The sequence below is a fragment of the Ferrovibrio terrae genome (assembly GCF_943372915.1).
In the GTDB taxonomy this organism is placed as follows: Bacteria; Pseudomonadota; Alphaproteobacteria; order Ferrovibrionales; family Ferrovibrionaceae; genus Ferrovibrio; species Ferrovibrio terrae_A.
Map to the genome: position 1 here is coordinate 115,344 of NZ_CALSAN010000004.1, position 92,938 is coordinate 208,281.

95 protein-coding genes, 1 tRNA gene and 1 pseudogene (1 of these 97 running past the window's edge) are annotated in these 92,938 nt (G+C 61.4%); 49 read left to right on the forward strand and 48 right to left on the reverse strand.

Features of this window, described 5'->3' with window-relative positions:
* The 10 genes from AAG821_RS04345 to AAG821_RS04390 form a co-directional block, all read left to right on the forward strand.
* Positions 1–706, forward strand: the 3' portion of a protein-coding gene (locus AAG821_RS04345; protein WP_341910614.1) for a TatD family hydrolase. Its footprint begins 98 nt before the window's first position; only the last 706 of its 804 coding nucleotides appear in the window; its start codon lies beyond the left edge, outside the window; it ends in the stop codon at positions 704–706.
* Positions 707–757: 51 nt separating this feature from the next.
* Complete coding sequence (locus AAG821_RS04350; protein WP_341910506.1) at positions 758–1,474, forward strand: MBL fold metallo-hydrolase; 717 nt, start codon at positions 758–760, stop codon at positions 1,472–1,474.
* Between the two features lie 7 nt (positions 1,475–1,481).
* Positions 1,482–2,459: a mitochondrial fission ELM1 family protein gene (locus AAG821_RS04355; RefSeq protein WP_341910504.1), complete on the forward strand. Its 978-nt coding sequence runs from the start codon at positions 1,482–1,484 to the stop codon at positions 2,457–2,459.
* 161 nt (positions 2,460–2,620) lie between these two features.
* Positions 2,621–3,307, forward strand: coding sequence for a MotA/TolQ/ExbB proton channel family protein (locus tag AAG821_RS04360; protein ID WP_341910502.1), 687 nt, complete (start codon positions 2,621–2,623; stop codon positions 3,305–3,307).
* A 10-nt stretch (positions 3,308–3,317) separates the two neighbouring features.
* Entirely contained in the window at positions 3,318–3,776 is a 459-nt protein-coding gene (locus AAG821_RS04365) for an ExbD/TolR family protein (protein WP_341910500.1), read from the forward strand.
* Positions 3,777–3,782: 6 nt separating this feature from the next.
* Positions 3,783–4,505 (forward strand): energy transducer TonB, encoded by a 723-nt coding sequence (locus tag AAG821_RS04370; RefSeq protein ID WP_341910498.1) that lies wholly within the window; start codon positions 3,783–3,785, stop codon positions 4,503–4,505.
* A 22-nt stretch (positions 4,506–4,527) separates the two neighbouring features.
* The gene (locus AAG821_RS04375) at positions 4,528–5,811 is read left to right on the forward strand and encodes an imelysin family protein (protein WP_341910496.1); all 1,284 of its coding nucleotides are present in this window, start codon (positions 4,528–4,530) and stop codon (positions 5,809–5,811) included.
* A complete protein-coding gene (locus tag AAG821_RS04380; protein WP_341910494.1) occupies positions 5,783–7,216 on the forward strand; it encodes a di-heme oxidoredictase family protein in 1,434 nt (477 codons plus the stop codon). The genes AAG821_RS04375 and AAG821_RS04380 overlap by 29 nt, the downstream gene beginning before the upstream one ends.
* Before the next feature lie 107 nt (positions 7,217–7,323).
* Positions 7,324–8,316: an imelysin family protein gene (locus AAG821_RS04385; RefSeq protein ID WP_341910492.1), complete on the forward strand. Its 993-nt coding sequence runs from the start codon at positions 7,324–7,326 to the stop codon at positions 8,314–8,316.
* A 1-nt stretch (position 8,317) separates the two neighbouring features.
* Entirely contained in the window at positions 8,318–9,415 is a 1,098-nt protein-coding gene (locus AAG821_RS04390) for a DUF1513 domain-containing protein (protein WP_341910490.1), read from the forward strand.
* A 259-nt stretch (positions 9,416–9,674) separates the two neighbouring features.
* Here AAG821_RS04390 and AAG821_RS04395 read toward each other — a convergent pair whose 3' ends face one another.
* The gene (locus AAG821_RS04395) at positions 9,675–16,805 is read right to left on the reverse strand and encodes a calcium-binding protein (protein ID WP_341910488.1); all 7,131 of its coding nucleotides are present in this window, start codon (positions 16,803–16,805) and stop codon (positions 9,675–9,677) included.
* Positions 16,806–17,456: 651 nt separating this feature from the next.
* Here AAG821_RS04395 and AAG821_RS04400 point away from each other — a divergent pair.
* The 12 genes from AAG821_RS04400 (at position 17,457) to AAG821_RS04455 (ending at position 26,350) form a co-directional block, all read left to right on the forward strand.
* Complete coding sequence (locus AAG821_RS04400; protein ID WP_341910487.1) at positions 17,457–18,113, forward strand: DUF6134 family protein; 657 nt, start codon at positions 17,457–17,459, stop codon at positions 18,111–18,113.
* A gap of 27 nt (positions 18,114–18,140) precedes the next feature.
* A complete protein-coding gene (locus tag AAG821_RS04405) occupies positions 18,141–18,821 on the forward strand; it encodes a response regulator (RefSeq protein WP_341910486.1) in 681 nt (226 codons plus the stop codon).
* A gap of 77 nt (positions 18,822–18,898) precedes the next feature.
* Complete coding sequence (locus AAG821_RS04410; RefSeq protein WP_341910485.1) at positions 18,899–20,206, forward strand: ATP-binding protein; 1,308 nt, start codon at positions 18,899–18,901, stop codon at positions 20,204–20,206.
* Between the two features lie 80 nt (positions 20,207–20,286).
* Positions 20,287–20,886 carry a thermostable hemolysin gene (locus AAG821_RS04415; RefSeq protein ID WP_341910484.1) on the forward strand — a complete coding sequence of 200 codons (600 nt, stop codon included), beginning with the start codon at positions 20,287–20,289 and terminating at the stop codon, positions 20,884–20,886.
* Positions 20,883–22,370: an AMP-binding protein gene (locus AAG821_RS04420; protein WP_341910483.1), complete on the forward strand. Its 1,488-nt coding sequence runs from the start codon at positions 20,883–20,885 to the stop codon at positions 22,368–22,370. The genes AAG821_RS04415 and AAG821_RS04420 overlap by 4 nt, the downstream gene beginning before the upstream one ends.
* Entirely contained in the window at positions 22,357–23,034 is a 678-nt protein-coding gene (locus tag AAG821_RS04425) for an iron-containing redox enzyme family protein (RefSeq protein ID WP_341910482.1), read from the forward strand. The genes AAG821_RS04420 and AAG821_RS04425 overlap by 14 nt, the downstream gene beginning before the upstream one ends.
* Positions 23,024–23,815, forward strand: a complete 792-nt coding sequence (locus AAG821_RS04430; RefSeq protein ID WP_341910481.1) for an SDR family oxidoreductase — start codon at positions 23,024–23,026, stop codon at positions 23,813–23,815. Before AAG821_RS04425 ends, AAG821_RS04430 begins: the two co-directional genes overlap by 11 nt.
* A gap of 50 nt (positions 23,816–23,865) precedes the next feature.
* Entirely contained in the window at positions 23,866–24,690 is an 825-nt protein-coding gene (mazG, locus tag AAG821_RS04435; RefSeq protein ID WP_341910480.1) for a nucleoside triphosphate pyrophosphohydrolase, read from the forward strand.
* 288 nt (positions 24,691–24,978) lie between these two features.
* Positions 24,979–25,215, forward strand: coding sequence for a CsbD family protein (locus AAG821_RS04440; RefSeq protein ID WP_341910612.1), 237 nt, complete (start codon positions 24,979–24,981; stop codon positions 25,213–25,215).
* Between the two features lie 101 nt (positions 25,216–25,316).
* Positions 25,317–25,574 (forward strand): CsbD family protein, encoded by a 258-nt coding sequence (locus AAG821_RS04445; RefSeq protein ID WP_341910479.1) that lies wholly within the window; start codon positions 25,317–25,319, stop codon positions 25,572–25,574.
* 45 nt (positions 25,575–25,619) lie between these two features.
* Entirely contained in the window at positions 25,620–25,934 is a 315-nt protein-coding gene (locus AAG821_RS04450) for a hypothetical protein (RefSeq protein WP_341910478.1), read from the forward strand.
* A gap of 5 nt (positions 25,935–25,939) precedes the next feature.
* A complete protein-coding gene (locus AAG821_RS04455; RefSeq protein ID WP_341910477.1) occupies positions 25,940–26,350 on the forward strand; it encodes a hypothetical protein in 411 nt (136 codons plus the stop codon).
* Here the strand turns inward: AAG821_RS04455 and AAG821_RS04460 are convergent.
* Complete coding sequence (locus tag AAG821_RS04460) at positions 26,324–27,304, reverse strand: helix-turn-helix domain-containing protein (protein ID WP_341910476.1); 981 nt, start codon at positions 27,302–27,304, stop codon at positions 26,324–26,326. The two genes, AAG821_RS04455 and AAG821_RS04460, sit on opposite strands and share 27 nt — an antisense overlap.
* Positions 27,305–27,386: 82 nt before the next feature.
* Between AAG821_RS04460 and AAG821_RS04465 the strand changes: the two genes are divergently transcribed.
* Positions 27,387–28,103 carry a DJ-1/PfpI family protein gene (locus tag AAG821_RS04465; RefSeq protein WP_341910475.1) on the forward strand — a complete coding sequence of 239 codons (717 nt, stop codon included), beginning with the start codon at positions 27,387–27,389 and terminating at the stop codon, positions 28,101–28,103.
* A complete protein-coding gene (locus tag AAG821_RS04470) occupies positions 28,100–29,086 on the forward strand; it encodes a tripartite tricarboxylate transporter substrate-binding protein (protein ID WP_341910474.1) in 987 nt (328 codons plus the stop codon). Before AAG821_RS04465 ends, AAG821_RS04470 begins: the two co-directional genes overlap by 4 nt.
* 75 nt (positions 29,087–29,161) lie before the next feature.
* On the opposite strand, the gene ssb is transcribed toward AAG821_RS04470, so the two are convergent.
* The gene (gene ssb, locus AAG821_RS04475) at positions 29,162–29,656 is read right to left on the reverse strand and encodes a single-stranded DNA-binding protein (protein WP_341910473.1); all 495 of its coding nucleotides are present in this window, start codon (positions 29,654–29,656) and stop codon (positions 29,162–29,164) included.
* A 111-nt stretch (positions 29,657–29,767) separates the two neighbouring features.
* Here ssb and uvrA point away from each other — a divergent pair, with 111 nt between their 5' ends.
* The 4 genes from uvrA to trmFO are packed head-to-tail and all read left to right on the forward strand — an operon-like array spanning position 29,768 to position 35,038.
* Positions 29,768–32,656, forward strand: a complete 2,889-nt coding sequence (gene uvrA, locus AAG821_RS04480) for an excinuclease ABC subunit UvrA (protein ID WP_341910472.1) — start codon at positions 29,768–29,770, stop codon at positions 32,654–32,656.
* Positions 32,657–32,680: 24 nt separating this feature from the next.
* Positions 32,681–33,094: a heme-binding protein gene (locus AAG821_RS04485; RefSeq protein ID WP_341910471.1), complete on the forward strand. Its 414-nt coding sequence runs from the start codon at positions 32,681–32,683 to the stop codon at positions 33,092–33,094.
* 14 nt (positions 33,095–33,108) lie between these two features.
* Entirely contained in the window at positions 33,109–33,693 is a 585-nt protein-coding gene (locus AAG821_RS04490) for a regulatory protein RecX (RefSeq protein ID WP_341910470.1), read from the forward strand.
* The gene (trmFO, locus tag AAG821_RS04495; RefSeq protein WP_341910469.1) at positions 33,680–35,038 is read left to right on the forward strand and encodes a methylenetetrahydrofolate--tRNA-(uracil(54)-C(5))-methyltransferase (FADH(2)-oxidizing) TrmFO; all 1,359 of its coding nucleotides are present in this window, start codon (positions 33,680–33,682) and stop codon (positions 35,036–35,038) included. The genes AAG821_RS04490 and trmFO overlap by 14 nt, the downstream gene beginning before the upstream one ends.
* On the opposite strand, the gene AAG821_RS04500 is transcribed toward trmFO, so the two are convergent.
* Positions 35,035–35,862 carry a squalene/phytoene synthase family protein gene (locus AAG821_RS04500; protein ID WP_341910468.1) on the reverse strand — a complete coding sequence of 276 codons (828 nt, stop codon included), beginning with the start codon at positions 35,860–35,862 and terminating at the stop codon, positions 35,035–35,037. The genes trmFO and AAG821_RS04500 overlap by 4 nt on opposite strands.
* Positions 35,863–36,082: 220 nt before the next feature.
* Here AAG821_RS04500 and AAG821_RS04505 point away from each other — a divergent pair, with 220 nt between their 5' ends.
* Positions 36,083–36,661, forward strand: coding sequence for a urate hydroxylase PuuD (locus AAG821_RS04505; protein WP_341894337.1), 579 nt, complete (start codon positions 36,083–36,085; stop codon positions 36,659–36,661).
* A 73-nt stretch (positions 36,662–36,734) separates the two neighbouring features.
* Here the strand turns inward: AAG821_RS04505 and AAG821_RS04510 are convergent, their stop codons facing one another.
* The 4 genes from AAG821_RS04510 to yajC form a co-directional block, all read right to left on the reverse strand.
* Positions 36,735–37,109, reverse strand: coding sequence for an Mth938-like domain-containing protein (locus tag AAG821_RS04510; protein ID WP_341894339.1), 375 nt, complete (start codon positions 37,107–37,109; stop codon positions 36,735–36,737).
* Between the two features lie 20 nt (positions 37,110–37,129).
* A complete protein-coding gene (secF, locus tag AAG821_RS04515; RefSeq protein WP_341910467.1) occupies positions 37,130–38,086 on the reverse strand; it encodes a protein translocase subunit SecF in 957 nt (318 codons plus the stop codon).
* A 10-nt stretch (positions 38,087–38,096) separates the two neighbouring features.
* Positions 38,097–39,707, reverse strand: coding sequence for a protein translocase subunit SecD (gene secD, locus AAG821_RS04520; RefSeq protein WP_341910466.1), 1,611 nt, complete (start codon positions 39,705–39,707; stop codon positions 38,097–38,099).
* An 83-nt stretch (positions 39,708–39,790) separates the two neighbouring features.
* A complete protein-coding gene (gene yajC, locus AAG821_RS04525) occupies positions 39,791–40,141 on the reverse strand; it encodes a preprotein translocase subunit YajC (RefSeq protein WP_341910465.1) in 351 nt (116 codons plus the stop codon).
* Between the two features lie 232 nt (positions 40,142–40,373).
* On the opposite strand from yajC, the gene AAG821_RS04530 reads away from it, so the two are divergent.
* Positions 40,374–40,586: a heavy metal-associated domain-containing protein gene (locus tag AAG821_RS04530; RefSeq protein ID WP_341910464.1), complete on the forward strand. Its 213-nt coding sequence runs from the start codon at positions 40,374–40,376 to the stop codon at positions 40,584–40,586.
* On the opposite strand, the gene AAG821_RS04535 is transcribed toward AAG821_RS04530, so the two are convergent.
* From AAG821_RS04535 to AAG821_RS04575, 9 genes are all read right to left on the reverse strand, one after another.
* Positions 40,583–41,008 carry a hypothetical protein gene (locus AAG821_RS04535; RefSeq protein ID WP_341910463.1) on the reverse strand — a complete coding sequence of 142 codons (426 nt, stop codon included), beginning with the start codon at positions 41,006–41,008 and terminating at the stop codon, positions 40,583–40,585. The genes AAG821_RS04530 and AAG821_RS04535 overlap by 4 nt on opposite strands.
* Positions 41,009–41,186: 178 nt before the next feature.
* A tRNA-Pro gene (locus AAG821_RS04540) sits at positions 41,187–41,263 on the reverse strand.
* 130 nt (positions 41,264–41,393) lie between these two features.
* Positions 41,394–41,879: a MerR family transcriptional regulator gene (locus AAG821_RS04545; protein ID WP_341910462.1), complete on the reverse strand. Its 486-nt coding sequence runs from the start codon at positions 41,877–41,879 to the stop codon at positions 41,394–41,396.
* A gap of 30 nt (positions 41,880–41,909) precedes the next feature.
* The gene (locus tag AAG821_RS04550; protein WP_341910461.1) at positions 41,910–42,239 is read right to left on the reverse strand and encodes an integration host factor subunit alpha; all 330 of its coding nucleotides are present in this window, start codon (positions 42,237–42,239) and stop codon (positions 41,910–41,912) included.
* Positions 42,240–42,369: 130 nt separating this feature from the next.
* Entirely contained in the window at positions 42,370–43,341 is a 972-nt protein-coding gene (locus AAG821_RS04555) for a beta-ketoacyl-ACP synthase III (RefSeq protein ID WP_341910460.1), read from the reverse strand.
* Complete coding sequence (gene plsX, locus AAG821_RS04560; protein WP_341910459.1) at positions 43,338–44,429, reverse strand: phosphate acyltransferase PlsX; 1,092 nt, start codon at positions 44,427–44,429, stop codon at positions 43,338–43,340. The genes AAG821_RS04555 and plsX overlap by 4 nt, the downstream gene beginning before the upstream one ends.
* A 41-nt stretch (positions 44,430–44,470) precedes the next feature.
* A complete protein-coding gene (gene rpmF / locus AAG821_RS04565; RefSeq protein WP_341894349.1) occupies positions 44,471–44,656 on the reverse strand; it encodes a 50S ribosomal protein L32 in 186 nt (61 codons plus the stop codon).
* 114 nt (positions 44,657–44,770) lie between these two features.
* Complete coding sequence (locus AAG821_RS04570) at positions 44,771–45,340, reverse strand: DUF177 domain-containing protein (protein ID WP_341910458.1); 570 nt, start codon at positions 45,338–45,340, stop codon at positions 44,771–44,773.
* A 114-nt stretch (positions 45,341–45,454) separates the two neighbouring features.
* Positions 45,455–46,003 (reverse strand): ubiquinol-cytochrome C chaperone family protein, encoded by a 549-nt coding sequence (locus AAG821_RS04575; protein ID WP_341910457.1) that lies wholly within the window; start codon positions 46,001–46,003, stop codon positions 45,455–45,457.
* 98 nt (positions 46,004–46,101) lie between these two features.
* Here AAG821_RS04575 and bamE point away from each other — a divergent pair, with 98 nt between their 5' ends.
* A complete protein-coding gene (bamE, locus tag AAG821_RS04580; protein WP_341910456.1) occupies positions 46,102–46,548 on the forward strand; it encodes an outer membrane protein assembly factor BamE in 447 nt (148 codons plus the stop codon).
* 11 nt (positions 46,549–46,559) lie between these two features.
* On the opposite strand, the gene cobT is transcribed toward bamE, so the two are convergent.
* Positions 46,560–47,579, reverse strand: coding sequence for a nicotinate-nucleotide--dimethylbenzimidazole phosphoribosyltransferase (gene cobT / locus AAG821_RS04585; protein WP_341910455.1), 1,020 nt, complete (start codon positions 47,577–47,579; stop codon positions 46,560–46,562).
* A 91-nt stretch (positions 47,580–47,670) separates the two neighbouring features.
* Here cobT and cobS point away from each other — a divergent pair, with 91 nt between their 5' ends.
* Together cobS and AAG821_RS04595 are read left to right on the forward strand one after the other, a co-directional pair.
* Positions 47,671–48,522, forward strand: a complete 852-nt coding sequence (cobS, locus tag AAG821_RS04590) for an adenosylcobinamide-GDP ribazoletransferase (RefSeq protein WP_341910454.1) — start codon at positions 47,671–47,673, stop codon at positions 48,520–48,522.
* Between the two features lie 3 nt (positions 48,523–48,525).
* A complete protein-coding gene (locus AAG821_RS04595) occupies positions 48,526–49,044 on the forward strand; it encodes a hypothetical protein (RefSeq protein ID WP_341910453.1) in 519 nt (172 codons plus the stop codon).
* 48 nt (positions 49,045–49,092) lie between these two features.
* Here the strand turns inward: AAG821_RS04595 and AAG821_RS04600 are convergent, their stop codons facing one another.
* The 19 genes from AAG821_RS04600 to AAG821_RS04690 all read right to left on the reverse strand — a co-directional run bounded on the left by AAG821_RS04600 (position 49,093) and on the right by AAG821_RS04690 (position 65,961).
* The gene (locus AAG821_RS04600; protein WP_341910452.1) at positions 49,093–51,177 is read right to left on the reverse strand and encodes a sodium-translocating pyrophosphatase; all 2,085 of its coding nucleotides are present in this window, start codon (positions 51,175–51,177) and stop codon (positions 49,093–49,095) included.
* 177 nt (positions 51,178–51,354) lie between these two features.
* Positions 51,355–52,497 carry an MFS transporter gene (locus AAG821_RS04605; RefSeq protein WP_341910451.1) on the reverse strand — a complete coding sequence of 381 codons (1,143 nt, stop codon included), beginning with the start codon at positions 52,495–52,497 and terminating at the stop codon, positions 51,355–51,357.
* Positions 52,498–52,574: 77 nt separating this feature from the next.
* Positions 52,575–53,045 carry a hypothetical protein gene (locus AAG821_RS04610; protein WP_341910450.1) on the reverse strand — a complete coding sequence of 157 codons (471 nt, stop codon included), beginning with the start codon at positions 53,043–53,045 and terminating at the stop codon, positions 52,575–52,577.
* A gap of 59 nt (positions 53,046–53,104) precedes the next feature.
* A complete protein-coding gene (gene thiL / locus AAG821_RS04615) occupies positions 53,105–54,100 on the reverse strand; it encodes a thiamine-phosphate kinase (RefSeq protein ID WP_341910449.1) in 996 nt (331 codons plus the stop codon).
* A gap of 7 nt (positions 54,101–54,107) precedes the next feature.
* A complete protein-coding gene (gene nusB, locus AAG821_RS04620; protein WP_341910448.1) occupies positions 54,108–54,602 on the reverse strand; it encodes a transcription antitermination factor NusB in 495 nt (164 codons plus the stop codon).
* A complete protein-coding gene (locus AAG821_RS04625; protein WP_341910447.1) occupies positions 54,599–55,063 on the reverse strand; it encodes a 6,7-dimethyl-8-ribityllumazine synthase in 465 nt (154 codons plus the stop codon). Before AAG821_RS04625 ends, nusB begins: the two co-directional genes overlap by 4 nt.
* Positions 55,064–55,159: 96 nt before the next feature.
* Positions 55,160–56,305, reverse strand: coding sequence for a 3,4-dihydroxy-2-butanone-4-phosphate synthase (gene ribB / locus AAG821_RS04630; RefSeq protein ID WP_341910446.1), 1,146 nt, complete (start codon positions 56,303–56,305; stop codon positions 55,160–55,162).
* Positions 56,287–56,883 carry a riboflavin synthase gene (locus tag AAG821_RS04635; RefSeq protein WP_341910445.1) on the reverse strand — a complete coding sequence of 199 codons (597 nt, stop codon included), beginning with the start codon at positions 56,881–56,883 and terminating at the stop codon, positions 56,287–56,289. The genes ribB and AAG821_RS04635 overlap by 19 nt, the downstream gene beginning before the upstream one ends.
* 10 nt (positions 56,884–56,893) lie before the next feature.
* Positions 56,894–58,012 (reverse strand): bifunctional diaminohydroxyphosphoribosylaminopyrimidine deaminase/5-amino-6-(5-phosphoribosylamino)uracil reductase RibD, encoded by a 1,119-nt coding sequence (gene ribD, locus AAG821_RS04640; RefSeq protein ID WP_341910444.1) that lies wholly within the window; start codon positions 58,010–58,012, stop codon positions 56,894–56,896.
* Complete coding sequence (nrdR, locus tag AAG821_RS04645) at positions 58,005–58,472, reverse strand: transcriptional regulator NrdR (protein WP_341898529.1); 468 nt, start codon at positions 58,470–58,472, stop codon at positions 58,005–58,007. Before nrdR ends, ribD begins: the two co-directional genes overlap by 8 nt.
* Before the next feature lie 32 nt (positions 58,473–58,504).
* The gene (gene glyA / locus AAG821_RS04650; protein ID WP_341910443.1) at positions 58,505–59,812 is read right to left on the reverse strand and encodes a serine hydroxymethyltransferase; all 1,308 of its coding nucleotides are present in this window, start codon (positions 59,810–59,812) and stop codon (positions 58,505–58,507) included.
* Positions 59,813–59,840: 28 nt separating this feature from the next.
* Positions 59,841–60,284: a ribose 5-phosphate isomerase B gene (rpiB, locus tag AAG821_RS04655; protein WP_341910442.1), complete on the reverse strand. Its 444-nt coding sequence runs from the start codon at positions 60,282–60,284 to the stop codon at positions 59,841–59,843.
* Between the two features lie 196 nt (positions 60,285–60,480).
* Positions 60,481–61,581, reverse strand: coding sequence for a branched-chain amino acid ABC transporter substrate-binding protein (locus AAG821_RS04660; protein WP_341910441.1), 1,101 nt, complete (start codon positions 61,579–61,581; stop codon positions 60,481–60,483).
* A gap of 69 nt (positions 61,582–61,650) precedes the next feature.
* Positions 61,651–62,001 (reverse strand): DUF6867 family protein, encoded by a 351-nt coding sequence (locus AAG821_RS04665; RefSeq protein WP_341910440.1) that lies wholly within the window; start codon positions 61,999–62,001, stop codon positions 61,651–61,653.
* Positions 62,001–62,711, reverse strand: coding sequence for an ABC transporter ATP-binding protein (locus AAG821_RS04670; protein WP_341910439.1), 711 nt, complete (start codon positions 62,709–62,711; stop codon positions 62,001–62,003). The genes AAG821_RS04665 and AAG821_RS04670 overlap by 1 nt, the downstream gene beginning before the upstream one ends.
* On the reverse strand, positions 62,711–63,532 hold the full coding sequence (locus AAG821_RS04675; RefSeq protein ID WP_341910438.1) for an ATP-binding cassette domain-containing protein: 822 nt from the start codon (positions 63,530–63,532) through the stop codon (positions 62,711–62,713). The genes AAG821_RS04670 and AAG821_RS04675 overlap by 1 nt, the downstream gene beginning before the upstream one ends.
* Positions 63,529–64,815 carry a high-affinity branched-chain amino acid ABC transporter permease LivM gene (livM, locus tag AAG821_RS04680; RefSeq protein ID WP_341910437.1) on the reverse strand — a complete coding sequence of 429 codons (1,287 nt, stop codon included), beginning with the start codon at positions 64,813–64,815 and terminating at the stop codon, positions 63,529–63,531. The genes AAG821_RS04675 and livM overlap by 4 nt, the downstream gene beginning before the upstream one ends.
* A gap of 1 nt (position 64,816) precedes the next feature.
* Positions 64,817–65,731 (reverse strand): branched-chain amino acid ABC transporter permease LivH, encoded by a 915-nt coding sequence (locus AAG821_RS04685; RefSeq protein WP_341910436.1) that lies wholly within the window; start codon positions 65,729–65,731, stop codon positions 64,817–64,819.
* Between the two features lie 20 nt (positions 65,732–65,751).
* Entirely contained in the window at positions 65,752–65,961 is a 210-nt protein-coding gene (locus AAG821_RS04690) for a hypothetical protein (RefSeq protein WP_341910435.1), read from the reverse strand.
* 190 nt (positions 65,962–66,151) lie between these two features.
* Between AAG821_RS04690 and AAG821_RS04695 the strand changes: the two genes are divergently transcribed.
* The 3 genes from AAG821_RS04695 (at position 66,152) to AAG821_RS04705 (ending at position 67,333) form a co-directional block, all read left to right on the forward strand.
* Complete coding sequence (locus AAG821_RS04695) at positions 66,152–66,550, forward strand: RidA family protein (protein WP_341910434.1); 399 nt, start codon at positions 66,152–66,154, stop codon at positions 66,548–66,550.
* A 106-nt stretch (positions 66,551–66,656) separates the two neighbouring features.
* A complete protein-coding gene (locus AAG821_RS04700) occupies positions 66,657–66,848 on the forward strand; it encodes a hypothetical protein (protein ID WP_341910433.1) in 192 nt (63 codons plus the stop codon).
* Positions 66,848–67,333: a PRC-barrel domain-containing protein gene (locus AAG821_RS04705; protein ID WP_341910432.1), complete on the forward strand. Its 486-nt coding sequence runs from the start codon at positions 66,848–66,850 to the stop codon at positions 67,331–67,333. The genes AAG821_RS04700 and AAG821_RS04705 overlap by 1 nt, the downstream gene beginning before the upstream one ends.
* 7 nt (positions 67,334–67,340) lie before the next feature.
* On the opposite strand, the gene mmsB is transcribed toward AAG821_RS04705, so the two are convergent.
* Genes mmsB through AAG821_RS04720 form a run of 3 tightly spaced genes read right to left on the reverse strand, consistent with a single transcriptional unit; the run spans position 67,341 to position 70,480 of the window.
* Positions 67,341–68,231: a 3-hydroxyisobutyrate dehydrogenase gene (gene mmsB, locus AAG821_RS04710; protein ID WP_341910431.1), complete on the reverse strand. Its 891-nt coding sequence runs from the start codon at positions 68,229–68,231 to the stop codon at positions 67,341–67,343.
* Between the two features lie 28 nt (positions 68,232–68,259).
* Positions 68,260–69,309: an enoyl-CoA hydratase/isomerase family protein gene (locus AAG821_RS04715; RefSeq protein ID WP_341910430.1), complete on the reverse strand. Its 1,050-nt coding sequence runs from the start codon at positions 69,307–69,309 to the stop codon at positions 68,260–68,262.
* A gap of 19 nt (positions 69,310–69,328) precedes the next feature.
* On the reverse strand, positions 69,329–70,480 hold the full coding sequence (locus AAG821_RS04720) for an isobutyryl-CoA dehydrogenase (protein ID WP_341910429.1): 1,152 nt from the start codon (positions 70,478–70,480) through the stop codon (positions 69,329–69,331).
* A 149-nt stretch (positions 70,481–70,629) separates the two neighbouring features.
* Between AAG821_RS04720 and AAG821_RS04725 the strand changes: the two genes are divergently transcribed.
* The 3 genes from AAG821_RS04725 to hemB are packed head-to-tail and all read left to right on the forward strand — an operon-like array spanning position 70,630 to position 74,201.
* Complete coding sequence (locus tag AAG821_RS04725) at positions 70,630–72,897, forward strand: ATP-binding protein (RefSeq protein ID WP_341910428.1); 2,268 nt, start codon at positions 70,630–70,632, stop codon at positions 72,895–72,897.
* A 53-nt stretch (positions 72,898–72,950) separates the two neighbouring features.
* Positions 72,951–73,178 (forward strand): addiction module antidote protein, HigA family, encoded by a 228-nt coding sequence (locus AAG821_RS04730; RefSeq protein WP_341910427.1) that lies wholly within the window; start codon positions 72,951–72,953, stop codon positions 73,176–73,178.
* The gene (hemB, locus tag AAG821_RS04735) at positions 73,179–74,201 is read left to right on the forward strand and encodes a porphobilinogen synthase (RefSeq protein WP_341910426.1); all 1,023 of its coding nucleotides are present in this window, start codon (positions 73,179–73,181) and stop codon (positions 74,199–74,201) included.
* Between the two features lie 28 nt (positions 74,202–74,229).
* Here the strand turns inward: hemB and AAG821_RS04740 are convergent, their stop codons facing one another.
* Positions 74,230–75,117 carry an NAD(P)-dependent oxidoreductase gene (locus AAG821_RS04740; RefSeq protein ID WP_341910425.1) on the reverse strand — a complete coding sequence of 296 codons (888 nt, stop codon included), beginning with the start codon at positions 75,115–75,117 and terminating at the stop codon, positions 74,230–74,232.
* Between the two features lie 211 nt (positions 75,118–75,328).
* On the opposite strand from AAG821_RS04740, the gene AAG821_RS04745 reads away from it, so the two are divergent.
* The 10 genes from AAG821_RS04745 to AAG821_RS04790 all read left to right on the forward strand — a co-directional run bounded on the left by AAG821_RS04745 (position 75,329) and on the right by AAG821_RS04790 (position 86,553).
* Positions 75,329–75,898, forward strand: coding sequence for a hypothetical protein (locus AAG821_RS04745; RefSeq protein WP_341910424.1), 570 nt, complete (start codon positions 75,329–75,331; stop codon positions 75,896–75,898).
* A 49-nt stretch (positions 75,899–75,947) separates the two neighbouring features.
* Positions 75,948–78,461 carry a penicillin acylase family protein gene (locus AAG821_RS04750; protein ID WP_341910423.1) on the forward strand — a complete coding sequence of 838 codons (2,514 nt, stop codon included), beginning with the start codon at positions 75,948–75,950 and terminating at the stop codon, positions 78,459–78,461.
* A gap of 154 nt (positions 78,462–78,615) precedes the next feature.
* The gene (gene motA / locus AAG821_RS04755) at positions 78,616–79,476 is read left to right on the forward strand and encodes a flagellar motor stator protein MotA (protein ID WP_341910422.1); all 861 of its coding nucleotides are present in this window, start codon (positions 78,616–78,618) and stop codon (positions 79,474–79,476) included.
* A 20-nt stretch (positions 79,477–79,496) separates the two neighbouring features.
* On the forward strand, positions 79,497–80,690 hold the full coding sequence (locus tag AAG821_RS04760) for a flagellar motor protein MotB (protein ID WP_341910421.1): 1,194 nt from the start codon (positions 79,497–79,499) through the stop codon (positions 80,688–80,690).
* Between the two features lie 6 nt (positions 80,691–80,696).
* The gene (locus AAG821_RS04765; protein ID WP_341910420.1) at positions 80,697–81,182 is read left to right on the forward strand and encodes an RDD family protein; all 486 of its coding nucleotides are present in this window, start codon (positions 80,697–80,699) and stop codon (positions 81,180–81,182) included.
* Positions 81,183–81,264: 82 nt separating this feature from the next.
* Positions 81,265–82,035 (forward strand): arginyltransferase, encoded by a 771-nt coding sequence (locus AAG821_RS04770; protein ID WP_341910419.1) that lies wholly within the window; start codon positions 81,265–81,267, stop codon positions 82,033–82,035.
* Positions 82,036–82,168: 133 nt separating this feature from the next.
* Positions 82,169–83,290: a TRAP transporter substrate-binding protein gene (locus tag AAG821_RS04775; RefSeq protein WP_341910418.1), complete on the forward strand. Its 1,122-nt coding sequence runs from the start codon at positions 82,169–82,171 to the stop codon at positions 83,288–83,290.
* 193 nt (positions 83,291–83,483) lie between these two features.
* The gene (locus AAG821_RS04780; RefSeq protein ID WP_341910417.1) at positions 83,484–84,611 is read left to right on the forward strand and encodes a TRAP transporter substrate-binding protein; all 1,128 of its coding nucleotides are present in this window, start codon (positions 83,484–83,486) and stop codon (positions 84,609–84,611) included.
* A gap of 113 nt (positions 84,612–84,724) precedes the next feature.
* Positions 84,725–85,264 carry a hypothetical protein gene (locus AAG821_RS04785; protein WP_341910416.1) on the forward strand — a complete coding sequence of 180 codons (540 nt, stop codon included), beginning with the start codon at positions 84,725–84,727 and terminating at the stop codon, positions 85,262–85,264.
* 92 nt (positions 85,265–85,356) lie between these two features.
* The gene (locus AAG821_RS04790) at positions 85,357–86,553 is read left to right on the forward strand and encodes a hypothetical protein (RefSeq protein ID WP_341910415.1); all 1,197 of its coding nucleotides are present in this window, start codon (positions 85,357–85,359) and stop codon (positions 86,551–86,553) included.
* A 9-nt stretch (positions 86,554–86,562) separates the two neighbouring features.
* On the opposite strand, the gene AAG821_RS04795 is transcribed toward AAG821_RS04790, so the two are convergent.
* The 7 genes and pseudogenes from AAG821_RS04795 to AAG821_RS04825 form a co-directional block, all read right to left on the reverse strand.
* A complete protein-coding gene (locus AAG821_RS04795; RefSeq protein WP_341898789.1) occupies positions 86,563–87,777 on the reverse strand; it encodes a pentapeptide repeat-containing protein in 1,215 nt (404 codons plus the stop codon).
* A gap of 90 nt (positions 87,778–87,867) precedes the next feature.
* Positions 87,868–88,191, reverse strand: coding sequence for a hypothetical protein (locus AAG821_RS04800; protein ID WP_341910414.1), 324 nt, complete (start codon positions 88,189–88,191; stop codon positions 87,868–87,870).
* A 147-nt stretch (positions 88,192–88,338) separates the two neighbouring features.
* Positions 88,339–89,094 carry an SDR family oxidoreductase gene (locus AAG821_RS04805; protein ID WP_341910413.1) on the reverse strand — a complete coding sequence of 252 codons (756 nt, stop codon included), beginning with the start codon at positions 89,092–89,094 and terminating at the stop codon, positions 88,339–88,341.
* A gap of 97 nt (positions 89,095–89,191) precedes the next feature.
* Positions 89,192–90,517, reverse strand: a complete 1,326-nt coding sequence (locus tag AAG821_RS04810; protein WP_341910412.1) for a hypothetical protein — start codon at positions 90,515–90,517, stop codon at positions 89,192–89,194.
* Between the two features lie 166 nt (positions 90,518–90,683).
* Entirely contained in the window at positions 90,684–91,958 is a 1,275-nt protein-coding gene (locus tag AAG821_RS04815; protein ID WP_341910411.1) for a TRAP transporter large permease, read from the reverse strand.
* Positions 91,959–91,971: 13 nt separating this feature from the next.
* The gene (locus tag AAG821_RS04820; protein ID WP_341910410.1) at positions 91,972–92,487 is read right to left on the reverse strand and encodes a TRAP transporter small permease; all 516 of its coding nucleotides are present in this window, start codon (positions 92,485–92,487) and stop codon (positions 91,972–91,974) included.
* A gap of 107 nt (positions 92,488–92,594) precedes the next feature.
* Positions 92,595–92,938, reverse strand: a pseudogene (locus AAG821_RS04825) (ABC transporter substrate-binding protein); the annotation flags it as partial.

The window sequence follows — 92,938 nt, forward strand, 5'->3', positions numbered from 1 at the left end:
GCTGACCATCTCGACGCGGCTCGATCAGTTCGACCGTGTGCTGGCGGTGGCGGAAACCTATCCCGATGTCTATTGCACGGTCGGCATCCATCCGCATGAGGCGGACGACCACGTCGATGTTGCCGCAGCGAAACTGATCGAACTGGCGCAGCACCCGAAAGTGGTCGGCATCGGCGAGACCGGGCTCGACTATTTCTACGAACATAGCGACCGCGCGGCGCAGAAGACCTGTTTTCTCGCGCATATCCAGGCCGCGCGCGAGACCGGCCTGCCGGTGGTGATCCATACCCGTGATGCCGACGAGGACACCGCGACGATCCTCGATGCCGAAATGGCGAAGGGCAAGTTCAAGGGTCTGCTGCACTGTTTCTCGTCCGGTCAGCCACTGGCCGAACTGGCCGTGAAGCATGACATGATGGTGTCGTTTTCCGGCATCCTGACCTTCAACAAGGCCCGTGGCGTTCAGGAGTCGGCGCAGGCCCTGCCGCTGCAGAACCTGCTGGTGGAAACCGACGCGCCCTATCTGGCCCCGGTGCCGATGCGCGGCAAGCGCAACGAGCCGTCCTTTGTCGCGCATACGGCGGCCTTCCTGGCCAAGCTGAAGAATGTCAGCACGGCCGATATCACCACGACCACGACAGCGAATTTCCTGCGTCTGTTCGACAAGGTGCCGGCTGAGGCGGTCAGCGACCGTCGCGCGGCCTGACGGTCGGCACGCATGCGGATCACCATTCTGGGCTGCGGCGGATCTGTGGGCGTGCCCCGCATTGACGGCAACTGGGGTGTCTGCGATCCGAGCGAGCCCAAGAACCGGCGCAGCCGCGGTTCCATCGTGATCGAGCAAGGCGAAACCCGCCTGCTGGTCGATACCAGCCCGGATTTGCGCAGCCAGTTTCTTGCCAACGGTTTCCACTGGGTTTCGGCTGTCGCCTGGACGCACGATCATGCCGACCAGACTCATGGCCTCGATGATCTACGCACGCTGGCCTATATCTCGCGCAAGCGCATAGAGGGCTATGCCGATGCCTTCACCCATGAACGGCTGATGCGCAAATTCGCCTACTGCTTCGAGAAGATGGGCGACGGTTATCCGCCGATCATCGAGCCGAAGCTGATCGACGGACCCTTCAGGGTCGGCGAGATCGAGCTGATCCCGTTCCGCCAGCAGCACGGCAACATTCACTCGCTCGGCTTCCGCTGCGGCGACTTCGCCTATTCCAACGATGTCGTCGGTCTCGACGACGATGCCTTTGCCGTGCTGGATGGCATCAAGCTGTGGGTGGTGGATGCGCTGCGCTACGAACCGCATCCGACCCACAGCCATGTCGCACAGACGCTCGGCTGGATTGCCCGGCTCGGCGTCGAACGCGCGGTGCTGACCAACCTGCATATCGATCTTGATTACACCGCGCTGAAATCCGAACTGCCGCCCGGCGTCGAGCCGGCCTATGACGGCATGGTACTGGAGTGCTGACGCGCCCATGCTGAAAACCATCTGGGCGATCTGGGAGCGCGGTGCCGCCGGCATGCAGAGCCAGGCGCTCGGGCTGGCCGAAGCGCTGTACACCACCGAAGGCTTCGCCCTGCCGCAGGGTTTCGAGGTTGCCCTGCGCGCGCCGCAGAAATGGCTGCCGATGCATCCTACCTTTGCCAGCCTGTCGGCCCTGACTCCAGACACGCTGGCGCCGATGCAGGGCCAGCCCTGGCCGGACCTGCTGATTGCCAGCGGCCGTAAGGCGGCCTTTGCCGCTCTGGCGATCAAGAAGGCGAGTGGCGGCAAGACCCGCACCGTGCTGACCCAGGATCCGCGCAGCAATCCGCGCAACTGGGATCTGCTGGTGGTGCCAGAGCATGACCGCGTGCGCGGCCCCAATGTGCTGCTGACCCATGGGGCGCTGCATCGCGTGACGCAATTCAAACTCGATAGCGCTGCCCAGTCATTCCGTGACGAGTTTGCAAAGATTCCGGCGCCGCGCGTCGCCGTGCTGGTCGGCGGCAGCAATCGCAACTACACGCTGGACGAAGACTGGATGCGCGATTTCGTCGCGCAGCTGCGCAACATGGTCGAGCGTTCGGGCTGCGGCATTCTTGCCACCGTCTCGCGCCGCACCGGCGAGGTCGAAACCAATATCCTGCGCGGTGGCCTGGCCAGCCTGCCGGCTGTGCTGTGGGACGGGAAGGGGCCGAACCCGTATTTCGGCTTTCTCGGCCTGGCCGACATCATCGTGGTGACCTGTGAGTCGATCTCGATGATCTCGGAGGCCTGCTCGACCGGTAAACCGGTGCTGGTGGCGCGGTTACCCGGTCATTCGCGGCGGTTTGAGCTGTTTTACGACAGCCTGCTGCGTCGCGGCCTGATCCAGTGGTTCGACGGCCGGCTGATGCAGTGGGAAAATACCCGGCTGGACGACATGGACCATATCGCGCGGGATATCCGCGACCGCTTCGGCTGGGCCTGATCGCACCAGCGAGACGGTTTGTCGCACCCTTGCAATTCATGCGTTATATTATAACATTTTCGGCTTGAACCGCTTTATTTTGCAAGCGGTTCTCATTATTAATAGCCTGCCTCTCAGACGCGAGCTGCGCGCAGACGCGGCCAACCCGGAGTAAGAATCTGATGAACCATGATCTTTCCTTCATGGCGCTGGTCCTGCATGCGGACCCGATCGTCCAGGGCGTGATGGCAATCCTGGTGCTGGCCTCGGTCACCTGCTGGGCCATCACGGTCGAGAAGGTGGTGCGCTTTGGCACGCTGCGCCGCGCCGCGCGCAATTTCGAGGCCGCCGTGAAGGCCGACGCCCTGCTCAATGCCGTCAAGGCCGGGGAGGGTATCCAGGGCGCCATCCTGGTGGCGGCGGCACGCGAGAAGCGTGACGGTATGGATGCCGGCGAAAGTCGCTACGAATTCCGTGTCCGCCTCGAAATGGTGATGCGGCAGGCGATGGCGCAGCAGCTGCGCCAGGTCGAACCCGGCCTGCCGTTCCTCGCCACGGTCGGCTCGGCCGCGCCCTTCATTGGCCTGTTCGGCACCGTCTGGGGCATCATGAACAGCTTCACCGCGATTGCCGGCTCGAACGACACCAGCCTTGCCGTGGTCGCGCCCGGCATCGCCGAAGCGCTGTTCGCCACCGCGCTCGGCCTGGTCGCCGCCATTCCGGCCGTGGTGCTCTACAACAAGTTCAGCACAGATCTGGGTCGTCTGGCGCAGCGCTTCAATGTCGCCATCAACGAGGCGGCACGTCAGTTCTCGCGCACCAGCGCGCCGCAGCATGCGGTTCGTCCGCATGCCGAAGCCGGTCAGTAGGACCGCGCGCATGGCAATCTCTCCAATCGGTACTGGCGGAAACGACTACAGCAACGATGGCTTCGACGGCTACAAGCCGATGTCGGACATCAATGTCACGCCATTTGTCGATGTCATGCTGGTGCTGTTGATCATTTTCATGGTGGCTGCGCCACTGATGATGGTCGGCGTTCCTCTGCAATTGCCCAAGACCACGGCCGCCAAGGTGACGCCGCCGAAAGAACCGCTGGTGGTGAGCATCGACAAGGACGGCAAGCTGTTCATCCGCAAGGATCCGGTGGAAGAGGCGGACCTGATCCGCCGTCTGCAGGATCTGCGCAGCAGCGAGTCTGACACGGTGATCTATGTCCGTGGCGACAAGACGCTGGAATACGGCAAGATCATGGATCTGATGAGCCTGGTCGGCCAGGCCGGCTATGGCAAGATTTCGCTGGTTGCAGAAGGTGCGACGGCGAAAGCCGCGCAGTGACGGCGCATGCGCGCGAAAGTCTCGTCCTGGGTGATTTCTGTCGGCGTTCATATCGCCGCCATCGCCGTGTTGTTCTTCGGCCTGCCATATTTCCACAAGCCGATCCTGGCCGAGGAAAAGTTCCAGGGTATCGAGGTGCTACTGCTGGCCAGTGCGCCGCCGCAGCCCATCGTGGCGCATGTGCCGCCACCGCCGCCTCCGCCTCCACCGCCGGAGCCTGATCCGATCGCTTCCAAATCACCGGATCCCGATCTCGAAGAAATCGCACCGCCGCCGAAGCCAAAGCCGGTGGTGCAGCGGCCCAAGCCACAGCCGCCCAAGCAGGACGTCAAGCCGGTGGAAGCGCCACCGCAGCCGGCTGTCCAGGCGCCTCCGCAGCAGGTTGCCGTTGCACCGCCGGCGCCGGTTCCATCCGCGCCGCGCGTCATCGCCAATCCGGACGCGGAGGCCAACTATTACGCCACGCTGCTGGCCTGGCTGGAGAAGAACAAGGAGTATCCGCGTCGCGCGCAATTGCGCCGCATGGAAGGCGTGGCGCATCTGCGTTTCACCATCGACGAGAGCGGCCGCGTGATGCAGCACCGGATCGAGCGCAGCTCCGGCCATGAAACGCTGGATGATGCCGTTGAGCGGATGATTGCCAAGGCTTCGCCAATGCCGCCGATCCCGCCTAATCTGGGTAAATCCAGCCTGGATATCGTGGTGCCGGTACAGTTCTTCCTGAAGTAAACAAAAAAGTCCGGGGATATCGATGTTCAGACTGATTGCCGCAAACGTTATTGCCGGGGTCCTGCTGCTCGGCCTGCTGATCGCCATCCCGGTGCAGGCTGCCGAACCGGACAAGGTGAAGGCTGCGGCGCTGAAGACCTATGGCGATATCGCCCAGGCAATCTATGAGGATTCGACCACCACAGCGCGCGCGCTGCAGAAAGCCGTACAGGCTTTGATCGCCAAGCCGTCAGAAGCAACCCTCAAGGCGGCCCGTGAAGCCTGGATCGCCGCCCGCGTGCCCTACCAGCAGTCGGAAGTTTTCCGCTTCGGCAATCCTGTCGTCGATGCATGGGAAGGCCGTGTGAATGCCTGGCCGCTGGACGAGGGCCTGATCGATTATGTCGACAGCGGCAAGTATGGCGAAGAGTCGGATGAAAACCCGCTCTACACCGCCAATGTCATTGCCAACAAGAAGCTGAAGTTTGGCGGCAAGTCCCTGGATGCCAGCCGGATCGACTGGAAACTGCTGCGCAAGCTGCATGAAGTCGGCGGCGTCGAGGCCAATGTCGCCAGTGGCTATCATGCCATCGAATTCCTGCTCTGGGGCCAGGATCTGAACGGCACCGGCCCGGGTGCCGGCAACCGGCCCTGGACCGATTATGCCAAGCAGGGCTGCACCAATGGCAATTGCGACCGCCGCGCGCAGTATCTCAGTGTCGCCACCCAGCTGCTGGTCGAAGACCTAGCCTTCATGGCCAAGCAATGGTCCGCTGAGGGCGCGGCACGGAAGGCGCTGAAGAGCGGTGACAATGCAATCAGTGCAATGCTGACCGGTATCGGCAGCCTGTCTTATGGCGAACTGGCGGGCGAGCGCATGAAACTCGGCCTGTTGCTGCACGATCCGGAAGAGGAGCATGACTGCTTCTCCGACAACACACACAACTCGCATTATTACAACGTTGTCGGCATGCTGAATGTCTATGGCGGCGAATATACCCGCGTGAATGGCAGTGTGGTGAAGGGCCCAGCCCTGACCCAGCTGGTGCGCGCGACCGCCCCGGACCTCGATGCCGAAATGCGGGGCAAGCTGAAGGCGACGCTTGATTCAGTTGCGGCGATCAAGCAGCGGGCCGAAAGCAGGGAAGCCTATGACCAGATGATCGGCGAGGGCAATACCGAGGGCAATGCCCTGGTGCAGGCGGCCATCGATCGCCTGACCGATCAGACCAAAACCCTGGAGCGCGTGGTCGCGGCGCTCAAACTGAAGGTGACATTCGAAGGGTCGGACAGCCTCGATGCGCCTGACAAGGTCGGCAAGAAATAAGGCACACCTGGCGCTCGCCGCTCTCGCTGTCTATCTGACGGCGGGAGCGGCGCGCGCCGCCGAGGACGCGCCGGGTGGAAATGCCACCGGCCGGCGCCTGGATGCCACGGCCTTCTCCCAGCCATCGGGGAATATGGCCTTCGAGCGCCAGCTCGACTTCAAGGTCGGCGATGGCATTTTCCGCAAGCTCTGGGTTCCATCGCCGAGCTCGACCAAATCCTCCGATGGCCTCGGCCCGCTCTACAGCGCACGCAGCTGCCAGTCCTGCCATATCCGCGATGGCCGCGGCCAGCCACCGGCACCTCATGACGTGGCGGTCTCCATGGTGCTGCGCCTGAGTATTCCGCCGCAAAGCGATGCCGACCGGACTGCGCTGAAAGAGTTCATGCGCAATGTCACGCCGGAACCTGTGTATGGCACTCAGCTGCAGTCCTTCTCGGTGCCGGGCCTGCTGGCGGAAGGCCGCATGACGGTGCGTTACAGCGAACAGAGCGTGACGCTGGCCGATGGCGAAACGGTCCGGCTGCGCAAACCGCATTATGGCGCCAAAACCCTGAATTACGGACCACTGCATCCGCAAACCATGCTGTCGGCCCGCATCGCGCCGCCGATGATCGGCCTCGGCCTGCTGGAAATGATCCCCGAGGCTGCAATCCTCAGGCATGCCGATCCGGAAGATGGCAACGGCGACGGTATTGCCGGCCGGCCGAATCTGGTCTGGAGCCATGCTGAGCGACGCGTGATGCTGGGTCGCTTTGGCTGGAAGGCCGGCATGCCGACGATTGCCGATCAGGTCGCCGATGCCTTTGCCACCGATCTTGGTCTGTCGACCCATCTGATCCCGGCATCGCAAGGCGATTGCACGGCCGCACAGACAGCTTGCCGCGCCATGCCGACAGGAGACGATCTGCAGGAGAAGGTGGAGGTGCCGCGCAAGATGCTCGACCTCGTTACCTTCTACGCGCGGCATCTGGCGGTGCCGCCGCGTCGTCAGGCAAGTGATCCGGCGGTCATGCGGGGCAAGGGCCTGTTTGCTGCCGCCGGCTGCAACAGCTGTCATGTGCCGAGCTTTGTTACCGGCAGTGATGCGGCGCGCCCGGAACTGTCGGCACAGACCATCCATCCCTATTCCGACCTGCTGCTGCATGACATGGGCGAGGGGCTGGCCGATGAACGTCCGGAAGGGCAGGCTGACGGCCGGCAATGGCGCACGGCGCCGCTCTGGGGGCTGGGCCTGACCAGGACAGTGAGCGGCCATGACGCCATGCTGCATGATGGTCGCGCCCGCGGTGCACTGGAAGCCATCCTATGGCATGGCGGCGAGGCGGAAGCGGCGCGTGCGCGGGTGCAGCGCATGACGCGCGCCGAACGCACCGACCTGCTGGCCTTCATCAATTCGCTTTAAGTCTGACCGGAGTTTTCGCCATGCGTTGCTTAGCCGCCTTTCTTGCTGCTTTGAGCATTTTTGCTGCCATGCCCGGGCACGCAGTGGAGGCAAGTACCTATGCAGCCATGAACCGTGCCGCCGTCGAGGCCCATATCCTGCCGCGCTACGATGCGCTGGTGGTGGCGACCGGCAGTCTAGACGCGGCTGCCAAGAGTTATTGTGCTGCGCCGACCAGCAGGCCGGTGACCGAATTGCAGGCTGCCTTCGGCGCCACCATGGACGCCTGGGAAGACATCCAGCATGTGCGGTTTGGCCCGGTGGACTGGTTCTTCCGCAGCCAGCGCTTCGCCTTCTGGCCCGATCCGCGCAATACGATTGGCAAGCAGATGGGCGAGGTGTTGTCGAAGCATGCCGCCGGTTCGATCGATGCCGATCTGCTGGCCAAAGGCAGTGTCGCTATCCAGGGTCTGCCCGCCATGGAACGACTGATCTTCGGAGAGGAAGCCGCCAAGCTGAAGAGCGGTCCTGATGCGGCCTATCGCTGCCATTATGTCGAGGCGATTGCCATCAACCTTGCACGTATCGCACAGGACACCCGCGCGGCCTGGCGCGAGGGCGGCGACAAGGCCTTTGCCGCCGTCATGCTCGACACCACGAAGCCGGATGCGCCCTATCGCGAGGAACAGGAAGCCACGCTGGAGCTGTTCAAGGCGCTGTATCTGGCTGTTGAGCTGGCATCCGATCACAAGCTGGCGCGGCCGCTGGGCGCATCGGCCAATGATGCACGTCCCCGACTGGCACAGGCCTGGCGCAGCGAGCGGTCGCTGCGCAATATCCAGCGCAACCTTCTGGCTGCCCGCGATCTGTATCTGACGGCCTTTGCACCAGCGGTGACGGACAAGGCGCTGGATAGCGCCATCCGCGAGGCCTTTGGCCGGGTGCTGATCACCGCATCGGCGCTGAAACAGCCGCTGGAAACCGCCGTGCAGGACAAGACAGCACGACCGCTGGCCGAGAAGCTGGCGGCCGAGGCCCTGGCCCTGAAAAAGCTGCTGGGCGACAGACTGCCGCCGGCGCTGGATATTCCGGTCGGTTTCAATGCGCTGGATGGTGACTGAGATGCTGACCCGTCGTTCAGCCCTGTTATCGCTCGGCGCGACAGCGCTGCTGCCACTGGCGACTCAGGCGACGCCCGGCGAGCGCCTGTATCTGAATGCCTTTGGCGAGAAGGGCAGTTTCGGCCTGGCGGCCTTCGATGGCGATGGCAGGATCCGTTACCAGCTGCCGCTGCCACAGCGCGGTCACAGCTTCGCCCGGCGGGCCGATGGTCGCATGGCAGTGGCATTCTCGCGGCGACCTGGCAGTTTCGCGCTGGTCTTCGATCCGGTGGCCGGCACTGCCATCCGCACCATTGCCGCCGCCGAAGATCGGGACTTCTGCGGTCATGGCACCTTTAGCGCCGATGGCCGGCTGTTGTTCACCACCGAGGTTGTCGGCTCGACCGGTGAAGGTGTGCTTGGCATCTACGATGCGGCAGAGGACTTTACTCGGGTCGGTGAGTTCGCCACCCATGGCCTCGATCCGCACGAGATGCGCCTGATGCCCGATGGCAGCACCCTGGTGGTGGCCAATGGCGGCATCCTGATGCGGGCCGACATGCCGCGCCTGAAACTGAACATTGCCGATATGGACCCGTCGCTGGTCTATCTGGATGCCCGCGACGGCCGGCTGCTGGCCCAGATCCGGCCGGCGGCGGCGCTGCGCCAGCTCAGCCTGCGCCATATCGCCATCGACCGGCATGGCCGGGTGGCGGTCGCCATGCAGTATGAAGGCCCGGAGGACGATCCGGTGCCGCTGGTGGCGCTGCATGACGCACCGGCCGGCGCAGCCGGGCTGGAATACCTGGCGATGCCCGAGGCAGACCGGGCCGGCATGCGGCAGTATTGCGGGTCGGCAGCCATGGATGCCGGCGGACGCCATCTGGCGGTCAGCAGTCCGCGCGGCAACCGGGTGCTGGTCTGGGATCTCGACAGCCGCATCATGGTGCAGTCGGCCGAGGCCCGGGATGTCTGCGGGATCGCGGCGCAGGCGCGCTCTGGATTTCTGGCATCGAACGGGCTGGGCCGGATGTTCAGCCTGATGGCGGGTAGCGGGATCGAGGAACTGACGGCGCGCAGCAGACTGCAATGGGACAATCATATGGTGATCGCAGGGTGAAGCGCAGGAAAGCCGGATTTGGTTGGAAAACCCATATTCTTTATTTTCCATAATATACATTATCCGATTCATAGGCCATTTGCGAGGTGTTGCGTTTTAGCCGCCTCAGCATCCGCCTGACCCAGTACCCACTCTCAGTACTCGGGACGATTAATCGGCTTACCTCAGCACATGTCGCCAGACCCGCGCCGGGATACCCCCTTGCAGCGCTCGGCCGACGCTGCAAGGGGAAGCCGACGATCTGGGTACCAACCGCGCGTCAGGCCCAGTTGGCTGCAATCACTGCATTGAGGTCGTCATCCAGTCCCGCAGCCGCCAGAGTCATCTGACCGGCAGCCGGCGGGCTGAAGCTGGCCATCGCCGAGACCAGGTTGGCGACATTGGCGGCCGACAGGCTGCGGCTGCCATCCACCGTCACGATGCCGTCGACACGTCGCGTCGCGTCAGCATACCAGTCCTCCATGATCACGCTGCTGGCGGTCTCGCCGATCACGTCGATCCGCAGGTCGTCACCGACTTGACGGAACCACAGCTGGTCATGCGTGACACCTGTAGTGAAGCGCAGTGTATCGGTGGTTCCAGCGGCGTCTGTAATCCCCGCCTGCACCACGGTATCGATGCCATGACCACGAGACACCTGATAGGTGTCGTTGCCTGCGCCGCCATCCAGAATGTCATTGCCCAGCGCACCGATCAACGTGTCGGTTCCGCCCATGCCACTGATTCGGTCGTCGAGCGAGGTGCCGGTGTGAGTGCGATTGTTGGAATCGCCGACGAAAGTCCAGCCGCCGCCAGTCCAATTCGTGATATCAACGTAGACATCAGTGAACTGCAGAAGTTCCACGCCGCTCAGCGTGTCGGTAGCTTCGGTATTCGGGGAGACAATCGTTACGATACCGCCACTGTACGTCAGTGTGTAATTGAGTGCCGACAGGCCGTAACGCGCAATATCGATGCCGTCACCCCCAATGATCGTGTCGTTGCCTTCGTTTCCGGTAATTGTATCGTTGCCCGCCCCACCGTTCAGGATATTGACGTTCGCATCACCAACCAGGGTATCCGCGAAGGCCGAACCGGTCAGGTTCTCAACCTCGACAAAGGTATCGCCCTGCGCATCGCCTCCAGAGCCGGTGCCGGCGGTCAGGTTAACAGAAACCCCTGCCGTCGAGGTGCTGTATTCTGCAGTGTCATTACCGACGCTACCCGTCAGCACGTCAGCTCCGGCACCGCCGATCAGGATGTCATTCCCATAGCGACCATGCAGGTTGTCGTTGCCGGCCAGGCCGATCAAGGTGTTGTTTGTGTCATCGCCAATCAGGGCATCCCCGAAATCCGAGCCCTCAAGATTTTCGATGCTTAAATAGACGTCGCCGATGGCTTCGCCGCCCCGCACGGTGTTGTAAAGGCTCGCGGTAATGCCGCTCGTGGCAAAGCGATAACTCGCGGTATCGGTGCCGCCCACGCCGCTGAGAGTGTCGGCTCCGGCGCCGCCGGTCAGGATGTTGTTGCCGGAGTCGCCGACCAGTGCGTCATTGAAGGCCGAGCCGATAAGGTTTTCGAACGACCAGAACGTGTCGCCGGCTGCATCGGCGTATTGCGCTATCCCGTTCGTCAGATTGACAGAGACACCTGCCGAGGAGGTTGCGTAGCTGAGCGTGTCATTGCCATAGCCGCCATCCAGGCTGTCGGCGCCGGCACCACCCTCAATGACGTTGTCGCCCGCGCTGCCGACCAGGGCATCACCAAACGCGCTGCCCCGAAGATTCTCGATATCCGTCAGCGTATCTCCCGCACCGTCGCCATACGGAGCACCGGCGCCGGCGGCGAGATCGATGAAGACCCAGTCCTGCGAGCCGCTGTAATCCGCCAGATCGATGCCGTCACCGCCATGCAGTTGGTCCGCGCCTGCACCACCGATCAGGATATTGTCGCCGGCATTGCCGGTCAGCACGTCGTTATAGGCCGAGCCGATCAGGTTTTCGATATTGGTCAGGACATCACCGGCCGCCTCGCCGGCCATGCCGCTGCCCGTCGCCAAGCTGACGGAAATGCCGGCCGATGCCATTGCATAGCTTGCCGTGTCGATGCCGCCTTCGCCATTCAGTTGGTCTGCCCCTGCTCCGCCGATCAGCAAGTTGGCAGTGGCGTTCCCAGTCAGAACGTCATTGAAATTGCTGCCAATCAGATTTTCGATCTGCGTGAGAGTGTCACCATTGGCATCGCCGGCCCAGCCGGTGCCGCTGGTCAGGCTGACGCCTACCGCTGCTGTGCTGGTTCTGTAATCGGCCGAGTCAATGCCGGCTCCGCCGTTCAGAGTGTCAGACCCAACACCACCGATTAGAGTGTCATTGCCGCCATTACCCTGGAGGCTGTCATTTCCATTCAGGCCCCAGAGCATGTTGTTATTGTCATCGCCGCTCAGTACGTCGAGGAAATTTGAACCCTCAAGGTTCTCAATGCTGCTAAAGGTATCACCAGTGGCCTCACCAGACCGCGATGAGGTCAGGAGTGACGCGGTAACACTGCCTGTGGCATAGCGATAGCTCGCCGTATCGTCCCCCAACCCACCCTGGATACTATCCGCGCCAAGCCCACCGATCAGGATATTGTTACCGGCATCGCCAATGAGCGTGTCATTGTAGGCACTGCCGCGGATATTTTCAAAATTGCTGATGATATCGCCGGCTGCATGCCCGCCCGAGCCCGCCCCGCTCGCCAGATTAGCTGTAACGGCGACGTTGGATGCCGCATAGGACAGCATGTCGATGCCGTCGCCACCATCCATGGTATCAGCCCCGCCGCCACCTTCGATGATGTCGTTGCCGGCCTGACCGTAGATGTAGTCACTTCCAGCCAGGCCATCGATAATGTCATCGAAGGGTGTGCCGACAATTTCGTCATCGCCGGTGGTTCCATTTAGGGTGGCGCCAATGCCGCCATCGGAGAACTGGATGCCTTCGATGCCATTCAGGGTGACGGCGCTGGACAGGCCGCCGCCCGATACGGTGATCACTCCGCCGGGGCCATTCACGATCGTGTAGCTGGCTTTGGTACCGGAGAAGGCGGCGACGTCGGTGCCGCCGCCCCCGATGACCGTGGTACCACCAGCATTGACAACGATCATATCATGGCCAGCGCCGCCATCGAGCGTCGTACCGGTCGCGCTGCTGCCGGTGATCGTGTCGTTATAGCCCGAGCCGATGACATTCTCGATCCCGGCATAGGTGACGCCATTGCTGCCGACGCCTGTCAGCAGATTGACCGAAACGGCACCGGAGCCGGCATGGGTTATCGTATCCATGCCGTTGCCGCCGACCACCGCGGTATTGGCTGCGCTTACCGTAAAGGTATCGTTGCCGTCGCCGCCGTTCAGCGTACCGCCCGCGATCACGCTGCCCGTGATAGTGTCGCCATAGGCAGAACCGATCACGCTCTCGAAGCTGCTAAGCGAATCGCCGTTGCTACTGGTGCCGGCGACAAGGTTGACCGTTACACCGGCGGTGGCATTGGCATAAGATACCGTGTCGTAGTCATACAGGCCTTCGAGAACGTTGTTCGCGCCATTGACAACGAATGTATCGTTGCCCCAGCTGCCATTGAACGTGTTGCCGCCAGCAACACTGCCAATCACGGTGTCGGCAAAGTTCGAGCCAATGACCCCTTCAATGCCGGACACGATTCCGCCGTTGCTGGTCGTCCCGTCCGCCAGATTGACGGTCACTGCCCCGGAGGCAGCCGCAAACGAGACGACGTCGGTTCCCAGACCGCCGACCACGCCGGTATTGGCAGCGCGGACATAAATCGTGTCGTTGCCGTCGCCGCCATTCAGCGTGCCGCCTGCCGTGTTGCTGCCGGTGATCGTGTCGTTAAAGTCAGAGCCGATCACGCTCTCGACACCGCTGTAGCTGACACCGTTGCTGCCAGCGCCAGTATTCAGGTTGATGGTGACACCCGTGGCAGAACTGGCATGGGACACCGTATCGGTGCCGTTGCCGCCGATCACTGTGGTATTAGCGCCCTTGACGATGATCGTGTCGTTGCCATCGCCGCCATTCAGCGTGCTGGCCGCCGTGCTGCCCGACAGGGTGTCGTTATACGCACTGCCAACGACCGTCTCGATGCCGGTGAAGGTATCACCATTACTGCTGGTGCCGATGGCGACGTCGACCGTCACGCCCGTGCCGAGATTGGCATAGGACAGCGTGTCCCCACTACCGGCACCACCATCGACTATGGTATTGGCCGCACCAATCACAATTGTGTCGTTACCGTTGCCGCCATTCAGCGTCGCGCCCACGGCACTGCCACCGATGATGGTGTCGGCAAAGCCGGAACCGATCACGTTCTCTACACCAGTGAAGGTGCTGCCGTTGCTGCTGATCCCTGCGGCTAGGTTGATGGTCACGCCAGCCCCGGCACTGGCAAAAGTCACTGTATCGGTGCCGTTGCCGCCGATCACCGTGGTATTGGCACCATTGATGATGATGGTGTCGTTGCCGGCGCCTGCATTCAGGGTGCCACCCGCCGTGGCGCTGCCAGTGATCGTGTCGGCGAAGCCGGAGCCAATTACGCTTTCCACGCTGGACAGCGTGTCACCGGCGCTGCTCGTGCCCGCCGTCAGATTGACAGTCACGCCCGTCGCAGCGATTGCATAAGAAACTGTATCTGTGCCAGCGCCACCGATCACCGTGGTGCTACTGGCATTGACCGTGATGGTATCGTGACCATCGCCGCCGTTTAAAGTAGTGCCGGTTGCAGCGCTACCAATGATACTGTCTGCAAAACTGGAACCGACGGCATGTTCAATACCAGACAGCGTGTCGCCGTTGCTACTGGTCCCGTTTACAAGATCCACGGTCACGCCAGTTGCGGCTGAGGTATAGGAAACCGTATCGCTACCGTTGCCGCCGATGACGATAGTGTTGGCCGCACCAACCGAAATGGCGTCATCACCATCGCCGCCATCCAGCGTACCACCTGGCGTAGTGCTGCCGGTAATCGTGTCGGCAAAGGCAGAACCGACCACACTCTCGATGCCACTATAGGTGATGCCATTGCTACCGGTGCCGGCAGCAAGGTTGATCGTCTGGCCCGTTGCAGCACTGGCATGCGACACTGTATCGATGCCATCGCCGCCGATCACAGTAGTATTGTTCGCATTGACGATGACGCTGTCATTGCCGTCGCCGCCATTCAGAAAGCCACTGGCGATCGAGCTGCCTATGATTGTGTCGTCTTGGGCGCTACCAATGACGCTTTCAATGCTGGTGACGACGTCGCCGTTACTGCTGGTACCGACAGTAAGGTCGACTGTCACACCAGTACCGAGACTGGCATAAGAAATCGTGTCAATTCCGCCACCGCCATCGACAAAAGTATTCGATGCACCGATCACAATCGTATCGTCACCCCCTGCTCCAGAGAGAGAGGCATTCGCTGCACTGCCACCAGTTATGGTATCTGCCTGATCAGAGCCTATAACATTCTCAATCGACGAGAGCATGTCGCCTTCGGCATCACCGCCGCTACCAGTCCCTGTCTGCAAATTTATAGTCACACCGGCGACCGAGCCACTGTAATCGGCTGTATCGCTGCCCGCCCCACCATTCAGCGTGTCGGCACCAGCGCCACCGATCAGCGTATCATTGTCATCGCCGCCATTCAGCGTGTCGTCGCCGTCGCCACCGACAAGAACGTCATCGCCGCCCCAACCATTGAGTAGGTTGTTGCCGTTGGCGCCTGTAAAGCTATCGGCATAGGCTGTACCGGCGAGATTTTCGATGCCAGTCAGCGTGTCGCCCTGCGCATCACCGCCTGTGCCTACCCCGGTGGCGAGGCTGACTGTTACGCCAGCAGCGGAATTCGCGTAACTGGCGGTATCGGTCCCACCTCCGCCGACCAGAGCATCTGCACCACCCCCACCTTCCAACGTATCGGCGCCGTTGCCACCGTCTAGCGCGTTACTGCCGGCATCACCAATCAAGGTATCGCTATTGCTTGAGCCTACAAGATTCTCAATCCCGGATAGAGCGTCACCTTGTGCATCACCGCCTGTACCTGCACCGGTGGCGAGATTGACTACGACGGCGGCAGAGCCAGCATAACTTGCGGTATCAGTGCCATCGCCACCCATGAGCATGTCTGCACCGCTGCCACCAAGCAGAGTATCATTGCCCTGACCACCATCTAACGCGTCAGACCCACCATTACCGCGTAGTTCATTGGCATTGCTATCGCCAGTCAGCGTGTCAGCTTGCCCGGACCCAAAGACATTCTCGATGCCTGTCAGTGCATCGCCTTGCGCGTCACCGCCCGTACCGGTACCGGATGCCAAATTCACTGTCACGCCAGCACTGGAGGCTGTATAGCTCGCGGTATCAACGCCATTGCCACCGATCAGAACGTCGGCATCGGCACCACCGGTCAGCGTGTCATTGTCGTCGCCGCCATCAAGTGTGTCGGCACCGGCCCCACCGATCAGACTATCGTTGCCGACTTCGCCATTCAGGGTATCAGCGCCAAGACCGCCGTCGAGCGTGTCGCCACCGCCACCGCCACTCAACGTATCGTTACCACCACCGCCTTCGAGACGATTGGCAACAGTGCTACCAGTCAGCGTGTCATCTTGGGAAGATCCAACCAGATTCTCTATCGAGGTCAGACTATCGCCTTCTGCATCACCACCTGTACCAGTACCGGTCGTCAGGTTAACGTTGACCCCGCTGGCCGACGTCAAATATTGCGCTGTATCAGTAGCGGAGCCGCCATCGATGACATCAGCGCCCGCGCCGCCAGCCAGCGTGTCATTGCCGTTACCACCTTCGAGCCTATTGTCGCCAGCCGTACCGGTAAGGGTGTCATTGCTGTTTGAGCCAACCAGGTTTTCAATACCGTTCAGCGTGTCGCCTTGCGCATCGCCGCCAGTACCTGTACCTGCCTCAAGATTGACACTTATGCCGCTTGCAGAGCCCGCGTAGCTCGCCGTATCGGTCCCATCGCCGCCGATCAGCGTATCGGCCCCCTCACCGCCGGTCAGGGTATCATCGCCAAGGCTGCCATCAAGCGTATTGGCGTTGCCATCGCCGATCAGAGTGTCATTGCCGTCAGAGCCAACCAAGTTCTCGATGTTGGTCAGCACATCGCCTTCGGCATCACCACCAAGGCCAGTGCCCGTCGCCAGATTGACCACAACGCCTGCTGATGAACCGGCATAGCTTGCTGTGTCGATATCGGCGCCGCCATCGAGCGCATCAGCACCGGCGCCCCCCACAAGCAAGTCGGCGCCGGCTTCGCCAGTCAGCGCGTCAGCGCCATCCAAGCCATAAATCTCATCATTTGCGACTGTGCCAGCGAGGTTGTTATTGGTTTCATCGCCAATGATAGTCGTCATAGTCTGTCCCCTCTTGCGTGCTCGACTCGTTTGGTCGCTTTGATTGTGTTTTTTGAGGGTCCTACTACTTTACGGGCAGTGTCAACTTCCATAGGTAGAGTAGTTTTAAAATTAACACTCCTTAAGATGCAGAATTCATTACAGAAATCGCCTCCGGTGTTTTTACGTGATGCTGCCTACCCGCTATATTCCAAGTCATTCCTTGAGGCGGGTCTGGGCTGAATACCGTTGACTAAATAGGGAGGCAGGCCGGTGCTGAAATTCGCTTTGACGGACTGGTCTGTATGATTTCCGATACCGCCCTGTCCCCGAATGGCGACGCTCTTCCTGATATATACCAAGTTGCCCCGCAACCACTTTAACGGGGCTTGGCTACAACCTCTACGCGATGCTGAAAAAAGAATCTTGAGGGGCGCAAGCGGGGATGATCAGGGCGTAAAACGAAACACTGATAAGGCTCAACAGAACGCTACAGCAAACATGTGAGAAATGGATTTAGTTGAATATTTACAGATTGTTAGCATGCAACGAATTTCCGAAATGACCTAGTTTCAAATAAATTGATGGATCTTCCGAAACCCTCGCCGCGTGTCAGTTGGCCGTAAGGCGCCTCGTCCATCCTCGACAATTATCATCACCTCCGAGGATCACATGACGACGAAGCTGCTGTTTCACTCTCGACACATCCTGGTCGCGCTTCTGATGGCATTGGCTGGCAGCCAGGCCTTCGCTGCGCCGCCGCCGGGTGGTCAGCTCAACTTCACCATCCTTCGCAATGGCAGCGAGGTTGGCAGTCATGAGATGCTGTTCCGGCGAACCCCGGATGACCTGCAGATCGATATCGCCACCAAGGTTCTGGTCAAGGTCGCCTTCATCCCGGTCTACCGGTTTGAGCATGAGGGCCACGAAGTCTGGCATGGCGACCGGCTGACCCGGCTGTGGTCCAAGACCAACGATGATGGCACGTCGCACGCCCTGAATGTGACGGCAGCCGGTCCGGCTCTGGCCGTTCTGGCCGATGGCAACCCTGTCGTAGATCGCCCGCTGCGCATTCCCGCCAGCCTGTGGCATGAAGGCATTCTGCGTCAGTCCGCGATCCTGAATACCCTGGACGGCAGCAGCATGGCGATTGCGGTTTCCGACCTGGGCAGCGAAAACATTCCGGTGGCCGGGCGTCCGGTCCCTGCCCGGCATTATGCCATTACAGGCGATCTGCAGCGTGAACTCTGGTATGATGAGCATAATGTTCTGGTCAAAGTGCGTTTCAAGGCCAAGGATGGCTCTGACATCGAATATATCCGCCGCTAGCCGTGCCGCAGACGCAGGAAGCACCGCATGCGTCTGCTGTTGATCGAGGATGAGGAGCGGCTGCGCGAATTGGTGCAGCAAAGTTTGGTGCGCGCTGGCTTTACTGTGGATGCGACGGGCACGGCCGAAGATGCTCAGGCCGCGCTCAGCACGACGCAGTATGATGTCATCGTTCTCGATCTTGGTCTCCCAGATGCCGATGGCATTACCGTGCTGCAAGACCTGCGGCAGCGCCGGGACGCGACACCCGTGCTTGTCCTCACGGCGCGCGATGGCGTCGACGATCGGGTTTCCGGGCTGAATTCCGGCGCGGATGATTACCTGCTCAAGCCGTTTGCCATGCCGGAACTGATTGCGCGTCTCAAGGCATTGCTGCGCCGTCCTGCCGGCATTCTGGGCACGGTTCTGGAAGCCGGCAATATCAGTTTCAATACGGCTGACCGCTCGCTCACCGTCGGCGGAAAGCCGGTGATGTTGACGCCACGTGAACTTGCCCTGCTGGAAAATCTGCTGCGTCGCGCCGGCCGCGTTGTCCCCAAGACGATTCTGGAAGAGCGTATATACGGATTTGATGACGAGGTGACGCCGAATTCCCTTGAAGTGCTGCTGCATCGTCTGCGCAAGAAACTCGCCGGCTGCCAATTCTCAGGTGAAATTCACACGATCCGCGGCGTCGGCTATCTGCTGGCAGAAGGGACTGCGTCCTGACCATCAAGAGCGACCGCAAAGGCTGGACTCTGCAAGGCCGCCTGGCCCTGCGGCTCGGACTTGTGCTGCTTGCGTCGATGCTGCTGCTGGCAAGCGTCATGGCCCATTACACCTGGCTGGCAATCGACAACCTGGACGATGTGAGCCTGCAGATCCAGGCCGAGCAGATTGCAGAGAACATCCAGCTGACAGGAGGCACGCCGACACTTCGGTTGCCTGAAAATCTTCAGCGTGCTTACGATCAGTCCGGCAGCAGTTATCTTTACGCCGTCATCGACAACAAAAGAAATATTCTGATCGCATCGGAGGATAAGGCGCGGGACGTATTCTCAATCCTATCAGCCGAGCAGTTGCAGCGCCCGGAGTCCTACTTCCGGCTTATCAATGGCGACGGCTCCGGCGCTCCCTATTACGTATTGCAAAAGACCCTCGCAGGACGCCCGGACCTGCACATTGTTGTGGCGCAAGGCCATCTTCACAGCGACGTTTACATCGATACCCTGCTTACAGAATTCGCCAGCCATATCGGATGGACCCTGCCGATCATCCTGATCAGCACCCTGCTCTTTTCGGTATGGACAATCCGTACCAGCCTGCGGCCAATCAAGGATCTCTCAGACCGCGCGCGCATGATTCGCCCGGAGACCCGAGGTCTGCGCCTGCCGACATCGGAAGTCTCGGACGAAATGCTGCCGCTGATCCAGGCGATCAACAACGCACTGGATCGTTTCGAGAAAGGCTTTGAAGTACAACGGCGCTTCACCGCCAATGCGGCTCATGAATTGCGCACTCCGCTTGCCCTCCTCACGGCCCGTTTGGATCAGCTTGAAAAAAGCACCACGGCCCAGCAGCTCGCCAGCGACATCGAGCGCATGAACCGGCTGGTGTCCCAGTTGCTGCTGGTATCCAGACTCGAAAATACCACTCCGGCTCTTGAGCCTGACGTCGACCTCAATGTGGTTGGAGAAACAGTCGTTGCATTGATGGCGCCGCTCGCCATTGCCCAGAATAAGTCAATCGCTCTGCGTCGGGCATCAGGCCCTGTCAGGGTGCTGGCGATGCAGCATCAGTTGGAAGATGCGGTGCGGAACCTGATCGAGAATGCAATCAGCCACACGCCGCCCGGCACTGAAGTGGACGTGTCGATTGGCGAGGATGGCAGCCTCGCAGTCCGCGATTACGGTCCCGGCGTTCCGATTGATCTCCGTGAGCGGATATTTGAACGCTTCTGGCGCGGACGTGAACGCAGCGGCGGTGCAGGCCTTGGCCTGGCCATCGTTGCTGAAACCATGCGCGCGCATGGCGGTCGGGTCAGCGTGGATGATGCAACCGACGGCGGGGCGGTTTTCACGCTCCATCTGCAATTGGATAAATCGACGCTGTAATTCTTTATAAATTTCCGCGTAAGGCCACTGTAAGCCGGCCGCACTACAAAACGACGCATCAGGCCATCACAGGAGCTGGAATGCGTCTTCAGATCATATCACCACAGGACCGATTGCGGGCCGCAGTCGAAACCATGGTGCGCGACGTTTACCGCAGCGAATACGGTGCCGATTCCCCCCATTTCCCTGACCTGATGGTTGCCGTCATCGACGCAGCCGGGCGCCCGCAATGCACCGCCGGTTTCCGCGACCACACCTGTCAGTTCTTCTCTGAACAGTATCTCACTCAGCCCGCACAATCCGTGATCGCAACACAGATTGGCGAACCGGTTTCACGCGATCAGGTGGTCGAACTCGGCCCGCTTGCCGCGATCCGGCCCGGAGCCCTGCTGACGCTGCTGATCGGCTTCGCCCATATCGGCCTGGGTTCCGGATATCACTGGGGAATTTTTACCGCCACCGATCGACTGCGTCGCCTCGCCCAGCGACTGGGCATTCCGCTCATCGATCTGGGCCCTGCCCTGCCCGGTAACATTGCCAACGCAGCGGCCTGGGGCAGTTACTATGATCACGATCCACGCGTTTGCGCAGTGGACGGTCAGGCTGCCCGCCAGCGCTTGCTCACATCACGGCTGCCATCCAGTGCCGAGCCACAATACAGGGAAGCGCTGGCGTCATGAGCGATGTTCTGCTGGCCCTGCACGGCCATGCGGCAGAAAGCCGTCACACAGCCTTCACTGATCCGGCCGGGGATATTGATTTCAGGCAGCTGGCGCGTCGTGTGGCCGGACTGGCCGCGACGATGTCTGCCCTTCCGGATACGATCGGCCTGTTGGCACCGAGCAGTGTTGAATGGCTGGTGGCCGACCTCGCCGGATGGAGGGCGGGGAAAACGATTGTGCCACTGCCACATTTTTTCTCCGATCAGCAGCTTGAACATATTGTCCGGGATGCATCCGTTGATGTGATTCTGACAGACCCCGCTTCGCAGAACCGCCTTGGCGCCGTAGGCATTCGCCAGATGCCCATCGGCCGGCAGGAAATGGCGGCCGAAGCCAATGCCATGTCGGGTCGTCGAATCGTTTACACATCAGGTTCTACCGGCACACCGAAGGGTGTCATCCTTGGTGCGGGGCAGATTTGCAATTCAAGCGCCGCGCTGATGCAGGTGACCAAGGCCGATCATCGCGATCGACACCTCTCTGTGCTTCCGTTTTCACTTCTCCTGGAGGCGATCTGTGGAATCTACCTGCCAATTCTGGCGGGCGGTTCATGCATCATAGAGCCACAGATTGTGGCTGCATCCGGCGCAGAGGTTGCCGTGCAATTGGGCGAAGCCGTGGAACGCCACCGTCCCACCACACTGGTGCTGGTGCCTCAATTGCTGCAGGCCTGGACCATGGTCGCCGCGGTGGGCCGCGTTTCAATCCCTGACAGTCTGCGCTTTGTCGCGACCGGAGGGGCTGCCATACCGGACGCCCTGGCTGAGCGGGCCTGGGAACTCGGTATACCGGTGCACGAAGGCTATGGCCTGACCGAATGCGGATCTGTGGTCGCCGTCAATGCGCCGGGCATGCGTCGATCGGCTACAGTTGGCCGCCCGCTGCCTGGAAGCAATGTCAGCATCATGGCCGATGGTGAAATCGTAGTTTCCAGCATGTCGGTTGCGGATGGCTACCTCAATCGCACCGATGGACCGAGCGATGGCATGTGGCACACGGGCGATATCGGTGCGCTGGACAGCGACGGCTACCTGCAGATCGCAGGCCGCAAGGATAACCTGATTGTCACGGCCAATGGACGCAACATTTCCCCGGAATGGATCGAAACCATGCTGGTTGCCGATCCGCGCATCGCACGCGCCGTCGTATTGCCTGCTGCAGACGGGACTCTTGCCGCTCTGCTTGAACCTTCAGTGCTTGGACTGGCGTGGTCTCGATCGGCAACGCCTGCGGCATTGCGGAGGCTGATAACACAACTGGTCAGCGCTGCACCCGGCTATGCCGTCCCGCGACACCTGCGCCTGTTGTCGGCCACGGAACTAGCGGAGAGCGGGCTCCTGACCCCGAACGGCAAGCCGCGGCGCGGCGATATCGCCAAGCGCTATGCAGAAAAATTTGACATTTTTGACGATGAAACGGAGACCCGACATGCAGTTCTATGATCGCCTTATGCTGGAAACGCGCCCGGAACGTGACGGCTTTATTGCCACTCCGGTTATTCAGCGCGCATTGAGCGAAGGGGTCTCCGCGCCGATGTATACGGCGTTTCTGGGCGAGGCCTATCATCATGTGCGCCACACCTGCCGTCTGCTTGCCACGGCGGCAGCGCGATGCGGCGATCACGACGCCGCATACCTTTCTGCCCTGCTGGAATATATCAGTGAGGAACGTGGCCACGAAGAATGGATACTGAACGATATCGAGGCACTGGGTGGGGATGCAAGATCCGTTCGCCACGGCCAAGGCGACCTGCCCTGCCGCATGATGGTTGCGTATGTCTATTATGCCATCGAGCATATCAGTCCATATGCCATGCTTGGCATGGTGCATGTTCTTGAAGGCATGTCGGCAGCGCTTGCTGCGGCGGCAGCAGGAAAGCTGCAGGCCGCGCTGGGACTACCCGATGGGCAGGGCTTTTCCTATTTGCGCTCCCATGGCGCCCTGGACCAGGAGCACGTGGCCTTTTTCCGTAACCTGGTGAACGGCATTTCCGATCCGGCAGCAGAACAGGCAATCATCGAAACGGCAAAAATTGTCTATCGCCTCTATGGTGATATTTTCCGTGGCATCGATCAGCGCTTTGTCGAGGTCGCTCATGCTGCTTGAAGGGCGCAGCGTTGCCATTACGGGCGCGGGCAGCGGGATTGGCCGGGCATTGGCGATCGAGTTTGCCCGGCGCGGCGCCATTCCAATCCTGATCGGGCGTAACGCCGAAAAACTGGCAGAGACAGCCAGCCTGCTGCCTGCTGCACTGCCGGCGAAAACCTGCGTCGCGGATATCACGTCGGCCCATGGCCGTGAGGCAATTGTGCAAATCTGTACGGCCCGTGGTCAGCTTGATATCCTGGTCAATAACGCGGGCCTGGTCCCCAGTGGCCTGCTCTCCAACCTGACGGATTCTGAACTGCAGAACGCCGTGATGACAAATGTCGTTGCCCCGATTGCCCTGACCCGAGACCTGCTGCGGGTTCTGCGTCGTTCGGATCGACCACGCATCGTCAATATCGGCTCAATATTTGGCGATATCGGTCATCCACATTTTGCCGCTTATTGTGCAACCAAATTTGCACTGCGCGGCTTCTCAGACGCCATTCGCCGTGAATTGGCGGCAGATCGCATTGGCGTCACATATGCGGCCCCACGTGCGACCCGCACCGGCGCTGCCGACGGTTTTCAGGCCCTGATCGCGCCCTATGGCATGTCGCTCGACCGGCCCGAGGCTGTGGCCCATCAGATCGTGTCGGCGGTTGAGAGGGAAGCTGCGACGGTCTATGCCGCGGGCGCGGAGCGCCTGTTTGTGGCAATCCAGCGGCTGCTACCGCGGCTGGTCGACATCGCCCTGATCAGCAAGGCCAGGAAGTTACGGACTGGCCCCGTTTCACGATGACATGAACGAAGTGTTTGCGGCATGCTGGGCTATTGATTCCCGAGGCCTGCATGACCGCTCCCCACGATCTTTCCAGCCTGGCTGAACTGCTGCGCATCATGGCGCGGCTGCGTGATCCCGATGGCGGCTGCCCCTGGGATCTGGAACAATCTTTTGAGACCATCGCGCCCTATACGATCGAGGAAGCCTACGAGGTCGAGGATGCCATTGCCCGCAAGGACATTGCCGGGCTGAAGGATGAACTCGGCGACCTGCTGCTGCAGGTGGTGTTTCATGCGCGCATGGCCGAGGAAGCCGGCCACTTCGCCTTCCCAGACGTGGCCGCCGGCATCGCCGACAAGATGATCCGCCGGCATCCGCATGTGTTCGGCGATGTGGACGCCAAGCATGCCGATGCTGTCTCCAACAACTGGGAAACCATCAAGGCCGCCGAGCGAGCCGCCAAGGCCGAAGCCCTGGCCGACCAGGGGCTGTCGCCGGTACTCGCCGGCGTGACTGCCGGACTGCCGGCCTTGTTGCGCGCCGTGAAGCTGCAGAACCGTGCTGCCCGGGTCGGCTTCGACTGGCCTGATAAAGCGCCTGTCCTAGAGAAGATTCGCGAAGAACTGGGTGAGCTTGAAGCTGAAATCCAAGCCGGCACATCTGCCAGGATCGAGGAAGAATTCGGCGACTTCCTGTTTGTGGTGGCCAATCTGGCGCGCCACTTGAAACTCGATCCTGAAGCAGCCATGCGGGCAGCAAATAGAAAATTTGAACGTCGCTTCAGCCAGATGGAAGCCATTCTTAAAGCGCAGGGTAAAGACCTGGCCGATTGCGATCTGATGACGATGGATGTCGCCTGGAATGCCGCTAAGGCAATGGAAAAGAAGACGTAATCCGTTTCTTTCCGGCTGTACCCAACGGCCGCCGCCACACAATCGCCCCTCGATGACCCCGGTATGGCCATGCCAGCCCCCCTACATGGCATAGGCGGGCTTTGCTGAATCAAGCACTTGCCCGTGCCCGTGGCTGCATCCGTGCAATCCGTATGGGAACTTTTCGCAGCCGCAAAAGGTTTGGTACCCGCCCTTCCGAAATCGGGGCCATCACCGTCACAGGAGGATTTCACCATGCGCAAGATCGCAATCGCCGCCGTTTCCGCCCTCGCCCTGTCCGCCGCTGCCATGCCGCCGGCCGTCTATGCCGCCAGCAACGGGACCTGGGACCAGGTTGAAGGCAACTGGAACCAGCTCGCCGGCAAGGTAAAGCAACGCTGGGGCAAGCTGACCGATGACGATGTCACCGTGATCAACGGCAAGCGTCAGGAGCTGGTCGGCAAGATTCAGGAACGCTACGGCATCGCCAAGAACGAAGCCGAGAAGCAGGTGGACGAATGGCAGAAGAGCCAGTCCGCCCGCTAACGCGACTCAAAGCGGGCAGCTGCCAACTGGCTGCCCGCTTTTTCCAGCCACCCCTGATGTCCATTCCCGCTCACGGAACCTGTCATGAAAGGAGGCCTGTCATGAAAGACCGTCTCGAAGCCAATGTGAAAGCTGCCCTGCCATCCTGGGACCGCATCGCCGGCAACTGGAAGCAGTTCGCCGGCAAGGCCCGCGAACGCTGGGGTGAACTCACCGACAGCGATGTCGATGTCATTGCCGGCCGCCGCGAGCTGCTCGTGGGCAAGATTCAGGAACGCTACGGCATTATCACCGACCAGGCCGAACGTCAGGTTGCCGCCTGGATGAACGAGGTCGCCACGACCAAGTCCAGACACTAAGCCCACATCGCGACTGAACAGAAAAACCAAAACAGGAGTTTCAGCATGGCAACCGCCACCCGTACCCGTCGCCGCACCCCGTCGCCTGAAGCCGAGCTTGCCGAGCTGCGCGGCCAGGTTGTCGATATCGGCAGCGAGATCACCGCCCTGATCGGTCGCGCCAAGAAAGATGGTACAGCACTGGCCGAGGCCGAGCTGACCCAGCTGCAGAACCGGATCGTAGAACTGGGCGGCGATCTGAAGGATCGCGGCCGTGAGGCGATCGACCGCATCGAGGAAACCGTGCAGGAGCATCCGGCCGGCAGTCTGCTGGCAGCCTTTGCAGCCGGCGCCCTGATCACCCTTCTGCTGCGCAAGTAGCCAAGATGAGCAGTCTGGCGACCCTGTTGCCCGGCTTGTTGCTGAGCGGGTTGCAGGCAGCGGCATCGAAACGGCAACGGCAGCGCATGTTGGTCGTTGCCGCCCTCGGCGTCGTTGCATTCGCCGTGCTGTCGGCCAGCTGTATCCTGTTCGGCTGGGCGCTGTTTCTGGCCTACGGCGTCACCATGGCACCGCATTGGGCAGCGACCGCAGCTGCCGGTACGCTGCTCGGTGTCATTATCATTCTCGGGATTGCTGCGGCCCTGGTCTGGACCTACTGGCCGAGCCATGGCCTGCAGGACGAGATTGATAAAATCCGCCGTGAGATCGAGCCACTGGCACGCAAGCATCCGCTGGCCAGCGTCGGGGTCGCCGTGGGTCTCGGTGTATTACTGACGTCGCTTCTGAAACGCTGATCCCTTTCGCGCGCCCACCTGTCGCAGCTGTACCGGCGTAAAGCCATACAGCCGCTTCAGGGCGCGGCGCATGCTGCTTTCACTGTCAAAGCCGGCCTTGCTGCCGACACGCGCGATCGACAGGCCGGTGCTTTGCAGCAGCACCTGTGCCCGTTCACACCGAATGCGCTCCACCACTTCAGCCGGCGTCGCACCCGTGGCCCGCCGGAACTGGCGATGGAAGGTACGCACACTCTGCCCCGCCACTGCCGCCATATCCTCGATGTGCCAGCGCGCCGCCGGACGGTTGGCGATGGCATCCAGCAGTTTGCTGTAGGTCTTCGCACCTTCGCTCGTTTGCAGGCTCAGCGGTTCGCTGAACTGACGCTGATCACCCGGCCGCTTCATATAAACGACCAGACGACGCGCCACCTTGAGCGCCACCTCGGCGCCGTTATCGGATTCAATCAGGGCCAGAACCATGTCGATCCCGGCCGTAACACCCGCCGTGGTCCAGTATGATCCATCGCGCAGGTAGATCGGATCTTCCTCCACTTTGAGTGCGGGATACTCCTCCGCCAGCCGGCGGCAGGCGCGCCAATGCGTCACCACGCGGCGGCCATCCAGCAGTCCGGTTTCCGCCAACAGAAACGCACCGGTGCAGACACCGCATTGCCGCCTGGCGCGTCGCGCCAGATTGCGCACGGCCGCGACCAGTGTTGCGGATTGCCGGGCCTCATAGACACCGGGTCCGCCGGGCACGATCAGCGTGTCCAGCTTCACGGCCTTGTTCAATCGTTGCGTGGACAGCGAAACCCCCGAGGCGGTGCGGACATTGCCGCCGGTCCGGCTCAGCAACTGCACGGCATAGCGCGGCTTTGCCAGTTCTTCATTCGCTGTTGTCAGTGCCTGCAATGGCCCGGCGACGTCGAGAATCTGCACGCCATCAAAAACAATGATACCTATTTTCAGCATTGGCAGGATTTGCTCGCTCTTTGTCATTTGTGCCACTGCCTAAATTGCTAGCATGCCTGAACACAGCAGTCGAGGATTGACAATGACGAAGAATTTTCTGGTAAATGTTTTGCTTGTACCGGACATGGTGCAGCTGGATATGACAGGCCCCTATGAGGTGTTATCGCGTGTACCCGGCTGGCGTATCGAAATCATCTCTGCCGATTTGCAGCCGGTACGCACGGATCGCGGCCTGCGCATCATGCCGACCATGACGCGCGCTGCGGCCGAGCCCGCCGATCTCCTCGTCATCCCCGGTGGTACCGGCATTGATCACGCCATGATCGATCCCGCCTGGGTCGCCTTCGTGAAGCAACAGGCCGACGCGGCACGCTACGTCTTCGGCATCTGCACCGGTTCAATGCTGCTTGCTGCAGCGGGCTTGCTGAATGGTCGCCGCGCCGGCGCGCATTGGCAGGCGCGCGATCTGCTCAGCCGCTTTGGTGCCATCCCGGTGCATGACCGCATGGTGGTCGACGGCAAATACTTCACATCTGGCGGCGTGACATCCGGGATCGACATGGCGCTGAAAGTGGTCGCCGAGATCATGGGCGCTGAAACCGCACAGAAGATTCAGCTCTCCATCGAATATGACCCCGCCCCCCCGTTTCCGGGCGGCACGCCGTTTACCTCTCCGCACGCAATTGTTGCCGCCGTGCTTGAGGCCGGTGCGGCGCGCCGCAAGGAGCGCGAAGCCATGGTGGATAAGGCTGTCGCGGCAATGCACAGAAACCAAAACAGAGAGGCAGAAAAAATATGACCCAGACAAGAAACCGAATCATTCTAACCGCGCTTGCAGTCTTCGGCCTTTGCAGTGCTGCGCTGGCCCAGGACAAATATCCGTCGCGGCCGATCACTGTGGTCGTGCCATTTGCCGCCGGCGGGCCGCTGGATGTATCGACACGGGTGTTGGGCGTCGCGCTGACGAACACCCTGGGGCAGCCGATCATCATCGAGAATGCATCGGGTGCCGGCGGCTCCATCGGCGCGGGTCGCGTCGCCCGTTCGACACCCGATGGTTATACCCTGCTGATGTATCACATCGGCACGGCAACGACGCCGGCACTGTATCGCGGCAAGCTCAGTTACGATCCGATCAAGGATCTCACGCCGGTTGCCCTGGTGAATGACGGGCCGATGGCCTTCGTCGCCAAGCCCAACGCGCCACCAACCAATCTCAAGGAATTCCTGGCCTATGCGCGCAGCCAGGGCAGCAAGTTCAATCTGGGTCATGCCGGCATCGGCGCGGCGTCGCATCTGTGCAGCGTTCTGTTCCAGAAAGAGATCGGCACTCAGGTGACGACGATCCCCTATCGCGGCACCGGCCCGGCGATGGCGGCCCTGCTGAGCGGCGAGATTGACGCGATCTGCGATGTGGCCAGCAACGCCACGGGCCAGATCCGTGCCGGCGCCCTGAAGGCCTATGCGGTGACCGGTACCCAGCGCCTGCCCGCCATTCCCGATACACCGACGGTGGCTGAAGCCGGGGTTCCCACGCTGGCGATGACCAACTGGAATGCGATGTTCGCGCCGAAGAATACGCCCGCCCCCATTGTCGAGCGTCTGGTCGCGGCGCTGAGCGTCGCGCTGAAGGATCCGACCGTGGTGCAGCGATTTGCCGAGCTGGGCACCATGCCGATCGATGCAACGCCAAAGGCCGCCGAGGTGCTGAAAGCCCATCTGGCCGCCGAAACGGCGCGCTGGACGCCGATCATCGAACAGTCGGGGCAGTTCGCCGAATGACGGCCCCGGCCATGCCATGAAAAAAGGCGCAGCTTGCGGGCTGCGCCTTGTTGCTGTCCCAGAGCCCGGAGGGGCTCAGAACGGAATTTCGTCGTCCATGTCGTCGCGACGCGGGGCCGAACCACCACCGCCGCCAGACCGGCCACCGCCGCCAGACGGCGGAGCGCTGCCGTAATCGTCGCCGCCGCTGCTGAAGCCGCCGCCACCGCCGCCGCCTTCACGACCGTCCAGCATGGTCAGTTCGCCGCGGAAGCGCTGCAGTACCACCTCGGTGGTATATTTCTCGGCGCCGTCCTTGTCGGTCCACTTGCGGGTCTGCAGCGAACCCTCGATATAGACCTTGGAGCCCTTTTTCAGGTACTGCTTGGCGACTTTCACCAAATTCTCGTTGAAAATCACCACTCTATGCCATTCGGTGCGCTCCTTGCGCTCGCCCGAGGCCTTGTCGCGCCAGGTTTCCGAGGTCGCCAGGGACAGCTGGGCAATCTCTTCGCCCGATTGCATGCTGCGGATTTCGGGGTCACGCCCTAGATTACCGACCAGGATCACCTTGTTGACGCTGCCAGCCATATCTTAACCCCTATCCGTTCACGAAGTGATCTTGTACCATGAGTCGGGCGTATAATGAAAGCCCGGCCCGAAAAGCGCAATAATCGGCCCCCCAGATACGGCGTTTATCCCATGCAGAAGTTCATCTCGGTTCGCGGTGCCCGTGAGCACAATCTGAAGAATGTCGATGTCGACATCCCGCGCGACAAGCTGGTCGTCCTGACCGGCCTGTCCGGCTCGGGCAAATCGTCGCTCGCCTTCGATACGATCTATGCGGAGGGCCAGCGGCGGTATGTCGAATCGCTCTCGGCCTATGCACGCCAGTTCCTTGAGCTGATGCAGAAGCCTGATGTGGATCACATCGACGGCCTGAGCCCGGCGATCTCCATCGAGCAGAAGACCACCTCGAAGAATCCGCGCTCTACGGTCGGCACGGTCACCGAGATCTACGATTACCTGCGCCTGCTGTTTGCCCGTATCGGCGTACCCTACTCGCCCGCCACCGGCCTGCCGATCGAAAGCCAGACGGTCAGCCAGATGGTGGACCGCGTGATGGCGATGCCGGATGGCACCCGCCTGCTGGTGCTGGCGCCCATTGTGCGCGGCCGCAAGGGCGAATACCGCAAGGAGCTGCAGGATCTGCAGAAGCGCGGCTTCCAGCGCGTCAAGGTCGACGGCAAGCTGCATGAGATCGCCGAAGTGCCGGCGCTGAACAAGAAACTGAAACACGATATCGAAGTGGTGGTCGATCGCGTGGTGGTGCGCGACGGCATCCAGACCCGACTGGCGGATTCCATCGAAACCGCACTCAACCTCGCCGACGGCATCGCCTTTGCCGAGAATGCCGACAAGGACGAGCGCACGATCTTCTCGGCCAAGTTCGCCTGCCCGGTCTCGGGTTTCACCATTGAAGAGATCGAGCCGCGGCTGTTCTCGTTCAACAGCCCGCATGGCGCCTGCCCCACCTGCGACGGCCTGGGCTCGAAGATGTATTTCGATGCCGCCATGGTGGTGCCGGAGGAAGGCGTGTCGCTGAAGGAAGGCGCCATCGTGCCATGGTCGCGCGCCGCCACGCCCTCGCCCTACTACCTGCAGACCCTGGAAGGGCTGGCCAAGTTCTACAAATTCTCGCTGAACACCAAATGGAAGGAGCTGCCGGCCAAGACCCGCAACGCCATCCTGCATGGTTCGGGCGAGGATGTGGTGCCGATCAGCTACGACGATGGCATGCGCACCTATACGGTGAAGCGGCCTTTCGAGGGCGTGCTGCCGAATCTGGAGCGCCGCTGGCGCGAGACCGAGTCCGACATGATCCGCGAGGAGCTGTCGCGCTACCAGTCAGCCACCGCCTGCGAAACCTGCAACGGCTACCGCCTGAAGGCCGAGGCCATGGCGGTGAAGGTCGGCGGCCTGCATATCGGCCAGACCTGCGAATTCTCCATCCTCGAAGCCCGCCAGTGGTTCCTGGACCTGACCAAGAAGCTCAAGCCCAAGGAAAAGGATATCGCGGCGCGCATCCTGAAAGAGATCAACGACCGGCTTGGTTTCCTGGTCAATGTCGGCCTCGATTACCTGTCGATGTCGCGCTCGTCTGGTACGTTGTCGGGTGGCGAAAGCCAGCGTATCCGGCTGGCCTCGCAAATCGGCTCCGGCCTGACCGGCGTGCTGTATGTGCTGGACGAACCCTCCATTGGCCTGCATCAGCGCGACAATGCCAAGCTGCTGGAGACGCTCGTGCATCTGCGCGACATCGGCAACACCGTGCTGGTGGTCGAGCATGACGAGGAAGCGATCAGGCAGGCGGATTACGTGATCGACATGGGCCCGGCGGCTGGTGTGCATGGCGGCGAGATCATCGCCGAGGGTACGCCCGCCGATATCATGGCCTCCAAGAAGTCGGTCACTGGCCAGTATCTGACCGGCGCCCGCTCGGTGATGATTCCCAAGCAGCGGCGCAAGCGCGTCAGCAACAAGCAGCTCAGGGTGGTCGGTGCCAAGGCCAACAACCTGCAGAATGTCACGGTGGAATTCCCGCTCGGCCTGTTCACTTGCGTGACCGGCGTATCGGGTGGCGGCAAATCAACGCTGACCATCGAGACCCTATACAAGGCACTGTCGCGCAAGCTGAACAACAGCCGAGAACTGCCCGGCGCGCATGAGCGGATCGAAGGGCTGGAGTGGCTCGACAAGATCGTGGATATCGACCAGTCGCCGATTGGCCGCACGCCGCGCTCGAACCCCGCCACCTATACCGGCGCCTTCGGCCCGATCCGCGACTGGTTTGCCGGCCTGCCGGAAGCCAAGACCCGTGGCTATGCGCCCGGCCGCTTCTCCTTCAACGTCAAGGGTGGTCGCTGCGAGGCCTGCCAGGGCGACGGCCTGATCAAGATCGAGATGCACTTCCTGCCCGACGTCTATGTGCAGTGTGACGTCTGTAAAGGGAAACGCTATAACCGCGAAACGCTGGAAATCCACTATCGCGACAAGTCGATTGCCGATGTGCTGGACATGACGGTGGAGGACGGTGCCGAATTCTTTAAGGCGGTGCCGACCATCCGCGAGAAGCTGGAAACCCTGAACCGCGTCGGTCTGGGCTATATCAAGATCGGCCAGTCAGCCACCACACTGTCGGGTGGCGAGGCGCAACGCGTCAAGCTGGCCAAGGAACTGTCCAAGCGCGCCACCGGCCGCACACTCTACATTCTCGACGAGCCGACCACCGGCCTGCATTTCGAGGATGTGCGCAAGCTGCTGGAGGTGCTGCATGAGCTGGTCGATTCCGGCAACACCATGATCGTGATCGAGCATAATCTGGAGGTCATCAAGACCGCAGACTGGATCGTCGACATGGGCCCGGAAGGCGGCAGTGGCGGTGGCCGGGTGGTGGCGCAGGGCACGCCGGAGGATGTCGCCAAGGTCAAGGACAGCTATACTGGCCAGTACCTGAAAGAATATCTAAAACCGGCCGCGCAGCGCAGCGAGCCGCCGGCCAAGAAATCACGCCGCGATGCGGCTGAATAACCACGCAGAGAAGGATCGCTATCGATGATTACGCGTAAAGCCCTGACGCTCGCTGACGTGCAGGCCATTGCCGCCGGTGCCGAGGCAGAGGCCAAGAAAAACGACTGGAAGGTCAGCATCGCCATCACCGACGATGGCGGCCATCTGCTGCATTTCCAGCGCCTGGACGGTGCGCCGACCCAGTCGACCTATATCAGCCAGGGCAAGGCCAAGGCGGCCGCCTATGCGCGCAAGCCGACCAAGGGCCTGGAAGAGGTGATCGGCAATGGCCGCACGGCCTTTCTGACCGCTGCCGCCGTCAGCGACATGGTGCTGCTGGAAGGCGGCGAGCCGATCATCGTCGATGGTGTCTGCATCGGTGCGGTTGGCGTGTCAGGCGTGAAGTCGAGCGACGATTCCGTGATCGCTCTGGCTGGCATCGCCAAGCTGGGCGTCTGACGCATTCCCTCGCCATGACCGGCGGCCGCCAGAGAAAAGTCCCGAAAAAGATCACGCCGGGATATCTGGAAAAGGCGGCGTTGTTCTACCTCGAACGCTACAGCAGTTCAGCGGGTAACCTCCGCCGGGTGCTGGATCGCAAGATCAGCACCTCGATCCGGGAACATGGCGCGCCGACCAAGGAAGAAGCCGCCGGCTGGGTTGCCGAGCTGATCGCAAAGCTGCAGCGCAGCAAGCTGTTGGACGACAAGGCCTATGCCGAAAGCAAGGTCCGGCGTCTCTATGCGGAGGGCAAGGCGCTTGGCCGTATCCGTCAGACGCTTGCCATAAAGGGCGTCGGCAAGGACGATGTCGCCGCAGCGCTGGAGCGGCTGGAAGCCGAGAGCGATGCCCCGGTGTCCGACCTGCCGGCGGCGGCGGCCTTCGCGCGGAAACGTAAACTGGGGCCGTATCGCAGCGATCCGCAAGAGCGGCGCGACATGCGGCAGAAAGACCTCGGTGCCCTGGCGCGCCGGGGCTTCAGCCAGGCCATTGCAATAAAGATTTTGAGCGCCGACAGCGTCGCCGCGCTTGAGGAGATGATCCATGACGCAGACTGAACCTGTTCACGTGATTGGCGGCGGCCTCGCCGGATCGGAAGCGGCCTGGCAGATCGCCCGCATGGGCGTTCCTGTGGTGCTGCATGAGATGCGACCGGTGCGCAAGACCGATGCGCATAATGGGGAAGGCCTGGCCGAGTTGGTCTGCTCGAATTCCTTCCGCTCCGACGATGCCGAGAGCAACGCCGTCGGCTTACTGCATGAAGAACTGCGGCGCTGCAATTCCCTGATCATGCGTGCAGCCGAAGTGGCCAAAGTGCCGGCCGGCGGCGCACTGGCTGTCGACCGCGATGTTTTTTCCGGCGAAGTGCAGAAAGCCATCGAGGCCGAGCCGCTGATCACCCTGCGCCGCGAGGAAATCGCCGGCCTGCCGCCGGCCGCGTGGGGCAGTGTTGTGGTTGCCACCGGCCCGCTCACCTCGCCACCGCTGGCCGAAGCCATCCTCACGCTCACCGGCGAACAGAGCCTCGCCTTCTTCGATGCCATCGCGCCCATCGTGCATCGCGACAGCATCGACATGGACAAGGCCTGGTTCCAGTCGCGCTACGACAAGGTGGGGCCGGCTGGCGATGGCGCCGATTACATCAACTGCCCGTTCGAGAAACCCAACTACCTCGAATTCCATGCCGCCCTGCTGGCGGCGGAAAAAACCGAATTCAAGGAATGGGAAAAGAACACGCCCTATTTCGAGGGCTGCCTGCCGATCGAGGTGATGGCCGAGCGCGGTGCGCGCACCCTCACCTTCGGCCCGATGAAACCGGTCGGCCTGACCGATCCGAAAACCGGCCGCAAGCCCTATGCTGTGGTGCAGCTGCGCCAGGACAACAAGCTTGGCACCCTGTTCAACATGGTCGGCTTCCAGACCAAGATGAAGCATGGCGAACAGACCCGCATCTTCCGCATGATTCCCGGTCTGGAAAACGCGCAATTCGCCCGCCTCGGCGGCATCCATCGCAATACCTTCTTGAACAGCCCAAAGCTGCTCGATACCCAGCTGCGGCTCAAGGCGATGCCCAGCCTGCGCTTTGCCGGCCAGGTTACCGGCGTGGAAGGCTATGTTGAAAGCACGGCGATCGGGCTGATCGCGGGCCGCATGGCCGCAGCGCAACGCCTGGGCCATGAGCAGGCACCACCGCCGCCGACCACGGCACTGGGCGCGCTGCACAGCCACATCACCGGCGGTGCCGATGCCAAACACTTCCAGCCAATGAACGTGAATTTCGGTCTGTTCCCGCCGCCCGCCGCCGATGTGCGCAAGGAAGATCGCAAGCGTGCGCTTTCCCGTCGTGCCCTTGCCGATCTCGCCGGCTGGCTCGGTGGCGCAGTTCCGGCGGCTGCAGCCTAGATCCGGCCGCGCAGAGAGGCCCAGAGCAGGCGCATCTGCCGTGCCAGCGGCGTGACGCGCGTTTCAGCCACCAGCGGATCATAATCGCTGTGCTTCAGCGCCCTGAGATACAGGCCGACCAGCGCCGCCGGCAGCACGGCAGGCAAGGCTGCCCGCGCGGTCCTGTACCGGCGCGCCGCCTGCAACAGCTCCGCGGCTTCAGCGGCCACGGCCATCATGGCCGGGCGTATCGCGGGCCCGCACTCGGTCTGATAAATGGCTTCCGGTGTCAGGCCCTGTGCCGCCAGCAGATCAGCCGGCAGCATCACGCGTTGTCGCATCAGCAGATGCGGCATGGCACGCAGGATGCCGGTCAGGGCATAGGCCGTGCCGGCGGCACGCAGCATCGCCTCATCCGCCGTTGAACCGAGACACTGCACGGCCAGTTTCATCAGTGGAACGGATGTTGCCTCGGCATAGGCCTTCAGGGCCGGCAGGTTCGCGAAAGGCTGCTCCTCCATGTCGCGTTCACGCGCATCGATCAGGGCGAACACGGTATCCATGTCGAGATCCCGGCAATGCTCATTGAGCGCCAGCACCACCGGATGCTGGCGTGGCGAGCCGGCCCTGATGCCCTCCCAGGCCTCGCGCCACCATTGCAGGCGGATCTGGCCGATCATTGGCTGGCTGACGCTTTCACGCGCCCGCGCGATCTCACTGTTGAACGCGTAGAGCGCGAACAGGGCGGGACGCCGGGCATCCGGTGCGAACAACGCACTCAGCCAGCGATCCGGATCAAGCCGCTGCAGATCGCGGCCGCAGTGTTCAGCCGGCGAGTCGGTCATGCAGAAGGCCCGTCAATCGGGGAAGATTGCTTGTCGACACCATGATTTATGGTAGCCTCACGACTGCGAATCAGGGTGTTGCACATAGACACGGTGATCGATTCGTCCTTCCCCTGCCCCATGTTCCATGCACAGGGGCTTCATCGAGCGCCGTCCTGTGAACCAGCAACACACCCCTTTACCGGGCAGACCCTGAACAGGAACAACAAGGACCAGCATCATGGCAAAGATTCTCGAAAACCTCTACAAGGCGCTTGGCGCCGGCGTCGTTCTGGCGCTGGTCGTCTTTTTCCTTGTCCACCGCAGCTTTGATGCTGCCTTCGTCAGCTTCTTCTTCCGCTGGCTGCATGTGCTGTCCGGCATCCTGTGGATCGGCCTGCTCTGGTACTTCAACTTCGTGCAGATTCCGACCATGCCGAAGATCCCGGCCGAGCTGAAGCCCGCCGTGGGCAAGTTCATCGCCCCCGAGGCACTGTTCTGGTTCCGCTGGTCGGCACTGGCCACCGTGATCACCGGCCTGGTCCTGTCGATCCTCAACGGCTATGGCCACCAGGCTTTCGCCATGCAGGAAGGCAGCCGCACCATCGGTATCGGCATGTATCTCGGCCTGTTCATGGCGGCCAATGTCTGGTTCGTGATCTGGCCGAACCAGAAGAAGGCGCTGGGCATCGTGCCGACCGACGACGCCAGCAAGGCCAAGGCGGCGCGTGTCGCCATGCTGGGCTCGCGCACCAACTTCATGCTGTCGATCCCGATGCTCTATTGCATGGTCGCGCAGCAGAATGGCGGCGCCTGGTAAGGCGTCCTCCATCAGAATGAATGAGGGCGGCCTTCACGGGCCGCCCTTTTTCTTTGCCTGAAAGCCTGTAGCGCTAGACCGGGATCAGCGCGGCGGCAACGCGGCGCCCCTCGCCCATCAGCAGGTTATAGGTGCGACAGGCGGCGCCGGTGTCCAGCGCCTCGATGATCAGGCCGCGTGCCCGGATCTCGGCACGCAGCGCCTTGTTGATGAAGACCATGCTGGGGCCGCAGCCGATCAGCAGCAGCTCGACCGCCGGGTCCATGGTGAAGACCGGCTCCAGGGATTGCGCTGTCAGTGCCGCGATATCGGCAAGGCCCCAAGGCATCGTCTGCCCGGGAAACACCAGCACGGACTCAGTCCAGTGCTTGCCGGTGATGCGGAAGCCGCCGTCGCCATAGGCATTGATCGACTGGCGATCCGTCGGAATGCGCGGCAGCAGGTCCATGTTCCCGCTCCCCGGTTGGCTTACGGGCGCTGGGCCGCCGCCTTGGCTTCGGCCTGCTCGGACGGCTGGCCGCGACGCAGGCGGTTTTCGCCCAGGAACAGCAGGATCGGCGCTGCGATGAAGATCGAGGACGAGGTCGCCAGCACGATACCGAACAGCAGCACCAGGGCGAATTCGCGCACCGCCTCGCCGCCGAACAACGCCAGCGGAATGGTCGACAGAAACACCGTCAGCGAGGTGTTGACCGTGCGGTTCAGGGTTTCGTTGATGCTCTTGTCGATCAGCTCGCGCAGCGGCAGGGTTTTGTACTTGCGCAGGTTCTCGCGCACGCGGTCGTACACCACCACCTTGTCGTTGACCGAAAAGCCCATCACCGTCAGCACGGCGGCAATGGCGACCAGGTTGAACTGGATGTCAGTGATGACATAGAAGCCGACGGTTTTGGTGACATCGAGCACCAGTGTGGCAATGGCACCGATGCCGAACTGCCATTCAAAACGGAACCAGATGTAGACCAGCATGGCCAGCAGGGCGAGGCCCATGGCCAGCATGCCATCGCGGAACAGGCCTTCGGATACCGAGGCACCCACGGCTTCAACGCGGCGGATTTCGGTGCCGGGATAAGCCTGGGTCAGGGCGCCGCGCACCTTGTCAGCGGCCACCTGGGCGGCGCTGTCTTCAGTACCCTGCCGCTCCAGGCGGATCAGCACGTCATTCGGGCCGCCAAACTGCTGCAACGCCGAATGGCCGAGATTGAGGTTGCCGATCAGGCTGCGCAAGGCCGGGAAATCGGCCGGCTGCTGCAGGCGGGCTTCGATCACGATGCCGCCCTTGAAGTCGATGCCGTAATTCAGGCCCGGATAGAAGAACAGGATCACCGACACGACAGACAGGAAAGCCGACATGGCGAGGCCGATCACGCGACCCTTCATGAAGGGATAGGCTGTGTTATCGGGAATCAGGCGGAGCTTGTACATGCCCGTCTCCTTACACCGGCAGCAGGGTCGGCCGGCGCTGCCGCAGCCAGGTCACCATCATCAGGCGGACCAGTACGGTAGCGGTGAACATCGAGGTGAGAATGCCGATCGAGATGGTGACGGCAAAACCTTTCACCGTGCCAGAGCCCAGCGAATACAGCAGCGCCATCTTGATCAGCGTCGTGACATTGGCATCGAAGATGGTGCTGAAGGCACGGCTGAAGCCGGCCGACATGGCTGCCATCGGCGACTTGCCCAGCTTGGTCTCTTCACGGATGCGTTCGTTGATCAGCACGTTGGCATCCACCGACATGCCGAGCGTCAGCAGCAGGCCGGCGATGCCCGGCAGGGTCAGTGTTGCCTGTAGCAGCGACATGGCCGCCAGCGTCATCACCAGGTTGACTAGCAGCGCCACATCGGCGAACAGGCCGAACAGGCCATAAGCCAACACCATGTAGAGCACCACCAGGACGGCGGCGACGGCAATCGAGATCAGACCGGCGCGGATCGAATCCTCGCCCAGATCGGGACCGACAGTGCGCTGTTCGACCACCTTGAGCGGTGCCGGCAGGGCGCCGGCACGCAGCAGCACGGCAAGATCATTGGCGCCCGTGACGGTGAAATTGCCGCTGATCTGGCCCGAGCCGCCAAGGATGGGCTCGCGGATCACCGGGGCACTCAGCACCTTGTTGTCGAGCACGATGGCAAAGGGCTGGCCCACTGCCTGCTGGGTGATGTCGGCGAAGCGCTTGCCGCCGGCGGTGTCGAAGCGGAAATTCACAATCGGCTGGCCGCTGCGCTGGTCGTAGCCGGCCTGGGCATCAACCAGATTCTCACCCGCAACCTCAACCTTGCGCTTGACGACATAGCGCTCCTTGCCGCGGCCATTGCTCTCGCCTTCGAGAATTTCGGAGCCCGGCGGTGCCGGCGCGTTCGGATCGGCGCCGGTATCCACCATCCGGAACGTCAGCTTCGCGGTGGTGCCGACCAGATCGATCATGCGCTGCGGATTATCGATGCCCGGCAGCTGAACCAGAATATGCGTATTGCCCTGACGCTGGATGGTCGGCTCGGCCACACCGGTCTGGTCGATACGGCGCCGCACGATCTCGATGGACTGCGTCACGGCATTGCGCGCGCGCTCCTGCAACGCAGCTTCCGACAGTGTCATGCGCAACTGGCCATCGGGCGTGGCCGTCACATCCATATCGGTCTGGGCGCTGCCGAAACCGAGGCCTGCAGTGCTCTGCACCGGCAGGGCCAGCTTGACCAGCAGCTGGCGGGCCTGTTCGGCCTGGGCCGGATCGCGCAGACGCAGCGTGACGCTGTTGGTGCCGGACACACCGAGATTGGTATAGCCGATGCGGGCGGTGCGCATTTCGTTGCGCGCGCCTTCAACCAGCGCTTCCAGCCGTTCGCGCAGCACAACCGACGTATCCACTTCGAACAGCAGATGCGCGCCGCCGCGCAGATCGAGGCCCAGGCTGATCTGGCGCTTGGGCAGCCAGTTGGGCCAGGTCGCAACGGTCGCTGCTGGGAAGAAGCTTGGAATGCTGAAGACCACACTGACCAGGCAGGCCAGCGCGATCAGCGCAATCTTCCAGGGCGCAAAATACATCATCGGCGTATCACATCTTCAGGCAGTCAAAACGGGCGGCGTCATGATGGCGCCGCCCGCAGTCATAGGCTGTCGTCCCCTGACGATCAGCTGGCCTTGGCTTCGGCCTTGTCTTCGTCATCGACATCGCCGCCCTTCGAGCGGACTTCGCCGATGGTGCCCTTCAGCACCTTGACCTTAACGCCATCGGCGATCTCGATCTGCAGGATGCCGTCTTCCTGAACCTTGATGATCTTGCCGATGATGCCGCCAGCTGTGGTGACGATGTCGCCACGACGCACGGCTTCGATCATGGCCTTATGTTCCTTCATCTTCTTCTGCTGCGGACGGATCAGCAGGAAATAGAAAACGACGAAAATCAGGACCAGCGGCAGCAGCGAGGTCAGCATGTCGGTGGTGCCACCGGTCGCCTGCGCATAGGCCTCAGAAATCAGCATGAAATAGCTCCCTGTCGATGATTGGCCGCTGCGACGGCAGGCCGCGCGGCGCGAGAGCGGGACTATAGCCGGGGATGCCCCAATTGCAAGCATCGGGGGCGCGCAACTCCAGGCCGCGTGTGAGGAAAAATCGAGCAGGATCAATCATCTGCACGGGTGATGCAGACCCGCGGGGATAGCCGGGACACCCTCCCTGCCCTATAGTGCGCGCAGTCCCGTTCGGAGTTCGCTTATGTATGTTTTGAGTATTGAAGGCATGACCTGCGAAGCTTGCAAACGGGCGATCAGCACTGCGATCGGTCTCGCCGCCCCTGGCATCCCCTTCGAGGTCGACCTCGCCCGCAACCAGGTCCGTTTCAACGCCCTGCCGACGACAGCCCAGGCAACCGTGCGCAATGCGATCCGCGATGCCGGTTACGGTATCCTGGAGACCGGCAGCCGCTAGTTCGGCAGCGCCCGCAGCCACCGCAGGGCAGCTTGCCGGTCGGCGAACAGGCGATGCGTGGAGCGCGTGAACAGAATGCTGACGGCCTTCACCACCAGCGCGAAAAATGGATCGGGGCTGATATAAGCCACGCGCGATGGCGTATCGCTTTTGCTGCCCCAATCAGCCATTTGGCTGAGTCCCTTGATGGCAGTCCAGTCGATACGGCCATGGAAATCCGATACGTCGACCAGGGTTGGCATTTCGGTGTGTATCCAGCCGGCCGTGAAACCCTGCTGCATGGCCTGGTAGATTTTGCCGGTGTCAGGGGCACCGACCACCTCAATCAGCAGCAGGCCATCTTTGACACGGATATCGACGTAATCAGCCCGGTCGCCCAGGCGAACCTCGGTCGTCGGAGTGGATAAATCCTGCGCCTGCATTGCCCCTCCGAGTCCGCAGCGAACCGGCCGCAGGCAGTGGAGCGTCAGTATGGTTAATATTGTATTAGACGCATAGGTGGTGCTGCCGGAAAAACCGGGTTGCAGTGTGACACCCCGGCTTTCCGGGGAGCGTGCCGCGGCACGAGCAGTCCTGGATGGATGAAATGCAGGAAAGAAATGGTCGGACTGGCGGGATTTGAACCCACGACCCCTTGTCCCCCAGACAAGTGCGCTACCAGACTGCGCTACAGTCCGACCGGGCTTTGCAAGGCGGCCGGGTAAGCAGGCGGCGTTGCGAAGCGGCGCGCACTATAGCCACGCCCTCCCCCGGGCGCAACCACGCCAAAACCCTTGAAAATACTGGATCGTAGCGCGTTGGTGCCGGTCAGCGTTTCTGGCGGGCCACGATGTCGGCGTGGATGCCTTCCAGTTCCTTCAGGCAGCTTTTCAGTGCCTGCTTGAGACTGCCCATGTCATTCAGCAGGTCGAAGGGAATACCGATCTGGCGATCGGATGCCTGCGGTTTGGCTGCGGCCGGCGCCTGCGGTGTGCTTGCGTGGCTTGCCTTGCCCCGGGCGCGCACCGCCTTGGCTAGGCCACCCTCACGGAGGAGCTTTTGCACACCCTTGATGGTGTAGCCCTGTTCATGCAGCAGGGCGCGGATTTCGGCCAGAAGGGCAATGTCCTCGCCGCGGTAATAGCGACGACCGCCATTGCGCTTTACCGGCCTGACCTGATGGAATTTCTTTTCCCAGAATCGCAACACATGCTGCGGCAGATCCAGCTGTTCGGCGACTTCGCCGATGGTGCGGAAGGCTGCGTCGGTTTTACTTCTGGATAGTTTTTCCGGTGCTTCGGACTGAGTCGCCATCAAACACAATCATACAGGAAAAACGGCAGCTTACGAACCGCTTTTAACCTGCTGCGACGCGACATGCATGCCGGCATTGATCTTTTCTTTCAGCACATGACTGGCGCGGAAAACCAGCACTTTGCGCGGATCAATCGGCACTTCTTGGCCGGTTTTGGGGTTGCGGCCCATGCGTCCGCCCTTGGAGCGCACCTGGAAGGTGCCGAAGGACGAGATCTTGACCATATGGTCGGCAATCAGGCTGTCGATGATTTCATTCAGCACGGTTTCCACCAGCTGGGCGGACTCGCTGCGCGAGAGGCCAACCTCCTGGTAGATCGCTTCGCTGAGTTGCGCCCGCGTCAGGGTATTCTCGCTCATCGCCAACGCCCCTTTTTCTAAATTTTATAGTGGCGACGCTAACTTAAGCCCAGGCGGTCGTCAACAAGACCTTGGGCGAATCGTACCCCCGAATCAGAGGGTTGGCTGGAATCGGGGTCTGAAACGGGCTTTACCAGCGCACCAGGGCGCTGCCCCAGGTAAAACCGCCGCCCATGGCCTCCAGAAGCACGACCTGGCCGGGCTTGATCCGGCCATCGGCGGTCGCTTCGGCCAGTGCCAGGGGCACGGACGCGGCCGAGGTGTTGCCATGGCGCTCGACGGTCAGAACCACCTTGTCGGTGCTCATGCCCAGCTTGCGGGCGGTACCGTCAATAATCCGTTTGTTGGCCTGGTGCGGCACCAGCCAGTCGATCTGGTCTGCGGTCATGTCGACCGCCGCCAGCGTTTCCTTCACCACGTCCGCCAGATTGACCACGGCATGGCGGAACACTTCCTTGCCCAGCATACGCAGTTTGCCGGTGGTCTGAGTGCTGGACGGGCCGCCGTCGACATAGAGCAGGTCGTGATGGCGACCATCCGAATGCAGATGGGTGGTTAGCACGCCCCGGTCCTCGATCGTGCCTTTGCCCTCCTGCGCCTGCAGCACAATCGCGCCGGCGCCATCGGCAAAGAGCACGCAGGTGGTGCGATCCGTCCAGTCGAGGATGCGCGAGAAGGTTTCGGCGCCGATCACCAGCGCGGTCTTGGCCTGGCCGGCCTTGATGAAGTTATCCGCGGTGGCGAGTGCATATATGAAACCCGAACAAACCGCCTGCACATCGAAGGCAAAGCCACGCGTCATCCCTAAGCCGGTCTGCACACGGCAGGCGGTGGCGGGAAAAGTCTCGTCCGGCGTGGCCGTGGCCAGCACGATGAGGTCGACATCGGCCGCCGTCAGCCCGGCATTGGCCAGTGCTGCCTGTGAAGCTTTCAGGGCAAGATCGGAAGTCAGTTCGCCATCGGCGGCAATGTGGCGCTGGCGGATGCCGCTGCGCTCGATAATCCATTCATCGGATGTATCGACGATCTTGGCGAGATCGGCATTGGTCAGAATCCGCTCTGGCAGATAACTGCCACACCCCACCACAACCGAGCGAATCATCCAGCCCTCACACTCGACTCTTGTTCGTCCTCGGCTGCACTGCCATTCACCGGCTGCTTGACCAGTGATTCGGCGAAGGCGCCCGAGAAATCGGCCTTGATACGGTCGATCAGGCGATCCTGCGCCATATCGATGGCCAATTCCAGCGCCGAGGCGAAACCGACATCATCGGTCCCGCCGTGACTTTTTACAGTGATGCCATTCAGACCGAGCAGCACGCCGCCGTTGTAAAAGCGTGGATCCATGCGATCGCGCAGCATAGCCAGGCCGGCGCTGGCAAACAGATAGCCGATCTTGGTGAAGATCGAGCGTTGAAACGCCGAGCGCAGCAGCGAAGACATCAGCTTCGCCGTACCCTCCACCGTCTTCAGCGCAATATTGCCAGTGAAACCATCGGTGACAATCACATCGACACTGCCGCCGCCGATATCGTTGCCTTCGACAAAGCCAACGAACTCGAAGGGCGGATTTTTGACGGCGCGCAGAATTTCCGCAGCGGCCTTCACTTCGTCATGGCCCTTCACGTCTTCAACGCCGACATTCAGCAGGCCCACGCGCGGACGATGCCGGCCGAGCGCCGAATGCGCCAGATTTGCGCCCATGACGGCGAACTGCACCAGATTCTTGGCGTCGCATTCGACATTGGCGCCAAGATCGAGAACAACCGTCTCGCCCTTCTGGGTCGGCAGGAAGGATGCGATGGCCGGGCGCTCGATGCCGGGCAAGGTGCGCAGCACGAATTTCGCCATCGCCATCAGCGCGCCGGTATTGCCCGACGACACCACCGCCTGTGCCTCGCCATTGGCGACGGCATCGATGGCCAGGCGCATGCTGGTGTTGCGCCCACGGCGCAGGGCCTGACTCGGCTTGTCGTCGCTGGCAACCTGCTCAGCGGTATGCCTTAGTTCGCTGCGATCTTTCAGCGCCGGGAATTTGCGCAACAGGGGTTCGACCTGCGCGGCATCACCGAACAGGATGTACTTGACCTGCGGAAAACGCGTGAGCAGTGCTGCGGCGCCCTTGATCACCGCGTCGGGGGCATGATCCCCGCCCATGGCGTCGAGCGCAATCGTCACGGCCGCGGTCATCCCGTTGCCTACGATCGTTCAGTGCGAATGCCTGAGCGGGCTCAGGCGGCGGCCGTCTTCGCCACGACTTCGCGGCCGTCATAATGACCGCAGGCGCCACACACATGGTGAGGACGCTTCAGCTCACCGCAATTCGAGCATTCGACATGGGCGCTGGTCTTCAGCGCATCATGCGAACGGCCCTGATCGCGGCGGGACTTCGACTTCTTCTTCTTCGGAACGGCCATGACACATCTCTCTCACAATTCGCACGGTGCGGTTCGCGTAACGCGTTGTCCCGCCCCGGCTCAGAATCCCCGCCTATATACTCTCGGTGCGCCCGGGGGCCAAGCGCTTTCGCCTCAATCCTTTTTCGCCATCTTCAGCTTTGCCAGAGCGGCAAAGGGGCTGATTTTGGCATCCACTTCCACATCCGGCTTGTAGCCGTCCGGCAGGCCTGCTTCGGGCTTGCGCGGATAGGGGTTCAGCCCCAGCGCCAGTTCCTCGGCCACCACCGCGCCCAGATCAATCTGGCCCCCGACGATGGGGTCTGCCGGATCATCCGCTTCCGGATCGAGCCATTCCGCCTCATCCTCGGCCAGATCGGCCTTGGGGGTGACGGCGGTTTCCGGCGCGAAGTGCCGTACAACCGCTTCGCTTACAACCTCGCGCACCGGCTCCAGAGACGCTACGCAGGCCTGCTCTACCTCGGCCTCCAGGCTGCCGGTCACCTGATACTGGCCGGCAACACCCCGATCCGGAAAGACCCGCAGATCAGCTTTCAGGGCCAATACGGCAAGGATACGCATCCGTCGGGCCAGGGCGACGCAGGTGGCCTGGTCGGCCTCCAGCTGCACATGCAACCCCTGGGGACCGATCCGGTCGACCTCGACGACATGGCTGAATTCCTTGCCAGGTTCGTCCTTCGACACGGCAAATTCCTCATGCAGCCTGCCCATCCGGGCCGTTTTGGCGGTCCGGCGGTCAAGGCGGCGGAACATAGGGGCAAGTGCCGCAGCGGTCAACCGCTGCAGGGGCAGATCCCGTCAGGCCGGCGGCGGCAGAAAATCCACGTTTCCGGCCAAAATACTGTCGTCCGGCTGCTGTGCCAGTCGCTGGTCGGTCATGCGCATGTAGGTCGCGACGGCCGCCAGTCCCGCTGCAGGGGGCTGACTCGTGCCATACAGGTTGCGAGTCAGGGCCTCTGCCAGAACGTGGTCATCCTCGGCATTCAGGCCGGCCTCGTAGGCCTCGACCCTGCCGAAGAAGGCCTGGGCCATGACCTTGACCCGCTTGCTGACACCCAGATCGCCCACACCGATCTCGCGCAGGCTGTTGTCCATATCGGCAAATTGGAGATCGAACAGTTGCTGACTCAGCTCTTTCGCGGCCTCCGTACCGCTGCGGCGCAGCCGGCGCATGACCAGAAAGCTGTGCAGCACGATCATGTCGAAGCGACCGTCCAGGCTGTCGGGCACGCCATGGCGGCCATAGAAGGCCGGCTGCCGGGCCTGTGCCACGATCTGGCGATACAGCATCACCGCCGCGGTCTCGTTCTGCTTTCCACTGAGATATGAGATAAGCCGATTAAGCATATGCCTTTGCTTTATAAAAGCTGGTGTTTACTGCGGTCGGTTTGCGTTTCGGGGCGGGTGAAGATAATATGCGGCCCGCGTTATAGCGAGTCTTCCGCATGTCGATCCGTTTTACAGCAATTGCCGCCGTACTGCTTCTTGGGGCTGCCGCCTGTGCGCCCCGGCAGGATTATCGTGGCATCACGATCGAGGAAGAAAAGGTCAACCTGGTCAAGGTCGGCGAGAGCAGTGAAGCGCAGGTCAATGCCCTGCTGGGTTCTCCCTCCACCATTTCGACTTTCCCCGACTGGGGCACGGTCTACTACTACATCTCCAGCCAGACAGATACGGTGGCCTTCCTGGCGCCAGAGCTGATCGACCAGCAGGTGCTTGCCATCGCCTTCGACAAGGATAGCAGGGTCAAGGAGATCAAGCGCTACGGCCTCAAGGACGGCAAACAGATTGCATTTGTCGATCGCGAGACGCCGACGCGTGGCAAGGAACTGACATTCCTTGAACAGCTGTTCGGCAATCTCGGCCGCTTCAACTCGACCGGCGCCAAGTAACCAGCTCTCATTTACGCGCGATTGCTGACACTCGCCTCGGCAAAGGTCGCCATGCCGGCATGGCAGGCGACGGCAGCCTTGAGCAGCCCCAGAGCAACCGCCGCCCCCGACCCCTCACCCAATCGCATGCCAAGATCAAGCAGCGGTTTCTGATTGAGCGCCTGCAGCAGGCGACGATGCCCCGGTTCGGCTGAAACATGCCCGGCCAGGCAATGGTCGAGGCCACCCGGCGCAAGCCTGGCCAGCACGGCTGCAGCAGCGCCGACAACAAAGCCATCCAGCAGCACGGGAATGCGGCGCTGACGCGCCGCCAGCAGCGCACCGAACAGCGCGGCAAGCTCACGACCACCGACCCGGCGCAAGGCCTCCAGCGGATCGGTCAGCGACGGGCCGTGGAATGACAAAGCCGCATCGACAGTGGCAAGTTTCGCCGCGAGCGCGGCGCCGGCCACACCGGTACCGGGCCCGACCCAGCTGGCTGCATCGCCGCCATACAGCGCAGCAGCGAGTGCCGCCGCCGCTGTCGTATTACCGATGCCCATCTCGCCCAGGATGACCAGATCGGCCTGGGCGGGAACGGCCGCCACGCCGCGATTGATCGCGTCAAGCCATGCGGCATCGTCCATCGCCGGAGCCGCCGTGAAATCGGCGGTGGGGTTCTCAAGATCGAGCGCCGTAACCGACAGTGCCGCGCCATGCAGTCTGGCCAATTGGTTGATCGCAGCGCCGCCACGCTCGAAATTCGCCACCATCTGAACCGTGACCTCGGCCGGATAGGCCGAGACCCCCCGTGCCGTCACGCCGTGATTACCGGCAAAGATCAGAATGCTGACCGCGTTTAGCTGGGGGATGGCGCGCCCCTGCCAGCCGGCAAGATGCTCGATGCAGCCTTCCAGTCGCGCCAACGCACCGGCCGGCTTGGTCAGCTCTGCATCACGTTTCCTTGCCGCCGCCATCGATGCCGAATCAACCGACGGCAACTGTGCCACCGCTGCGATAATCCCTGCCCTGTCCTGAAAACCACCGGTCATGCTTCGATCACGCCTGCCAAGTTTCGCCCATGCTTCGCCTCAAGGCTGCCTGCGTGCTATAAGCCAGGACAATCCCCGCCGCAACGCAGTCATGACCGATAGCCCCCAGACCCAACAACCACGCCGCAGACACCGCTGGCTGAGCGACCTGCGTCTCGCCCTGATGCTGCTGACACGTCTGCCGCTGCCGGCGGGCCGCAGCGAGGCAGCACCTCCGTCTGGCGGTGTGGCACGCGCAGTCTGGATTTTCCCCCTGATCGGCGTGCTGGCCGGCCTCACTGGCGGTGGCGTCTTCATGATCGCCAGCAGCCTGGGGCTTGGCATATCGAGCGCCACCCTTCTGGCCATGGGCAGCCAGATCCTGCTGACCGGTGCCCTGCACGAAGACGGCCTGGCCGACATGGCCGATGGTTTCGGTGGCGGTCGCAGCCGCGAGCGCAAGCTGGAGATCATGCGCGACAGCCGGATCGGCACCTATGGCGTGATCGCACTGGTGCTGGCTCTCTGCCTGCGTTTCTCCGCCTTGCAGGAACTGGCCAGCAACCTGCTGCCGATCAGCGACGAGGTTGACGAGACGATCAGCCACAATGCCGCGATCACCGTGGCGCTGGTCGTATCTGGTACCCTGTCACGCGCCGCCATGGCCATGGCCTGGTATCTGTTGCCAGCAGCCCGCAGCGATGGCCTCGCCGCCAGCAGCGGCACGGTGCCGTTTGGCGCTGCCATGGCCGCGGTCCTGCTTGCCGTGGCCATAGCCATTCTGCTGCTGCCGGGCCTGGGCTTTGTCATCGTCTGCGCGACGGTGGCCGTTCTGACCCTTGTGGTTGCCCTGATTGCCTACTGGCAGATTCGTGGCCATACTGGCGATGTGCTGGGCGCCACGCAGCAAGTGACCGAGATCGGCGCCCTGCTGGCGATCAGCATCACGACCCTGGTGGTCTGACCTTTGCTGATCGAATGCATCGGTGATCTGGCCCGCACTGCACCGGCGGAAGCAACACTACGCATGCTGCTAAGCCGCTACACGCTTGACCGCTTTCTATTGACCAGACATATCCGGATTGAACCGGATATCATTCCGCATAGTCACCCCATTCTGACTCTCAACACCGAATTCACAGATGAGCCAGATCGATACTTAGCCGGTTTTTTGCATGAACAGATGCACTGGCATGTAAGTGGAAACGAAGCCGGCATGTACCGCGCGGTTGCCGATTTCATCGACCGCTATCCTGAAGTCCCCGTCGGTGGCGCAGAGAGTGCACATAACCGTTTCTCGGTCTATTTGCATTTTATTGTAAATTGGCTGGAGTTAGGCGCACTCGAAAGCTGCATTGGATCAACACGGACGCGAGAACTTCTCGCTACACAGCCTTACTATCGCTGGATCTACGCCACCTTACTGAAAGACGAGATCGAGATCGCAACCATCAATCGCAGACACGGCTTCGACTTGCCGAAATGAAAAAGGGCCGGGTTTCCCCGGCCCTCTCCATTCGTCGTGATGCTTCCCTTAGCCGTGCGCCAGGATGGCGAGCAGCAGAAGGGCAACGATGTTGGTGATCTTGATCAGCGGATTCACGGCCGGACCAGCCGTGTCCTTGTAGGGATCGCCGACCGTATCGCCGGTCACGGCAGCCTTATGGGCATCCGAGCCCTTGCCGCCGTGATGGCCTTCCTCGATGTACTTCTTGGCATTGTCCCACGCACCGCCGCCCGCCGTCATCGAGATGGCGACGAAGATGCCGGTGACGATCACGCCCAGCAGCATGGCGCCGACAGCAGCAAAGGCTGCAGCCTGGCCAGCAATGACGTTGATGATGAAGTACAGCACGATCGGGCTGAGCACCGGCAGCAGGCTCGGAATGATCATTTCCTTGATCGCCGCCTTGGTCAGCAGGTCGACAGCCTTGGAATAATCAGGCTTCGCCGTGCCTTCCATGATGCCCGGGATTTCCTTGAACTGCCGCCGCACTTCCACGACGACCGAACCGGCCGCGCGGCCGACCGCCGTCATGCCCATGGCGCCAAACAGATACGGCAGCAAACCGCCGATCAGCAGGCCAACCACGACATACGGGTTGCTCAGGGAGAAATCGATCGTAACGCCCTTGAAGAAATACTTCAGATCCTCGGTGTAGCAGGCAAACAGCACCAGCGAGCCGAAGCCGGCCGAACCGATGGCATAGCCCTTGGTCACGGCCTTGGTGGTATTGCCGACCGCATCGAGGGCGTCGGTGGTCTTGCGCACATCCTTGGGCAGATCCGACATTTCGGCGATGCCGCCGGCATTGTCGGTGACCGGGCCATAGGCATCGAGCGCCACCACCATGCCGGCCAGCGCCAGCATGGTCGTCACAGCAATGGCAATGCCGAACAGGCCTGCCAGCATGTAGGTGGAGATGATGCCGACCACGATGAACAGCGCCGGCAGCGCCGTTGCTTCCATCGAGACCGCGAGGCCCTGGATGACGTTGGTGCCGTGACCGGTGGTCGAGGCCTGCGCCACGCTGCGCACCGGGCGGTACTCCGTGCTGGTGTAATACTCGGTCGCCCAGACGATGGCGGCCGTGACCAGCAGGCCGATGATGCCGCACCAGAACAGGCTTGTGCCCGTGAAGGTGGCGGTACCGGCGGTCATCTTAACGTTCATGCCCAGCATGTAATCGGTGATCGGCCACAGCGCGACCGCCGACAGGATGCCGGTGACAATCAGGCCCTTGTAGAGCGCGCCCATGATGTTCTGGCTCTTGCCAAGGCGCACGAAGTAGGTGCCGATCACCGAGGTGATGATGCAGGCGCCTGCAATCACCAGCGGATAGGCCATGACCTTTGCCATCAGTGCGGCATCGGTGGCGAAGTAGATAGACGCGAGCACCATGGTGGCGACGATGGTCACCGCATAGGTCTCGAACAGATCGGCGGCCATACCGGCGCAATCGCCGACATTGTCGCCCACGTTATCGGCGATCACCGCCGGGTTGCGCGGATCATCTTCCGGGATCCCGGCTTCCACCTTGCCAACGAGGTCGGCGCCGACATCGGCGCCCTTGGTGAAGATACCGCCGCCCAGACGGGCGAAGATCGAGATCAGCGACGAGCCGAAGCCGAGTGCCACCAAGGCATCGACCATTTCACGGATCGGCGCACCCATCTTGAGCAGCACGACGTAATAGATGGCCACGCCGAGCAGCGCGAGGCCGACCACCAGCATGCCGGTGACCGCACCAGACTTGAAGGCAATGCTCAGTGCATGCTCCATGCCCTTGCGCGCGCCTTCTGCCGTGCGCACGTTGGCGCGGACAGACACGTTCATGCCGATGTAGCCAGCAGCGCCGGAAAGCACGGCACCGATGATGAAGCCGATGGCGACTTTCAGGCCGAGCGTGAAGGCAAGAATGACCGCGACCACAAGGCCGACAACGCCGATGGTGCGATACTGGCGATTGAGATAGGCGGACGCGCCTTCCTGAATGGCCGCAGCGATTTCCTGCATGCGCGCATTGCCGGCTGACTCAGCCAGCACCGAACGCGACGTCCAGATTCCGTATAACAGCGCCAACACGCCACAGGCGATGGCGAACCACAACTCCGTCATGAGCGTTTCCCTTCGTTCCTCAGATTATTTAATCGAGACTTACCCGACCGGGCAGTGCGGCCCAGGCGGGGTACTGCGACTGCTACCATTATTGGCCCCAGACTCGGTCTGGGGCAGGACGAGAGTCGTTATGCCAGAGATGCGCTTGCGGCGCAATATGGCTGATTTTTCCGCAGCTTATGCCGCAACAGCGGCCCGGCGCTTTTGCAGCATCAACCAGACGGCGGCCAGGCCGGCGATCAGGATGAACGGCAGGGCCGAAAGCGGCACGAAATCCCAGCCCCAGTGATACAGCAGTTTCCCCGAGCCCAGGGATGCCAGGGCGACCGTACCGAAGACCAGAAAGTCGTTCAGGGCCTGTGTCTTGTTGCGCTCCGATGGCCGATACACCTCGGTCAGCAACGATGTGCCGCCGATATACATGAAGTTCCAGCCGACCCCGAGGATCAGCAGGGAGGCCTGGAAATTGAGCACTGCGACGCCGTTCAGGGCCACGGCAATGCAAGCCAGGTTCAAGATCGCACCAACCACGATAATACGCAGGGCGCCAAAACGCGCGATCAGGCTGCCGGTGAAAAAGCTGGGAAAGAACATGCCGAAGACATGCCATTGGATCACCGTGGCCGCATCGGCAAAGGGATGCTCGCAGATCTGCATGGCCAGAGGCGTGGCGGTCATCAGCAGGTTCATCACCCCATAGCCGAACATGCCCGCCATTGCGGCCACCACGAAGGCTGGCTGGCGCACAATTTCAGCCAGCGGGCGGCCTGGCTCGCGCAACTCGGCGACAGTGGGCCTGGGCAGCCGGATGGTGGTCAGAATCGCGAGCACCAGGACCGGCAGCGATGCCGCAACCAGATAGGAGCCCAGGAACAGGTAAGGCGAGAGGATTTCACGCGTATGCTTCGCGATTTCCGGGCCCGCAAAAGCCGAGACCAGTCCACCAACCATGACCCAGGAAATCGCCCGGCTCTTCATTTCAGCCGGCACGACATCAGCAGCAGCAAAGCGGTAGAGCTGGGTAAACGCCACAGAAGCGCCAAACACGAAGGCGCCCAGGCAGAACAGCCAGAAATGCGCGAGATAGACGCCCAGGGCGGCAATTAGCGAGCCGCTGATACCGATCAGGCAGCCGATCATGAAACCGAACTGGCGCCCCACCCATCGCATCAGCATTGAGGCCGGAATGGTGGCGAGCGCGGTGCCGCCGACCACGAAGGTGACCGGCAGCGTTGCCAGCGCCTTGTCTTCGACCAGCAGGAAGCCGACCAGGCCGCCGAGCGTGACCTGCAACGTGGTCGCGGAATTTGCCAATGCCATACAGGTGGCAAGAATGAACACGTTCCGCCTTGCGGCGGCCGGCGACTGCGTTGTCATGGGAGACGGACCGATTCTACTTATTTCAACTGGGCAATAATATTCAGAAGCAGAACCTGCGTCACTACACCTTTGCCAAGAACTTCTTCCGTCGGGCCGCGCAGACTGTCGCGCAGCGGATACAGATCCTTGCCGGTGAAGCGTGCCGGCACCTCGAGCGGCTTGCCCTTGAGCAGCTCGCGGATATAGCGGTCCCGCAACAGATGCATCTTCTCGTTCACCATCGGCACATTGTCGGGTGGAACTTCGAGATGCAGGATCACCATCACTTCACGCGGCTTCTGCCCTTCCGGCACGACATAAACGCTGAAGGGTTCCAGCGGAATGAAGGCAGGTCGTTTGGCCGGTGCTTCAGGTGGCGGATCGGACGGATCGATCGCGGCTTCGTTCTGCGGCTTCGGGGCAAGCACCAGCAGGTACACCGCCGCCCCGCCACCAGCCAGCGACAGCAGCACGACCAGACCCAGAATGATCAGACCGACTTTACGCAAATGCCAATCTCCACCGATTCCGCCCAGTACAGGTTCGCGCAGTGTAGTCCATTCCGGCCTTACGATCTGCCGAAATGCTGGAATCCGCCATGCTCCAAGGCCACCGGAGCGCCCGCCTTGTCCTGCAGGATCACGCCCTGCCCCGCCACCATCCGGCCAATCCGCGTGATGGCCAGACCGCTAGATTGCGACAGGGCTGCCAAGGCCGGCTGCTGCAGGGGGGACGCGGTGAACAATAACTCGTAATCATCCCCGCCACTGAGAACGGCCGATAAAAGCATTGGATCGTCCTGAACAGCCTGCCGCGTCGCCAACGACAGTGGCACGGCATCAGCCGTGATTATCGCTTGAAGACCCGATGCAGCGGCAATATGTCCCGCATCCTGTACCAGGCCATCCGAAACATCCATTGCGGCATGGGCGATCCCGCGCAATCCCTGACCGAAGGCCAGGCGTGGGGTCGGCAGATGCAGCCGGGAGTCGAAAAACATCATGGCTGCAGATGAAAACAGCCGGTGATTCAGCTTGGTTTCAAGCCCAAGCGCGGCATCGCCGATACTGCCGGTCACATACAGATCGTCGCCGGCCTGTGCAGCTGAACGGCGCAGCATGGTGCCAGATGGCAGGCTGCCAAAGGCCGTGACGCCAAGCGTCAGCCCGGATGGAACGCGCACCGTATCGCCGCCGTATAGCGGAAAACCGAAGGCCGTTTGATCCTGCTGCAGCCCGCTGCAAAACCGCTGCAGCCAGTCCTCATCCGGCACCGCCGGCAGACCCAGGATCAGCTGGTAGCCGATGGGCCTGGCGCCCTTGGCGGCGAGATCGGACAGGTTTACCCGCAGCAGCTTGCGGGCAATGCGCTCCGGTCCGTCCTTGGCCAGGAAATGCACGCTCTCGATCATGGCATCGGTGGTGACCACCAGATCGTCGCCAGGCGGCACCGGAATGACAGCCGCATCATCTGCCAGATTGAACGCGCCTGGCGCAGCAGCAGACAGGGGCGCGAGATACCGCGCGATCAGGTCGAACTCGCCGAGGCCCGTCTGCCCGGGCATGGCAGCCTCAGGCCGCGAATTCGCCGGGGCGCAGCTTGCGCGCCACCGCATCGATCACACCATTGGCCAGCTTGATTTCGCGCGGGCCAAAAAAAGCACGGATGATACCGAGATATTCGTCAATGACCGTGGTGGCCGGCACATCGATGCGGGCAATGATTTCATATGCAGAGCAGCGCAGTGCATAGCGCAGGATCGCTTCCATGCGATCAAGCGCATCGACACGCGGCATGGCATCCTTTATGACACGGTCGATCTCGGCCTGCTGCCGCGCTACGCCCCGCACGATCTCGGCAAACCAGTCGGCATCCGCCTCACGCATCTGCACACCCTCGATTTCCTCGGACTGCCGATGGGTGCGGAAATCGGCAATCACCGCTTCGGGATTGCCGCCGCCAAACTCGATTTCGTAGAGGGCCTGCACCGCGAACAGGCGCGCGACCGACCGCCGTCCGGCTGGTCGATCATTGCGTGTTCCCCGGCGCTGCCCTCCCTCACTCATATCGAAAACAGCTGTTTCAGACCGATCATGGCAACCGCAGCCAGAGCCGCCTGCCCGCCCTTGTCCTGGCGGTCCTTGCGGGCACGGTCCCAGGCCTGGGCGTCATTCTCAACGGTGATGATGCCGTTGCCGATGCAAAGCTGATGGTCGATCGCAAGCTGCTGCAGGCCGCGAGCGCTTTCGTTCACGACGACATCGAAATGCGCCGTCTCGCCGCGGATCACGCAACCCAGGGCGACAAAGCCGTCATAGGCCTTCTCACCCTTGCGGTTCATGGCAAACCGGATGGCTGCCGGAATCTCGAGCGCGCCCGGCACATCGATCCGGTCATAATCGAAATCCGAAGCCTCGATAATCGCCTTGGCGCCTTCGAACAGCGCATCGGCGATGTCCTCATAGAACCGCGCCTCGACAATCAGCACCCGCGGCTTGCGGATTTCGATCGCAAGATCGCGCGACATCTGGGTCTCATGGCTCGAGAACCGCTGTGTCTTACTCGCCTTTTTCTTCGCCGCCGGCTTTTTGCCGGCTGGCTTCCCCTTGCGCGCCACCATGTGTCAGCTCTCCCTACGAACCTTGATCGGACGGGTCTCGACTACCGAGAGGCCATAACCCTCCAGGCCGACGATGGTGCGCTCGACATTCGACAGAACGATCATGTCTTTCACCCCCAGATCGATCAGGATCTGTGCCCCGATGCCATAATCCCGGAGATGCGCTGACTTTTCAACCGCTTCGCCCAGCTTCTGCCGCACGTTGTCGGACAGGGCCGTGGCCCTGGGTTCACGGATCAGCACCACCACGCCGCGTCCCGCCTCGCCAATCATCTGCATGGCACCATGCAATACCCCTGACCGGGCACCATGATCGCCCAGCACGTCTTCCAGCACATTCATGGCGTGCATGCGCACCATCACGGGCTTGCCGTCGGTGACATCACCCTTCACAAGGGCGATATGCTCGGCATATTCGACGCGGTTGCGGAACACCACCATGCGGAATTTACCGCCCCAGACACTGTCGATCTCGCCCTCGACCACCTTCTGGATCAGGTTGTCATGACGGCGGCGATAGGCGATCAGGTCGGCAATGGTGCCGATCTTGAGATTATGCAGCTGCGCGAATGTCACCAGATCGGGCAGCCGGGCCATGGTGCCGTCGTCGTTCATGATCTCGCAGATCACGCCAGAGGGATTAAGCCCGGCCAGGCGCGCGATATCCACGCCGGCTTCGGTATGGCCGGCGCGCACCAGCGTGCCCCCATCGCGGGCCATCAGAGGGAAGATATGGCCCGGCACTGCGATATCCTGCGGGCCCTTCGTCGGGTCGATCGCCACCGCCACGGTCTGGGCCCGGTCGGCCGCCGAGATACCGGTGGTGACGCCTTCACGCGCCTCGATGGAAACCGTGAATGCCGTCTGATGCCGCGAAGCATTGTGCTGGGCCATCAGCGGCAGGCCGAGCTGCTCGATACGCTGTCGGGTCAGGGTCAGGCAGATCAGGCCACGGCCATATTTGGCCATGAAATTGATTGCGGCTGCATCGGCTCGTTCAGCCGGAATATAGAGATCGCCCTCGTTCTCGCGGTCTTCCTCGTCGACCAGGATCACCATGCGGCCCTGGCGGGCCTCTTCGATGATCTCCTCGGCGGAGGCGATGTAGCGCTTGATATCGTCCATGCTGTTCACGACGGCTTGCTCCATTGCTGCAGTCGCGCCACGTAACGCGCCAGCACGTCGATTTCCAGATTGACCCGGTCGCCGGCCTTGAGCTTGCCGAGCGTGGTGACCTGCTGGGTATGCGGGATCAGGTTGACGCCAAACACAGTTCCATCGACGCCGTTCACCGTCAGCGAAGCGCCATCGATAGTGACAGAGCCTTTTTCGGCGATGTAGCCAGCAAGAGCTTCGGGAGCGCGAAAATCGATCCGCAGCGACTCGCCTTCAATGCGGGTCGCGACCACCTCGCCCACGCCATCGACATGGCCAGACACGATATGGCCGCCAAGCTCGTCACCGACTTTGAGGCTGCGTTCCAGATTGATGGTGGAGCCTTCCTTCCACCCCCCCAGCATGCTGCGCGACAGGGTCTCGGCCGAAACATCGACGGCGAACCAGTCGGCGCCCTTCTGCACAACGGTCAAGCAGACACCGGCACAGGCGATCGATGTGCCGATGGCAATACTGGCGGTGTCGTAGCTGGTGCGGATGCGGAAATGGGTGTCGCCGCGGGTCTCGCGGGCAACGACCGTGCCGATATCAGTGATAATGCCTGTGAACATAGGGGTAGTTTTAATTGGGGCGGACGAAGGTTTCCAGCAGGTCGTCGCCGAGAATATCGGCCCGGACCCGCTGCCAGCGCGGTGCTTCCGCTACGGTATCGATGCCAAAAGCGGCAATTCCCGGTAATCCGTCGCCGCCGATCACGCTGGGCGCCCGGAACCAGATCATGCGATCCACCAGGTCGGCCCGGACCAGGCTGGCGGCCAGTTTGCCGCCACCTTCGACCAGCACCCGGGTCAGACCGCGCTTTGCCAGCTGGGCAAAGGCCTGTAGCAGATCGGGAAAACCGGCTTCATCGGCCTCCACGGCAATGATCTCGACGCCGCAATCGGCAAAAGCTTCGCGGCGGATCGGGTCGACATCATCGCGGGTGATGATCCAGGTCGGTGCGGTTTTCGCCGTGGCCACCACCTTGGATGTGAGGCTGAGTCGCAGGCGACCATCCAGAATGATCCGAACGGCGGGGCGCTTGGGCAGGCCCGGCAGGCGGCAGGTCAGATCCGGATCGTCCTGCAGGGCGGTATTGCTGCCCACCATCACGGCATCGTGCTGGGCGCGCAGCAGATGCGCGCGCATGCGCGCCACCGGACTGGTGATCCACTTGCTGTCGCCGGAATGTGTGCCAATACGGCCATCCAGGCTGACCGCCAGTTTCAGGGTAATGGCCGGGCGGTTGCGTTCCCGGCTGAGCAGGAAACCGTTGTTCACCTCTGCCGCTGCATTCGCAAGACAGCCATCGACGACGTCGATACCAGCATCGCGCAGCAGCTCAAACCCCTTGCCGGAGACGCGGGCATCGGGGTCTTCCATGGCGGCAACGCAGCGCGCGATGCCCGCCGCGATCAGCGCCTCGGCACACGGCGGTGTGCGCCCGTGGTGACTGCAGGGTTCGAGCGTGACATAGGCTGTGGCGCCACGGGCGGCATCGCCGGCCTGCTGCAGCGCCATGGTCTCCGCATGGGGCCGGCCTCCGACCTGTGTCCAGCCACGACCGACGATGCGCCCATCCTTGACGATCACGCAGCCGACTGCCGGATTGGGCCAGGTATTGCCCAGCCCACGCGCCGCCAACCCGAGCGCGATGCGCATGTAGCGCTCGTCCCGGGCGGCAGCGGCCTTGTCAGTCATCGTCGCTGCCGGTGCCGCTCAGCGAACCGATGAACTCTTCGAAGTCCTTGGCCTCGCGGAAATTGCGATAGACCGAGGCGAAGCGCACATAGGCCACCTTGTCGAGCGCAGCCAGGCCATCCATCACCAGCTCGCCAATGGAATCCGACTTGATCTCGCTCTCGCCCGAGCTTTCCAGGCGGCGCACGATGCCGTTGATCAGGCGCTCGATACGCTCTGGGTCAATCGGCCGCTTGCGCGTGGCGATCATGATCGAGCGCGCAAGTTTGTCGCGATCAAACGGCGCCTTGAGGCCGTTCTTCTTGAGCACGGTCAACTCGCGCAGCTGAATACGTTCGAACGTGGTGAAACGTGCACCACAATTGGGACAGAAGCGCCGGCGGCGGATCGCCGAGTTATCCTCGGTCGGCCGCGAATCCTTTACCTGGGTGTCGTCATTGCCGCAGAACGGACAACGCATTGTCGGTTTTCCCCCGCCTTATGATTATGTACTCAGAGCTGCGGATAGATCGGGAAGCGATTGCACAGCGCCACCACTTTTTCGGCCACAGCCCGTTCCACGTCGGAATTGTCGTTGGTCTGCTTGGCAATACCATCCAGCACATCGGCGATCAGGCCGCCGATCTGCCGAAATTCGGCCACGCCGAAGCCGCGTGTCGTGCCGGCCGGGCTGCCCAGGCGCACGCCAGACGTCACAGTCGGCTTTTCGGTATCGAACGGCACGCCATTCTTGTTGGTGGTGATGCGCGCCCGCTCCAGGCTCTCGACGCAGACATTACCCTTCAGGCCCTTGGAGCGCAGATCGACCAGCATCAGGTGATTGTCGGTGCCGCCGGAGACAAGGTCGTAGCCGCGCTCCTGCAGCGCCGCCGCCATCGCCTTGGCATTGTCGACCACGGCCTGGGCATAGGAGCGGAATTCCGGTGTCAGTGCTTCACCAAAGGCCACGGCCTTGCCGGCGATCACATGCATCAGCGGGCCGCCCTGCAGGCCGGGGAAGACGGCCGAGTTGATCTTCTTGGCCAGCGCCTCGTCATTGGTCAGCACCATGCCACCGCGCGGACCACGCAGCGTCTTGTGCGTGGTGGTGGTGGCGATATGGGCATGCGGGAACGGGCTCGGATGCACGCCGCCGGCAACCAGGCCGGCGAAATGCGCCATGTCGACCATGAACAGCGCGCCGATGCTGTCGGCAATCGCGCGGAAACGGGCAAAGTCCCAGAAGCGCGGATAGGCCGAGCCGCCGGCGATGATCAGCTTCGGCTTATGCTGCTCGGCCAGCTTGGCAACCTGGTCCATGTCGATGCGCTGATCGTCCTGGCGCACGGTATAGGGCACCACGTTGAACCACTTGCCCGACTGGTTGGCGGGCGAGCCATGGGTGAGATGGCCGCCGGCCGCAAGATCGAGCCCCATGAAGGTATCGCCCGGCTTCAGCACGGCCATGAACACCGCCTGGTTGGCCTGTGCGCCGGAATGCGGCTGAACATTGGCGAAACCACAGCCGAAGATGGTCTTGGCGCGTTCGATCGCCAGCGTCTCGGCGACATCGACGAATTCGCAGCCGTTGTAGTAACGCTTGCCCGGATAGCCTTCGGCATACTTGTTGGTCATCACCGAGCCCTGCGCTTCCAGTACGGCGCGGCTGACGATGTTTTCCGAGGCGATCAGTTCGATCTGATGCTGCTGACGATCCAGTTCCTTGGTGATCGAGGCAAAGATTTCCGGATCGGCCTGGGCGAGCGTGCGCTCGAAAAAGCCGGCATGGGTGACGGTGGGCTTGGCGGCGGGGCTGGACATCGGAGAACTCCTGGGCGTCTGAATGCGGTCAGGCCGGCTGGCCAAGCTTGGCGACGCGGCCGCTGTGGCGGCCACCGGCAAAGGGGGTTTCGAGGAAGGCCTTGAGGCAGTCCCGTGCTGTCTCGACGCCGATCAGGCGGGCGCCCAAGGCCAGCACATTGGCATCATTATGCTCGCGGCACAGGCGGGCGCTTGTGATGTCATGCACCAGCGCCGCGCGGCACCCGGGAATGCGGTTGGCGGCAATCGAGATGCCGATACCGGTGCCGCAGACGGCAACGCCGCGGGCGGCCTTTCCAGCGGCGACGGTTTCCGCCAGCTTGCGGCCGAAATCGGGGTAATCCACGCTGTCGGAGGAATTGGTACCGAGGTCGAGGACATCATAGCCCTGGGCCTTAAGCTCATCGCGCAGCAGGTTTTTCAACTCAAAACCAGCGTGATCGGCAGCGAGAGCAACCGTGGGCTTGGACATCGGCGGAGCACCTCGGGGAAAGACGGGCGGACCCTACAATATCCGGTGGCAGGTGCCAACCCTACCAACAAGGGAAATGCTCAGAGGGCTTGGAATACGCCCGCCCGACCAAGAGAACAAAAAGCGAAAACTGTGGCCAAAAAGATAAGGGCCCGGCGTCTGCAGCCGGGCCCTCCTCACCAACCCCTGAGGGGGATCAGTTCACATAGTCATAAGCGCCGTTCTTCCAGACATAGACCTTGTAGGCCGGCGAGGTGGTGTCGCCCTTGGCGTCGAAGGAGATTTCGTTCAGCACGGTCTTGAACTTGCCCCTGCGCATCACCTTCTCGACATCGGCCGTCTTGATCGACTTGGCCTCTGTCGCCGCCTGCACCCAGACCTGCACAGCCGCATAGGTGTACAGCGTGTAACCTTCCGGGTCGTAGCCCTGGGCCTTGAACTTATCGACCAGCGGCTTGGCCACCGGATTCTTGCGCGGATCGGCGTCAAAGGTCATCAGCGAACCTTCGCCGGCCGGGCCTGAAATCGCCCAGAACTGCTTGTCGACCAGAGCATCGCCACCCATCAGCGGGGCATTGAGGCCCTGCTCCTTGGCCTGGCGCACGATCAGGCCGCCTTCGGGATGGTAGCCACCGAGATAGATCAGGTCGATGCCGGCCTGCTTCATCTTCGAGACCAGCGCCGAATAATCCTTCTCGCCGGCAGTCACGGCTTCGAACATGGTCTCGGTCACGCCCTTGGAATTCAGGCGCTTCTTGGTTTCTTCGGCCAGACCCTGACCATACGGGGTCTTGTCGTGCACGATCGCGATCTTCTTGCCCTTGAACTTGTCGAGAATGTAATCGCCGGCAACGATGCCCTGCTGGTCATCGCGACCGCAGACACGGAACACGTTCTTGTAACCGCGCTCGGTATAGCGCGGGTTGGTCGAGGCCGGGGTGATCTGCAGGATGTTTTCTTCCTTGTAGACATCCGAGGCCGGGATCGACGAGCCCGAGCAGAAGTGGCCGAACACCACGGCGACCTTTTCCTGTACAGCGCGATTGGCAACCGCCACCGCCTGCTTCGGGTCACACTGATCGTCACCGATGACCAGTTGCAGCTTCTGGCCATTGACGCCGCCGGCGGCATTGATGTCGGCGATCGCCATTTCGGCGCCACGCTTCATCTGCTCGCCAAAGCTGGCAAGCTGGCCGGTGATCGGGCCATTAAGGGCGACTTTAATCTGGGCCGAAGCGGCACCGGCAAACAGCCCGAGCGACGCGATAACGGCCAAACCAGTCGTAAGTTTACGCATGATTTCTTCTCCCTGTTTTGAATACGCTGACGAAAAGTCTAGTGCAGTCCGCCGGGGCTCGGCAACAACCTAAGGTGTTTCTTGTTTATCGCGCCAGCCGAGCAGGCTGGAGCGTTCGTAGAGCCATGGATACTGGTGAACCATCATATCGACCCGGGTGAGCCGGAACCCGAAACTGGCCAGGGCCCAGACCACAACAACCGAAACCAGATAGGGAATCACGGCCAGCAACTGCTCCTTGAATAAAGCAAAGGCGAGAAAGCGGTTCGTCGCCGCCAGGATCAGGCTGTAGGGCAAAATCTGCCAATACGGGCGCCAGGTTCCGGCGATCGCCTGCCCCATCAGGAAGGCACAGCCGCCAACCAGCACCACCGTGAGGCCGAGGAATACCCAGATACTCTCGCCCAGGATGGCCTGCATCAGTGCCCGCCTTCCAGATACGCCGCGCGGATCTGCTCGTTGGCCAGCAGCTCGGCTCCGCTGCCGCTCATGGTGATGCGGCCATTGACCAGCACATAGCCGCGATGCGCTAATTTCAGCGCATGATAGGCATTCTGCTCGACCAGCAGCACGGTAACGCCATCGGTGCGGTTGATTTCTTCAATGATCGAAAAGATCTGCTTCACCACCAGCGGGGCGAGACCAAGCGAGGGCTCATCCAGCAGCAGCAGTTTCGGCCGGCTCATCAGGGCCCGGGCAATCGCCAGCATCTGCTGCTCGCCGCCCGATAAAGTACCACCACGCTGCTCGCTGCGTTCCTTCAGGCGCGGAAACAGGCCATACACGCGTTCAAGGTCACTATCGAAATGGGCCGGGTCGCAGGCCACCGCGCCCATGCGCAGATTTTCCAGAACCGTCATGCGCGGGAAAATGCGGCGGCCTTCCGGCGCATGCGCCAGGCCGCGCCGCACCAGAGTGTGGGTCGGACTGCCGGTGATATCGGTACCGCCCAGTTTCACCTGTCCATGGCGCGGCTTGGGATGGCCGCAGATGCTCATCAGCAGCGTCGACTTGCCGGCTCCGTTGGCACCGATCAGGGCGACGATTTCGCCCTTGCCGACCTCGATATCGACGCCCTTCAAAGCATGCACGGCGCCGTAGTAGGTGTGCAGACCGCTGACAGAGAGCATCAGGCGGCGCCTTTCGCCACAGCGGAGTCTTCCGGCTCGCCGAGATAGGCTGCGATCACCTTCGGGTCGTTGCGCACGGCATCGGGCGAACCATCGGCAATCTTCCTGCCGTAATCGAGCACCACGATGTGATCGGAGATTTCCATCACCACGCTCATGTCATGCTCGATCAGCAGCACACCGCATTTGTGCTCATCACGGATGAAGCGCAGCAAGGCGTTCAGATCGGCAGATTCACGTGGGTTGAGGCCCGCGGCCGGCTCATCGAGGCAGAGCAGCACCGGCTCGGTGCACATGGCGCGCGCGATCTCCAGCCGGCGCTGGCCGCCATAGGGCAGGCTGCCGGCTGTCTCGTCGGCCATATCCAGCAGGCTGGTGCGATCAAGCCAATACCGCGCGCGCTCAACCGCATCGGCCTCGGCCTTGCGATACCCCGGCAAGCCAAGCAGGCCAAACAATGTGTAGCCAGAGGCCCGCATCAGCTTGTTGTGCTGGGCAACAATCAGGTTCTCCAGCACGGTCATCTTGGGGAACAGGCGGATATTCTGGAAAGTCCGGGCCACTCGGGCCTTGGCGGCAATGTCATTGCCCGGCATGCGCTCCAGCAGATAAGGCGTGCCATTGTTGTTCAGCGTCAGGCGGCCGACGGTGGGCTTGTAGAAGCCGGCAATGCAGTTGAACACCGTGGTCTTGCCTGCGCCGTTCGGACCGATCACCGCGGTAATCTGGTTCGGCATCGCATTGAAGGACACATCGTTGACGGCGATCAGGCCGCCGAACCGCATGGTCAGGTGTTCGACCTTCAGAAGCGGCATCGTCATGATGTCCCCTTCCCTGCAGCAGCATTCAGCCGAATGGTGGGTTCGCGATGGGCCAGCAGGCCCTGCGGTCGCCAGACCATGATCAGCACCATCGCCGCGCCGAAGGCCAGCATGCGGAACAGCGCGAACTCACGCGCCACTTCCGGCAGCAGGGTCAGGAAGGCTGCCGCCAGCACGATGCCGGCCTGGCTGCCCATGCCGCCCAGTACGACGATGGCGAGGATGACGGCCGATTCAATGAAGCTGAAGCTCTCCGGGCTGATGAAGCCCTGGCGCGTGGCAAAGAAGCTGCCGGCAAACCCGCCGAACATGGCGCCGATGGCAAAAGCCGTCAGCTTGGTGTTGGTCGGGTTGATGCCGAGCGCGGTGCAGGCGATCTCGTCCTCACGCAGGGCTTCCCAGGCACGACCGACCGGCAGCTTGCGGATGCGCATGGTGAAGATATTGGTGATCAGCGCCAGAGCCAGGATCACGTAGTAGAGGAAGATGATGCGATGAATCGAGGCGAATTCCAGGCCGAACAGCTGATGGAATGAGGTTGTGCCATCCGGCGGGTCGTTGCTGAACGGAAAACCGAAGAATGACGGCCGCTGGATGCCCGAGATGCCGGCAGGGCCTCCGGTGACCGGCTGCCAGTTGAGCAGGATCACACGGATGATCTCGCCGAAACCGAGCGTGACAATGGCCAGATAGTCGCCGCGCAGACGCAGCACCGGAAAACCGAGAATAACACCGAAAGTGGCGGCAAACAGTCCCGCCAGTGGCAGGGCAGCCCAGAAACCAAAGCCGAAATGCATCGACAGCAGAGCGTAGGTGTAGGCACCCACTGCATAGAAGGCGACATAACCGAGATCAAGCAGGCCCGCGAGGCCGACAACAATGTTCAGCCCCCAGCCCAACATCACGTAGATCAGAACAACGGTGGCGAGATCGACCACGGTGCGGCTGGCAAACGGCAGCATCGGCAGGATCAGGGCAAAGCCGATCAACACCGGCATCAGCCATTTGTCGGCCTTGCGACCCAGATCGCTGAGCAGTTCCTTCCGATCAGAGCCGGCCTGGCTGTCCTGCTCACGGCGATTGCGATTCCAGTCGAACGCGATCCGCATGCCAAGACGGCCGAGGAAAACGGCTACAGCCGCATAGGCAATATAATCGAAACGCGTCTTGATCCCGAGCGGACCGCCGGTATCGACGGTCTCGAAGCCGATCAGCGGCAGAGCCAGCAGCGCTGCCACGCCAGCGGCCAGGAATGCATCGCGCAGACGTTCGGCCGCCGTCATCTCACACCTTCTCGACTTCCGGGCGGCCCAGCAGGCCGGTCGGACGGAAAATCAGCACGACGACGAGAATGCCGAAGACGGCAACATCCTTGTACTCGATGCTGAAATAGGCCGACCAGAAGGCCTCGATCAGGCCAATCAGCAAGCCGCCCAGCATGGCGCCGGGCAGGCTGCCGATGCCGCCCAGCACTGCGGCGGTGAAGGCCTTCAGGCCAGCCAGGAAGCCGATGTAGAAATCCACCACGCCGTAATACAGCGTCACCATCACACCGGCGACAGCAGCCAGAACGGCGCCAATCACAAAGGTCAGCGAGATGGTGCGGTCTGTGTTGACGCCCAGCAGGGCTGCCATGGTGCGGTCCTGCTCGCAGGCGCGCTGGGCACGCCCCAGCGGTGTTGCCGAGATCAGATACGAAAACCCGAGCATCAGCAGCAGCGTCATCACCATGATGATGATCTGCAGGTAGGACAGCGTGACCGAGAAGGTTTCGCCTTTCACCAGCTCGATGCCGCCGCGAATCATGGGCTGCAGCGGCTTGATCTTGGCACCCTGGGCGATCTGCACGTAATTCTGCAGGAAGATCGACATGCCGATGGCCGAGATCAGCGGCGCCAGCCGGAACGAGCCACGCAAAGGTCGATAGGCGATCCGCTCGACGGTCCAGCCATACAAGCCGGTGATCAGCATGGAAACGATCAATACGATCAGCAGTGATAGCGGTACCCAGGTAATGCCAGTGACGCCCAGGATGGAAAAGGTGATCACGGCGATGAAGGCGCCGATCATGTAAATTTCGCCATGCGCGAAATTGATCATCCCGATAATGCCATAGACCATCGTGTAACCGATGGCGATCAGCGCGTAGACCGCGCCCAGCGTCAGGCCATTGATCAACTGCTGTAGGAAATACTCCATTCGCCCCCGTTATCGCCCGACTAGTCGCTGCGCTGCTTGTTCAGCACATAGCGGAGCTTTTGCACCGCCAACCGTCCGAGTTCGTCCCTGGACAGGCGTGGATCCCCGACCATGGACACTTCTTTCCCGGTGTCCGGATCGATCGCAATCACCTGCAACGCCGCACCGTAGCGGCGAAACTCGACGATCGCTTCCCAGTCCTCGTCATCGCTCCCTGTCGCGTCTGACATGAATCGTCTGTAACACTCCTTCACAAGCTGGCTCAAGGGTTAAACCGGTTTTGCACAGGGCCGGACGTCTTGCTGCGCAACAGATGCCGGACGGGAAATTTAATTGCCGGCTGCTCTGTGCGCTTGCCCATTCCATCATAATATTTTATATATAAAATAAATCTCAGAAAAGATTCACCGGGTGCATCAGATGCAGAGTCTCAACCCCGCCGAATGGGCCAAGCCGAAGGGCTATGCCAATGGTGTTGCCGCCGAAGGCCGCCTGGTCTTCGTGGCCGGCCAGATCGGCTGGACAGCCGAGGCACAATTCGAAAGCGATGACCTCGTCGACCAGACGCGCCAGGCCCTGCGCAACATCGTGCGCGTGCTGGCCGAAGCCGGTGGCCGGCCGGAGCATATCGTGCGGCTGACCTGGTATGTGGTCGACAAGCGCGATTACATGGCGCGCAATGCCGATCTCGGCAAAGCCTATCGCGATATTCTGGGCAAGCATTTCCCAGCCATGACTCTGGTGCAGGTTGCCGCCCTGCTGGAAGACCGCGCCAAGGTCGAGATCGAGGCAACCGCGGTTATTCCGCCAACCACCTGATCGCGCGCGCTTTAATTTCCCGTCCCGAACCGGAACCAGCTCCATACCTTAACGTTTGGTTCATGACCCCACTTGCGGCGGTCATTCTCCTGAAAGGAGATGAGCCATGCGTGAATTGTTGCTGATTCTCGGCGCAGCCTGCATAGCCAGTCTGCCTTTCGTGGCCTTCAACGAATGGGTCCACACGGCCCCGCGGCAAGAGGCCGGCATTCTGTGGGGCGATGACCTCCGCCAATCCCATCCCAGCTACACCACGCCCAGGCTGATGGCTACCAGCACCACTGTGGAGCGACGCTGATGCGCACCCTGCCCGTACTTGTCAGCCTTGTTCTGTTTGGCTGGGCCACTGCAGGCCTGGCACAGCAAGCCCCCAAACAGGAGGAACCGGCACCGCGCCAGCCACGCCCTGCCGTTCCCGGGCCCAATGCCGTGCCTGGCATGCCGCTCGGCGAGAAAGACAAGACCCCTGATTTTTCCGTCGAGCAAAACATGCCGCAGCTGAGCAGCGATCAGGTTGCAGCCGTCGGCGCCAAGCTGCGCAATGAAGCCGGTGATACCCTGGGTACGATCGAGAACATCGTCCTCGACCGTGACGGCCGGGTGGTTGCCCTGGTGATCGGCATCGACAAGCTGCTCGGCCTGGCCGAGGACCGTGTCGAAATCAACTGGAAACAGGTCCGCTTCGAACGCAAGGATGCGGTGGTCAGTTTCATCACGCAGCTCAGCAAGGATGAATTGCGTGACCAGGCGAAATTCACCGCGCCAAAGCGCCAGCCGGGCTGACGCAGTTTCAGCCCAGATCGCGGATCATCCGGATGATACCCGAGTAATCCAGCGCACCGTTGCCGTTATCGACATATTCAGCATAGAGCGCTGTGGCCTCCGAGCCCAGCGGGGTCTGCACCTTGGCGGAACGCGCGGCTTCCTGCGACAGCTTCAGATCCTTCAGCATCAGTTCGGCCGCAAAGCCCGGCTTGTAGTCGCGATTGGCCGCCGACGTGGGCACCGGACCCGGCACCGGGCAGTGATTCATCAGCGCCCAGCAGGAGCCCGATGAACTGCCAACAATGTCAAACATCGCCTGCGCCGAGAGGCCCAGCTTCTCAGCCATCACGAAAGCTTCGGAGATGCCGATCATGGTGATTCCCAACACCATGTTATTGCAGACCTTGGCGGCCTGACCGTTCCCGGCGCCGCCGGCATGGACGATCTTCTTGCCCATGGCTTCCAGAATCGGCTTGGCCTTGGCAAACGCTGCGTCGCTGCCGCCGACCATGAAGGTCAATGCGGCATTCTCGGCACCGGCGATGCCACCGGAAACCGGCGCATCCAGCATCAACATGCCCTTGGCGTCGGCAGCGGCAATCGTTTCACGCGCCGTCTTCACATCGATGGTCGAGCTGTCGATGAACAGGGTCCCGGGTTTGGCGGCCGCAAGAATCCCTTTTTCACCCGTGTAAACGCTGTTCACGTGCTTGCCGGCCGGCAGCATGGTGATGACGGCATCGACATCGCGGGCGGCATCGGCGGCGGTGGCAGCCTTGGTGCCGCCAGCCTCAACCACCTTCTGCACCAGTTCCGGCATGAGGTCGAAGGCTTTTACCGTATGGCCGGCTTTCAGCAGATTGCGCGCCATCGGACCGCCCATATTGCCGACGCCGATAAAGCCGATATTTGCCATGGTCGTTTCTCCCGCTTGTTCTGTTTATTCAGTCGAATTGCAATTCGCCGTCCTGAACCGGCATGAAATACTTCTCAATCTCGGCGTCGGAGACGTCCTCCAGCCGCGCCGGTTGCCACTTCGGCTTGTGGTCCTTGTCAATGATCACCGCGCGCACGCCTTCATAGAAATCATGGCCAAGTGCGACATGGTTGCAGATGCGCCACTCCAGCCTCATGCAGTCGCGCAGCGACAGGCTGCGGCCACGCCGGAGCTGTGCGAAGGTGAGCTTGACCGAAGTGGGCGACTTGCTGCGAATGATGCCCATCTGCTCGATGGAGAACGGGCTCGGGTCGGTTTCCAATGCGGTCATGATGGCGGCGACGCTGTCGCCGGCAAAGCGGCGGTCAATTTCAGCTTTGCGCTCAGCCAGCGGCGATGCCCCGGCATCGCTGGTGAACCCCGCCACGACAGCGTCGATCGCAGCCTTGTCTGCCGGCGCAGCTGCAATCAGCGCCTGCTCCAGGGCCGGCATTTTTTCACGCGGCACGAAATGCGTGGCGACACCGGCTGTGAGGATATCGGCGCCTTTCAGTCGCGCACCGGTCAGACCAAGAAAAGTGCCCAACTCTCCCGGGCAGCGCGGCAGGAAATAGGTGCCGCCCACATCGGGGAACAGGCCGATACCGGTTTCCGGCATGGCGAAATGGGCAAACTCGCTGATGATGCGATGGCTGCCATGCACCGAAAGTCCTACGCCGCCGCCCATGAAGATGCCGTCGATCAGCGCAATGAAAGGCTTCGGATACTCACCGATCAGGGTATTGCAGCGGTATTCGTCATACCAGAAGGACTTGCGGTAACTGACACCCTCGGGGCCGCGATCGGCCAGCTTGCGGATATCGCCGCCGGCGCAGAAGGCCTTCTCGCCCGAGCCCTTGATGATCACCGCTTTGACGGCCGGATCGGTCGCCCAGCTGCGCAGATGCTTTTCCAGTGGCAGACACATGTCATGTGTCAAAGCATTCAGGGCCTGGGGGCGGTTCAGTTGGATAATGGCGACGCCGTTATCGACGGAAAACAGAATGTCGTTGCTCACTGCAAACTCCGGAAATGACTCAATCGTGGAATGAACCCGACATCAGGGCGCGCGAGATGATCACGCGCATGATCTCGTTGGTGCCTTCGAGGATCTGGTGCACCCGCGCATCACGCAGGTAGCGCTCGATCGGATAGTCCTTCAGATACCCGTAGCCGCCATGCAGCTGCAAAGCATCATTGCAGATGGCAAAGCCGGCATCGGTGGCAAACCGCTTGGCCATCGCGCAATACATCGTGGCCTCGGGGCTCTTGGCATCCAGCATGGCGGCGGCCTGGCGGATCATCAGCCGCGCTGCGGCCAGGTCGGTTGCCATATCGGCGAGCTTGAACTGGGTTGCCTGGAAACTGCCGATGGCATTGCCGAACTGCTTGCGACTGGAGACATATTCGCGTGCCGCTGTCAGGCAGGCCTTGGCCGCACCCAGCGAACAGGCGCCGATGTTGATACGGCCGCCATCCAGCCCAGCCATAGCGATGCGGAAGCCCTCGCCCTCTTCACCGATCCGGTTGGCCTTGGGCACCTTGCAATCATCGAAGATCACCATGGCGGTCGGTTGGCTGTTCCAGCCCAGCTTGCGTTCCTGCGCGCCGAAAGACAGTCCGGGCGCGCCCTTCTCCACCACCAGGCAGGTCACGCCGCGCGCGCCGGCCTCGCCAGTTCGCACCATGCAGACATAGACATCCGAACGTCCGCCGCCTGAAATAAAAGCCTTGGTGCCATTCAGCACATAATGATCGCCGGCATCCGCTGCCCTGGTCTGCAAGGCCGCCGCATCGGAACCTGCATTGGGCTCGGTCAGGCAATAGGAGGCGAAGCGCTGCATGCTGCACAGGTCTGGCAACAAGCGCTGGCGCTGCTCGTCATTGCCGAAGCGGTCGATCATCCAGGCCGCCATATTGTGGATCGAGATATAGGCGGCCGTGGATGTGCAGCCAGCCGCCAGCTCTTCGAAGATGATTGCGGCATCAAGGCGGCTGAGGCCCGAACCGCCGACTGCGTCAGAGACATAAATGCCCCCAAAGCCTAGGGCCGCAGCCTCGCGCAACTCATCTTCCGGAAAGTGTTTTTTCTCATCCCATGCTGCGGCATTCGGCTGCATCCGATCCAGCGCGAAGCGACGCGCTGTCTCCTGAATGGCCCGCTGATCATCGGATAACTCGAACAGCATCGGATTTTCTCCCTTAAAGCGGGTCTTAATCGCCCGCTTGTCGGCAGTCAACGGCTGCCGTTGCGTCTGGCCCTGCAACAGAGTCGCATGGGCAGTGCCTGCATGCTAGCCTCCCGCGCGAATTTCGGCCCTGCCGCCATTAAGAGCCAATGCTGCCAACTACCTCCACAACACACCAGTCTGATGCCGAGAGCGGCATTGGCTGGCCGTTGCGTGGGCTGGCCTATGCCCTGGCTGGCACCATGCTGGGCATTGCCGCCATGCTGGCGACCCCGCCACTCCTCTCAGGGGCGATGGACATTGCCTGGTTGCCAGGCGCACCACCGTTCCATGCAGACGTGGCCGCAGTTGCCGTCCTGGCGAGCCTTGCATTGCTGACGCGCGATACCGCCGGCGCCCTGTCGCGCCTGCTGGCCCTGGCGCTCGCCTGCCTCAGCATTGTCAGCCTGTTTTCCTTTATCACTCATCCCGAGCTGCGGCTGGCTGCCGAGGCTTCCGCTCCACTGTCGTTCAGCGCCTTGTGGTCTGGCCATATGGGGCCCGTGGTCGGGATCGGCGCCCTGCTGACGGCGGCACGCCTGTATGTCTCGGTCTCGAAACGCGCCACGATCGGCAATGTGCCGCTCGGCTGGTCGGTTGCCATGACCCTCGTGGCACTCTCGATCACCCTTGCCATTGGGGCACTGGATATCCTGCCGCAGGCAGAGAGCTGGACCATTCATGCCGCGGCCCTGCCCGATGGTGCCGTTATCCTGCTGCTGATGGGGGCGGCCTGTGCCGCCCGCACTTTCCATGCGTCACCTTCGATTGCACCGATCCAACTGCTGGCCGGGCAGAGCGTCGTACTGATCGGCGGGATCATTGCATCCTTCATCCTCTGGCAGGCCAATGTCGCCAGCACGTCGCTGCCGCTGGTGCCGGCCCTCTCCTTTACTGCCTGCCTGGTGGCGACCTACATGATTGCCGGGCTGATCGCGCTGGCGGTGCGCGTGATGATCCAGCAACGCGCCATGGCTGAAGCACGTGCAGCACTGCAGGCGAGCAATGATCTGTTCGAGGCCGCCGCCCGCAGCAGCCGCCTCGGTATCTGGGACTGGGATTTACAGACCGGCGATCTCTTGATCGTTGCCAACTACCTGCAGGACAGCAACGACCGCAGCCTGCTGGCATCACGCACCACCATTGCCGCCTTTACCGAGCTGATGCATCCCGACGACCAGGGCATGGTCATGCAACGCGTCAACACGGCCCTGCGCCAACACAAGCCCTATGAAGCAGAGTTCCGCATCCGGCGCGACAATGGCGTTTATATCTGGGTTCTGGCACGCGCTGAGGCAACCCGGGACGAGGCCGGCAAACCGGTGCGCATGATCGGCAGCCTGGAAGATGTGGACCAGATCCGCCGCCAGATGAATGAACTGGAATTGCAGCGCCAGACGCTGGAGGAGCAGTCGGTCAAGTTGGCTGAAACGGCGCAGGCACTGGCATTAGCCAGGGATGCCGCCGAAACCGCCCATAAGGCCAAGTCGAGTTTCCTCGCCATGATGAGCCATGAAATCCGCACGCCAATGAATGGCGTGCTGGGCATGCTCAGCCTGATCCAGCGCAGCGAGATCGAGCCGGCGCTGAAGCGATATGCTGAAGTTGCGCATCAATCAGCACGGGATCTGCTCGGCCTGATCGACGACATCCTCGATGTTTCCAAGCTTGAAGCCGGCAAGCTGCATATCGAGGCAATTGATTTCGACCTGCGGCCTTCGATTGACAGCGTGGTTGCCCTGCTGACGCCACGCGCCAGGGAAAACGGCAACCAGTTGATCCTAGACATCGCCGAAAGCGTGCCCGAGCATGTGATCGGCGATCCACTTCGTTTACGCCAGATTCTGACCAACCTGGTCGGCAACGCCGTCAAATTCACTGAAAAAGGCACAGTGACGCTCACCATCACGGCCACACCGCTGCAGAATGGCGACTTCATGCTGCATTGCGCCATCCGCGACACCGGGATCGGTATTGCGCCCGAACAGCAGCTGACCCTGTTTGAACCCTTCACCCAGGCCGACATCTCGATGACCCGCCGGTATGGCGGCACTGGCCTTGGCCTGACCATCTGCAAGCATCTGGTGCATCTGATGGGCGGCGAGATTGGCGTGATCAGCGCACCGGGTGAAGGCTCAACCTTCTGGTTCACCGTGCGCTGCCGCGAGGATGTGGAACTGACGGCCAAACTGGGTCTGCAGGAGCCGAAGCCGCAACCGGCACCCCAGGCTCCAACGGCGGCCAATGACGCCTCCACCCTGCTGCCGCCACGCCCGATCGAGGCCGATATTGCCGATCTGGTGCAGCAGTTCGACCGTCTTGCAGGGCGCAAACCGCAGGGCGGCGGTAGTACAGGCGGCGGTGTTACGGGGCATTAACCAGCCCGACTGCAGAATCGCCTCGATCAAGTGTCGATGTGCGAGGCTAGGATATGCTGCCGATCCACCCAGGCGTTCTGCTTGAACGGGCCATCATCGCCCGCGGCACCGATCCCGACCATTTTCAGCGCGAAGCCCATATTCCGCGCAAGCTGCTCCGCCTGGTCCTGTCGGGTGAACGGCCGATCTCTGCCGGCCTGGCCATGCGGCTGGGTCGGATTTTCGGCACTTCCCCCTGGGTCTGGATTGCGTTTCAGGAGCGGTTTGATAAATCATTCTGAATGAGCAACAGCCCCGTTCCCCCTCTGCCGCAATTTCCGGCCTCGCGGCCCCGCCGGCTGCGCCGGTCCGACTGGACCCGTCGCCTGGTTGCCGAAAACAACCTCAGCGCCAATGACCTGATCTGGCCGATCTTCGTGCATGACGCGAAGGCTAATGCTGCGATCCCCTCAATGCCGGGGGTTGAGCGCCTGACCATCGACAATGCCGTGCTTGCTGCGAAGGAAGCCGAGGCATTGGGCATTCCCGCCATCGCGCTGTTCCCGGCCACCGATCCGAAGCTGAAGACCGATGATGGCCGCGAGGCCCTCAATCCTGACAACACGGTCTGCCGCACGGTACGCGCCGTGAAGAGTGCTACGAAGAATCTGGGCATCCTGTGCGATGTCGCGCTCGATCCCTATACCAGCCACGGTCATGACGGTCTGCTTAAGGACGGCGAAATCCTCAACGATGAAACGGTTGAGTTGCTGGTACAGCAGGCTTTGGTGCAGGTGCGCGCCGGCTGCGACATTACCGCGCCGTCCGATATGATGGATGGCCGTATCGGCGCGATCCGCAAGGCCTTCGAGCGTGAAGGTTTCCGCAATGCCCAGCTGATGGCCTATGCGGCGAAATACGCCTCGGCTTTCTATGGCCCGTTCCGTGATGCCGTCGGCTCATCCGTCAATCTCGGGCTGGGCGACAAGCGGACCTACCAGATGAACCCGGCCAATGGCGATGAAGCCCTGCGTGAAGTGGCGCTGGATATCGCCGAGGGCGCCGACATGGTGATGGTCAAGCCGGGCATGCCATATCTGGATATCTGCTGGCGCGTGAAGGACACCTTTGGCCTGCCGACCTTCGCCTACCAGGTATCGGGGGAATACGCGATGCTGGCCGGGGCGGCCGAACGCGGCTGGCTCGATCGCGCAAAGGTGGCCTGGGAAAGCCTTTTGTCGTTCAAGCGCGCCGGCTGCGATGGCGTGCTGACGTACTTTGCGCGCGACATTGCCCGCATGATCGCCGAAGGGAAACAGCCGTAACCGGCTGTACCCTCGGCTTTCACATCAATCAGAACTTCTTGGCCGTCTTGGTGGCTTCCAGGCGGGCGATCAGGCTGGACGTATCCCAGCGGTTGCCGCCCATCTGCTGCACTTCGGCATAGAACTGGTCGACCAGCGCCGCCACCGGCAGGCTGGCGCCATTGCGACGCGCTTCGGCCAGGCAGATGCTGAGATCCTTGCGCATCCAGTCGACGGCGAAGCCGTAATCGAACTTGCCCTCGATCATGGTCTTGTGGCGGTTGTCCATCTGCCATGAACCGGCGGCACCCTTGGAGATCACCTCGACGGCCTTCGTCAGGTCCAGTCCCGAGGCACGACCGAAAGCCAGCGCTTCCGCCAGGCCCTGTACCAGGCCGGCGATGCAGATCTGGTTCATCATCTTGGTCAACTGGCCGCTGCCGGTCGGCCCCATCAGGTTCTGCATCTTGGCGTAGGCCTGGATCACCGGCTTGACCTTCTCATAGATCGCCGCATCGCCACCGCACATGATGGTCAGCTGGCCGTTCTCGGCGCCGGCCTGCCCGCCAGAGACGGGCGCATCGATGAAGCCCTGCCCACTGGCCTTGGCTTTCTCGCCGATCTCGCGGGCCACATCGGCCGAGGCCGTCGTGTGATCGACGAAGACTGCGCCCTTGGCCAGACCGGCCAGGATGCCCGTATCGCCATAGGTGACCGAGCGCAGGTCGTCGTCGTTACCGACGCAGGCCATCACGAATTCAGCGCCTGCGGCAGCCGCCTTCGGGTTTGCAGCCTTCTGCCCCTTGTGCTGGGCGACCCATTTGTCGGCCTTCTCTGCGGAGCGGTTCCAGACCGACACAGTATGGCCAGCCTTAACCAAATGCCCGGCCATCGGGTAGCCCATGACCCCCAGACCAATAAATGCAACCTTCGCCATCATTTCCCCCAAAATCAAAGAATAACAAGCGGTTATGGTTAACTGCGCGCGGCGGATGCAGTTTGCACTATGCCGCTGGGACAGGCAATTGCCGCATTAACGCACTCTTGGCGATTGATCAATGGCATCAAACAATTACTGCTTGCAGATCAGGCAAAATTAAGGTAAATAGAATGTAGAGTTACTTTATCTGGCGTGGGAGAAACCCATCATGCCGCTCGACACCATCGGCAATTATGCCGCGTCGGGCAGCAGCGGTGCGAGTGCCCGCAATGCTGTCCGAGTAAGTAGCAACTCCCCTTCCACTGCAACCGCTGATGTTGCAGTCCCAGCCGTGCGCGATGAAAAGCCCGCTCGTGAAGAGGTGGCTGTTTCATCTCCATCCGCAAATGTTGCTGTGTATGTCAGCCCCTTCATCCGGCTCGACATCACATCGCGGCTCGCCATCGTCGAAATTCGCAACAGCGAGACCGGCGAGGTGCAGCAGCAGTACCCGAGCCCGCGTGCAGTGCGTGAGTATACGCAAAACCTGCCCGAAGACTCGGACCTGCGCGCAGGCACACAATCGGAGAACAGCGACACGTCGCAGCAGCCACGCGTTATCGGCAGTGCCGCTGACAACGCAGCTCAGGCTGCCCAGACCCCGCCTGGTCTGCAAACACCAACCGCGCCTGCGGCCCCGGCTACGCCGGCAAGCCCTCAGGCCGCGGCAGCAGCTGCGGCCGCTTTCGGCAGCTTGCAGAGTGTTCCGTCTGGCGGCAAGCAGCTCGCGATCGCCTGAGTTCAACTGACTGGCGGCTATGAACTGAACCTGCGCCTCTCGCGGGCAATTGCAGAATTGCTTTGCCCGGGCATCATTTCAATCCTGCAAATCATTATCGAATCTGCTAAGCCTGCTGCTGTGTTTTGGCGAGCAGGACTTTATGCGCTGGGTTGTCAGATTAGTCGTCGCTTTGATTGTTCTTGTTGGCCTTGCCGGCAGCGCCATCTACATTCTTGCTCGGCTGTCGTTGCCTGCAATCGACGGTGAAATCAAAGTCGCTCAGACATTGGCCGGCCCCGTCGACATCCTGCGCGATCGCCATGCCATTCCCCACATCCGCGCCAACAGCCGCAACGACGCGGCCTTCGGTCTTGGATATGCCCATGCCCAGGACCGCCTGTGGCAAATGGAAATCCAGCGCCGCGTTGCTGCCGGCCGATTGGCAGAGCTGTTTGGCACCCCAGCGCTGAATACCGACAAATTCCTGCGTACGCTTGGCATCCGCCGCAAGGCTGTAACCGCGTTTGCGGCCCTGCAGCCGGCCACACAGGACACCCTGCAGGCCTATGCCGATGGTGTGAACGCCTTCCTTGCCAACAATAGCGGCCCGCTGCCGCCGGAATTCATTGCATTCGACGTCAAACCGGAGCCCTGGACGCCGGCCGACTCCCTGGGCTGGCTCAAGATGATGGCTTGGGATTTGAGTGGAAACTGGGGCAGCGAACTCGCGAGACTGGGTTTATCCCGCCGTCTCAGCAAACAGCAGATCGAGGAGTTCTACCCGCCCTATCCGGGTGACGGACCCGTGGCACTGGCAGATATCGGAGATCTGTATCGGGAAGTTGCAGCTACGCTTGATATCGAGCGGTTGCAGAAAATCCTGCCGCCTGAGCGGCCCGAAGGCATCGGATCGAACAACTGGGTCATCCATGGCAAGAGGACAGTGACCGGGCAGCCCCTGCTCGCCAACGATCCGCATCTGGGCCTCACATCCCCTGCGATCTGGTATTTCGCGCATCTGATGACACCTGTCGGTGCCTCTATTGGTGCAACCCTGCCCGGCGTGCCGGGTATCGTGCTGGGCCATAATGGCCGCGTGGCATGGGGCTTCACCAATACGGGCCCTGACACGCAGGATCTCTATATTGAAAGGATCGACCCGAACGATCCTGGCCGCTATCTCACACCCGATGGTTCGGCTGCCTTTGTGACGCGGCAGGAAGTGATCAAACTGCGCGGGGGCAGCGATATCGTGCTGACCGTGCGCGAAACCCGCCATGGCCCGGTGATTTCTGATGTGCATGACCGCGCCCAGCGCCTGATCGAACCCGGCTATGTGCTGGCCTTTGCCTGGACGGCCCTGCGCGACGACGACACGACCGCAGACTCGCTGCTTGGCCTCGACAGCGTCACCGACTGGAAGAGCTTCAACGAGAATCTGCGCCGCTTTGTGACGCCACAACAAAACATCGTCTATGCCGATCGCGAGGGGAATATCGGGTTCGTGGCACCAGGCCTGATTCCGATCCGTCGCCCCGACAACGATCTTAAAGGTCTCTCGCCTGCACCTGGCTGGGATGCCCGGTATGACTGGACCGGCTTCATCCCGTTCGACCAGCTCCCGCGCAGCTACAACCCACCCCAGGGCATGCTGGTCACCGCAAACCACAAAATTGTGCCCGACAACTATCCGTTTTTCATCACGTCGGAATGGGCCGAGCCCTATCGCGCACGCCGCATCGAGAATCTGCTAAAAGAACGCAATGTTCATTCCGTTGAAAGCTTCAAACAGCTGCAAGGCGACACGCTGTCTCTGATGGCGACAGATATCCTGCCGCTGATGCTGGCGGTACCGCCCAAAACAGCCCCGCGCAATGCCGAAGTGCCGGGCAGTCATGCAATGCTGGCGACCTGGGACGGCAACATGACGATCAACCGCCCGGAACCGCTGATCTTCCAGGCCTGGTATCGCGAATTGAGCCGGCTGGTGCTTGCCGACGAGCTGGGCGAAGCCTTCCAACCACTATGGCGTTTCCGCCCCGTGCTGATGAAGAACATCCTGTCGAATCGCGATGGTCAGGCCCGCTGGTGCGCCAATGTGGCGACCGGGGCCGCAACCACCTGCGCCGACCTGATTGCCGAGTCCCTGGATCGTGCCCTTGACGATCTGAAGACCCGCTTTGGGTCGGATCTGGCCCGCTGGCGCTGGGGCGATGCTCATGCGACCCGGGCACCGCATCGGCCGTTTAGTAACATTCCTGTGTTACGCCGCCTGTTCGAGGTCAGCGTGCCCACGCCGGGCGACGCCTTCACCATCAATGTAGGCCGGAGCGACATGGGCAACGAGGCCGACCCGTTCGGCAATCATCATGCCGCCTCCCTGCGGGCCATCTACGATCTGGCCGACCTAAACCGCTCGCAATTCATGCATTCGACCGGCCAGTCCGGTCATGTCCTGTCACCGCATTACCGGGATTTTGCCGCCCCCTGGGCAGCCGTCGATTATATCCCCATGTCGATGCGGCCGGCCGATTTTGAGGCTGGGGCCATGGGCCGCCTGCGTCTGACCGCCCGTCAGTAAGCGCTAAAAGGGGCCTCTGTCCGGCAATCCGGCATAAACCATTACCCCTTTTCAATATTCTATTTACCCCCCGCATACGATAAGAAAGGTTGGGTTGCGTGCCTGGGCAGATTCGCGTCCGCGAAATCGGCTGGGTGCGGCATGGAGAGTCAAGATGCTGATTATTATCGGCTCCATTGTCGGTTTGGGCTGCGTGCTCGGTGGCTATGTTGCCATGGGCGGTAAACTCGCCGTGCTGTGGCAGCCGTTCGAGCTTGTCATCATCGGCGGCGCCGGCGTCGGCGCTTTTATCGTCGGCAACCCGAAGCCGGTGCTGAAATCCGGCCTGAACGGCTTCAAGACCGCCTTCAAGGGCCCGAAATACACCAAGGACGATTACCTTGAACTGCTGTCGATGATGTACAGCGTGTTCAAACTCGCCAAGAGCAAGGGCATGCTGGCCCTGGAACAGCACATCGAAAAACCGGAAGAGAGCAAACTCTTCACCCAGTTTCCCAAATTCATGGGCGACCACCATGCCATGGATTTCATATGCGACTATCTGCGCCTGATGACATTGGGCAGCGAGAACCCGCATGAGATGGAATCGCTGATGGACATGGAACTGGAAGTCCATCACCAGGAAGATCACCTTGCCCAATCGGCGATCAATGCTTTCGGTGAAAGCTTCCCCGCGCTCGGTATCGTTGCCGCCGTGCTCGGCGTTATCAAGACCATGGGCTCGATCAGCGAACCGCCCGAAGTGCTCGGAAAGCTGATCGGCGGCGCGCTGGTCGGCACCTTCCTCGGCATTCTCATGTCCTATGGCATCGTTTCGCCGATTGCCGCGGCCTGCAAGGCCACAATGGAACACGACAGCAAATACCTGATGTGCATGAAAGCCGGCCTGCTCGCGCATTTGCAGGGCTATGCCCCGGCGGTTTCGGTGGAGTTTGCACGCAAATCGCTGATGTCGAATGTGCGGCCGAGCTTCTACGAAGTTGAAGAAGCGACCAGCAAAGTGCAGTCGGTTTGACGATCGCGGAGCGCTGAGCGATGGCCGGTCTCGATGGCGAACGCCCTATCATCGTCAAGAAGATCAAGAAGGGCGTCCATTCTGCGCATGGCGGCGCCTGGAAGGTGGCTTACGCGGATTTCGTGACCGCGATGATGGCCTTCTTCCTGCTGCTGTGGCTGCTCAACGTTACCACCGACGAGCAAAAGAAGGGCGTTGCCGACTATTTCTCGCCTGCTTCGGTCAGCCGCAGCCTGTCAGGTGCCGGCGGTGTGATGGGTGGCCGCACCATCCTGGAAGACGGCGGCAAGATTTCCAGTTTTGGCCTACCTTCGATGGTGATTGGTCCCTCCGCTGAAAAAAGCGATCAGCCGGATCAGCCGCAATACGACCAGCGCTATCCTGACTCGCGCCAGCCGCCGCCGGCGGCGGGCACCCAGGGCGATCGTTTCCCGGACCCGGCCGAGGCCGCTCAGCGCGGTGCAGGCCAGCAGGCCCAGGAAGGCCAGGGCGGCGGCCAGGAGCAGGTTCTCGACCTGCAGCAGATCGATGCGCAGGCTGCACGCGAACGCGTGGCACAGGCCGAAGCGGAAAACTTCCGCGAGGTTGAGGCCCAGATCCGTCAGGCGATCCAGGAAAACCCGCAACTGGCAGAACTGTCGAAGCAGATCGTGTTCGACAACACGCCGGAGGGATTCCGCATCCAGCTGGTCGACGAGGAGCAGTCATCCATGTTCCCGTCCGGCAGTGCTGGCATGAGCGAGAAGACCCGACGCCTGATGCAGCAAGTGGCACAGGCGGTCTCAAAACTGCCGAACAAGCTGGCGATCAGCGGCAACACCGACGCGCAGCCTTTCCGCGGCCAGGGCGCGTATTCGAATTGGGAACTCTCCGCCGATCGTGCCAATGCGGCGCGGCGGGCGATGATCGAAGCCGGCGTGCCAACCGAACGTATCCGCCAGGTCACCGGCAATGCCGACCAGGATCCGCTGATCAAGGACAACCCGCTGGATGCCCGCAATCGCCGCATCGCCATCCTACTGCTCAGCGATGTACCGAAGCCCGGCACCAACACGGCCGGCGGAGCTGGTGGCGGCTCAGGCAGCAGCGGCGGTTTCCAGCCCGGTGTCATCCGGCCTGGTGCCCTGCGCAACCCGCCGCCGCCGCCGCCGCCGCCGCCTGGCCTTGGCGGCCCAGGGTCGAACAGCCAGATCCGCATCATGCCCAGCCGGTAAGATCGCGTGACAGAACACCCCTCGTCCTCTGAGTTGATCCCCACCGCGGTACCGGTGATCGATCCCTTCTCCAACCCGGCCCGTTTCGAGGGCCTGCTGTGGCGGCGGGCTTTTGCATATCTGGTCGACCTGATCGTGCTGCTGGGTTTGCTGTTCCTCTACAAGATCGCCCTGGTCGTGCTCACCGTCGCCACCTTCGGCTTGCTCACACCCCTCCTGATCCTGATCGCCGCCGCCATCCCGGTGGCCTACCACACCCTCACCATCGGCAGCACGGCAGCTGCCACCCTGGGTATGCGTCTGTTCGGCCTTGAGGTGCGGGTCTGGAGTGGCGGCAAACCGGGCTATATTCAGGCCCTGCTGCACACTGCCGTGTTTTATGTGACGACCAGCTTCACCGGTGGCCTGATCCTGCTCTGGCCCCTGTTCAGCAACCGGCGGCGCTGCCTGCACGATCTGCTGTGCGGCACCATGGTCGTGCGCCGGGCGTGACAATAAAAGCGCAGAATACCCCCTCCCCAAGCCGGTCAATTACGCTAATCTGTTTTCGACTCTTGAGTGGATGGACTGCGACGTGAAACATCGGCTGCAGATACCTTTGCGGCACTTCTTCGCCACGCCACCCACACCGTGCCCCTATCTGCCGGGCCGGCTGGAACGCAAAGTGGTGACGCTGCTTGCCGGTGACGACCCGGATGGGCTGCATAACGCGCTCAGCCAGGCTGGCTTTCGCCGCAGCCAGGATTTGGCCTATCGGCCTGCTTGCGAAAACTGCAATGCCTGTGTGCCGGTGCGCGTGCCGGCTGCCGAGTTTGAGCCCAATCATGCCCAACGCCGCATCCTGCGTCGCAATGCCGGCGTACTGGCCCGTCGCCTGCCCGCCTATGCCACCCGCGAGCATTACCAGGTGTTCCGCCGCTATGTGACCGCGCGCCACGACGGTGGTGGCATGGCAGACATGGAATTTGCCGATTATCGCGCCATGGTCGAGGATAGCCCGGTACGCAGCGGGCTGACCGAGTTCCGCAATGCCGATGGCCGGCTGTTCGGGGTCTGCCTGATTGACGAAATGAGCGACGGCGTGTCGCTGGTCTACAGCTATTTCGACCCCGATTTCGAGGGCCGCAGCCCGGGCAGCTTTGTCATCCTCTGGCATATCCAGAATGCCTGCGATCTGGGTCTGCCCTATGTCTACCTCGGCTACTGGATCGCTGAGAGCCGGAAAATGGCCTATAAGAGCCGTTTCCGCCCCTTGGAAGCCCTGACCCAGGAGGGCTGGCGGCGCCTGCGCCCACAAGCCGAACCAGAGCCCCAACCGGCCCTCGCCGTACCCACTTTGGTCTGACTCCCAGTTTCTTGCCTCGGGCACTGAGCAGGGGTATTTTCCCCGACCGTATGCGGATTCTCCGTGTACACCACGTTGTTGCGCCCATTCCCAGACCGGAATACCGGCCACCAATCCCTAGGGAGAAAAAACCATGCTTCGTCGTAAATTCCTTGCAGGCGCTGCAGTCGCAGGCGCCGGCAGCATCGGTGCTGCTGCAAGCTTCCCGACCCCGGCGCTCGCCCAGAGCCAGCCTGAAATCAAATGGCGTATCGCATCGAGCTTCCCGAAGAGCCTCGACACCATCTATGGCGGCGCGGAAGTCATTGCCAAGCGCGTGGCTGAGCTGACCGACAACAAGTTCCAGATCCGCGTCTTTGCCGCAGGCGAAATCGTGCCCGGCCTGCAGGTTCTCGATGCTGTCCAGGCCGGTACTGTCGAAGCCGGTCACACCGTCAGCTACTACTATGTCGGCAAGGATCCGACCTTTGCCTTCGACGCCTGCATGCCCTTCGGTCTGAACGTGCGCCAGCAGAATTCCTGGATGCGCACCGGCGGCGGCATGGAACTGATGCGCGAGTTCTTCAAGGACTACAACATCGTTCAGTTCCCGGCCGGCAACACCGGCACGCAGATGGGCGGCTGGTTCCGCAAGGAAATCAAGACCGTTGAAGACCTGAAGGGCTTGAAGTTCCGCATCGCCGGCATTGCTGGGCAGATCCTGACCAAGCTGGGCGTGGTGCCCCAGCAGATTGCTGGCGGCGATATCTATCCGGCGCTGGAAAAGGGCACCATCGACGCGGCCGAATGGGTCGGGCCTTATGACGATGAGAAGCTCGGCTTCAACAAGGTCGCCAAGTACTACTACTACCCGGGTTGGTGGGAAGGTGGCCCCCAGGTTTCGCTGATGATCAATCAGCAGCAGTGGGCAAGCCTGCCGCCGGCTTATCAGGCAGCGATCGAAGCTGCCTGCGCTGACTCCACGCTGACCATGCTGGCGAAGTATGACTCGCAGAATCCGGTTGCCCTGCGCAAGTTGGTTGCCAGCGGCACGCAGCTGCGCCCGTTCCCGCGCCCGGTGATGGAAGCCTGCTTCGATGCAGCCAATCAGGTTTACGCCGAAGTCGCGGCAGCAAACCCGAAGTTCAAGAAGGTCTACGAGCCCTGGCTGAAGTATCGCGACGAACAGCTGCTGTGGTTCCGCGTTGCGGAAGGCACCTTCGACAACTTCATGTCGGCTGCCAGCCAGCGTAAGCCGGCCGCGAAGAAGGGCTAATAGGCCGTTTAAAGAGTTTCTGTATACGTCTTATTGAAAAGCCCCGCTCCGTCGGGGCTTTTCTTTATCGGTCGTTGTTCTGATTAACCTGATCCCGTAATCTCCCCCCATCGTCTGACGCAGCGCGAGTCTGCAAGGACGGTCGGTAATCGGGCCGAAAGTGTCCGGCCCGTCAAACAGGGAGAAGATAAAAATGCAACGACGCAAATTCCTCAAAGGCGCCGCCTTGGCGGGTGCCGGCAGCATCGGTGTTGCCGCAAGCTTCCCGATGCCCGCGGTGGCGCAGAGCCAGCCGGAAATCCGCTGGCGCATGGCTTCGAGCTTCCCCAAGAGCCTCGATACCATCTATGGCGCCGGTGAAGTGGTCGCCAACCGTGTGAATGCGGCCACCGGCGGCAAGTTCCAGATCCGCGTTTTCGCCGGTGGCGAAATCGTCCCCGGTCTGCAGGTGCTCGATGCCGTCCAGGCCGGTACCGTGGAGTGCGGCCACACGGCGAACTATTACTATGTCGGCAAGGATCCGACCTTCGCCTTCGATACCGCCATCCCGTTCGGCCTCAACGCCCGCCAGCAGAATGCATGGATGCATCATGGCGGCGGTCGCGCCCTGATGAACGAGTTCTTCAAGGACTATAACTGCCATGCGATCCCCGCGGGCAACACCGGCGCGCAGATGGGCGGCTGGTTCCGCAAGGAAATCAAGACCACCGATGACCTGAATGGTCTGAAGTTCCGCATCGGCGGTTTCGCCGGTCAGGTGCTGACCAAGCTGGGCGTGGTGCCGCAGCAGATTGCTGGTGGCGACATCTACCCGGCCCTGGAAAAGGGCACCATCGACGCGGCCGAATGGGTCGGGCCGTATGACGATGAGAAGCTCGGCTTCAACAAGGTCGCCAAGTACTACTACTATCCGGGCTGGTGGGAAGGTGGTCCGCAGCTCTCGGTCATGGTGAACATCGAGCAGTGGAACAAGCTGCCGAAGGAATACCAGGCTATTCTCGAAGCGGCCTGCGCCGATGCGAATGTCTGGATGGTGGCGAAGTACGATGCCCAGAACCCGGCTGCCCTGCGCAAGCTGATCGCTGGCGGCACGCAGTTGCGTGCCTTCCCGCGCCCGGTGATGGAAGCCTGCTTCAACGCGGCGGTTGAACTCTATGACGACACCTCGGCGAAAAACCCGAAATTCAAAAAGGTGTTCGACAACTGGGTGAAGTTCCGTGACGAGCAGGTGTCGTGGTTCCGTGTCTCGGAAAACACCTTCGACAACTTCATGATCGCGGCATCGCAGAAAAAGCGGGCCGCACCGGCGAAAAAAGGCTGATCGCGGTATTCCCGCATCACGGAAAAGGGCCCCGCTTGCGGGGCCCTTCTTTTTTGCCCACCGGCATTGGCGGAACATTCCGCTAACCTGGGGAGGTTACCAAGGCTTAAGTCTTGCGCAACTATTTGTATGCAATATTGCTGGCGCACCTCGGAGTTGTATCGCACTATGCGGGCAGGCAGGCAGTTCCGACGGATGCCAGAAAGGGCCGTCAGTTCAGGGTCATGTGGTCCAGTGTCGTCAAGCGCGCAGCGAAAAAGCCGTCGGAACCCGACCTGGCTCCGACCCCGCGCGACCGCGAGCGGGTCGACGGCATCATCAACCGCATTTCCGAAGAGACCTTGCTGGTCTTCGACCTGCTCAAAGACGGCATGGTCAAAGAGGCATCCTTCAAGACTGTCGAAGAAAGCATCACCCGGCATTGCATCCTCTCGACCTTCGAGCAGGTCCGTGTCGATGCGTTTCGCGATGCCGCTGGCCTGGCGCGGCAGCAGTCGCGCAAATTTGCCGAAGCCGCGCTCGAAATGGCCGAACCCCAACAGCGCCAGTTCGTGCTTTCTGTAGCGCAGGCCTTCGAGCGTTTTGCCAAGCAATTACAAACTATTGAACAGAAAGCCATCGCTGAGCGTCAGCGCCGCGACAAGCAGGATTAACGGTGGGGATGCAGCCCTTGAAAATATGTTTCATGGGCGCAAAAATTCTATAAATCTAGCCGGCAGACAGGCCGAATTGGTGGGGACAAGGCATGGTATTCGGGTCGATATTCGGTGCGGGCTCGCGCGCATTTTCATATGAAATCTACGTGCAGGTGGATGGCCGTTGGCGCCTCGACAAACGTCTTGAAGGCGAAGCCAGCAACACCCAGCATGCCAATGAACAATTGGAAAAGAATGCCATCGCGCAGGCCAACGCCCTGCTGAATATGGGCGACTTCCAGGCCGTGAAAGTGCTGCGCTCACGCGAGCGTTCGGATGGTTTCGGCACGCAGTCGGAAATCTTCAACAAGGTTGCCACTGCACGGCCCAAGACAATGACAACGCGCCCCTTCAAGGGCCCGTATCCGGCGCTGGAAACGATTCATGATTTCAGCCGTCGCCCCTCACTCAAGGGCATCAGCGCCGTCTTCCGTGAATTCCTCGATAAGCAGAACGCTACGGCAATCGAGTTGCTGCATTCGCCGCAGCATCAGCGCAAGCTGAACGACATGAGCAGCTTCCTGCGCGCCGGCATCTACGCTCTCGCCGGCGCACAGACCCAGCCCGGATTGCCAGGCCAGGCTGAACGCAGCAAGAAGCTGGAAGCCCTGTTCGACAAGCTGATTGCGCACACGCGCAACCTGCTGGCCGAGAAAAACCTGCCTGCCTTCGAAGGCAACGATTTCGCCCGCCTGTATGAGCGGCTGGCGAATAAATATCAGGGCGACGACCTGCGCTTCCTGTTTTTCTTCCAGACGTCAAAGGTCACGCAGTCGCTGTCCAGCTATGCCGGGCGCCTGGATATTGCGCTGACCGACATGATCGACCGGCCAATGAATGGCACCAGCGAACTGCTGGATGAAATCTCGGCCGCCTGCCTTGATTCAACCACGCTGATCCAGGACATCCTCGGTTCGCGCGCCAGCCTGTCCGATGCTCTCATCGCCTTGGCCGATCTGTCCGCCGGCAAACTGGAAATGCCGGCAAAGCCCGACCCGATCCTTGAGAAGCTCAATCGTATGCTTGGCGAAAATCGCCTGCCCTACTGCGCTGAAACGCTGTGGGAGCGCATCCTGTCCAATCTCAATTCCAAGGCTCTCCTCAGCAAGAGCGAGCCGAAGAAAGAATGGCAGATGACGCGAAGCCTGAGCCACAAGCTCTCTTCGGTGGCACCGGAATCCTACAAAGAAGCCATCGACCATGCGGGCCGCATGCGCATGGAGCGCGTGCGCAACATGGAAGGCTAGAGCGAAGCCTTAATCCTGCGGCGGCAGCTGGGCACCGGTTAAGTCGGCACCATTCAGGTCGGTGTTGACCATCTTGGCATCGGTCAGGTTGGCATTGACCAGTCGTGCCCGATTCAGCTTGGCATCGATCAGGTTCGCCCCTTTAAGCAACGCATCGGAAAAATCGGCATCCGAGGCATCTGCAGCCGCGAGGCTGGCCGACCAATAACGGCCAATCGGCTTGCCGTCAGGCCCGCGCAGCGGCACCTGCCCCAGCTGGGCGCGCTGCAGGATTGCCTTCTGCAGGATGGCACGAGCGAGATTCACGCCATTGGCCAAGGCACCAATCATGTTGGCGCCGGTCAGATCGGCTTCTGACAGATCGGTCATCACCAATGTGGTGTTCTGCAGCTTGGCGCCGGCCAGCTTGGCACCTTTCAGGTTGGCGCCGCTGAGATCTTTGTTCGACAGGTCGATACGTTCCATGTTCAGACCGGCCAGATCGGCACGCGTACCTTCGCGGCCATCGGTCTTGATCCACTTCTCGTGCTCCTGAAGGATGCCGGCAACGGTATCGCCAAAGCTCGAGACATCGACGAAAAGCTCGGCGCCAGTGAAATTCGCCGAGTCCATATCGACATCTTCCAGGATTGCCCCCTTCAGGTCGGCACCCTGGAAATCGGCACCGTCGATCAGCGCCAGAGACATATCGACGCCGCGCAGGCAGGCGCCCTTGAAATCGGCGCCGGCCAGATTGGCCTTACGCAGCGATACCTTGGTCAGGTTGGCGCGCGACAGGTTGGCCCCGGCCAGGTTAACGCCGTTCATGTTCGAACCGGTCAGGTTCGAGCCACGCAGATTGGCTTCCGCCAGGTCGGCACCGCCGGTATTGGCCTTGGGTTTCTTGCCCTGGGAATCAGGCCCGCCGAAACCGACCCCGTTATCGGAGGCCTGCATCAGGGCACCGCCCCGGAAATCGACCCCCATCAGGCGGGCGCCAGCCAGGGTCGCCCCACGCATCGAGGCACCCCGCAGGTCGGCCTTGGTCAGGTCGGCCTTGGAAAGGTCGGCCCGTTCCAGATTGGCAGCAAAAAGGTCGGCTTCCGAAAGATTGGTCTCGACCAGCACGGCGCGCGACATATTAGCGCCGGACATCTTGGCGGCGCGCAGGTCGGCGCCGCTGAAATCATACCCCTGCAGATCGGCAAGCGAGAGATTGAGGCGGGCACCACGGGGACGCTTCATCAGCCACTCACGGTGGCGAGCCAGCATCCGTTCAACTTCCATGGGGTTCATACTGCCCCTCTGCCCCCTGTTTTCATCACTTTGAGCAGCCTATTTCTTCGGCCGCATGAAATCTTCAACGATTTTAATGTTTTTATCCAGTTCCGCAATCTTTCCGGTCAGTTCTGCAATTTTTCCCCGCAGGCTCTGAATCCCCCCTGCAGCCCCCTGCGCGGCCTCTTTGGCATTCCGCAGGTCGGTTTGCAGCTGCTGCGACGGCCCCTTGGCGTTGCGCAACTTCGCCTGGATATCGAGGATCTGCTTGTCGAGTTCCGGCCGCTTCTTGGCCAGACTGGCCATATCGGCCTCCAGCTTGGCCTTATCCTCCTGATGCTTGCGGATTTGCTCCCGCATCTGAGTAATCGCGTCGCTCACCCTACTCTCCCCACTGGTTCGGCTACCGCCCGGCTCCCCGGACAAGTGGCGCAGCCTTCATAGACTGAGGCTTATGTCGCGCCAAGCTGTCCGAAAGGCGTACCCGCAGGTACCGTAACCCACCCCAGATCCAGGGCGGGCACCGATTCAACCACGGCCAACGAAGGGCATTTTGGTCGCCATTACTGTCATGAACAGCACATTGGCATCCAGCGGCAGGCTGGCCATGTGCACCACGGCATTGGCCACATGCTCGACATCCATGCGCGGCTCCACCCGTGTCGACCCGTCGGGCTGCAGCACGCCATTCTTCATCCGTTCGGTCATGTCGGTGGCAGCGTTGCCTATATCAATCTGGCCAACGGCAATATCATAGGCACGGCCATCCAGCGAGCTGGCCTTGGTCAGGCCGCTGATCGCATGCTTGGTCGAGGTGTAGGGCGCAGAGAACGGTCGCGGCGCATAGGCCGAGATCGAACCATTGTTGATGATGCGCCCGCCACGCGGCGTCTGGTCCTTCATGATGCGGAAGGCTTCCTGGGTGCAGAGGAACGGACCGGTCAGATTGACATCGACCACAGCCTTCCACTGCTCATACGACAGATCCTCCAGCGGCATGGCCGGCGTGCCCATGCCGGCATTATTAAACAGCACATCGAGGCGGCCGAAGGCCTGCTTGGTTTTCGCAAACAGCGCCTTCACCTGCGCATGGTCACCCACATCGGTCGCCACAGCCACGGCGCGCACGCCATGCTTCTCGGCGTCACGGGCGGTGGCCTCCAAAGCCTCCAGTCGGCGACCAGCCAAAACCACATTGTACCCGGCACGGGCCAGTGCCACGGCCGAAGCCTTGCCGATACCCGTGCCTGCGCCAGTAATCAGGGCGACTTTGCTGCTGCTCATGACTGAATTTCCTCCGGCTTTTCAAAACACTAAATAATGCTGATAGGATGATAAATTGCTAGCCTCGCAAGCCTGTCCGATCAAATCTTGGTCGGTTTCAGCGGAAGCCATAGAGCCCGCGAGCGGCGTATAGGTCATAGACTGCCCGGCCATAGGCGGGATCTACGCCGAGCTTAACAAAAGCCGTTTCAGACCGTTCCCCGGCCTGAAGCGTGTCAGCGGCAACCTGAATTTCATGACCCAAATTCAGATAAACCCTAGCCATGCCCGCCTGTTCAACCATCAGCAAAGCAGCCACAGCCAAGACTGCGACGCGCAAAGAGGGGCGGCCCAGCCATTGCAGGACAAGCGGTTGGTGCATCGCGGTTAGGATGATGCCGGCATGGACCAGCGCGCTCCAGAGGGCGTACCGGCCCACCGCGCCCATATGTTCACTCAGCTCTGGACGCCCGATGGCGGCCAACAGGATCGAGCCAAGCCCAAACAGCATCAGGGCAGCAGCCAGAGCATCGACAGGTGAAAACTGGGATCGCAAAACCACCGCAAGACAAAACAATGCCACCAGGATCACGATCAATCCAACAATCTGCCCCTCCACACCGACCTTCAGAACCCAGGGCGCGCCAAAGGCGTTGAGCAGTGCTTGCAGCAGCTGGCCCGCATCAAGTGATATCTGTGGCGAACCAGGCACTATTTCCGGCAAATACAAAGCCGCTGCAATTGCTGCCCCTAGCATGAAGGGAGTGACGGCAAACATCGAACGACTGCGCAGGACCGCAACTCCTGCTGCGATCAACAATGCCAGCGCTCCATTCAGGAGACACAGGCTGCTGCTTAGCGCAGCCATTGCCGCCAGCCATGCCGCAGGCTGCAATGGCCGTGCAGGCTCCACTCTGGCTGCAAGCGCAAATGCAGATACGGCAAAGATGGCCGTCATCGGGTAATTGAAGCCGTTATTGAGAATGATGCTTTCCAGCAGGAAGGCGCGAAACAGTGCAATCGCAAGCAATGCACAGCCCAGCGGTAGCCAGGGAGATTTCGGCAAACTCCTGATCATCTGCAGTGCTGCGATCAGAAAAACACCAATCCAGGCGATCAAGCCCAGAGCAGAAAATATCTGTACATGCCCGCCGGTGACCGCAAGGTCAGCGACCAACAACAGCCGTGGCAGAATGATTTGGTGCTGGTTATGAAGCTGCAAAAGCCAGGACCATGACAATCCGTCAGCAACATAACCATGCGTGATGTTGAGAGTATCGAAAACCGGCACAGGCGCAGCGGCCAACACAGCCAACGTGGAAAAACTGACGAACTGTAAGCCAGCGACAACAAGAAGAATGCGATGACTAAGGGGCAAGACCGTGAGTACCTGCAATAAAGAACCTTGCATGACCAAGGCCGATTGAACACTGCTCTGCCGCATGAAGCTTGCGCCTTCATTCGGTCGACAGGATGGCTATTACAGCCATCCTGTCAAAGCCGGTCTACGGGTTTTTGGTATTTACGACATTATTGGTGCCTGCACGGGCCAGTCGACCATGCATCAACAGAACAATGCATAAACAGTGATCAGGCTCAGTCTTGTCGTCTCAACGGTACCAAAGCGTCGGCAGATAGAGCGTCAGGGTCGGGATCGCCGAGATCAGTACCAGTACCGCAAGCAGCGGCACCAGGAACGGCAACACCGCCATCACGGTCCGGTCAAACGACATCTTGGCGACCCGTGACAGCACGAACAGCACCATGCCCACCGGAGGTGTCAGTAATCCGATCATCAGATTGAGCACCATGATGACACCGAACTGGACAGGATCGATACCCACCTTGGTGATAGCCGGCATCAACACCGGCACCAGGATCGAGATCGCCGCGATCGTTTCCATGAAGCAGCCGATCACCAGCAAGATCACATTGATGATCAGCAGCAGCAGCAGCGGATCGGTGGTGATCGCCAGCAGGGCCTCGGAAACGGTTTCGGTGACCTTGGTGGTCGTCAACACCCAGCCGAACAGGGAAGCCGCCCCGACGATGATCAGCACGCTGGCCGTGGTTTCGATCGTCTCCAGCGAAATCCGGTAGAACTGCCTCCAGCTCAGCGTCTTATACAGCAGCAGCCCCAGAAACAGGGCCCAGGCGCAGGCCGCAATCGCGGCCTCCGTGGGGGTGAAAACGCCGGCCGACATGCCGCCGATGATAATGGCGGGTGTCAGCAGAGCGGGAATGGCACGCAGGAACGTGCGGCCCAGAACACCCCAGCGGAAGACCTGGTCACGGCCGATGCCGTTGCGGTGTGCATACCAGGTGACATAGGCCATCATGGCCGCGGCCATCAGCAGGCCAGGAATGAAGCCTGCCGCAAACAGCTGGCCGATCGACACATTGGCCATGACGCCGAAAATCACCATCGGCAGCGACGGCGGAATGATCGGGCCGATCGTCGAAGATGCCGCCGTGATGCCCACGGCGAATTCATCATCGTAGCCGTGATCGCGCATCGCCTTGATCTCGATCGTGCCGAGCCCCCCGGCATCGGCGACCGCCGTGCCTGACATGCCTGCGAAAATGACTGAGCCAACAACATTCACATGGCCAAGGCCACCGCGCAGCCAGCCAACACCGGCGGTGGCGAAATCATAGATTCGGTTGGTGATTCCAGCTGTATTCATCAGATTGCCGGCCAGAATAAAGAATGGCACTGCGATCAGCGGGAAGGAATCAACCCCGCCGGCCATACGATGCAAGGTGACGAAATCCGGCATCGTCGAGAAGAAATGCGTATAAGTCAGCGATGCGCCACCCAACGCGATGAAAATCGGCACGCCGACAAGAAGCAGCAAAAAGAAGACACCAAAAAGGGCAGTCATACTGCGAGGCCTTTCAATCGATGATCAGGTCAACTTTATTGGGATCGGGCTGCCAACGCCGGCGCGCATTCGCCAGCAGCACACCCAGACTGCGGTACAACATGAGGAAGCAGCCACAGGCGACCCCCGCATAGACGACGCTCATGGGCACATCGACCACCATCATTGTCTGAATCTGCATTCGCTCGGTGATCTGCACGGCAAACCAGCAGAGCAACGCGACAAATCCAACCGTGATGATATCGATGACAAAACGCAGTACCCTGACCGGTCCTGCTGGCAGGAAGTGCAGCAGCACCTCGACACCGATATGCGTACCCCGGCGCACGGCAATGGCGCCGCCGACAAAGGTGACCCAGATCAGCAGATAGCGGGCAATCTCCTCGGTCCATGCCATCGAATCATTCAGCACGTAACGCGTGAAAAACTGCAGGAACACCACCCCGGACAACGCCCAGAAAATGATGAAGGCGATGACGTCCTCGATATAAGGCTTGATCACGTAGTCCGGGTCTTCGGCGGCAATCAATGGCGCGCCATCATCGGGCTGTTTCAAATGGTCTGATTGTGTCACGGGCAACTCCTGTTACGGCATGGTTTGGCAGGCGCGACCCGAAGTCGCGCCTGCCATCCCGTTTACTTGAGTGCCTGCAGGGCGTCGTATTCCGCCTTGCTCCAGCCGGCGCCAGAACCGGCATCGTTGTGCAGCGGCATCGCCGCCTGGCGGAAGGCTTCACGATCCACTTCCACAACCGTCTTGCCCAGCTTGCGGAATTCATCCGCCAGCTTCTGCTCGGATGTGCGGATCTGCTCGCTGGCACGCGACGCAGCCTCCAGCAGCACCTCCTGGAAGACCTTCTTCTCGGCGTCGTTCAGCTTGTTCCAGACATGCCCACCCACATTGACGACCAGCGATTCCGTAATATGGCCCGTCAGCATGATATGGCTCTGCACTTCATAGAACTTCTTGGCCATGATGG

Excerpts from the sequence above, each read along its gene's own strand:
- AAG821_RS04685 (WP_341910436.1), bottom strand. The coding sequence starts at position 65,731 with ATGGAGTATTTCCTACAGCAGTTGATCAATGGCCTGACGCTGGGCGCG.
- livM (WP_341910437.1), bottom strand. The coding sequence starts at position 64,815 with ATGACGGCGGCCGAACGTCTGCGCGATGCATTCCTGGCCGCTGGCGTG.
- AAG821_RS04740 (WP_341910425.1), bottom strand. The coding sequence starts at position 75,117 with ATGGCGAAGGTTGCATTTATTGGTCTGGGGGTCATGGGCTACCCGATG.
- glyA (WP_341910443.1), bottom strand. The coding sequence starts at position 59,812 with ATGTCCAGCCCCGCCGCCAAGCCCACCGTCACCCATGCCGGCTTTTTC.
- secD (WP_341910466.1), bottom strand. The coding sequence starts at position 39,707 with ATGATGTATTTTGCGCCCTGGAAGATTGCGCTGATCGCGCTGGCCTGC.
- motA (WP_341910422.1), top strand. The coding sequence starts at position 78,616 with ATGCTGATTATTATCGGCTCCATTGTCGGTTTGGGCTGCGTGCTCGGT.
- AAG821_RS04720 (WP_341910429.1), bottom strand. The coding sequence starts at position 70,480 with ATGCTGTTCGAGTTATCCGATGATCAGCGGGCCATTCAGGAGACAGCG.
- cobT (WP_341910455.1), bottom strand. The coding sequence starts at position 47,579 with ATGACCGGTGGTTTTCAGGACAGGGCAGGGATTATCGCAGCGGTGGCA.
- trmFO (WP_341910469.1), top strand. The coding sequence starts at position 33,680 with ATGACGCAGACTGAACCTGTTCACGTGATTGGCGGCGGCCTCGCCGGA.
- AAG821_RS04425 (WP_341910482.1), top strand. The coding sequence starts at position 22,357 with ATGCAGTTCTATGATCGCCTTATGCTGGAAACGCGCCCGGAACGTGAC.
- AAG821_RS04355 (WP_341910504.1), top strand. The coding sequence starts at position 1,482 with ATGCTGAAAACCATCTGGGCGATCTGGGAGCGCGGTGCCGCCGGCATG.
- hemB (WP_341910426.1), top strand. The coding sequence starts at position 73,179 with ATGAGCAACAGCCCCGTTCCCCCTCTGCCGCAATTTCCGGCCTCGCGG.
- AAG821_RS04380 (WP_341910494.1), top strand. The coding sequence starts at position 5,783 with ATGCGCCTGACAAGGTCGGCAAGAAATAAGGCACACCTGGCGCTCGCC.
- AAG821_RS04665 (WP_341910440.1), bottom strand. The coding sequence starts at position 62,001 with ATGCAGGCCATCCTGGGCGAGAGTATCTGGGTATTCCTCGGCCTCACG.
- AAG821_RS04760 (WP_341910421.1), top strand. The coding sequence starts at position 79,497 with ATGGCCGGTCTCGATGGCGAACGCCCTATCATCGTCAAGAAGATCAAG.
- AAG821_RS04505 (WP_341894337.1), top strand. The coding sequence starts at position 36,083 with ATGGCAAAGATTCTCGAAAACCTCTACAAGGCGCTTGGCGCCGGCGTC.
- AAG821_RS04370 (WP_341910498.1), top strand. The coding sequence starts at position 3,783 with ATGCGCGCGAAAGTCTCGTCCTGGGTGATTTCTGTCGGCGTTCATATC.
- AAG821_RS04445 (WP_341910479.1), top strand. The coding sequence starts at position 25,317 with ATGAAAGACCGTCTCGAAGCCAATGTGAAAGCTGCCCTGCCATCCTGG.
- AAG821_RS04700 (WP_341910433.1), top strand. The coding sequence starts at position 66,657 with ATGCGTGAATTGTTGCTGATTCTCGGCGCAGCCTGCATAGCCAGTCTG.
- AAG821_RS04510 (WP_341894339.1), bottom strand. The coding sequence starts at position 37,109 with ATGGACCTGCTGCCGCGCATTCCGACGGATCGCCAGTCGATCAATGCC.
- AAG821_RS04415 (WP_341910484.1), top strand. The coding sequence starts at position 20,287 with ATGCGTCTTCAGATCATATCACCACAGGACCGATTGCGGGCCGCAGTC.
- bamE (WP_341910456.1), top strand. The coding sequence starts at position 46,102 with ATGTCGATCCGTTTTACAGCAATTGCCGCCGTACTGCTTCTTGGGGCT.
- AAG821_RS04550 (WP_341910461.1), bottom strand. The coding sequence starts at position 42,239 with ATGAGCGAGAATACCCTGACGCGGGCGCAACTCAGCGAAGCGATCTAC.
- AAG821_RS04690 (WP_341910435.1), bottom strand. The coding sequence starts at position 65,961 with ATGTCAGACGCGACAGGGAGCGATGACGAGGACTGGGAAGCGATCGTC.
- AAG821_RS04465 (WP_341910475.1), top strand. The coding sequence starts at position 27,387 with ATGACGAAGAATTTTCTGGTAAATGTTTTGCTTGTACCGGACATGGTG.
- AAG821_RS04795 (WP_341898789.1), bottom strand. The coding sequence starts at position 87,777 with ATGAAGCGTCCCCGTGGTGCCCGCCTCAATCTCTCGCTTGCCGATCTG.
- AAG821_RS04530 (WP_341910464.1), top strand. The coding sequence starts at position 40,374 with ATGTATGTTTTGAGTATTGAAGGCATGACCTGCGAAGCTTGCAAACGG.
- yajC (WP_341910465.1), bottom strand. The coding sequence starts at position 40,141 with ATGCTGATTTCTGAGGCCTATGCGCAGGCGACCGGTGGCACCACCGAC.
- AAG821_RS04410 (WP_341910485.1), top strand. The coding sequence starts at position 18,899 with ATGCTGCTGCTGGCAAGCGTCATGGCCCATTACACCTGGCTGGCAATC.
- AAG821_RS04360 (WP_341910502.1), top strand. The coding sequence starts at position 2,621 with ATGAACCATGATCTTTCCTTCATGGCGCTGGTCCTGCATGCGGACCCG.
- AAG821_RS04535 (WP_341910463.1), bottom strand. The coding sequence starts at position 41,008 with ATGCAGGCGCAGGATTTATCCACTCCGACGACCGAGGTTCGCCTGGGC.
- AAG821_RS04625 (WP_341910447.1), bottom strand. The coding sequence starts at position 55,063 with ATGTCGCGCGATCTTGCGATCGAAATCCGCAAGCCGCGGGTGCTGATT.
- AAG821_RS04440 (WP_341910612.1), top strand. The coding sequence starts at position 24,979 with ATGCCGCCGGCCGTCTATGCCGCCAGCAACGGGACCTGGGACCAGGTT.
- AAG821_RS04790 (WP_341910415.1), top strand. The coding sequence starts at position 85,357 with ATGGTATTCGGGTCGATATTCGGTGCGGGCTCGCGCGCATTTTCATAT.
- rpiB (WP_341910442.1), bottom strand. The coding sequence starts at position 60,284 with ATGTCCAAGCCCACGGTTGCTCTCGCTGCCGATCACGCTGGTTTTGAG.
- AAG821_RS04730 (WP_341910427.1), top strand. The coding sequence starts at position 72,951 with ATGCTGCCGATCCACCCAGGCGTTCTGCTTGAACGGGCCATCATCGCC.
- mazG (WP_341910480.1), top strand. The coding sequence starts at position 23,866 with ATGACCGCTCCCCACGATCTTTCCAGCCTGGCTGAACTGCTGCGCATC.
- ribB (WP_341910446.1), bottom strand. The coding sequence starts at position 56,305 with ATGGAGCAAGCCGTCGTGAACAGCATGGACGATATCAAGCGCTACATC.
- AAG821_RS04805 (WP_341910413.1), bottom strand. The coding sequence starts at position 89,094 with ATGAGCAGCAGCAAAGTCGCCCTGATTACTGGCGCAGGCACGGGTATC.
- AAG821_RS04635 (WP_341910445.1), bottom strand. The coding sequence starts at position 56,883 with ATGTTCACAGGCATTATCACTGATATCGGCACGGTCGTTGCCCGCGAG.
- AAG821_RS04400 (WP_341910487.1), top strand. The coding sequence starts at position 17,457 with ATGACGACGAAGCTGCTGTTTCACTCTCGACACATCCTGGTCGCGCTT.
- AAG821_RS04395 (WP_341910488.1), bottom strand. The coding sequence starts at position 16,805 with ATGACGACTATCATTGGCGATGAAACCAATAACAACCTCGCTGGCACA.
- AAG821_RS04450 (WP_341910478.1), top strand. The coding sequence starts at position 25,620 with ATGGCAACCGCCACCCGTACCCGTCGCCGCACCCCGTCGCCTGAAGCC.
- nrdR (WP_341898529.1), bottom strand. The coding sequence starts at position 58,472 with ATGCGTTGTCCGTTCTGCGGCAATGACGACACCCAGGTAAAGGATTCG.
- AAG821_RS04490 (WP_341910470.1), top strand. The coding sequence starts at position 33,109 with ATGACCGGCGGCCGCCAGAGAAAAGTCCCGAAAAAGATCACGCCGGGA.
- AAG821_RS04455 (WP_341910477.1), top strand. The coding sequence starts at position 25,940 with ATGAGCAGTCTGGCGACCCTGTTGCCCGGCTTGTTGCTGAGCGGGTTG.
- AAG821_RS04385 (WP_341910492.1), top strand. The coding sequence starts at position 7,324 with ATGAACCGTGCCGCCGTCGAGGCCCATATCCTGCCGCGCTACGATGCG.
- AAG821_RS04500 (WP_341910468.1), bottom strand. The coding sequence starts at position 35,862 with ATGACCGACTCGCCGGCTGAACACTGCGGCCGCGATCTGCAGCGGCTT.
- AAG821_RS04365 (WP_341910500.1), top strand. The coding sequence starts at position 3,318 with ATGGCAATCTCTCCAATCGGTACTGGCGGAAACGACTACAGCAACGAT.
- AAG821_RS04545 (WP_341910462.1), bottom strand. The coding sequence starts at position 41,879 with ATGGCGACTCAGTCCGAAGCACCGGAAAAACTATCCAGAAGTAAAACC.
- rpmF (WP_341894349.1), bottom strand. The coding sequence starts at position 44,656 with ATGGCCGTTCCGAAGAAGAAGAAGTCGAAGTCCCGCCGCGATCAGGGC.
- AAG821_RS04555 (WP_341910460.1), bottom strand. The coding sequence starts at position 43,341 with ATGATTCGCTCGGTTGTGGTGGGGTGTGGCAGTTATCTGCCAGAGCGG.
- AAG821_RS04725 (WP_341910428.1), top strand. The coding sequence starts at position 70,630 with ATGCTGCCAACTACCTCCACAACACACCAGTCTGATGCCGAGAGCGGC.
- AAG821_RS04745 (WP_341910424.1), top strand. The coding sequence starts at position 75,329 with ATGCCGCTCGACACCATCGGCAATTATGCCGCGTCGGGCAGCAGCGGT.
- cobS (WP_341910454.1), top strand. The coding sequence starts at position 47,671 with ATGACCGATAGCCCCCAGACCCAACAACCACGCCGCAGACACCGCTGG.
- secF (WP_341910467.1), bottom strand. The coding sequence starts at position 38,086 with ATGTACAAGCTCCGCCTGATTCCCGATAACACAGCCTATCCCTTCATG.
- AAG821_RS04600 (WP_341910452.1), bottom strand. The coding sequence starts at position 51,177 with ATGACGGAGTTGTGGTTCGCCATCGCCTGTGGCGTGTTGGCGCTGTTA.
- AAG821_RS04775 (WP_341910418.1), top strand. The coding sequence starts at position 82,169 with ATGCTTCGTCGTAAATTCCTTGCAGGCGCTGCAGTCGCAGGCGCCGGC.
- AAG821_RS04470 (WP_341910474.1), top strand. The coding sequence starts at position 28,100 with ATGACCCAGACAAGAAACCGAATCATTCTAACCGCGCTTGCAGTCTTC.
- AAG821_RS04460 (WP_341910476.1), bottom strand. The coding sequence starts at position 27,304 with ATGCTGAAAATAGGTATCATTGTTTTTGATGGCGTGCAGATTCTCGAC.
- AAG821_RS04660 (WP_341910441.1), bottom strand. The coding sequence starts at position 61,581 with ATGCGTAAACTTACGACTGGTTTGGCCGTTATCGCGTCGCTCGGGCTG.
- uvrA (WP_341910472.1), top strand. The coding sequence starts at position 29,768 with ATGCAGAAGTTCATCTCGGTTCGCGGTGCCCGTGAGCACAATCTGAAG.
- AAG821_RS04695 (WP_341910434.1), top strand. The coding sequence starts at position 66,152 with ATGCAGAGTCTCAACCCCGCCGAATGGGCCAAGCCGAAGGGCTATGCC.
- AAG821_RS04670 (WP_341910439.1), bottom strand. The coding sequence starts at position 62,711 with ATGCTCTCTGTCAGCGGTCTGCACACCTACTACGGCGCCGTGCATGCT.
- AAG821_RS04485 (WP_341910471.1), top strand. The coding sequence starts at position 32,681 with ATGATTACGCGTAAAGCCCTGACGCTCGCTGACGTGCAGGCCATTGCC.
- AAG821_RS04390 (WP_341910490.1), top strand. The coding sequence starts at position 8,318 with ATGCTGACCCGTCGTTCAGCCCTGTTATCGCTCGGCGCGACAGCGCTG.
- ssb (WP_341910473.1), bottom strand. The coding sequence starts at position 29,656 with ATGGCTGGCAGCGTCAACAAGGTGATCCTGGTCGGTAATCTAGGGCGT.
- AAG821_RS04405 (WP_341910486.1), top strand. The coding sequence starts at position 18,141 with ATGCGTCTGCTGTTGATCGAGGATGAGGAGCGGCTGCGCGAATTGGTG.
- mmsB (WP_341910431.1), bottom strand. The coding sequence starts at position 68,231 with ATGGCAAATATCGGCTTTATCGGCGTCGGCAATATGGGCGGTCCGATG.
- AAG821_RS04815 (WP_341910411.1), bottom strand. The coding sequence starts at position 91,958 with ATGACTGCCCTTTTTGGTGTCTTCTTTTTGCTGCTTCTTGTCGGCGTG.
- nusB (WP_341910448.1), bottom strand. The coding sequence starts at position 54,602 with ATGAGTGAGGGAGGGCAGCGCCGGGGAACACGCAATGATCGACCAGCC.
- AAG821_RS04780 (WP_341910417.1), top strand. The coding sequence starts at position 83,484 with ATGCAACGACGCAAATTCCTCAAAGGCGCCGCCTTGGCGGGTGCCGGC.
- AAG821_RS04430 (WP_341910481.1), top strand. The coding sequence starts at position 23,024 with ATGCTGCTTGAAGGGCGCAGCGTTGCCATTACGGGCGCGGGCAGCGGG.
- ribD (WP_341910444.1), bottom strand. The coding sequence starts at position 58,012 with ATGACTGACAAGGCCGCTGCCGCCCGGGACGAGCGCTACATGCGCATC.
- AAG821_RS04675 (WP_341910438.1), bottom strand. The coding sequence starts at position 63,532 with ATGACGATGCCGCTTCTGAAGGTCGAACACCTGACCATGCGGTTCGGC.
- AAG821_RS04375 (WP_341910496.1), top strand. The coding sequence starts at position 4,528 with ATGTTCAGACTGATTGCCGCAAACGTTATTGCCGGGGTCCTGCTGCTC.
- AAG821_RS04420 (WP_341910483.1), top strand. The coding sequence starts at position 20,883 with ATGAGCGATGTTCTGCTGGCCCTGCACGGCCATGCGGCAGAAAGCCGT.
- AAG821_RS04605 (WP_341910451.1), bottom strand. The coding sequence starts at position 52,497 with ATGGCATTGGCAAATTCCGCGACCACGTTGCAGGTCACGCTCGGCGGC.
- AAG821_RS04575 (WP_341910457.1), bottom strand. The coding sequence starts at position 46,003 with ATGCTTAATCGGCTTATCTCATATCTCAGTGGAAAGCAGAACGAGACC.
- AAG821_RS04810 (WP_341910412.1), bottom strand. The coding sequence starts at position 90,517 with ATGCGGCAGAGCAGTGTTCAATCGGCCTTGGTCATGCAAGGTTCTTTA.
- thiL (WP_341910449.1), bottom strand. The coding sequence starts at position 54,100 with ATGCCCGGGCAGACGGGCCTCGGCGAGTTCGACCTGATCGCGCGGTAT.
- AAG821_RS04705 (WP_341910432.1), top strand. The coding sequence starts at position 66,848 with ATGCGCACCCTGCCCGTACTTGTCAGCCTTGTTCTGTTTGGCTGGGCC.
- plsX (WP_341910459.1), bottom strand. The coding sequence starts at position 44,429 with ATGACCGCGGCCGTGACGATTGCGCTCGACGCCATGGGCGGGGATCAT.